We start from the raw sequence: 103,904 nt of genomic DNA, 5'->3' as shown, positions 1-103,904 counted from the left end.
ACGCTTTCCGTCACTGACGGATGGAAGCGGATGCCGCCCTTGTAGGGCCCGATCGCATTGTTGTTCTGCACGCGCCAGCCGCGCTGGACGCGAATGCTGCCATTGTCATCCTCCCAGCAGACGCGGAAGCTGACGACCCGGTCTGGCTCGGCGATGCGGCGCAGGATCTGCTGTTCGTGGTACTCCTCCTTGTCGCCAATGAAGTCGAAAATGTCCTCCGCGACTTCCTGCACGGCTTGCACGAATTCCGGCTGATAGGGATTGCGGCGCTTCACGCCTTCCATAAAGCCATTGAAATCCACATGGTCCGAAACCGCCATGATACTCCCCTCTCCATTTCAGGCCTTTGCCTGCTTCCTGTTTTCAGCCGGGAGAGTAGTCGTACAAGTCATGAGCGTACAGTCGATTTTAAATCCCCATCGAGGTCAGGGACTATCAGTTTACGGACTTGTACTGCGATCGAGAGGACGACAGGTCAGGCAAAACCCTATTTCTCTTGCAGCAATGGCAGAAGGCATCGCCGTAATCCTTCCACGGCCCCGTCACGCTGGGATCGCAGACCCAGCCTCGCACTACGACGATCCGGATCGCGAACGGACAGATCGGATGACTTGACCCGGTACGTGACAGGACAACGTCATAGTTCGTCGTAAAGTGTCGCAACTGTGTAAGGGTGCTTGCAGCAGGCGCGGAATGCCTCAATAGCTCCCCGCAATCGTCAGAAAGCTTAGAAATTGGTTCCTTTCTCCATGCCCCCCGCGCCCGCGCGTTCGATCGCCTTCTCCTGCCGCCTCGCTTTCGGCGTCCTGGCAGCCGCTACGCTCGCCTCGTGCTCGGGTGATTCCAAAGGCGGGCAAGAGCGTCCCCCTGCGCAGGTCGGGTATATCGTCGCGCATGTGTCCGACGTTCCGATCGGCGTCTCGCTCAGCGGCCGCACGGTGGCTTTCGAAACCTCCGAAGTGCGCCCGCAGGTGACAGGCGTCATCCGCAAGCGGTACTTCACCGAAGGCGGCTATGTGCGCGCCGGACAGCCGCTGTTCCAGATCGATCCGAGCCTGTATCAGGCCGCAGTCAATCAGGCGCAGGCCAATCTCGCCAGCGCCAGGGCCTCTGCTGACGCCGCGGTTGCCAAAGCCGATCGCTACAAGCCGCTTGCCGACATGGAGGCAGTGGCCAAGCAGGACTACACGGACGCTCTGGCCAGCGCCCGCGTCGCCAAAGCGTCAGTGGCGCAGATGGCCGCCGCTCTCGACACGGCCAAAGTCAACTTGCGCTTCACGACGGTCCCGGCCCCGATCAGCGGCCGCATCGGCCGTTCGCTGTTCACGGTCGGCGCGCTGGCCAGTGCCAGCCAGTCCGATCCTCTGGCCCTGATCCAGCGCACCGATCCGATCTATGTCGACATGCAGCAGTCCGCCACGGAGATGGTCGCCCTGCGACACAAGCTGGCCGCAGGCGGCGTCAAGCCCGGCAGCACGCAGGTCCACCTGATGCTGGACGGCGGCACGTCCTATGCCCTGCCGGGAACCGTCCAGTTTTCCGAAGTGACTGTCGATGAAAGCACAGGCACCGTGACGCTGCGCGCGCGCTTCCCCAATCCGGACGGGATGCTGCTGCCGGGAATGTTCGTCACGGCCACGTTCGATCAGGCCACCGATCCCAACGCCATTCTGGTCCCCCAGACCGCCGTCCAGCGCGATTTCGACGGCAGCGCCTACGTGATGGTGGTGGGAGACGGTAACAAGGCGGCCCGCCACACGGTAACGGCGGTTCGCACTTATGGTACGAACTCTGTCATCACCGCCGGCCTCAAGCAGGGCGAAAAGGTCATCGTGCAGGGGCTGAACGGCCTCAAGCAGGGGGCTGCGATCAAGCCTGTCGAAGCTTCCAGCCCGCAACCGGTGGGGCCGCCGAAGGCCGCCGCCGGCGCCTCTGCGAGCAAGGGCAGCTGAGCCCGGCATGTCACGCATATTCATCGACCGGCCCATTTTCGCATGGGTTCTCGCGATTGTCGTGATGCTGGCCGGCATCGGCGCGCTGAACTACCTGCCGAACGAACAGTATCCGGACATCGCGCCGACGCAGGTCAACATCCGCGCCACCTATCCCGGCGCTTCCGCCGAGACGATCGAGAACAGCGTCACCCAGATCATCGAGCAGCAGCTGACCGGCATCGACGGCCTGCTCTATTTCAGCTCGCAGTCGTCCAACCGTGGACAGGCCACGATCAGTGCCGTCTTCGCCAAGGGCACCGATCCCGACATTGCGCAGGTCCAGGTCCAGAACAAGGTCCAGACCGCCCTGTCGCGCCTGCCCCAGTCGGTGCAGGACCAGGGCGTGCGGGTCACCAAGTCGAACCCGGACCAGCTGCTGCTGGTCGTGGTCTATGATGAGACCGACACCCGCTCGAACCAGGACGTGTCGGACTACCTCTCTTCCAATATCCAGGACCCGCTTTCCCGCGTCGAAGGTGTCGGCGAAGTCAACGTCTTCGGTGCGCCGCACGCCATGCGCATCTGGCTCGATCCGAACAAGCTGGCCGCTGTCGCGCTGATGCCCAGCGACGTGATCACGGCCATCAAGGCGCAGAACACCGAAGTCGCTGCCGGCGAACTCGGTGGCCTGCCCGCCCCCGCAGGACAGGCCATCGACGCCATCGTTACGGCCGGATCGCGCATGCAGACGGTCGACCAGTTCCGCAATATCGTGCTGAAGAACCAGACCGATGGCTCGGCCGTGACGATCGGTGACGTCGCGCGTGTCGAAATCGGAGCGGAAAACTACAGCTCGGCCAGCCGCTTCAACGGTCATCCCGGTGCGGGCATTTCCATCTCGCTTTCGCCCGGCGCCGATGCACTGGCGACTGCGGAGGCCGTAAAGGCCAAGATGCAGCAGCTCTCCGCCACCATGCCGGACGGGCTGAAATTCACCTACGGAAACGATTCCACGGAGTTCATCAAGCTCTCGGTCTCCGAAGTCGAAAAGTCGCTCTTCGAGGCCATTGTCCTCGTCGTGATCGTGATGTTCGTGTTCCTGCAGAGCTGGCGGGCAACACTGATCCCGGCGATCGCCGTCCCGGTCGTACTGCTGGGAACCTTCGCGCTGTTCTATCTCGTCGGCTTCTCGATCAACACGATGACCCTGTTCGGGCTGGTGCTGGCGATCGGCCTGCTGGTCGACGACGCCATCGTCGTGGTCGAGAACGTCGAGCGCCTGATGGAAGAAAATCCGGGCATGTCCGCGCGCGAGGCCACCATCAAGTCGATGGAGGAAATTCAGGTCGCGCTGATCGCCATTGCCCTGGTGCTGTCGGCCGTGTTCCTGCCCATGGCCTTCTTCGGCGGCTCGACCGGCGTGATCTACCGCCAGTTCTCGCTGACCATCGTTTCGGCCATGGTGCTCTCGGTGCTGGTCGCGCTGATCCTCAGCCCGGCCCTTACCGCCACTCTCCTCAAGCCCAGGCAGCCCGACGGCCATACCGTTCCCACACAGATCGAGCACCGGTTCCCGGCGCTGGCGCGCGGCTGGGAGAAGTTCCACACCGGTTTCAACCACGCCATCGAACGCATGACCCATGCCTATGTCCACCGGACCGGGCAGGTGGTTGAACACAAGTGGCGCTGGCTGGGGATATTCGTGCTGGTCTGCATTGCCACGATGATGCTGTTCCAGCGGTTGCCGACCGGCTTCCTGCCCAACGAGGACCAGGGCAATATCATGGTCCAGTGGCGCATGCCCGCCGGTACGCCCCGTGAAAAGACCCAGGAAGTCCAGCGCGAGGTGGAGAAGTACTTCCTCACCCACGAGAAGAACAACGTCTGGGGCATTTTCACAGTGGCTGGCGGAGGCTTCGGCGCTTCGGGACAGAACACCGGCCAGGGCTTCGTCAAGCTCAACAACTGGGATGAGCGCAAGGGTGAGGAAAACAGCGCCGAGGCCATCGTTCAGCGCGCCAGCGCCGCTTTCCGGGGGCTTCGCGATGCGCAAGTCTTCACTCTGGTCCCCGGCGCGATCCGCGGCCTCGGGCAGTCCTCGGGCTTTACGATGGAGCTGCAGAACCGCACCGGCATGAGCCGCGAGAAGTTCGAGGAAGCCCGTGACAAGCTGCTCGGCGAAGCCATGCAGAACAGCGAGCTTGCCAGCGTCAGGCTGAGCGACCTGCCCGACGTTTCGACGCTCAAGATCAGCACCAACACGCGGGCCCTGACCGCCTACGGTCTTTCCCCCAGCAATGTGAACGCGACGCTGGCGACGGCATGGGGCGGCACTTACGTCAACGACTTCATCGACAAGGGCCGCGTCAAGAAAGTCTATGTCCAGGGCGATGCGCAGTTCCGCTCGCGTCCGGAGGATCTCTCGCAATGGTATGTGCGCGGGTCTGACGGCCAGATGGCGCCGTTCTCCGCCTTCTCGACGGTCGACTGGTCGACCGCGCCGAGTTCGACCTCGCGCTTCAACGGCCTTCAGGCTTACGAATTCTCGGGCACACCCGCGCCGGGCGTCAGCTCGGGCACGGCGATGAACGTGATGGAAAAGCTGGCCTCCGATATCCCGGGCACCAGCGTCGCCTGGTCGGGCTCGTCCTATCAGGAACGGCTGTCCTCGGGGCAGGCACCGGTGCTCTACGCGCTCTCGCTGCTCGTCGTGTTCCTGTGCCTTGCCGCGCTCTATGAAAGCTGGTCGATCCCGGTGGCCGTGGTTCTGGTCATTCCGCTCGGCCTGCTGGGCGCGATCGCCTTTACGACGCTGCGCGGCCTGCAGAACGACGTGTACCTGCAGATCGGCCTGCTCACGACCATGGGCCTTGCTGCCAAGAATGCGATCCTCATGATCGAATTCGCCGAACAGGCCGAAAAGCAGGGTATGAGGGTGATCGACGCCGCCCTGCTGGCGGCCCGCATCCGCCTGCGCCCGATCCTAATGACCAGCTTCGCCTTCATCTTCGGCGTGCTGCCGCTCGCCACGGCGACCGGCGCCGGGGCCAACAGCCGTATCGCGATCGGCACGGCCGTGGTCGGCGGTATGCTCACCGCCACGGTCCTGGCGATCTTCTACATCCCGCTGTTCTTCGTGCTCGTGCGCCGCGGCGTGCGCGACGGGCTCGCCGCGGGAAGGAAATGGCTGCGCTCGCACGACCTTTCCGGAGATGAAGCATGAAGCGCGTGACTTCCGCGAGACTGGCCCTTTCCCTGCTGCCCGCCATGGCGCTGGGCGCCTGCTCGCTCGCTCCGAAGTATCTGGCCCCGGCGCCGCCGGTTCCGGCCTCCTGGCCAGCCGGAGACGCCTATCTGGCACAAAGCGAAGCGGACCTGCCGCTGGTCTCCTACAAGGAGATCTTCCGCGATCCCCGGCTGCAGGCGCTGATCGAACAGGCCCTCATCGCCAACCGGGACCTGCGCGTCGCGGCCGCCAATGTCGCTGCCGCCCGCGCCCAGCTGACAGTCACGCGCGCCAACCAGTTTCCAGCGCTGAGCGTGGACGGGACAGCCGCACGCAAGGAAACCGGTGGCATCACCACAGGCGACGGCTGGTCCTATTCGGCGCAAGGCGGCATGTCGAGCTTCGAGCTGGACCTGTTCGGCAAGCTCCAGAACGCGACCGAGGCCCAGCGCAATACGGCGCTCTCGACCGAAGCCTCGGCCCGCACCGTGCGGCTTGGGCTGGTGGCCGATCTGGCACAGGCCTGGGCAGCCTATGCGGCTGACAAGGACCTGCTCACGATCGCGCAGTCGACCGTCGCCAATGCCGAAGACAGCCTCCGCCTGACCACCGCCCGCCTCAAGGGCGGCATCGCGCCGCGCACGGACCTGAGCCAGGTGCAGCAGGTGCTGGAAACGGCCAAGGGCGATGTCGCCTCGCAGACGACCGCGCTGGCGCAGGACATCAACGCGATCCGCCTGCTGGTCGGCGCCGACTTCGACCGCTCCCTGCTTCCCGGCAGCATCGACGACGTCAACAAGGAGCTGGCCGTGCTGCCCGCGGGCACCAGTTCGCAGGTCCTTCTGCGCCGTCCGGACGTGATCTCGGCCGAATACGATCTGCGCGCCGCCAATGCCGATATCGGCGTGGCCCGTGCCGAGCTGTTCCCCAGCATCTCGCTGACCGGCCTGCTCGGCTTTGCCAGCGATGCCCTCTCGTCCCTGTTCGATCACGGCTCCTTTGCCGCTACGGCGAGCGGCACGGCAAGCTGGTCGATCTTCAACGCGGGCGGCAAGGCGGCCAATGTGAAAGTGACCAAGGCGCGGCGCGATGCCGCGCTGGCCACTTACGAAAAGGCGATCCAGACCGCTTTCAGCGAAGTCGCCGACGCGCTGGCCGATCAGGGAACGCTGGCCGAGCGGCTGCGGGCGGCAAGCGCCTATACGGCCGCCGCGCAGGATACCGCGCGGCTGACCGAGGCGACTTACAAGCAGGGCATTGCCAGTTCGCTGGACAACCTCGATGCCCAGCGCAGCCTCTACACCGCCCGCAAGGCGGAAGTGGCCGTACGCCTGCAGGCCGCCACCAACCGGATAACGCTCTACCGCGTGCTGGGCGGAGACCAGGCGAGCCCTCCCCCGGAATAGAGCGCGGGTTTGTCCACGGCTCAGCAAGGGTCAGGCCGCGCATGGTGAAGACGATCGATTGACGCAAGCGATCCTCTGCACGATATACTAACCTACGAAAGCAGTCGCCGCCGCGACAGGGCACAGCCCGGCGATTGCAGTTCCCCATGCCGGACAGCGAGGAGTAACGCGTGGCGAGCGACGCCGACAACAAGACGACTGATCTGCGCAAGGATCCGTTCCGCATTGGCGACGAGAATCCCAAGCGGCAGGTCAGCCTGCGCATGACGGTTATCTCACGTCTTCAGCGCAACAGCTTCGACCGCAAGGTTGCCACGCTGAATGTCACCCTTTCGCAGTGGGCGATGATCGCGATCGTTGCCCGCTATCCGGGCTCGACCCAGCGCACGATCGCCGAATATCTGGAAATGTCCGAGGCTTCGGCAGGCCGCCTGATCGATCGCCTTTGCGCCGACGGCCTGCTGGAACGGCGCGACCGCCGCGACGACCGGCGCGCGCGCGCCGTCTATCCGACCACCAAGGCGGAACCGCTGCTGACCAAGCTGGCCGCGATCGCCTCCGAAAGCGAACAGCGCATGTTCCACGGATTTTCGGATGAAGAAGTCGGGCAGCTGCTCAACTTCATGGACCGCATCTACGACAACGTGAGCCGCGGCTAGAGTGATTTCGAGGCAGGTGGAATCACCTGCCAGCTCGGAAATCACGGCAAACAAAGAATTTCCCAGAGCCGGTCTGGTTCAATCTGAACCGGAGCGGCTCTAGAACGATTTCCAGGGCGATCCTGTTCAATCCGAACCGGATCGCTTCTGGCTTGCCTCGATCTTCCCGCCCGCTTTCACCTGCCCATCGCGAAAACAGAAAGGGCGGCCCCGAAGGACCGCCCTTTCCGTCTTGAGAGCTCGTGAAAGCTTACTTCGCAGTCGCGACTTCCTTCTTCGACAGCGAAGTCGTGATCTTGCCGTCAACTTCGCTCACGGTCGAAACCGGAACGGTGATGAGACGGCCGTTCAGAATGACCTGCGGATTACCGTCGGTGTTGACGCGATAGATCGGGGCAATGCGGTAGCCGTTCGACGCGTAGAGCATCGTGCCAGCGTTGAGCTGAACCGGAGCGGCAGCTTCTTCGGTGACTTCGTGAACGGCCTGGGTGGTTTCAGCGAAAACCGCGGTCGGGGCGAACGCGAGGGCCGCGACAGTGGCGAGAGCGGCAAACTTGTTCATCGTGCAAACTCCGAAATACGTTTCAAGTGTTGTTTCAACTTCCTAACCTAGGTTAGGGGTCAGCCCACCAAAGTCAATTGCAATTGTTGCAACTGCAAAGGCAGTTTCGTCAACACGAAGAATTCGCCAGCTTTCCCGCCATTTCATCATGCGCCGCAGTGCAGCATCAGTCTGGGAAATCCCAAGCCGACTGCCTGCGCTCGGAAGCGATACCGGCTCAGTCGTTCTGCGAACCGGTATCGGCCGCTCGCCCGGTCAGGTTTTCCAGCATCTTGTCGAGTATGCGGAGCAGTTCCGCCGTTTCGTCCTCCGACACGCCCCTGAGCGCCTCGCTGGACGTTTCTGAAGCCAGCGGTTGCAAGCGCTCGGTAATCTCGCGCCCGCGGCCGGTCAGGTAGAGCCTCCAGGCCCTGCGGTCCGCCGGATCGGCGCGGCGCTCGACAAGGCCGGCCTCCTGCATACGGTCGATCATCCGCCCGGCGGTGATCGGCTCGACTTCGAGGATATCCGCCAGGCCGCCCTGCTTGATGCCCTCGTACCGCTGCAGCACGCTGAGCACGAGCCATTGCGGGCGCGTCACGCCGATTTCGCGCGCACGCCCGTCAAACGCGCGCCGCATCAGCCGCGCGACTTGTGCCAGGACCGTGCCCACCCTCCGTTCCATCCGCCCAGAACTAGTAGGCCTGCTTAGTATTGGCCAGACAAATCTCGGCCGGACAAATACCGAGCTGCCCGAACAGCCGGAAGTCAGGCGTTCACATCGACGACGTAGCGGCCCTTCACTTCGCCCGACATGAACTTCCCGGCGGCATCGATGGCATCGCTCAGGCCGATGGTCTGGGCGATCGTGTCGAGCACGGCCGGGTCGAGATCCCGGGCGAGACGATCCCAGGCCTTCAGGCGCCGGGCCTTGGGCGCCATGACGCTGTCGATGCCGAGCAGCGAAATGCCGCGCAGGATGAACGGCATCACCGTGGCTGGAAAGTCCATGCCCTGCGCCAGACCACAGGCCGCGACGGCGCCGCCGTACCGGGTCTGGGCACAGGCATTGGCAAGCGTGAAACTGCCCGCCGTGTCCACCACGCCGCCCCAGCGCTCCTTCTGCAGCGGCTTGCCCCTTTCGGACATCTCGGCACGGTCGATGACGGTCGCGGCCCCCAGCGCCTCGAGATAGCCGGCCTCGTCCGGCTTGCCGGTAAGCGCGGCAACCGCGAAGCCCAGCTTGCTCAGAAGCGCGATGGCCACCGAACCGACGCCGCCGGTGGCACCGGTCACGAGCACTTCGCCCTGCTCCGGCGTCACGCCTGCATCGACCAGCGCATCGACGCACAGGGCCGCTGTGTAACCCGCCGTGCCGATCGCCATGGCCTGCGCCGGAGTGAAAGCGTCCGGCAGTGGCACCAGCCACTCCCCTTTGAGCCGGGCCTTCTGGGCAAGCCCGCCCCAGTGGACCTCGCCCACTCCCCAGCCGTTGAGCACCACCCTGTCGCCCGCTTTCCAGTCGGCATGGCTGCTCTCGATGACAGTACCGGCAAGGTCGATGCCCGGTACCATCGGGAACTTGCGCACGACCGGCGAACTGCCGGTGATGGCAAGACCATCCTTGAAGTTGAGAGTCGAGAACGCGACCGCGATGGTCACATCGCCTTCAGGCAGCGCGCGCTCGTCGAGCTGCTGCACCGTCACACTCTGGCCTTCGCCGGTCTTGTCGATCACGATGGCGGAAAACATGGAATACTCCCTTCCTCCCGGTGCCCTTCGACCACGCACGCAGCGTGCATGGCCGAGGCGAAGTGAGACGACGCGTCGAGGCTAACCCCGGCCTTTCCGCCCATCCCGGACAAAACCGCAAAATCATCACACCGCAGACGCACCGCGACTCCGGGAAAGATCCCGGCCCGCGCCGTGCATACCGCGAAAAGTGCAGGATTTCATGGCCGAAACGCCGCGGCCATCCGCCGCGCATCGCATCACCGGCCTCATGGCCCCAGAGCGAAAACGGAGCCGAAAGGACAAGGGCCAGGGCCGGGTCCCGCAAACGGGAACCGGCCCTGGCCCTGACAAGTTCCGATCAGAGGCTCAGGCGGCCGAAAGCCCCGGCACCGGCATAACGCGACGCCTTGCCCAGTTCTTCCTCGATGCGGATGAGCTGGTTGTACTTGGCAAGCCGGTCCGAACGGGCCAGCGAGCCGGTCTTGATCTGGCCGCAGTTGGTAGCGACGGCGAGGTCGGCGATCGTCGAATCCTCGGTCTCGCCCGATCGGTGCGACATGACGGCGGTGTAGCCCGCACGGTTGGCGATCGAGACCGCTTCGAGCGTCTCTGTCAGCGAGCCGATCTGGTTGACCTTCACCAGCAGCGAGTTGGCCAGGCCCTGCTCGATGCCCATGGTCAGGCGCTTGGGGTTGGTCACGAAGAGGTCGTCACCCACGAGCTGCACCTTGTCGCCGATCTTGTCGGTCAGCGCCTTCCAGCCCTCGAAATCGTCCTCGCTCATGCCATCCTCGACCGAAACGATCGGATAGGCGGCGCACAGGTCGGCGAGATAGTCGGCGAAGGCGACCGGATCGAGCGAGAGGCCCTCGCCAGTGATCTCGTACTTGCCGTTCTTGAAGAACTCGGTCGAGGCGCAGTCGAGCGCGAGCTGGATGTCGGTGCCCGGCTTAAAGCCCGCCTTCTCGATCGAGGCCATCACGAAGTCGAGCGCATCGCGGGTGCTGGCAAGGTTCGGGGCGAAACCGCCCTCGTCGCCCACCGAGGTCGACAGCCCCTTTTCCGCCAGGCCCTTCTTGAGCGTGTGGAACACTTCCGAGCCCCAGCGCACCGCTTCGGCGATCGAGCCGGCGCCCACCGGCATGATCATGAATTCCTGGAAATCGATCGGGTTGTCGGCATGTTCGCCGCCGTTGATGATGTTCATCATCGGCACCGGCAGGACATGCGCGGACACGCCGCCGATATAGGAATAGAGCGGCAGACCGCGCGCGTTGGCCGCGGCCTTGGCAGCGGCAAGGCTGACACCGAGGATGGCGTTGGCGCCCAGGCGGCTCTTGTTCTCGGTGCCGTCGAGTTCGATCATCGACAGGTCGAGGTCGCGCTGGTCTTCGGCATCCATGCCGACGAGCGCCTCGGCGATCTCGGTGTTGACGGCATCGACGGCCTGCAGCACGCCCTTGCCGAGATAGCGGCCCTTGTCGCCATCGCGCAGCTCGACGGCTTCATGCGCACCGGTCGAAGCGCCCGAAGGAACCGCCGCCCGGCCGAAGCTGCCATCCTCAAGCAACACGTCCACTTCGACAGTGGGATTGCCGCGGCTGTCGAGAATTTCGCGGCCGTGGATGTCGATGATCGCGGTCATTGGTACGGGTCTCCTCCTGCCGGCGCCCGTTTGCGCCGTTTCGGGCGCTCTAAGCGGGGGAACTGCGCCTGACAAGTTGCGTTGGAGCACTATCGCGCAAGTTGTGTTACTCTGCGCGCGCACCATCTATAGGGTAGTCAGCCCGCACCACGGGCCCAAGAAGGAAGGAAACCGCCATGGCCGATCCCACCGCCCCCGCCGAAGACAGCACCCAGAACGCCAAGAATCACTTCACCAAGGCCATGGAAGAAGCCAAGGCCGGCGCTCAGGCCCTGGCCGGCGAGTGCCGGGACAAGATTTCGCAGACCACCGGCGAGTGGACCGGTGAGGCTAAGACCAAGTCAGACGAGGCCAAGGACAAGGCCAGCGCCTTTGCTGCCGACGCCAAGGTCAAGGCGGCGGAATACGCCAATGAAGGCAAGGCCCGCACCAGCCAGGCGATCGTCGGCCTGTCCAAGATGATCGACGAGAACGCCGCCCTGATCGACGACAAGGTCGGCCCCAAGTACGGCGACTATGCCCGCAGCGCTTCCAAGTCGATGCAGGACGCGGCCGCCAAGCTGGACGAGAAGTCGCTCGACGAACTGGGCGAGGACGCCAAGGAATTCGTCCGCAAGAGCCCGGGCCTTGCCGTGGGCATGGCCGTGGCCGCCGGCTTCCTGTTCGGCCGCCTGTTCAAGAAGAGCAAGTAAGGCCGCGCGGGGGCCACGACCGAAACAATGCAGCCATCCAGTGAAGACCTTGCTCCCCTCGCCGGCGCGGATGCCGCGGCGGCCGGGGGGCTCTCGTTCGCCGAGGACCTGCGCCAGCTTGCCGACGAGGCAAAGGTGCTGGCGCAGGCCGAATTCGCCTTCCAGAAATCCCGCGCCGCCTATGCCGGTTCGGAAACCAGAGGCATTGCCGGACTGCTCGTGGTGGCAGCGGTGCTGGTGTTCTTTGCCGTCATGGCCCTCGTGACCGGAACCGTGATCGCCCTGGGGCCCTTGCTGGGCCTGTGGGGCGCCATGGCGGCGGTCACGCTGGGGCTGCTGCTGCTGGCTGGCCTGTGCGCCCTGGGTGCCCGGTCGAAACTGAAGCGGATGATGGCTATTATCGCAGACGAGAAAAACGCCTGATGAGCAAGCTTGCAGACCAGGTTCTCGCCGACCGCGCGGCACGCGATGCCGCCCGTGCCGCATTCGACTCGCACTACGGCGCGCTCAAGGCCGACATGGAGGAGCGCGGCATTGCCGGACGCATCGCCGACGAGACCATGGATCAGGCCAAGGGCATGTTCGACGAGGCGGTGGCCGTGGCCGAAAGCCACCCCGGCGTGATCGGCGGAACCATTACCGCTTTGCTGCTTTGGATATTCAGGACCACGATCATCACCTGGGCCGGGCAAGCGCTCGAACCGGTGCTGGAAAAAGTAAAGGAACTGGGCCGTGACCAAGACTGATCCGACAAAGCCCGTCACCCCGCCGCCGGCGGCGAACAACGTCGTGCCCCTGCAGCCCCCTGTCGAGACGCCGCGGCCGCACGAGAAGGTGGTGTCCTTCGTCAAGCGCCACCCCGTGCTTACCGTCGCAGGCGCTCTTGCCGCCGGTGCGGCGGTGAGCGCGCTGCTGCCCCGCAAGACCGGGCGCAAGACCCTCGGCAAGGCCCTGAGCCTCGCAGAAGCGGCCGGTGCCGCATCTGTGATGTTCGGGCGCGAAGCGGGCGAAAAGGCGCACAGCCTCGGCTCCGGCGCGCGCGGGCAAGTCTCGCTGCTCGGCAGCAAGGCCGGGAAAGCCGGGCATGAGGCGGCGGACAAGCTGGAGAAATACGGCCTTGCCGCCCTCGCCGCAGCCAGTGCCCTCGGGCGGGCGACGGCCAGGCGGGCTGGCGAACTGGGCGAAACCGCCGCGGAAAAGGCTGCGGAGAAGGCTGCCCGGATCGGCCACAGCGCCAGCGAGCGCTCGCATCAGGCCATGGCTGCAGCGAGCGACCTGAAGAAGCGCATCACGCCTTGACATTATCCATTATTGATAATAGTTCGCATTATTATAAAAAGCCTGACGCAGGCGTGATCCGCTCTTGCCCATTGCCTTGGCAAAACCTATAGGGGCGCTCTCCTCCCAATCATGAAAGCGGCCTCTCCCATGCAAAAGCTTCACCTCGTCATGGGCGGCCGGGTCAAGGACCCGCGCAGCCTTGAATTCGTCGATCTCAGCACTATGGACCTTGTCGGCGTCTATCCCGACTTCGCCGCCGCGCAGGACGCGTGGAAGTCGGCAGCCCAGCGTACGGTTGACGATGCGGAAATGAAGTACGTGATCGTGCACCTGCACCGCCTGCTCGAACCCGAACTGCCCGAAGGCTGAGCCGCCGGTTCACGCGCTGCGAACAACAAGAAAAGGGCCGGCATCGCTGCCGGCCCTTTTCTTTTGCCGTCCGGGCCCCGCGAGGCCCAGGTCCGGTCAAATGAACTCGATGCTCTGCACCAGGTAGAACTTGTCGCCCGACGGCACGGTCACTTCGATCTCGTCGTCGACCTTGCGCCCGATCAGCGCCTTGCCGAGCGGTGAGTTGTAGCTGATGCGGCCGACCTTGGCATCCGCCTCGTAAGGGCCGACGATCTGGTAGCGCACCGGCTTGTCGTCATCGTCGAGCAGCGTCACGGTCGCGCCGAAGATCACCTTGTCGCTCGAAAGCGTCGTGGGATCGATGATCTGCGCGCGGCTGACCTTGTCCTCAAGATCGCCGATCGTGGCTTCGACCTGCCCCTGACGCTCCTTCGCCGCGTGATACTCGGCATTTTCCGAAAGGTCGCCGTGGGCACGCGCTTCCTCGATGGCATCGACGATGCGGGGCCGTTCCTCGCGCAGCGCCTTGAGTTCCGCAGTCAGCCTTTCATAGCCTTCTGCAAGCATCGGCAGCTTTTCGATACTGGCCATTCTTCTATCTTCCTCCTGTTGCCCCCCGGAGCGCTGCGACACCTCGACTGTCCCGCCCCTCATGGGACCGGCCGACCTGCAGCGATGTGGGGGAGCAAGATCGATTTCAGTTATAATAATCCTGCAACGAGCGCACTTCAAGCTGGCTGCCGCGCAAGGCAGAGATCGCCTGCGCCGCCGCGACGCTGGCGGCCGCCGTCGTGAAGTACGGCACCTTGCCCGTCAGCGCGGAACTGCGGATCGACTGCGAGTCCTTGAGGCTCTGCCAGCCTTCGGTGGTGTTGAAGATCAGCGCGATCTCGCCATCGACGATCTTGTCGACAATGTGCGGACGGCCTTCGGCCACCTTGTTGACCGGCTCCACCGGCAAGCCGGCATCGGCCAGATACTTCTGCGTTCCACTGGTGGCGATGATCCGGAAGCCATTGGCGACCAGTTCCTTCACCGCCGGCAGGATGACCGGTTTGTCGCTGCTCTTGACCGAGACGAAGACCGTGCCGCCTTCCGGCAGTTTCATGCCCGCACCAAGCTGTGCCTTGAGGAAGGCCGTGGCAAAATCGTCATCGATTCCCATGACTTCGCCGGTAGACTTCATTTCCGGTGTAAGCACCGGATCGACGCCGGGGAAGCGCGCCCAGGGGAACACTGCTTCCTTCACCGCCATGTAGTCGAGATCGCGCTTGAACGGCGGGAACTCGGACAGCTTCTCGCCCGCCATCACGCGCGAGGCGATCTTGGCGACCGGCTGACCGATGGCCTTGGCCACGAACGGCACGGTGCGCGAGGCACGCGGGTTCACCTCGATGAGGTAGACCTGGCCGTCCTTCACGGCGAACTGCACGTTCATCAGCCCGCGCACGCCCAGCGCCAGCGCCAGTGCTTCGGCCTGACGCTCCATTTCCTCAATGATGCCGGCAGGCAGGCTGTAGGGCGGCAGCGTGCAGGCGCTGTCGCCCGAGTGGATGCCCGCTTCCTCAATGTGCTGCATGACGCCGGCGACAACGACCTGCTCGCCATCGCACAGGGCATCGACGTCGCATTCGATCGCATCGCGAAGATACTGGTCGATCAGCACCGGGCTCGAACCCGAGACCTGCACGGCGGTGGCGATGTAGTCGTCGAGCTGCTGCTCGCTGTCCACGATCTCCATCGCCCGGCCGCCGAGCACGTAGCTGGGGCGCATCAGCACCGGATAGCCAATGCGGCTGGCGACCGCGACGGCCTCGTCGCGGCTGCGGGCAATGCCGTTGGCGGGCTGCTTGAGGCCGAGCTTTTCGACGAGCGCGGCAAAGCGCTCGCGGTCTTCGGCCAGGTCGATCGCATCGGGCGACGTGCCGAGGATCGGGATACCTTCATCCTCCAGCGCCTGCGCCAGCTTGAGCGGCGTCTGGCCGCCGAACTGGACGAGAACACCGACCAGTTCGCCGTTCTGCTGCTCGACGCGCAGGATTTCCAGCACGTCTTCCCCGGTCAGCGGCTCGAAATAGAGGCGGTCGGAAGTGTCGTAGTCGGTCGAGACGGTCTCGGGATTGCAGTTGACCATGATCGTCTCGAAACCGGCCTCGGCCAGCGCGAAGCAGGCATGAACGCAGCAGTAGTCGAACTCGATGCCCTGGCCGATGCGGTTCGGACCGCCGCCGAGGATCACGATCTTCCTGCGGTCGGACGGCATAGCCTCGTCCTCCGGCTCACCGAAACTGGGCACCTCGTACGTCGAGTACATGTAGGGCGTGACCGCCTCGAACTCGGCCGCGCAGGAATCGATGCGCTTGAACACCGGGTGGACGCCCAGCTTCTTGCGCAGCGCCCGCACTTCGTCCTCGCTGGTGGCGCCGGCCATGGCGCGCAGCGTGTCGTGCAGCAGGCCCGAGCGCTTCGCCTGGGTTTCGCCCAGACCGCCCGCGACATGGATCGAGCGCACCGCGAGCGTCGCCAGACGCTTGTCGGAAAAGCCCATGCCCTTGAGACGGCGCAGGCCAGCCGCGTCGATCGGCAGCCCGTCCTTCATGATCTTCGCCTCTTCGGCGATGATCTCTTCGATATGGCGCAGGAACCACTTGTCGTAGTGGGTGATGGCGTGGATCTCGTCGACCGTGAAGCCTTCGCGGAACGCCTGCCCGACATTGAGCAGACGCTCCGGCGTCGCCTTCGACAGCGCCGCCGTGATCGTGTCGCGCCCGGCGCCTTCCAGTTCGGGAACACGGTTGAAGCCGTCGAGCCCGGTCTCCAGACCGCGCAGCGCCTTCTGCATCGATTCCTTGATGTTGCGGCCAATCGCCATGACTTCGCCGACCGACTTCATCGCGGTGGTCAGCAGCGGCTCGGCGCCTTTGAACTTTTCGAAGGCGAAGCGCGGGATCTTGGTGACGACGTAGTCGATCGTCGGCTCGAACGCGGCCGGCGTGGCGCCGGTGATCTCGTTCATGATCTCGTCGAGCGTATAGCCCACCGCCAGCTTGGCGGCGACGCGCGCGATCGGGAAGCCGGTGGCCTTCGAGGCCAGCGCTGAAGAGCGCGAGACGCGCGGGTTCATCTCGATGACGATCAGGCGGCCATCCTTCGGATTGACTGCGAACTGTACGTTCGAACCACCTGTTTCCACACCGATTTCACGCAGAACCTCGATCGAGGCCGTGCGCATGATCTGGTATTCCTTGTCGGTCAGCGTCAGGGCCGGAGCGACCGTGATCGAGTCGCCGGTGTGGACGCCCATCGGATCGACATTCTCGATCGAGCAGATGATGATGCAGTTGTCGTGCTTGTCGCGCACGACCTCCATCTCGTATTCCTTCCAGCCGAGCAGCGACTCCTCGATCAGGACTTCGGTGGTCGGCGAGGCATCCAGGCCCGAGCGCACGATCGTCTCGAACTCGGCCTTGTTGTAGGCCACGCCGCCGCCGGTGCCGCCCAGCGTGAAGCTGGGGCGGATGATCGAGGGCAGGCCCGTCGTCTCCAGCACCGCAAAGGCCTCATCCAGCGTATGCGCCGTGCCGGAACGCGCGGATTCGAGGCCGATCTTGTCCATCGCCTCGCGGAACCGGGTGCGGTTCTCGGCCTTGTCGATGGCATCGGCATTGGCGCCGATCATGGTGACGCCGTACTTGTCGAGCGTGCCGTTCTCGTAGAGCGCCAGCGCGCAGTTCAGCGCAGTCTGCCCGCCCATCGTCGGGAGCACCGCGTCGGGGCGCTCCTTCTCGATGATCTTGGCCACCACTTCGGGCGTGATCGGCTCGACATAGGTGGCATCGGCCATGTCCGGATCGGTCATGATCGTGGCCGGGTTCGAGTTCACCAGAACGACCCGGTAGCCCTCTTCCTTGAGTGCCTTGATCGCCTGGGTGCCCGAATAGTCGAACTCGCAGGCCTGACCGATGATGATCGGGCCGGCGCCGATGACGAGGATCGAGGAAATGTCTGTGCGTTTGGGCATTACTGGTCCAGTTTCTCGAATTGGGCATAGGCTTCGTCGAAGCCGGTCATGATGCGGTCCTCGACCCCATCGGGAAGTTTGCAGTTCAGGCGGGCGTTATGCATATCCTGCGCAATCGCCGCCTTCAGGCTGGCGCTGCGCGCGGCAAGGTTTTCCCCCTCCGGCTCGATACTTTCCTTGATGTACCACGAATTGCCGGAACAGGGCTCGACCGCCACCTTGAGCGAATTGTAGTCCTCGGGATCGTATGCGTAAGTGACTGTCATGCCGTCCATGCTGCGCGACATGACGGCCGGCGAGTCCTCCGTCTGCACCACCGTCCACCCGGACACGCCGGGTTCGGCAGCAGCGGCCATGAGGACCATTCCAGGCACGAGTAGCGCGTAACGCGGCATAAAGCGGGACATGCGAAGCCTCCTCCGGATCACCCTGCCAGTTCACCGAACGCCTTGCCCCGGAATGCGGGGGCTTCGGCTTCGGTTCTGGCAAGATCGAGGTCGGTGGCGGGACCGGCAACGTAGCAGGCGATCATAGGCAGGGTAAGATCACTCATGGCTTGGTCTCTCTCTCGCTCTGTCCCTTGATCTTCACGGCATAGTCGATGCTGACCTGCGGCAATCGCGCCCGCAACTCGCCCAACACGCAAGCCTGCTTCGCCTGCGGCATCCCGGAAGGAGGGTCAAACTTCACCTTGTCTTCCTCGATCGTGATCGTCTTGGCGGAAATCCCGCATTTCGCCGCCACGGTCGCGACTTTCGCCTCGCTCAGCAACGCCGGCCTTGGCGGCGGCTTGCTGTCGCAAGCTGCCAGCAGGCCGCACGGGACCAGAAGCAAGGCGGCGAAAGCCCTCACCTCAGGCCAGCATCCCGACGAACTTCTCGAACAGGTAGAAGCTGTCCTGCGGCCCCGGGCTCGCCTCGGGGTGGTACTGCACGCCGAACGCGCGCTTGCCCTTGATGGCGATGCCGCAGTTGGAACCGTCGAACAGCGACACATGGGTCTGCTCGACCGAGTCGGGCAGCGTGGTGTTGTCGACCGCAAAGCCGTGGTTCATCGAGGTGATCTCGACCACGCCGTCTTCCAGCCGCTTGACCGGGTGGTTGGCGCCGCGATGGCCCTGGAACATCTTGGCCGTCTTCGCGCCCGCCGCAAGGCCGAGCATCTGGTGGCCAAGACAGATGCCGAAGATCGGAACATCGCGCTCCAGCAGTCCCTGGATCACCGGCACGGCATATGCGCCGGTCGCCGCCGGGTCGCCCGGGCCGTTGGACAGGAACACGCCGTCGGGCGCCAGTTCGAGGATCTTTTCCAGCGGCGTCTCGGCAGGCACCACGGTCACGCGGGCGCCGGCCTTCACCAGATTGCGGAAGATGTTGTCCTTGGCGCCATAGTCGATCGCGATGACGTGCGGGCGCGCATCGCGCGGGGAACGGCCATAGCCCTTGCCCAGCGTCCAGGTGGAACCTTCCCAGTCCTCCTGCGCGCGGCGAGTCACGATCTTGGCAAGGTCCATGCCTTCCAGCCCCGGCCATTCCTGCGCCTTCCTGAGCAGGGCGGGAATGTCGAACGCGCCCGCCGGATCGTGCGCGATGACGGCGTTGGGCGCGCCGGAAAGGCGAATGCGGCGGGTCAGCGCGCGGGTATCGACACCGGCCAGGCCGATCTTGCCCTTGCCCGCCAGCCAGTCGCCGAACTCGCCGTGCGAGCGGAAGTTGGAGGCCGGAGTCACGTCCTCGCGCACGATGCAGCCGACCGCGCCCTCGACTTTCGATTCCAGGTCTTCCTCATTCACACCGACATTGCCGATGTGCGGGAAGGTGAACGTCACGATCTGCCCGGCATAGGACGGATCGGTCATGATCTCCTGATACCCGGTCATGGAGGTGTTGAAGCAGACTTCGCCGACGGCCTCACCGACCGCGCCGAAGCCACGCCCCCAGATCACGCTCCCGTCGCTCAGGACGAGGACGCCTGTCGCATTTTCCGGCTGGGGGGCCGGCTTGGGCGCAAGCGAAGATGCGGCGTCGGCCATTATGGGTCGCTCCGTTTGAGGCGTTTCTGACGATGAGTGCTAAGGCTCAGCCGCTAGACACGGTTGTGCATGGCGTCAAGGCGCGAGGGTGCAATTTACCGCGCAGCTTGCTAACTTTTGCGCAGCCACGTTCCACACTCACCAGGAAAACAGAAGAACAATGATTCGCGATTCGATCAAGGCCGCACAGATTTCCGCCATGAAGGCCGGCGACAAACCGCGCCTCGCCGCCGTGCGCCTCATCCTCGCCAAGGTCAAAGACCGCGACATCGAACTGCGCACCGCCACCGAAACGCCGGACGACGATGCCATGGTGATCGACGTGCTGCAGAAGATGGTCAAGCAGCGCCGCGAATCGATCAAGCTGTTCGAGGAAGGCGGCCGCCCCGAGAAAGCCGAAGAGGAAAAGGCCGAACTCGTCGTGATCGAGGAATTCCTCCCCGCACAGATGTCGGAAGAGGACACCAAGGCCGCGATCGAGGCGATCAAGGCCGAAACGGGCGCTGCCGGCATGAAGGACATGGGCAAGGTCATGGGCCTGCTCAAGGAACGCCACGGCGCCCAGCTCGACATGGGCAAGGCCAGCGGCTGGGTGAAGGCCGCGCTGAGCTGAAACACAGAAGGCGGCACCCATCGTGCTGACACCCCAATGGCTCGATCAGCTTAGATCCCGTATCACGCTCTCGACGCTGATCGGCCGTTCAACGCGCCTGCAGAAGGCCGGGCGCGAGTACAAGGCCTGCTGCCCGTTCCATAACGAGAAGACCCCCAGCTTTCACGTCAACGACGAAAAGGGGTTCTACCACTGCTTCGGCTGCGGAGCCCACGGCGACGCCATCCGCTGGATGACCGACCACCAGGGCCTCGCCTTCATGGACGCGGTCAAGGAACTCGCGGCCGAAGCGGGCATGGACGTGCCCGCCCCCGATCCGCGCGCGGCAAAAGCGGCGGAGAAGCGCGATACGCTGCATGATGTGATGGCCGCCGCGCAGGAATGGTTCGTCCACAACCTGTCCGGCCCGGAAGGCGAGGCCGCGCGGCGTTATCTCGCCACACGCGGGTTCGATGCGCATACCGTGCAGCGTTTCGGCTTCGGCTATGCGCCCGAAGGACGGCAAGCGCTGAAGGAGGCCCTCTCCCGCTTCCCGCAGCCGATGCTGATCGAGGCGGGCCTCAGGATCGAAGTCGAGGGCCGCGATCCCTACGACCGGTTCCGGGGCCGCCTGATGCTGCCGATCGAGGACGCGCGCGGGCGGGTGATCGCCTTCGGCGGGCGCATCCTCTCGAAAGAGAAGACCGATGCCCCGAAATACCTGAACTCGCCCGACACCCCGCTCTTCGACAAGGGGCGCACGCTCTACAACCTCCACCGCGCCGCGCCGGCCGCGCGCCAGTCGGGGCGGATGGTGGTGGTCGAAGGCTACATGGACGTCATCGCACTGGCCGCCGCCGGGATTGCCGAATGCGTCGCCCCGCTCGGCACCGCGCTCACCGAGCCCCAGATCGAGATGCTCTGGCGCCATGTCGAAATGCCGATCCTGTGCTTCGACGGCGACGCGGCAGGCCAGCGCGCAGCCATGCGCGCGATCAGCCGCGCCCTGCCCCTGCTGCGCCCGGCCCATTCACTGCGCATCGTCCGCCTGCCCGAAGGGCTCGATCCTGACGACCTGATCAAGGCCCGGGGCGCCAAGGCCATGCAGGACGTGCTGGGCGAGGCCCGGCCGCTGATCGACGTGCTCTGGGAAGCCGAGCGCGATGCCCAGCCGCTCAGCACGCCCGAGGACAAGGCCGGCCTCAAGGCCCGGCTGATGGACCATGTCGATGCGATCCAGCATCCCGACATCGCCAGTCTCTACCGCCGCGAATTGCAGGACCGCTATTCCGCCTTCGCCTTTCCCAAGCGCGAAAGCCGCTGGGAGGGGGGCGGCGGCAAACCGGCTTTCCAGCCCCGGCCGCGCAGCGGCAAGTGGCAACCCGGCCGCCCGGCCCCTGCCCCCTCCTCGCCCGAATCGATCAGCAGGCTCACCGCCCGTTACGAAGGGGGCGGCATGCGCGACGGGCTGTCCGCAGCCGTGCTGGCCGGACTGATCCGCTGGCCCGGCCTGCTGAACCACCACGCCGAGGCGCTGGCCCGTACCGCGGGGCTCGATCCACGCTTCGAAATGCTGATCGATTGCTTTCAGACCCAGGGACCGCTTGAAAGCCCGCAGTGGGAAACCATATTACGGGAAAATGGCGTAGAATCTCCTCGATCCTCGGAATATTCCGGCTTTCGCTTCAGCTTCCTCGGGAATGACAGCGACCCCCAGAAATCGACGGAGGAACTTACGCAAGCAATCCAGCTTCTGATCGAGCGGCCCGTGCTCGAAGCAGCCCTTAAAGCTGCAACGGAACGGCACGAGCGAGAGTTTACCGATGAAACTTTTGCCGAACAGCAACGGCTGCGCGAGAGAAAGCTGGAATTTGACACTCGCCTCAGGCAAATGGCGACCAGACATGCGTCGTGATTGTATAATTATATCACGAAGGCACCGGGGATAACGGCGGAAGAATGAGCAAAAACGACAATACCGGCGGCGACAACATCGACGGCAACGACGCACCGCTGATCGACCTCAACGAGGCCTCGATCAAGAAGCTGATCGCGCGCGCCAAGCGGCGCGGCGTGATCACGGTCGACGAACTGAACGAGGCGCTGCCGCAGGACCAGATGTCCACCGACCAGATCGAGGACATCATGGCCGCGATCTCGGAAATGGGCGTCAACATCGTCGAGAACGACGAAGACGCGCAGGCGGACGACGAGGACGACGTCGAGGAAGTCGATTCGGACGAATCCGCGCCGAAGATGATCATCGACACCAAGAAGAAGGAAACCGTCGAGCGCACCGACGACCCGGTGCGCATGTACCTGCGCGAGATGGGCGCGGTCGAACTGCTCAGCCGCGAGGGCGAAATCGCCATCGCCAAGCGCATCGAAGCCGGCCGGGACATGATGATCCTGGGCCTGTGCGAAAGCCCGCTCACCTTCCACGCCATCATCCAGTGGTCCGAAGCGCTCAACAACGGCGAGATGCAGCTGCGCGAGATCCTCGATCTCGACGCCATGCTCTCGAAGGAACCGGCGCCGGAAAACCTCAACGAGGACGGCGAGAGCGACGACGACGGCGAGATCAGCGAAGCCACCGCCGGTCCCTCCTACAAGGAGGATGACGACGACGAGGAGGAAGAAACCTCCGAGGACGGCGAAGACGGCGAGGAAGGTTCCTCGCGCCGCAAGGAAGAGGACGACGAGGAGGACAACACTCTCTCGCTCGCCCAGATGGAAGCGGCACTGAAGCCCGAGGCTCTCGAAAAGTTCGCTGCCATCACCGATCTGTTCCAGACGTTCGAGAAGCTCCAGAGCGAGCGCCTCGAAGCGCTGGCGCTGGGCATCGATTTCCCGGCCGCCAAGGAAGACCAGTACCAGCAGCTGCGCGAAGACCTGACCGCGCAGGTGGAATCGGTGCAGTTCCACGCGACCAAGATCGAATACCTGGTCGACAACCTCTATGCCTACAACCGCCGCCTGACCACGCTGGGCGGCCAGATGCTGCGTCTGGCCGAGCGTCACAAGGTCAAGCGCGCCGACTTCCTGGAAACCTACATCGGCCGCGAGCTGGACGATAGCTGGCTCGCTGAAATGTCCAAGAAGGACAAGAAGTGGGCGGCCTTCTCCGAGAACGAGGCCGACTCGGTCGAGCGCATCCGCGCCGAAGTGGCCGATATCGCCGCTGCCACCGGCATGGCGCTCCCCGAATTCCGCCGCATCGTCAACATGGTGCAGAAGGCCGAACGTGAAGCGCGCATCGCCAAGAAGGAAATGGTCGAGGCGAACCTGCGTCTGGTGATCTCGATCGCCAAGAAGTACACCAACCGCGGCTTGCAGTTCCTCGACCTCATCCAGGAAGGCAATATCGGGTTGATGAAGGCGGTCGACAAGTTCGAGTACCGCCGCGGCTACAAGTTCAGCACTTACGCCACGTGGTGGATCAGGCAGGCGATCACCCGCTCGATCGCCGACCAGGCCCGCACGATCCGCATCCCGGTCCACATGATCGAGACGATCAACAAGCTGGTGCGCACCAGCCGCCAGTTCCTCCACGAGCAGGGCCGCGAGCCCACGCCGGAGGAAATGGCCGAGCGCCTGTCGATGCCGCTCGAAAAGGTGCGCAAGGTGATGAAGATCGCCAAGGAGCCGATCTCCCTCGAAACGCCGATCGGCGACGAGGAAGATTCGCATCTGGGCGATTTCATCGAGGACAAGAACGCGATCATCCCGGTGGATGCGGCGATCCAGTCGAACCTCAAGGAAACCGTCACTCGCGTCCTCGCCTCGCTCACCCCGCGCGAGGAACGCGTGCTGCGTATGCGCTTCGGCATCGGCATGAACACCGATCACACGCTGGAAGAAGTCGGCCAGCAGTTCTCGGTGACGCGCGAACGTATCCGCCAGATCGAGGCCAAGGCGCTGAGGAAGCTCAAGCACCCGAGCCGGTCGAGGAAGATGCGCTCGTTCCTGGATCAGTAAGAGAAAAGCCCCGCTTCGGCGGGGCTTTTTTGTGGCTGCGCGTGGCGGCGGTTGCCCGGCAGCGGGGATGCCGTGGGCGCCGGTAACGCGCGAACCAAGCGGCCTCCCCGCCTGCGCTTACGGCGGAAGCGGGGAGGAGCCCGCTTTTAGTAGAAGATGTCGTAGATGACCCCAATCACCTCGCCGGTGCGCTGGTCGATCAGCAGGGCATCATGATTATATCGCACCCAGATGCAGCCGGCCGGCGGAATGGGCAAGCTGTAGCGCCAGTAATCGGCAAGCCAGTAATTGCGCGTCCAGAACAGCGACGGGAGAATCTCGCCGATCACCCAGTCGTTGAGATACCAGCCACGCGGGCGCACATAGGGGCGAATGCGATAACGCTCCTGCGCACGGTAGGCCTGGCGATAGAGCTCGCGGTTCCGCTGGGCATCGTGATTCCTCTGCACGAGGGGAGGCTGTTTGCCCGGCCGATAGCTGTCCTGCCCGCGATAGACCTTGATGTCGGGGCTGTTCCTGCGGTCCGCGCTCTGCGTCTCGCGAGACGGCGAAGTCCGCGCCCGCTGCGTCTGGCTCGAAGCAGGCTGGCGTTGCGCGCGGTCTTTGGACGATTGCGGCGCTGTCTGTTGACGCGGTGGCTGGCCGGGTCCCCCTGCCCCCTGCGCCTGTGCATAGGACGGCATCGACATGGCCAGCAGGACGGCAAGCGGCGTGCTGACAAGATGGCGGTAGGACATTGGCACACTCCTCAATCCGCATCACGCGGGACATCAGCTGCCTAACGCCATCCCGGCAGTTCCACATTGCGGGTGATCAATGCCACGGAAATTTAGCGCCAAGGCTGCCGCTCCGAATGCGCCGACATTGCGGACAACTGGATTCCCGCCTGCGCGGGAATGACGAGTTCTTTGTGCGGAGATTCCGGTCTTGCCAGTCAGTCTGGTGAACCCGGCATCGTTCTGACACGTGTCGTGCCTTCAGACTGAACAACACCAGTTCCTCCCCGAGACCAGCTCGGGGAGGAATTGAATTCACAGTCTCACTTACCCCGGTGCGGCTTCTTGGCGCCCCATTTCTTCTTGCCGCCTTCGCCATGCGGGCCGGGCTTGCCGCCTTCGGGACGCGGGCCATGCTTGCGGAAGGGTTTGGGGGCATAGGCCGGGCCGCCCTTGTCCTTACGGCGGTGGCGGGCCTCGTCGCGCGGTTTGCCGTCGAAGGGCTGGATTTCGACTTCATCGTCGGGCTCGGCGGTGCGCCGCACGGCGTCGAGGAAGCGGCCGGCCAGCGCGGTGGGCACTTCGAACACGGTTTCGTGCGTGGTGATGCGGATCGCGCCGATCTCGCCGCGGCTGACGTGGCCGCGGCGGCACAGCAGCGGCAGGATCCAACGCGGGTCGGCATTCTGGCGGCGGCCGACATTGAGGCGGAACCACTGCGTGTCCTCGAAACCGGGGCGCGGGCCGCGCGGGGCCGGCGCCGCGTCGCTGGCAAGCAGATCCTCAGGCTCGGGCAGGCGCGCGCGGTGGGCATGGACCAGCGCAGCGGCGATTTCCTGCGGCGTGCGTTCGGCCAGAAGACGCTCGGCCAGTTCGTGATCCTGTTCGACACATTCGACCGGGGCGAGCAGCGCGGCCATGAGGCGTTCGCTGTCGGCCGTCCGAATGTCCTCGACCGAAGGCGGCGTGGTCCATTCGGCCTGGATGCGCGCGCCGCGCAGCATCGATTCCACGCGCTTGCGGCGCGGGTAAGGCACGATCAGGACCGCCGTGCCCTTGCGCCCCGCGCGGCCGGTACGGCCCGAACGGTGCTGGAGCGTTTCGGCATCGCGCGGAATCTCGACGTGGATGACGAGGCTGAGCGTGGGGAGGTCGATGCCGCGCGCGGCAACGTCGGTCGCCACGCAGACCCGCGCTCGGCGGTCGCGCAGGGCCTGAAGCGCATGGTTGCGCTCGTTCTGGCTATGCTCGCCGGACAGCGCGACGGCGGTGAAGCCGCGCTCGACCAGGCTGGCGTGAAGGCGGCGCACGGCCTCACGCGTGGCGCAGAACAGCATCGCGGTATCGGCTTCGTGGAAGCGCAGCAGGTTCACCACGGCATGTTCGATATCGGCCGGCGCCACCGCCATCGCCTGATACGTGATGTCGCCGTGCCCGCGCTGCTCGGTCATCGTCGAGATGTGCAGGGCGTCGCGCTGGTAGCGCCGGGCGAGCGCGGCGATGGGCGCCGGCATCGTCGCCGAGAACAGCAGGGTGCGGCGCTCGGCGGGAGTCGCGTCGAGGATTTCTTCCAGATCCTCGCGAAAGCCCATGTCGAGCATTTCATCGGCTTCATCGAGCACGGCGGCCCGCAAGTCCGAAAGGTCGAGCGCGCCGCGTTCGAGATGGTCACGCAGGCGCCCCGGCGTGCCGACGACGATATGCGCGCCCTGCGAGAGCGTGCGCCGCTCGCGGCTCGGGTCCATGCCGCCAACGCACGTGGCGATGCGCGCGCCGGCCTTGCCGTAGAGCCAGATCAGCTCGCGGCTGACCTGCAGCGCCAGTTCGCGCGTGGGCGCAATCACCAGCGCCAGCGGCGAAGTGGCGAAAGGCATGGCAGCGGCGCCGCCGAGCAGGTCTCCGGCCATGGCCAGGCCGAACGCGACGGTCTTGCCCGAACCGGTCTGCGCGGAAACGATCAGGTCGCGGCCATCGGCCTGCGGTTCGAGGACGGCGGCCTGCACCGGAGTGGGGGCTTCATAGCCGCGCTCGGTCAGGGCTTCGGCAAGAACCGGCGGAAGTTTCGAAAAAGGCATTTTACTCGCAAATCAAAAAGGGGCCGCCTGCGGCAGCACGCTGGGGGTCGGACATTTTCAGCCGGAAACATGTTGCGGATGGCTCGATCTTGCAGGGCCGATCCGTCAACGCTTGGGCGGCCCTATACATATCTTGAAGGCATTTGGCTTGTACTGATTTTCACGGGGATCGTCCGGCTTCGGGATGGAGCCGCGTTCACTCGCAGGTCAACATGCCGGGCGCAGTCCTCCCGACGCTGTATGTGTGCAGCAGCTCCCTCAAGGCCCTGCTTGACGGGAAGCGTGGCAAATGATGGAATCCCGCCCCGTGAACGACCATTCTCATAGCGACGAGCCACTCCAATCCGATTCCGCCAGTCAGCCCAAGGCACCTCCAAAGGCCGATTCGCGGGCTGAAGAGGCTGCGGCGGTGCGGCGGCGGTGGATCACTCTTGGTGAAACGCTGGCGGTTCTGGCCGTGGTGATCTCCGGTCTGACCCTGTGGAACAACTGGACCGCCCGCAGTGACCGGGAAGCGGCCGCGGCCGAAGAAACGCTGCTCGCCTCCACCCGCGCGGGGACGCTGGTGCTGGTGGTCGCGAGCGCCAGCGGCGATGAGCTGAAGCTCCTGCCCGCGTCATCCGAGCAGACCGTTCAGAGCCAGGAAGTCCTGTTTCCCGGCGCACTGGGCCTGCCTCCAGCCGCAACCACGGGACAGCCGCGGATTGAAGCCGCGTGGTTCGAACATGCCCTCAAGAAAGCCCGCAGCAAGGCCCGCCTCCCCGACGACAGCCGTGGCGACGAAAGGCTGCCGGTCGTGCTCACCACCCGCTTCCTTGCCGGCGGTGAACTTCATGAGAACCGCGCGCTCTACGACATCGGCTACAGCATTTCGGGCCATTGGCTCGGCGGCCACAGCGTGGCCTTGCGCGGCATTTCCCTCGCCGGCTCGGTCAAGAGCAGCAATGCCCAGGCCCGGCTGGACGCCCGGTGGCGCAAGCTGCTGCCGCAGAAGCAGGCAGATCGCCAAGAGTAACAGGAAACCCCGCACGCGACGCGCTGCAGTGCCGTTCACGCGGCCGCGTGGGATAGCCTTGCTCCCGGGACTCGCTTTGCGGCGAACTCGCGCCTAAGGGGAGCCCAAACGAATCCTCTCAAAAGGACAGGCCCGTCTCGCCCATGCGCATTGCCATCGCATCCGACCACGCCGCCGTCGACCTCAAGGCCGAACTGCGCGAATACCTCATCGGCCTCGGCCACGAAGTCGCCGACCTCGGCCCCGAAACCGCAGACCGCGTCGATTATCCCGACTACGGCTACAAGCTCGCCTCGGTCGTCGCCGACGGCACCGCCGAATACGGCGTTGCGCTGTGCGGCTCGGGCATCGGCATCTCGATCGCCGTCAACCGCAATCCGGCCTGCCGCTGCGCGCTCGTGTCCGAGCCGCTCTCGGCCGCGCTTGCCCGCGAGCACAACAATGCCAACTGCATTGCCATGGGCGCGCGCCTGACCGGGGTCGACATGGCCAAGGCCTGCCTCGACGCTTTCCTTTCGACCGAATTCGGCGGCGGCCGCCATGCCGGCCGTGTCGAAAAGCTCTCCAACCCGTCCTGCTGATCCGAAGAGGTCCACCGAACATGACCGTTGAAACCGCCATCCGTTCCCCCGGCTTCTTCACTGACACGATTGCGCAGAGCGATCCGGCCGTCGCTAACGCGATCGGCCACGAGATGAAGCGCGAGCGCAAGCAGATCGAGCTGATCGCCTCGGAAAACATCGTCTCCAAGGCCGTGCTCGAAGCGCAGGGCTCGGTGCTGACCAACAAGTACGCCGAAGGCTACCCCGGCAAGCGCTACTACCAGGGCTGCGAACCTTCGGACGAAGTCGAAACGCTTGCTATCGAGCGCGCCAAGCAACTGTTCGGCTGCGGCTTCGCCAATGTCCAGCCCCACTCGGGCGCACAGGCCAACGGCGCCGTGCTGCTCGCCACGGTGAAGCCGGGCGAGACCATCATGGGCATGAGCCTCGATGCGGGCGGCCACCTCACGCATGGCGCGCGCGCTGCCATGTCGGGCAAGTGGTTCAACGCCGTGCAGTACGGCGTCACCGCCGACACCCACCTGATCGACTACGACCAGGTGCAGGCGCTGGCCACCGAGCACCAGCCCAAGCTCATCATCGCGGGCGGTTCGGCCTATCCGCGCGTGATCGACTTCAAGCGGATGCGCGAAATCGCCGACAGCGTGGGCGCGCTGTTCCAGGTCGACATGGCGCACTTCGCCGGCCTCGTGGCGGCCGGCCTGCACCCCTCGCCCTTCCCGCACGCGCACATCGCCACCACCACCACGCACAAGACGCTGCGCGGCCCGCGTGGCGGCATGATCCTCACCAATGACGAAGCGCTGGCCAAGAAGATCAACTCGGCGGTGTTCCCCGGCCTGCAGGGCGGCCCGCTGATGCATGTCGTCGCGGCCAAGGCCGTGGCTTTCGGTGAAGCGCTGCGCCCCGAGTTCAAGGACTACGCCGCGCGCGTGATCGAGAACGCCAAGGTCCTCGCCGACACCCTGAAGGAACGCGGCGCCGCGATCGTCTCGGGCGGCACCGACACCCACCTCGCGCTGATCGACCTCTCGCCGCTGGGCGTCACCGGCAAGGACGCCGACGAGGCGCTGGAACGCGCGGGCATCACCTGCAACAAGAACGGCATCCCGTTCGACCCGCTGCCGCCGATGAAGACCAGCGGCATCCGCGTCGGCTCGCCCGCCGGCACCACCCGTGGCTTCGGCCCTGCGGAATTCCGCGAGATCGGCAACATGGTCGCCGACGTGCTCGACGGCCTTGCCAAGTGCGGCGAAGCGGGCGACGCTCAGGTGGAGCAGAACGTGCGCTCGCGCGTTGAAGCCCTTTGCGACAGGTTCCCTATCTACGAGGACTGACATGACTGACCCGCAGCGCCCCCATGACACTGGCGACTTCATCTTCGATGCGCGCCAGGAACTCGCCGGAATGCTTACAGATGGTCTCGACCATCCTTCGACCAAGCCGGTGCTCGTCTGGGGCGCGCTGGGAGCGGTTGCGGGGGCCATGCTCCCGTTCGTTTCCATCGGTCTCGGCCTTGCCGCCGGGGCCGGCTACAAGTTCTACAAGCGCGTCCGGCCCGACTGAGCGCGCCACGACCAAGAGAGTGATTGCCTGAATGCGCTGTCCCTTCTGCGCCCACGACGACACGCAGGTTAAGGATAGCCGCCCGACCGAGGACAACACCGCGATCCGGCGGCGGCGGCAGTGTTCGAGCTGCGGCGCCCGTTTCACCACCTTCGAGCGCATCCAGTTGCGCGAAGTCACGGTCGTGAAAAGCGACGACGCGCGCGAACCTTTCGAGCGCTCCAAGCTCGAACAGTCCGTGACGCTGGCCTGCCGCAAGCGCGGGATCGACCGCGAGAAGATCGACCAGCTCGTCTCCGGCGTGCAGCGCCAGGTGGAAACCAGCGGCGAGGCCGAGATTTCCTCGCTCGCGATCGGCGAAATGGTGATGGAAGGGCTGCGCGTGCTCGATTCCGTCGCCTATATCCGTTTCGCCAGTGTTTACCGCTCCTTCAACGAGGCCAAGGACTTCGAGGAATTCGCCGGAACCGTGCGCGATGTTGCCGGGGGAGATCCGGACAATGTCTGAACAGATGCCCGTCATCGTCCTCGTCCGGCCGCAACTGGGCGAGAACATCGGCAAGGCCGCCCGCGCCATGCTCAATTTCGGCCTCACCGAAATGCGGCTCGTCACCCCGCGCGACGGCTGGCCCAACCCTTCCGCCGGCCCGGCCGCAGCGGGCGCCGACGAGGTTCTGGAACAGGCGCAGGTCTTCGAAACGCTGGCAGAGGCGGTCTCGGACTGCGCCAACGTCTATGCCACCACCGTGCGCAAGCGCGGCGTTACCAAGCCGGTCGTCACGCCCGAAGAAGCCGCGCGGGAAATCCACATCATGCCGGGCCGCTCGGCCTATGTCTTCGGCCCTGAACGCTCCGGGCTGGAGACAGAGGACGTCGCGCTGGCTCGCGCGATCCTGACGGTGCCGATCAATCCCGAATTCGCCTCGCTCAACCTGGCGCAGGCCGTGATCCTGTGCGCCTACGAGTGGAGCAAGGGCGCATCACTCCAACAACCGACCGTCGAGGAACTGCTGCCCCCTGCCCCGCAGGACGAACTGGAAGGCCTGATCGGCCACTTCGAGCGCCTGCTGGAAGACAAGAACTACTTCTGGCCCGAAACGCGCGCGGCGTCCAACCGGCTGACCTTGCGCAACCTACTGACCAAACCGGCCTGGAATCACCTCGAAGTGCGCACCATGCGCGGCGTGCTGTCCGCGCTGGAAAAGGCCCGCCGCCCGCGGGAAAGCTGAAGCGCTTGCAGTTTTGCACAGAGTCCTGGCACGCAAAGATCCATCGTCCGTTGCCCTGACGCTCAAGCTGCTCGATTACCTCCGCACGCGGAGGAACACACCCATGCAGGACAGACGCCAGCTACTGATCGCAGGCTTGAACACGGCCATCTGGGGCGCTGCCATCTGCGGCGCATCCGGGCGAGCACTCGCAGCGCCGCCCCGGCATTCCCCCACCGATGCCCTGCGCGCCATCGAACGGGACGCAGGCGGGCGCCTCGGTGTCTTCGTGCACGATACGGCGAGCGGCCGCAGCTTCGGCTGGCGCCAGAACGAACGCTTCACCCACTGCAGTTCCTTCAAGCTGTCGCTTGCCGCCATGATGTTCGCCGGGCGCGATGCCGGGACCATCGACCTCGGCCGGGTCTTGCACTGGACCCAAGCCGACCTGCTGCCGCACAGCCCCACAACCACGCCGCATGTCGGCTCGGGCCTCACCGTAAACGAACTCGCCCGCGCGGCGTTGATCGAAAGCGACAATACCGCCGCGAACGTGCTGCTCAAGACGTTCGGCGGCCCTGAGGCCGTCACCCGTTTCTGGCGTACTCTCGGGGACCGGGTAAGCCGCCTCGACCGCTTCGAGCCGGACCTCAACATCACGCCTCCCGGCACCGAACTGGATACGACGACCCCCAAAGCCATGGCTGGAACGCTCCAGACCCTGCTGACGGGCCAGCACTTGTCCGTGCAGAGCCGCGAAACACTGAAGACGTGGATGAGCGCCGTCACGACGGGCAGCGACCGCCTCCGGGCCGGCTTTCCCAAATCGTGGGCCAGCGGCGACAAGACGGGCACGGGCCGCTACACTTATGTCGATCTTGCCTTTGGCGGCCCGGCCGGCAAGCCGCCGCTCTATGTCGCCGCCTATTTCGAGCCGGCTGTGCACCGGCCGCTGATCGACCCGGCCGCGACAGCCGTCCTTGCGGCTGTCGGCGATGTCGCAGCTCGGCACTATGCCCGTAAGGACTGACGGTTCGCTGACGATCCGGGGAAACGCAAGCCTCCTGGTTCCGATCCTGCTTTTGCCTTGACTCCATCGCCTTTTCGCTTAAGGGGCACGCCTTCACATGGCGCCTGCCCCTTCGGCAGGTCTGTCCATTCGGCCCCGCACCCCGGTGAAGCGGCGGCCGCATCCGGCGAAATACGGCCGGATGGTGCGCCCCGGGAAATTATGGATCGCTGGCCATTCCGGCCGGGCGACAAGCAGAACGGAGACGACTTATGTCGAAGCGCAAGAGCGCCAAGTACAAACTCGACCGCCGCATGGGCGAGAACATCTGGGGCCGCCCCAAGAGCTCGGTGAACCGCCGCAGCTACGGCCCCGGCCAGCACGGCCAGCGCCGCAAGGGCAAGCTGTCGGACTACGGTCTGCAGCTGCGCGCCAAGCAGAAGCTCAAGGGCTACTACGGCGACGTGACCGAGAAGCAGTTCAAGCGCACCTACCAGGAAGCCGCCAGCATGAAGGGCGACACCGGTCAGAACCTGATCGGCCTGCTCGAACAGCGCCTCGACATGGTCGTGTACCGCGCCAAGTTCGCGCCGACCATCTTCGCGGCTCGCCAGATCGTTTCGCACGGCCACATCCGCGTGAACGGCGTGAAGTGCAACATCGCCTCGCGCCGCATCAAGGTTGGTGACATCATCAGCCTGGGTGACAAGGCCAAGGAAATGGCGCTGGTCATCGAAGCCCAGAGCCTGCCCGAGCGCGAAGTGCCCGACTATGTTTCGCAGGACGGCACCGACAAGGTGACTTTCGTTCGCGTCCCGACGCTCGACGAAGTGCCCTACCCGGTGAAGATGGAACCGAATCTGGTCGTCGAGTTCTACTCGCGCTGATCTCGGATCCTCTACGGATTTCAGGAAAGGGCGGTCCTTCGGGGCCGCCCTTTTCGTTTGGCCGCACGCGTGTGTTTTTCCGTGGCTTTATTGACACTTGTCAGGGAACTGACGCGGAAATCGGGCATTAGGCCGGCACCATGAAAAACTATCGTTTCGTCACGCCCAAACGCACCGGCAAATGGTATCCCGATCTCGAAACGGCGCAGCGCCATGCCTGCGAAATCGGCGCCGGTTATCTCGACACCCGCACCGGCCAGTTCGTGGCCTATGTCGGCACTGTCCTGGAAACCATTATCCGAAGCACCACGCGGCCCCGTGCCGCCACGGCCTGAACCCCACGGTCTATCGGATCAGGTAACTGGCGCCAGCCCCAGTTGGGCGCTCACCCAGTCCCACAGCGCATCGGCTTCGGCAGCCGCCTTCCCCTCCGGCTCGACTTCCGAGGCGACCTCGCCGGAGGCCGAGGCCCGGTGGAACGCCGCCCGTTCCCCGAAATGGACGGGGCAGATCTCCAGACCATGGCCTCCAACCTGACTAGCGGTATCCGCCAGCAGCCGCGTGGCGCGGGCGGGCACGGCATTCAGCAGGACATAGGCCGGCTTGCGTGCGTACTTCACAAGCTCCGACGTCGCTTCCAGCGCATGAAGATCGAACGCGCGGGCCCGCGTGGGGATGAGGATCAGATCCGCCGCCCGCGCCGCCTCCCGCGATGCCAGGTCGCTTTGCGGCGGCGTATCGATCACCAGGATCTCCGATCCGCCCCGCGTGGCTTTCAGGATCGTGCTGACAAGACGCACCGGCGGGCAGGTAATCACTTCAGGCAGGTAATCGCCCCGCCAGTCCCCCCAGGCCGCGGCCGTCGCCTGCGGGTCCATGTCGATGACGCAGCTTTTCCGGCCATCATACGTCGCGCAAGTCGCAAGATGCAGCGCGAGTGTCGTCTTCCCTGATCCGCCCTTCTGACTGACAATCGCTATCGTCGGCATGACTTCGCTCTCGGCTTTCCAAAGGACAGTGAAAGCTGGCTTCCGATTCGCCTAAGGAGACCAGCAGCGGGATCTCAGGTTCCCTGAAACGGATCATCCTGTCCAGCCGCTTTACCGGCCACTTGCCCGCTCCTGCGCAACAAGCTGCCAGCAACGCGGTGGAGCCGGTCTATTTCACTCCAAGATTGGCTCTCAGAAAGGCGTCACTTTCACTCAGCATACGGGTGCGAGCCTTCGAATCGCGCAACTGATGATCGAGGCCGTGGAACTCGACATAGGTCACGGACTTGCCTGCATCCTTGAGCTTCTTTTCCATGACCCGGCTTTCCTCGACATCGACGCTCTCATCGATATCGCCATGGAACATCAGCACTGGTGCCTTGAAACGATCGGCATGCTGGGCAGGCGAACCTTCCCCCACGGACGGACCAAAGCCAATCTGCTTTTCGACCAGACGAAAGTTGGTGTAATCCCGAAACTGGTTCCGGAGCATTTCCAGATCGGTAACGGGAGCCACGGCGACAATGGCCTTGAACAGGTCAGGATCAAGCACGGCGCTCTGCAGCGCGGCGTACCCGCCATAGGACCAGCCCACGATCGCCAGTTTGCCCTTGGCGGCGATACCCTGCTTTTCCAGCCAGTGGCCGGCATCGTTGACGTCGCCAATGGCCTGCCGCCAGGATTGAAAGCCATTCTTCTGGAACCAGTCCTCGCCGTACCCGGATGATCCCCGATACTCCGGTTGCAGGACAGCGTAACCGCGAGCCGCGAAGAACTGGACAAACCAGTCGAAACCCCATTCGTCGCGCGCGCCCGGCCCGCCATGCGGCATGACAATCGCAGGCAGGTTCTTGCCGGACGATCCGACTGGAAGCGTCAGGTAAGCCGGGATCATGGTGCCATCGGCCGCCGGATAGCTCACCGTCTTCATCTCGGCGAGCTTGACGCCCGCAAGCTGCGGCCGGATCGGCAGCACGGCTTCCAGCTTGTGGCTGGCCTTGTCGAACAGATAGGTCATGCCCGGATCGGTATCGCCCGACGCCTCGATCAACAGCTTCGCTTCCCCCTCGCTGGCATCGAGGAAATCGATCTGCGGCTGCCCGGGCAGCGCCTTGGTCAGGGAACCCGCGAGCTTGGCCAGTGCGGGATCGAAAAATTCGTAGAAGCGCCGATCCGTTGCATAGCTGACGCCGACAACGCGATCATGCCTGCCGATGGTCACGAGATCGTCGACGTCGACATCATTGCGTCCCACCACTTCGCTCTTCGTCATGCTGCCGTCGAGCGTGATGCCGAACAGCTTCAGAAGGCCATTGTCGCGCTGGAAACCGTACACGACATTCTTTGCCGCATCGACATGGACAGGCGTAAAGCCATCGGTGAGGCGGCCGTCGTATTGGGTCTGCGAAAGCGTTTCCCAGTTATCGGAACCCGCTTTCCGGTAATAATAGCGTTTCTTGCCGCTCAAGGTGCCGGAATCGCTGGCTTCCGCCACCCCCATGATGCGGACCTGGCCATGCATGTCGGACAGATAAGTGTCGGCATAGCGGTTGGCATGTTCGACCGTCCGGCGCCGCGCGTTGCGGGTATCCACCATTTCGACACCCAGCCCCAGCTCGGTATTCGCCAGGCGCGTATTGCGTGTGTCCTCCGGCACGAAGGCGCGCGTCATCAGTACGCTGTACGGATTGCCCTCGACCACATGATCGACAATCGTCCCGCCGTCTTGCGCAAGCGCCAGTGAACGCGAGTTCGTGAGAGCCGACAGCTGGATGATATTGCGCCCATCGGCATCGAGCGCAAAGCTGCGCCAGAAGGTCAGAAACGGCCGCCGCACCGTGTAGTGCGAGACGATCGTGCACACCAGCCGGTCGTCGGTCTGCCAGGAGCAGGAATGAAGCTCCCCATCCTCTTTGGAAACTTTCATGATCGTGTTCGGGGCGCCGCCGGCCACCAGATCCACGACCGAAACCACCGACCCATCATTGAGCGGCGTCACGTAGGCGGCCTTGGCCCCGCTGGGCGACAGGCTCATCTGCTGGATGCTCGCCAAGGCGCCGAAACGTTCCGCGTCCAGCCGGGCATCCGTGCCGGCGACAGCCACCTCCGACAGCCCGCACAATGCCACCAGTCCCGTCGTCAGGACCAAAGACCGTAAAACACCCTTCACTCTCGCCCTCCTTCCGCCATGGGAGGAGATTGACGAATTCGCCTTCTATTTCAACAACTCGGAAGCAATTTCAAAAAGTTAATCCCTGCAGATCACTCCTGGCGCAGGTAGTCTCGCCGGAAATCGGCCGCGAAGGCAGCGAAACGGCCTTCCGCGATTGCGTCGCGCATGCCCTGCATCAACTGCTGGTAGAACGAGACATTGTGCTCGGTCAGCAGCATCGCGCCCAGAATTTCGCCGGACCGGATCAGGTGATGGATATAGGCGCGCGAATAAGTCCCGCAGGTGGGGCAGGTGCAGCGCTCGTCGATCGGGCCGGTATCCTCGGCATGGCGGGCATTGCGCATGTTGAGCGGGCCGTTCCAGGTAAAGGCCTGCCCGTTTCGGCCGGAGCGGGTGGGCAGCACGCAGTCGAACATGTCCACCCCGCGCTCGACCGCGCCGACGAGATCGTCGGGCTTGCCCACGCCCATGAGATAGCGCGGACGGTCCGCGGGAAGCTGTCCCGGCGCGAAATCGAGCGTGGCGAACATGGCCTCCTGCCCCTCGCCCACGGCAAGGCCGCCGATGGCATAGCCGTCGAAGCCGATATCGGCCAAGGCGTCGGCGGATGCCTTGCGCAAGCCTTCGTCAAGCGCGCCCTGCTGGATGCCGAACAGGGCCGAACTGGCCGCGTGCTCGCCCCCGCTGTCGAAGCCTTCGCGGCTGCGTTTCGCCCAGCGCATCGACATCTCCATCGAGCGGGCAATCACGTCGCGCGGCTGATCGATCTTCGGACATTCGTCGAAGCACATGACGATGTCCGAGCCGAGCAGGCGCTGGATTTCCATCGAGCGTTCGGGCGTCAGGTGATGGCGCGATCCGTCGATATGGCTGGCGAAAGTCACGCCCTCCTCGGTGATCTTGCGCAAGTCGGACAGGCTCATGACCTGATAGCCGCCGCTGTCGGTGAGGATCGGGCGGTTCCAGTTCATGAACTTGTGCAGCCCGCCCAGCCGCGCCACCCGCTCCGCGCCGGGGCGGAGCATCAGGTGATAGGTATTGCCGAGGATGATGTCGGCGCCGGCGGCGCGCACGTCCTGCGGCTTCATCGCCTTGACCGTGGCGGCCGTGCCCACCGGCATGAAGGCGGGTGTGCGGATCTCGCCGCGCCGCATACGGATCACGCCAGTGCGTGCCTTGCCGTCGGTGGCGTGGATCTGGAATTCGAAGCGGGGATTGGATTGGGACGTCATGTCCCGCCCGCTAGCGAACTCAGAAGCCGTAGACCAGCGAGAAGCGCGATATCGTGTCCGTCGGCAGCGTTCCCGTGGCCGGCGAGGTCTCGTGCTTGATCGAATAGGACAACTTGGCCTTCAGGCCCTTGGCCATCCCCGCTTCGAGACCGGTCAGCGAGGTGAAAGTGCTGTCATCCGATCCGACATAGCTGGTCGCGTTCTGCGTCAGCTTCAGCGTGCCGTTGACCTTCCAGTCGAAATCGAGAGTGGTCAGCGCCGACCAGGTCGTATCGTTCGGCTCCTCCAAATAGTTCGTGCGGCGCAGCGCCGGCCCGGCTTCGACGGATAGGTTCATGTCATCACTCTTGATCACCCGGTAGCCAAGCCCTCCGGATGCCGAGTAACGATCCCGGAACCCCTGGATTTCATCCTTCTCATACTGAAGGCGGCCATAAGTGAACACACCGTCGCGCAACGTGTAGCGCGGCTGATAGCTCGCACCGTACTGCTCGCGCGTGACAGTGCCGGAATCCTTCTGGTAATCGGCGCTGAGCTGGATCGTATGCTGCCAGTCGATCCCCTTGCGATCGAGTTTCGCCGCGCCGGTGAACCCGAAATTGCTGGTATTCCCGGTCGACCGGAATGCGCCCAGCTCGACCTGCCCCTTCCACAATTTCAGCACGCCGGAATTGCGGATACGCTCGCGATCGGCCTCGGCCCGCCGCTCGATCAGCAGCTTGTGCCGGTTGACGTAAGCCTCGTTCATCGCGTCGATCTCGTCCTTGTCGAACGGATTGGTCTGACGCGCGAACTTCACCAGCGCGGCGACCGCCGCGGTATCCTCTGTCTTCATCGCCGCTTCGAGCAGCTTGCGCACCGGTTTTGCAAGATGCGGCGGATCAGCCTCGATGAACGGCACGGGATCGACGAAAGGCGGCACTTCCACGCGCAAGGGGCCTGCCGGGAGCACGTCCTCGACGGCAGCGTCATCCGCAGCCGCATCTTCCGGAGGCTGCGTCCGGGCCGCGACCGGACCGGCAAACACGAGCAAAGACAGAATGGCGAGGACGGGGGGAGACTTCGTCATGCCGGGGTTTTTATCGAGTCATGTCCGCAAGCGCCACCCGGTCTTGAAGATCCACGAGATGAACGCCACGCAAATTGCGAGGAAAAACAACGTGAGGCCCAGCGAGACGCCGATCGACACGTCCGAACTGCCGTAGAACGTCCAGCGCAGGCCATTGACGAGATAGACCACCGGATTGGCCATCGCCACCGAACGCCAAGGCTCCGGCAGGACATGGATCGAATAGAACGTGCCGCCCAGGAACGTCAGCGGCATCAGGATCAGCATCGGCACGACCGACAGCTTCTCGAAACTGTCCGCCCAGATGCCCAGGATGAAACCGAACAGCGAGAAACTGGCCGAAACCAGCAGGATATAGCCGAAAGCGTAGATCGGATGGGCGATCGTGTAGTCGACAAAGAAGCTGGCCGTTCCCAGAATGATCGCCGCCAGAATCAGCGACTTGGTCGCCGCCGCCCCCACGAAACCGGCCAGCGTTTCCGCCACGCCGACGGGCGCCGAAAGCAGTTCGTAGATCGAACCGGTAAAACGCGGCATGTAGATCCCGAAACTGGCATTGGAGGTACTCTCGCCCAGCAAGGTCAACAGCAGCAGGCCGGGCACGATAAAGGCGCCGTAGTTCACACCGCCCATGCCGCCCTGCATCTGTCCGCCGATCGCGGCCCCGAAAACCACGAAATAGAGCGTCGTCGTCAGCACCGGCGCGAGGATCGACTGCATGGCCGTGCGGAAGGCCCGCATGAGTTCCTGCTTGTAGATGGTCCAGGCGCTGCGGGCATTGAACAGGCTCATGCAGCGCCTCCTTCCAGCAGATCGACAAAGATGTCTTCAAGGCTCGATTCGTGGATGTCGATCGCGGTGTAGTCGATGCCCGCGCGGGTGAGCGCCTTGGTCAGCTCCGCAACTTCGGCGGTGCCGCCGCGGCCGCCGTCTCCCCCGCCGCCGCGATAGCACAGCACTCTGCCTTCTTCGGTCAGCGACACCGGGAAAGCCGCCAATGCCTCGGGAATGCCGCCCAGCGGCTGTGCCAGCGTGATCAGCGCCTCGGTCCGGCCGAGGCGCTCCATCATCGCCTGCTTGTCATCGACCATCAGGATCTCGCCCTTGTTGATGATGCCGACGCGGTCCGCCATTTCCTCGGCTTCTTCGAGGTAGTGAGTGGTCAGGATGATCGTGGTCCCGCGATCGCGCAGCAGGGCGATCTGGCGCCACATGTCGCGCCGCAATTCGACATCGACGCCCGCGGTCGGCTCATCGAGAAACAGCAGTTCGGGTTCATGGGCCAGCGCCTTGGCGATCAGCACGCGGCGCTTCATGCCGCCGGACAGCGTGCGGACCTGGGCATCGCGCTTGTCCCAGAGGCTGAGCGCGCGCAGGATTTCCTCCACCTTGGCAGGGTCCGGCGGCAGCCCGAACAGCCCGCGCGAATGGCTTACCGTACGCTGGACCTTCTCGAACATATCGGTCGCAAGTTCCTGCGGAACAAGGCCGACACGCGCGCGCAGACGGCGCCAGTGGGCGGCCATATCCTCACCAAACGCATGGATCGTGCCCGACGTCGGCCGCACCAGCCCGCACACGGCACCGATCAGCGTCGTCTTGCCTGCGCCATTGGGGCCAAGCAGCGCGAAGATCTCGCCCCGGTTAATCGAAAGGTCCACACCCTTGAGCGCAGTGAAGCCGCCCGAGTACGTCTTGGTCAGGCCGCTGATTTCGAGAATGGTTTGCATCGCCCCTAGATGCGCGAGCACGGCGACAGTTCCAAGACCCTATCCCCGAAAGAAGAACTACGGCAGCAACAAGCTGGAATCGCCGTAGGAATAGAACCGGTAGTCCGTGGCAATGGCGCGGGCATAGACCGCCTGCATCCGCTCGCGCCCCATCAGCGCCGAAACCAGCATGAACAGGGTCGATTTGGGCAAGTGGAAATTGGTCATCAGCCCGTCGATCGCCTTGAAGCGATAGCCGGGAGTGATGAAGATCGACGTGTCGCCCTCGAACGGGCGGATCACGCCGTCATCGCCCGCCGCGCTTTCCAGCAGGCGCAGCGAGGTCGTGCCGACCGCGATCAGCCTGCCGCCTCGGGCCCGCGTTTCATTGAGGCGCTCGGCCGTTTCCGCGTCGATGCGGCCCCATTCCGCGTGCATCCGGTGATCTTGCGTGTCGTCCGCCTTGACCGGAAGGAACGTGCCTGCCCCGACATGCAGGGTCAGCGTTTCGCGCGCGATGCTGGCCGCATCGAGCCGCTCGACCAGTTCCGGCGTGAAATGCAAGGCTGCGGTCGGCGCGGCGACCGCGCCTTTTTCGCGCGCGAACATGGTCTGATAGTCGCTCGCGTCGGCCTCGTCGGTCTCGCGCTTGCCGGCGATATAGGGCGGCAGCGGCATCCGGCCGGCCCGCTCCAGCAGCACTTCGACCGGCTCTTCGCCTTCGAACAGCAGCGTCCAGCTGCCGTCTTCGTGGCGTTGCTCGGCCAGGGCACTGACATCGGCGGGAAAGGCAATCCGGTCGCCCGGCTTCAGCCGCTTGGCATTGCGCACGAAGGCCTGCCAGCGCCGCAGATCGATCCGCTTGTGCAGCGTCGCGCCGATCCGCGCTTCGCCGCGCAGGCCTTCAAGCTGCGCCGGGATGACCCGCGTATCGTTGAAGACCAGCACGTCGCCCTCGCGCAGCAGGTCCGGCAGATCGCGCACATGACGGTCCGCGAAAGGCGCCTCGCCCTCGACCACCAGCATCCGGGCGGCATCGCGCGGCCGGGCGGGACGCAGGGCAATGCGTTCGGGCGGCAGGTCGAAATCGAACAGGTCAACACGCATGGCGCGGCGCGCTAGACGAACGCAGGCGCTTCGACAAGCGCGCGATCACGCACCGCGAGCCTGCCGAAGGGATCAGTTCGACTGCGAATTGCTGAGCTGATCAGCCGTAATCGGCGCGGATGCAGCCTGCATGGCGGCGAAGTCCGGCGGCGGCAGGTGCTGCGATGCCAGCGAGGCCTGGACGATCTTCGTCGGATTGGCGGGCGGCTCGCCGCGCTGGATCTTGTCCACGTATTCCATGCCCGAGATCACGCGGCCGAACACGGTATATTTCCGGTCAAGCGCGAAACGCGGGTAGAAGACGATGAAGAACTGGCTGTTGGCACTGTCCGGATCGTTGGTACGCGCCATCGAGACCGTGCCGCGCAAGTGCGGCATCGAATTGAACTCGGCCTTGAGATCCGGCAGCTGCGAACCGCCCTGCCCGGTGCCCGTCGGGTCGCCGGTCTGCGCCATGAAGCCGTCGATCACGCGGTGGAAGATCTGGCCGTTGTAGAAGCCTTCCTTCGTCAGCGTCTCGATCCGCTCGACATGATGCGGCGCCCAGGCCGGCATCAGGCGGATCGCCACGCGCCCGCCGTCCGACAGATCGAGATAGAGCACATCGTCCGGATCATGCGTCGGATCGGGATCGACGAAAGTCGGCAGCGCGGTGGGAGCCGGCGTGACCGGTTCCTTCTTCTTGGCGATCGCGGGGGTGGCAACGAGCGCAACGCCCATCATCAAGGTGGTCAGCGGCAGGCGAAACTTCATCGAATACTCACAAACAGGTCCGATCATGGCATGGCGCGATAAAGCCCGGCCGCTGTCGGCACAATGAATGATTTGGGAATGATTTGGGAATGATCCGGGCAAAGCCTCTTCAGTAATCCCCCTGAAGGCCATTGGCAGCGATGCGTGCCACCACATCCTCACGCACGGCGGGGCTGACGAATTTCGCGATGTCGCCGCCGAACATGGCGATTTCCTTGACCAGCTTCGACGCAATCGGCTGCAGGCTCACGTCCGCCATCAGGAACACCGTCTCGATGTTCGAATTGAGCTGCTGGTTCATGCCGGCCATCTGATATTCGTATTCGAAGTCCGCCACCGCGCGCAGGCCGCGCACGATCACGGTCGCCCCCTGCTTCTGGGCGAACTTCATCAGCAGCGCGTTGAAACCCACCACGGCAACGTTGTCGATGCCCATGGCAGCGACTTCACGCTCCACCATGGCCATCCGCTCTTCGGGGGAGAACAGCGGGTTCTTGGACATGTTGGTGGTGACGCCAATGATCAGCTTGTCCACCAGCTTGGCACCGCGCCGGATGATATCGGCGTGCCCCAGCGTGAGGGGATCGAACGTGCCGGGATAGACGCCGATCCGTTCGCTGCCCGTCTCCACCCCCGCCATCAATGATCCCTCTCGACGATATAGCGCGCCACGGCGCGCAGAAGATCGGCCTCGCGGCCATGCTGCGCAAGATGCTCGATCGCCTGCTCCACCAGCATCCGCGCCTGTTCGCGGGCCCGCTCGGGGCCGAGCAGCGAGACGAAAGTCTGCTTGCCGGCAACGGCATCCTTGCCCACGGCCTTACCGGCCACTTCCGCATCGCCTTCATGGTCGATGAGATCGTCGGTGATCTGGAAGGCCAGGCCGATATCGCGTGCATAGCCGCGCAGATGCGTGCGCCCTTCCGGCGCGACACGCCCGAGGATCGCCCCCATCTCAACCGCAGCGCCGAGCAAGGCCCCGGTCTTGAGTTGCTGGAGCCGAGTGACGGTCTGCAGATCGAACTCGCTGGTCTCGGCGACGAGGTCCATCATCTGCCCGCCCGCCATGCCGCGCGCGCCGCTCGCCTGGCCCAGCGCCTGCACCAGCTCGATCCGCGTAAAGGGGTCCGCGCTCGTCGCCGGATCGGAAAGCACTTCGAACGCGAAAGCGTGAAGCGAATCGCCTGCCAGCACAGCCGTTGCATCGTCATAGGCCAGATGCACGGTCGGCTTGCCGTGACGCAGCGCGTCATTGTCCATGCACGGCAGATCGTCGTGGATCAGCGAATAGACGTGGATCGACTCAATCGCCACGCCCGCGCGCACCGCAGCCTCGCGCTGCACGCCGTACATTTCCGCAACGGCCGTCAGCAGCAGGGGCCGCAGCCGCTTGCCACCGCCAATCGCGGCATAGCGCATCGCTTCGATCAGCTTCAGCCGGGGATCATCAGGAAGCGACAGCAGCGCGTCGAACGCATCGTCGATTTCGCTGGCGATACGGGCCAGCCCTTCGGCCAGCACCAGACCGGTCTCGCCGGACGCGCTCACTGCTCAGCGTTCCGCTGCATCGAACGGCTGCGTTCCGGCAGCCGCGCCATCGGGACCAGCCACGATCCGCTCGATCCGCGCCTGCGCCGCATCGAGCCGCTTCTGGCAATGCTGGCGCAGCTTCTCGCCCTTTTCGTAAAGCGAGATGGAGTCTTCCAGCGGCACATCGCCGCTTTCGAGCTGCCGCACGATGGTTTCAAGGGCACGCAGAGCATCCTCGAAGCTCAGCTCTGCGATCTCTTCGGTCTCTCCGGTCATGCCGCAGCAATGGCCGCCTCGCCGGGCACGGTCAAGGTGGGAACCGGAGAATTCCGGGATGATCCGTGCGAACAGCGATGCAGCGGGCTAGCGCAGGCGAATGGACATGGCTAAGGCGCGTCGCATGAGCGGAATCACCCCTGACGTCGTCGAGGCGCATGGCCTCAGCCCCGAAGAATACGAGCGCGTGCTCCATGCACTGGGCCGCGAGCCGAATCTCGTCGAGCTCGGCATCTTCTCGGTCATGTGGTCGGAGCATTGCTCGTACAAGTCGAGCCGCTTCCACCTGAAGAAACTGCCGACCGAAGCGCCCTGGGTCATCTGCGGCCCCGGCGAGAACGCGGGCGTGATCGACATCGGTGACGGTCAGGCCGCCATCTTCAAGATGGAGAGCCACAACCACCCCAGCTACATCGAGCCCTATCAGGGCGCGGCGACCGGCGTGGGCGGCATCCTGCGCGACGTCTTCACCATGGGCGCGCGCCCGGTGGCGAACATGAACGCGTTGCGCTTCGGCAGCCCCGATCACCCGAAGATGAAGCATCTGGTGCAGGGCGTGGTCGCGGGCATCGGCGGCTACGGCAACTGCGTGGGCGTGCCGACCGTGGGCGGCGAGACCAATTTCCACAAGGCCTATGACGGCAACATCCTCGTCAACGCGATGACCGTGGGCGTGGCCGATACCGACAAGATCTTCTATTGCGCCGCCACGGGTCTGGGCAATCCGATCGTCTATGTCGGCTCCAAGACCGGCCGCGACGGCATCCACGGCGCCACGATGGCTTCGGCGGACTTCGACGAGAACAGCGACGAGAAGCGCCCGACCGTGCAGGTGGGCGACCCCTTCACGGAAAAGCTGCTGATCGAGGCCTGCCTCGAACTGATGGCGACCGACGCCATTGTGGCCATTCAGGACATGGGCGCAGCGGGCCTCACGTCCAGCTCGGTCGAAATGGCCAGCAAGGGCGGCGCGGGCATCCGGCTCGACATGAACATGGTGCCCTGCCGCGAAGAGGCAATGACGCCTTACGAAATGATGCTTTCCGAGAGCCAGGAACGCATGTTGATGGTCCTGAAGCCCGGCAAGGAAGCCATGGCCGAGGCCATCTTCAAGAAGTGGGAACTGGACTTCGCGGTGATCGGCGAAGTGACCGACACCGGTCACATGGTGCTGGAATTCAACGGCGAGGTCGTCTGCGACATCCCGCTCGGCCCGCTGGCCGACGATGCGCCGGAATACGAACGCCCCTATATCTCGCCTGAGGAATACAAGGCCTGGGCCAATGTGCCCGCGCTCGGCGACGTGCCGGAAAGCACGGACATCGGCGCGGATCTCGTCAAGTTGATGGGCTGCCCGGACCTCGCCTCGCGCAAGTGGATCTGGGAACAGTACGACAGCCAGGTCGGTGCCGACACCATGCAGAAGTCCGGCGGCGATGCAGCCGTGGTGCGCGTGCACGGCACACCCAAGGCGCTGGCGATCAGCACCGACTGCAGCCCGCGTTACTGCTACGCCGATCCCTACGAGGGCGGCAAGCAGGCGGTGGCCGAGACCTACCGCAATATCAGCGCGGTCGGCGGCCTGCCGCTGGCGATCACCAACTGCCTCAACTTCGCCAACCCGCAGCGCCCGCAGATCATGGCGCAGATCGTCGGCTGCCTGAACGGCATGGGCGATGCCTGCCGCGCGCTCGACTATCCGATCGTCTCGGGCAACGTCTCGCTCTACAACGAATCCAAGGCCACCGGCGGCGGTTCGGCGATCCTGCCGACCCCGGCGATCGGCGGCGTCGGCCTGCTTGCCGATCACGACAAGATGGCGACCATTGCGTTCAAGAACGACGGCGATGACGTGTTCCTGCTCGGCGGAAACGGCACGCACCTCGGCCAGTCGCTGTGGCTGCGCGAGATCGCGGGCCGCGAAGCGGGCGATGCGCCGGCCGTCGATCTCAAGGTGGAAGCGGCCCATGGCGCCGCCGTGCGCGGCTGGATCGGCGAAAGCAAAGTCACGGCCGTCCATGACGTGAGCGACGGCGGCCTGCTCGTCGCGCTCGCCGAAATGGCACTGGCAGGCGGCAAGGGCTGCACGCTCGACAAGGCCCTGACCACGGCAGAGGCCTTCGGCGAAGACCAGAGCCGCTATGTCGTGACGGCTCCGGCCGGCACGCAGCTGCCGGGCGCGGTCAAGATCGGCACGGTCGGCGGCTCCACTGTAGCGGGCGTCGAAATCGCCGCGCTGCGCGAAGCCAACGAGGCGTTCTTCCGGGACTGGATGGAGGGCTAACCCCTCCACCACCCGCTGCCCCTCGGGCAGTTCACCCTGAGCGGCCGGCCTACCGGCCAGCCGAAGGGCGGACGGTCCCCCTCCCCATCGCTTCGCGACAGGGAGGATTTTAAGAACGAAAAATCCTCCCTGTTTTGCAAAGCAAAATGGGGAGGTGGCATTCGCGCAGCGAATGACGGAGGGGTTTTCAACGCTCGCGGCAAGCCGCGACGATGGCTTCAACGGCCTCGTCCACGTTCCGCAAAACCTCAGCCACCGGAATCCGGATCACCCTGATCCCCTTCTCCCGCAACCACGCATCCCGCTCAACATCCCGCTGCGGATTGTCGCCCATGTCATGCGCAATACCGTCAATCTCGATTCCAGTCTTCACCGAAGGACAGTAGAAATCGAGTACGAACGGCCCCGCCGGATGCTGCCGACGAAACTTGATCCCCATCGGCGCCTTGCGCAGGCGCTGCCACACCAGCACTTCCGGCAGTGTCATTTCCCGGCGGAAACGGCGCGCCTTTCGAACGGTTTGACCGGACGGCGGCATGGCAACTCCCCCTCCACCACCGCTTCCCGGCGGTCCCCCTCCCCATTTTGCCATGCAAAACAGGGAGGATTGGGGAAGTTAAAAGTCCTACCGGTTATTCCCGCACCCAGTCCGTCTCCGGAATGCCCAGCAGGCGCAGCACGCTTGTCAGGTCGCCGCGGTCGATCCAGCCGTTGGCGGCCGCGCGGGCCTTGGGCTTGGCGCGGTAGGCGATGCCGTAAGTCGCCGCTTCCAGCATCGGGATATCGTTGGCGCCATCGCCGGTCGCAAGGCTGGTCGCCCCTTCCCGCTCCTCGGCCATCAGCGAAAGCAGGGTGGCCTTCTTCACCGAACTGTCGACGATACCGCCGACCAGCCCGCCGGTGAGTTTGCGGCCCGAAACTTCGAGACGATTGCCCACCACCTGCTCGAAACCCAGCCATTCGGCTACGGGATCGGCGAAGTGGTGGAAACCACCCGTCACCAGCACGGTACGGCAGCCCAGCTTCTTCAGCGTCTCGACCAGGATCTTGGCCCCGGCCATCGGGCGGATACGCCCGGTGAGGCACTGGTCGATCGCATCGATGGACAGCCCTTCCAGCAGTCCGACACGTTCGCGCAGGGCCTGTTCGAAATCCAGCTCGCCCTGCATGGCGCGCTCGGTGATCGCGGCGATGCGCTCCTTGAGCCCGGCGAAATCGCCCAGTTCGTCAATGCATTCCTGGCCGATCATGGTGGAATCCATGTCGGAAATGAACACTTGCGGGACCGAGGGTTCGTCGGAGCAGACCAGACCGTCGCTGGGCGCGAAATGCGCATCCAGCCCGGCCCGCAGCGCGGCGGCGTCGTCATCAGGAGAGTCGATCTCCATCGTCTGCCCGCAGAAATCGAGCATGGACGCCGAGGCGATCCGCACGCCCGATTGGGCAAGGTCCGCCTTCGCGGCATCGATCCGGGTCGAAAGATGATCCGGTTCTGCTATCAGCCGGGCAATGAGCACTGCGAATTCCCTTGATGCGTCATACGATATCGAAGCCGGAGACCGGCCGCCGCTGGCGCTCATTGCAGGGCCGACCGCCAGCGGCAAGAGCGATTGTGCCGTCATGCTCGCGCAGGAACTGGAACGGCGCGGGCGGCGCGCCGTTATCGTCAATGCCGACAGTTCGCAGGTCTATGCCGATCTCACCATCCTGAGCGCCCGCCCCACCTCAGAAGAGATGGGCGGCATCGAACACCGCCTGTTCGGTGCCTGGGACGGTGCGCAAGGCTGTTCCGCCGCCGACTGGGCCCGCGCCGCGCGCGAAACGGTCAGCGATATCCATGCGCAAGGCGCCGTGCCGATCCTCGCCGGCGGCACCGGCCTTTATATCCGCACCCTGCTCGACGGCATTGCGCCCGTGCCGCCGATCGACCCGCAAGTGCGCGAAGACGTCCGCGCCCTGCCGGTCGACCGGGCCTATGCGGCGCTTCTGGCGGAAGATCCCGAACGCGCCGCCCGCCTCGCCCCGGCCGACACCACCCGCATCGCCCGCGCGCTGGAAGTCGTGCGCTCCACCGGCAAGCCGATTGCCCACTGGCAGGCCATGACCACGGGCGGCATTGCCGGTGCCGTCACGCTCTTTCCCGCCATCCTGCTGCCCGAGCGGCAGGCGCTCTATGCGCGCTGCGACTTGCGCTTTGCGCGCATGATCGAACGCGGCGCCATCGCCGAAGTCGAAGCGCTGCTGGCACGGCGACTCGATCCCGATCTGCCGGTCATGCGCGCGATCGGCGTGCCCGAACTGGCCGGAGTCGTTGCCGGATCGTGGTCTCTGGAGGACGCCATCGTGCGCGGATCGCAGGCGACACGCAATTATGCGAAGCGGCAATACACCTGGCTGCGCCACCAGCCTCCCGCCGGTTGGCCGCGCATTGAATTTCAAAATTTCGATACAAAGCAAGTTCAGGATATTTTATTACGCGTTTTTGGGTTGACGTAATACATATGGTCCCCTAGAGGCCTCCACAGCCTGCTGATGAAAGTTTTGCGGGGAGGAGAGATTGACCCGGCGCGGCCATTGCTGTGTCGGGTCGGTTTCTTTAGAAAGCGCAATGCCCTGCGAAACGCTTGTTTCCTTGGGCAGTCCCACTATGGATGCGCGCTTTCTAATATAGCCCGGGCAACCGGGTCTGCTGCATCGATTCGAGACGGCTCGCACCAAGCGGGCCAAACTTGATAAAGGAATGTGTTGTGAGTGAAGAGCGCAGCGGCGCGAACATCCTGGTCGAAAGTCTGGTCCGGCAGGGCGTCGAATTCGTATTCGGCTATCCCGGCGGCGCCGTGCTTCCGATCTACGATGCTCTTTTCGGCGACGAACGCCTCCGCCACATTCTCGTGCGCCACGAAGCCGGTGCCGCCCATGCGGCCGAAGGCTATGCGCGTTCGACCGGCAAGCCCGGCGTCGTGCTCGTCACTTCGGGCCCCGGCGCGACCAATGCCGTGACCGGCATTGCCGATGCGTTCCTCGATTCGATTCCGCTGGTCGTCATCACCGGCCAGGTCCCGACTGCACTGATCGGCTCGGACGCGTTCCAGGAAGCCGATACCGTCGGCATCTCGCGCCATTGCACCAAGCACAACTATCTGGTGAAGGATCCCGCCGATCTGGCCGCCGTCGTCGACGAAGCCTTCCAGATCGCCACTACCGGCCGTCCCGGCCCGGTGCTGATCGACATTCCCAAGGACGTCCAGATCGCCACGGCCATCTGGAACGGCGGTCCGACCCAGCGCCGCCAGCGCTATGCGCCGCGCACGCAGGGGGCCATCGAAGAGATCGAGGATGCCGTCGCGTTGATCGCGGCGGCCAAGGCGCCGGTGTTCTATACCGGCGGCGGCGTCATCAACTCGGGGCCGCGCGCCACCGCCCTGCTGCGCGAGCTGCAGGCCAAGACCGGCGCGCCCGTCACCTCAACGCTGATGGGCCTCGGCGCGTTCCCGGCCGACAGCCGCGACTGGCTGGGTATGCTGGGGATGCACGGCACTTATGAAGCCAACATGGCGATGAACCAGTCGGACCTCATCATCTGCGTCGGCGCCCGTTTCGACGACCGCGTGACCGGCCGCCTCGATGCCTTCGCGCCGAACTCGAAGAAGATCCACATCGACATCGACCGCGCCTCGATCAACAAGACGGTCCCGGTCGACCTGCCGATCATCGGCGACTGCGCGCAGGTTCTCGAACAGATCCTCCAGGTCTGGGGCGACCGCAAGCCGCAGGACCTGACGGCGTGGAAGGAACGCATCGACACCTGGCGCGAGAAGAAGAGCCTCTCGTTCCCGGACAACCGCGATGCGATCATGCCGCAGCTCGCGATCCAGCGCCTCTTCGCGCTGACCAAGCCCAAGGACCCGATCATCTCGACCGAAGTGGGCCAGCACCAGATGTGGGCGGCGCAGCACTTCCACTTCTTCGGCCCGAACAAGTGGCTGACCTCGGGGGGCCTGGGCACCATGGGCTATGGCCTGCCCGCCGCGATCGGCGCGCAGCTCGGCAACCCGGACAGCCTCGTCATCGACATCGCGGGCGACGCCTCGATCCAGATGAACATCCAGGAGCTGGGCACCGCCACGCAGTACCGCCTGCCGGTCAAGGTCTTCATCCTCAACAACGAGTGGATGGGCATGGTCCGCCAGTGGCAGGAACTGACCTATGAAAGCCGCTATTCGAACTCGTACTCGGACAGCCTGCCCGATTTCGTGAAGCTCGCCGAGGCTTACGGCTGGAAGGGCATCCGCATCGAGAACGAAAGCGAGCTCGACGCCGGCATCCAGGCCATGATCGACTATCCCGGCCCGGTGATCGTCGACTGCTGCGTGCACAACGAGGCGAACTGCTTCCCGATGATCCCCTCGGGCGCAGCGCACACCGATATGATCCTCTACGGCGATACGGTCGCCGGAACCATGGACGACGAGGCCAAGGCGCTCGTCTGAGCGCCGGCCCGCCAAGGACACAATGGAAATGATGCACATCAAGCACGAGGCCGAGGAACGGCACGTCCTGACCGTGACGGTCGACAACGAGGCCGGCATCCTTGCCAAGATCGCCGGCCTGTTCACCGCCCGCGGCTACAACATCGACAGCCTGACCGTGGCCGACATCACCGAGAACCACGCGGTGAGCCGGATCACGATCGTCACCCACGGCCCGCCGAGCCAGATCGACCAGATCCACGCCCAGCTCGAACGGCTGGTGCCGGTGCACAAGGTCGTCGACCTCACCGAGGCCGGTCCCTACGTCCAGCGCGAACTGGCGCTGATCAAGGTGGCGGGCGCGGGCGAAAAGCGCGTCGAGGCGCTGCGCATCGCCGACGTGTTCCGCGCCAAGCCGGTCGACACCACGACCGAGAGCTTCATTTTCGAACTGACCGGCGCGCCCGACAAGATCGATACGTTCGTGGCAATCATGCGCGAGCTGGGCCTTGTCGAAGTGGGCCGCACCGGCGTCGTCGGCATGATCCGGGGCGCGGAAGAAGCCTGAATTCAATCACCACCACCCGTCATCCCCGCACAGGCGGGGATCCATCTCCAACGGGTGCGTAAGGACCAACGGTCAGGAGATGGGTTCCCGCCTGCGCGGGAATGACGAATAAAAGGGTTAAAACCATGAAAGTCTATTACGACGCCGATTGCGACATCAACCTGATCACGGACAAGAAGGTTGCCGTGCTCGGCTATGGCAGCCAGGGCCACGCCCATGCCCAGAACCTGCGCGACAGCGGCGTGAAGGACGTCGCCATTGCCCTGCGCGAAGGTTCGGCGACCGCCAAGAAGGCCGAAGCCGCCGGTTTCAAGGTGCTTTCGAACAAGGAAGCCGCTGCCTGGGCCGACGTGCTGATGATCCTCGCGCCCGACGAGCATCAAGCCGCGATCTACGCTGCTGACCTGCACGACAACCTGAAGCCCGGCGCGGCGCTCGCTTTCGCCCACGGCCTCAACGTCCACTTCGGCCTGATCGAACCGCGCGCCGACATCGACGTCATCATGATCGCTCCCAAGGGCCCGGGCCACACCGTGCGCGGCGAATACCTCAAGGGCGGCGGCGTGCCCTGCCTCGTCGCGGTCCATCAGGACGTGACCGGCAATGCCCATGACATCGCCCTCGCCTATGCCTCGGGCGTCGGCGGCGGCCGCAGCGGCATCATCGAGACCAATTTCCGCGAGGAATGCGAAACCGACCTGTTCGGCGAGCAGGCCGTGCTCTGCGGCGGCACCACCGCCCTCGTCCAGGCCGGCTTCGAAACGCTGGTGGAAGCCGGCTATGCCCCCGAAATGGCCTATTTCGAGTGCCTCCACGAGCTCAAGCTGATCGTCGATCTGATGTATGAAGGCGGCATCGCCAACATGCGCTACTCGATCTCGAATACCGCCGAATACGGCGACATCAAGACCGGCCCGCGCCTCATCACCGAAGAGACCAAGAAGGAAATGAAGCGCGTTCTGGCCGACATCCAGTCGGGCCGCTTCGTGAAGGACTTCGTGCTCGACAACCGCGCCGGCCAGCCCGAACTCAAGGCCTCGCGCATTGCCGCCAAGCGCCACCAGATCGAGGAAACCGGCGCCAAGCTGCGCGCCATGATGCCCTGGATCGGCGCCAACGCGCTGGTGGACAAGTCGAAGAACTGATCCACCGCGCCGTTATCGGCTAGGAATGAACTCCCGGTTCCGCGATGGCGGGGCCGGGGGTTTTCGTTTGTGGGGTGCTGATTGGGCAGGATAGCGGAATGGCTTGAATGGGCCGGTAGGCGACCGTCCGGTTTGGAGCCGGGGTGCTGGGATAGCCGACGCTCGCGAGGGGCGGCTGCCGACCGAGTCTTGCCACTTTGAGGCATATGTCGGAGACGAGCCCCTTGCCTATATTGCCGATGTCCATGATCATATGGACAGTTTGTTTAACGTGCGCGGCGCATAATTGAATGATACTCCATCGCAGGAGTATTTCCGAAGCTATCGACGTAGGCCTCGCAAACGTTCGTCCACTGACCATTCTTGTAAAATGCCAGGATAATCGACTTTAATCCTTGGTATGAAACTCCCAGCTCGCTGCTGAAATCATTTTCAAACTGAGCGCTGCTGATCGTTTCACCGCTTTCGAGCTTGTTGTCCCATCGCTCAAATATATCATGTGCCTTATTAAGGTCTTCGTTTCCCCAATCCATGCTCATGATCAGGGACTCAACAGGATATCTATCATAGTCGATGGTCTGTCCGAGAATGTTAACTTGATAGCGGAGCTTTTTGATAGCTTCTGAGATTTGTTCGCTAGTCACATTACACCCCACTGTTGGTTGTCGCTGAGGTCAGCTCTGAGATCGTGTCCTGAACAAATATTTGCAGTTTCTGCCAATTCTCTTGATCAGGATTCGATGGCAATGATCGTTGGTAAATGTTCAACTTGTCTTGAGCATTGGTTAGTTGTTTCCGCGCTTCGCTACCGATCCCGGATTTGGGCAACGCACTTAGGGCGAGGTCAAACTCGCGCCGAATGAGATCGAAGCGATCATCGCCCTTGAAGCCTCGCAGCGAGGTTTTTTCAGGAGCCACATCACGTATATGTTCCTGAGCAGACTTCAGGCGCTCTGCAACTGCTGCCAATTGAACTGCCGTCATCGCTGCTCTAGCAGCTTGGCTCGATTTGTTGGCGTTTTCACTTGATGTTTTGGCGTTTCCCGCTTGGCGGATACTTACAAACATGCTGATAAGCGTAACGGCTGTGCCGCCCAGCGTTATCCAGTCAGATGTAGTCATGATTTTCCATGCGGTATACGAACAACGGTACGGTTGATCTCTTGCCTGAGGTGACGAGTACAGGCAAATAAATAATCATTGGAAAGGATACTCCCACTTCTCGATAAGGTGCCGCGTCAATTGTCGGGGCTTGTCCAATGTATAGCGGGCAATTTGCTATCGGCCATCCTTGCACGTTCCGAGGTCGACCAACACGGATGGGCGAGCGGCCGCTTAGACCGAAACCCGCTGCTATCGAGTCCACTTGCGAACGGCGGCTTTGTCCCAGCACCGATGATAAGCGGACTTACCGCTTATAGGCGCGCCGTTCTTGCACTTGAGCGGCATAGATGGGCGCAAAGCTGCCCCTCCTTTGCGCATCCAAACAGCGCAGCATCACCTGCCCACAACGCACCGCCCGCCATCCACAAACCATTTTCCTACCCCCGCGAACATGCGGTAATCTCCCGCCCATGCCGATAGCCGCCCTGCCCGCCATCAAGACACAAGGTGACACTTGTCATCTGCAAGGTGACACTTTCCCTGCGCAAAGTGACACATTCGGCCACAAGGTGACACTCTTTCCCCTGGACCGTGTAAACCGTGTCAACCAGAGTGTAACCTTGCGGCCGGACAGCCAGGAGGCGCAGATGACGAATACCAAGCTCAGCTTCTCTCCCTTCGTCATTGCGAGCCCGAAGGGTGAAGCAATCCAGGGCAGAGCAAACCGGCCCCGGATTGCCGCGCCGCCTTCTGCGGCTCTCCATGACGAAGGAAGGGGATGGATTGCAAACGCCGCATCCCTGTGCAAGCCCCGCCTGGTCCTTGCCGCCACGGCAACCCTGCTCGCCCTTGCCGGTTGCTCGGAAAAGACGCCGCCCCAGCCCGCTCCTCCTCCGCCGCCGATGGACACCGATTGCGGAGCAGGCCAGCTCGGCGCTTACATCGGCCATCAGGCGACAGACGAAGTCATCGCCGCCATCCGCGCATGGCGCGGCGATAATCCGGTGCGGGTGCTCAAGCCCGGCTCGGCGATGACGATGGATTACCGGCCGGGCCGGCTCAACGTGTTCCTCGACGAACAGGGCCGGATCAAGGAATTCCAGTGCAACTGACGCCCGATTCCCCGCCCCGCGGCGGCCCGGAAGGCGAGCAGGTCATGGAAAGGCAGGAAGGCGTCTCGCGGGTGGAGGCCTTTTCCGATGGCGTTCTGGCGATCATCATCACCATCATGGTGCTGGAACTGAAGACCCCGGCTGCCGAGGGGCTGGAGGCGCTGTGGCATCTCTGGCCGGTGTTCCTCGCCTATGTGCTGAGCTATGCCTACGTGGCGATCTATTGGGTCAACCATCACCGGCTGTTCGGCCATGCCCGCGTCATCACCGGGCGGCTGCTGTGGAGCAACATGGCGCTGCTCTTCACGCTCTCGCTGGTGCCTTTCGCCACCGCCTATCTGGGCGAGCACCATTTCAGCCGCGCGGCAACGCTGCTCTATCTGGCAGTGATGCTGCTGGCCTCGATCGCCTATGCCCCGCTCCAGCGGGAGATCGCGCGGACCGGCACGGCCGGCAAGGCCGCACGCACCTATCACGCCGCCACCCTGCGCAAGGGGCTGGCCGCGATACTGGTCTATGCCGCGGGCCTGCCGCTCAGCTTCGTCTCGCCCTGGCTGGGCATCGGCTGCGCGGCGCTGGTGGCGGTGTTCTGGATATTGCCGTGGGGGCCGCTGGACCGATTGTTCCTGTGCGACGACGCCTGATTTTGCGGCCTTTCCCCTTTACATCGGCGCCCTCAATGCCCATAGGCACTGGCATGACTCTCCGTCTCGGCCTTCTCCTGCGACTTACCCGCCCTTGGGCGTGAGGTGACGCGTCGTTCCTGCGGCGCGCTCGGCGCTCAAGGGGACCTCAAGCGACAGCCTGCAGAAAAAGACGACATTCCGAGCGAGACACGACCATGACCATGCTGAAAGACCCCTCGGTCAAATACCGACCGTTCCCGCAAATCGACCTGCCGAACCGCCAGTGGCCCTCGCAGGTCATCACCAAGGCGCCGCGCTGGCTCTCCACCGACCTGCGCGACGGCAATCAGGCGCTGATCGATCCGATGGGCGCGGAGAAGAAGTCGCGCTTCTTCGACCTGCTGGTGAGCGTCGGCCTCAAGGAAATCGAAGTCGGCTTCCCGAGCGCGGGTGCGACCGAGTTCGATTTCATCCGTGGCCTCGTCGATGCCGGGCGCATTCCCGAAGACGTGCTGGTCCAGGTGCTGACCCAGTCGCGGCAGGACCTGATCGAGAAGTCGTTCGAGAGCCTCGCCGGTGTCCATGCCGCGATCGTCCACGTCTACAACGCCGTCTCGCCGCTGTGGCGCAATGTCGTGTTCGGCATGACCCAGCCGGAAATCCGCGGCATTGCCGAAAACGGCGCCAAGATCATCCGCGACCAGATCGCCAAGTATCCGCAGACCAAGTGGCACGTGGAATATTCGCCGGAGACGTTCTCCACCGCTGAACTCGATTTCTCGATCGAGTGCTGCGAAGCGGTGATGAACGTCCTGCAGCCGACGCCGGAAAACCCGATCATCCTCAACCTGCCGGCCACGGTCGAGGCGGCGACGCCGAACATCTACGCCGACCAGATCGAGTATTTCTGCCGCAACCTGCCGAACCGCGAAAGCGCAGTGATCTCGCTCCACACCCACAACGACCGGGGCACCGGCGTCGCTGCGGCGGAGCTGGGGCTGATGGCCGGTGCCGACCGCGTGGAAGGCTGCCTGTTCGGCAACGGCGAGCGCACCGGCAACTGCTGCCTGGTGACAGTCGCGCTCAACATGTACACGCAAGGCGTTGATCCCAGGCTGGATTTCTCGGACATCGATGAAGTCATCCAGACTGTCGAGTACTGCAACCAGCTCAAGGTGCCCGAGCGCCATCCCTATGGCGGCGAACTGGTCTTCACGGCCTTTTCCGGCTCGCATCAGGACGCGATCAAGAAGGGTTTCGCCGCGCAGGAAACGCGCAACGACCAGATCTGGTCCGTGCCTTACCTGCCGATCGATCCGGCGGATCTGGGCCGCAACTACGAAGCGGTGATCCGCGTCAACTCGCAGTCCGGCAAGGGCGGCTTTGCCTGGGTGATCGAGCAGGATCAGGGCCTCAAGCTGCCCAAGCGGATGCAGGCGCACTTTTCCAAGCACGTGCAGGAACTGGCCGACGAACTGGGCCGCGAACTGCAGGCATCGGATATCTGGGACGTCTTCCGCAAGGTTTACCGCCTCGACGAGCCGCAGCACTTCCACCTGATCGACTGGGACGAGGCCAAAAGCGCCGACGGTACCCGCGTCTTCGCCGGCAAGATCGGCGTCAATGGCAAGGAACAGACCGTTTCCGGCAAGGGCAACGGCCTCATCTCCTCGGTCATCGCGACGCTGAAGGACAGCTTCGGCGTTGAGCTCGAAGTGCGCGACTATGCCGAGCATTCGATGGGCAAGAGCTCGGACGCCCGCGCGGCCGCCTATGTCGAATGCGTGCTGCCCGATGGCCGGACCATCTGGGGCGTCGGCATCGACGAAGACGTCGCGACCGCCAGCGTGCGTGCGGTGCTGAGCGCGGCGAACGCGGCCTGAGAAGGAACCAATACGCAAAGGGCCCGGCGCGTAAGGCCGGGCCCTTTGCCTGATAGGGCTAGAGCCAGGCGCGGTTGTCCAATTGCAGCCGGTGCACGCGGGAGGCAAACTCCTCCAGGCTCATGACCTGGCGGAACACCAGGCCGTAATAGGGATGGCGCCGCCAGCGCACGGTAGCCTCAAACGACGGCAGATCCTCTGCCTCAAGCCCCAGCGCCTGCCCGATCGCGAGCCGCTGGGACGTCTCGATCTTGGCACCCTGGCGCGAAAGATCGTGAATGGTTGCCTGCAGCACCGTCCCGCCGCAGCGCAGCTGTGCAGGACGGTCCAGATTGATGCGCATGGGGCGCTTGGGATAGGGGCCGTCTTCGGCGACGAAATGTGTCACGTCCACGGCATCGGTAAACCGTATTCCGGCCTCGTTCCCGTTTTCCCAGACCTTTTCGACGGCAAGGCACTGCCCCGTTGCCGTTTCCAGCAGGAGATCCTCGCTATCGACCATCGGGTGGAACAGGCGAAGTTTGGCACCGCTTTTCGACACGTCGCGCACAATACACAGAAACTCGCCGGACGGTCCGACCAGCTTGGCGCTCCGCAGCAGAAGCGCGACCCGCGGCTCGACCCGCTTTTCGTTCAGGTCTTCCGCTTCCCCGCCCTGAGGGCTCCGAGAAAATTCTGGAACGTCCATATCTGCAACCCTGCCGCATCGTTCAATTCATCGATCGCAAACGCCCCGCGCAGTCCCGATCGCGAACCCTCAACGAATTACGTCCAGGTTATGTTACTATCGTCGTTAGAAGCATGATTACCGCATCATTAAGGTATTCGTCCTCTCGTGTTCGACAGGGAAAATCTTCCTTGCCGGGGAGACGGGCACGGGTGCATGGAATGTAAAGTGCGTCCAGCAACCACCAGAAATATCATAATTTTAATCCATCTCCGCCCCTTCCCCAAGGGCAGCACCCCAACGAAAAGCCAATGTGATTAAAAGGCGTTAAGCGCTACATTCGTTTCCGGTGCCGGCTGCCCCCGGTTTGCCGGACTGACACAAGGCACCATGAGCGGAGCGCCTTGCCCCCTTTCCGATGCGGCATGAGATGCCTGCCCTCCGCGCCCTCGACAGGCCGGATTCACCACAGTATGCCGCGATTTAATCGCTTGCTTAAACGGAGATGAGATGCCCCTGCCTGCGCCGTTCCAGTCGCTGCGCCTGCCCGTGATCGCAGCGCCCATGTTCATCGTATCCACCCCGGAATTGGTCATTGCACAAGTGCGTTCGGGGATCGTCGGCAGCTTCCCGGCGCTCAATGCCCGCCCGGCCAGCCAGCTCGACGAATGGCTGCACCGCATCACCGAGGAAACGCAGGGCTGCGGCGCGCCGTTCGCGGTCAACCTGATCGTTCACAGGACCAATGCGCGGCTGGAGGAAGACCTCAAGACGCTGGAAAAATGGAAAGTGCCGCTCGTCATCACGTCGCTGGGGGCCAATGCGGACGTCAATGCCGCAGTCCACGGTTGGGGCGGCCTGGTGCTGCATGACGTCATCAACGACAGGTTTGCCCGCAAGGCCGTGGAAAAGGGCGCGGACGGCCTGATTGCCGTCGCTGCAGGGGCCGGCGGACACGCCGGTCCGCAATCGCCTTTCGCGCTGATCCAGGAAATCCGGGACTGGTTCGATGGGCCGCTGGCGCTTTCCGGCTCGATCGCCTGCGGCCGTTCGATCCTCGCCGCGCAGGCCATGGGCGCGGACTTCGCCTATATCGGCACCCCCTGGATCGCCACACCCGAAGCCAATGCGGTGGACGACTACAAGCAGGCGATCGTTGACGGCAGCGCCGCCGACATCGTCTATTCAAACCTCTTCACCGGCGTGCACGGCAATTACCTGCGCCCCTCGATCGTTGCCGCCGGCATGGACCCGGACAACCTGCCCGAAGGCGACAAGAGCCAGATGAACTTCGGTTCGGGCGGCAACATGGATGCCAAGGCCTGGAAGGACATCTGGGGCGCGGGTCAGGGCATTGGCGCAATCCACGCGGTCGAACCCGTCGCGGACCGCGTGGAAGCGTTGCTCGCCCAGTATCAGGCCGCCAGGGAAGACCTGTGCGCCCGCACGGGCACCGGTTGAACTATGGTCTGAAACGTGGGCTGAACTTCGGCCGCAGGCTCCGTGGTCCCCCAAAGCGCCTCGGCCATGGCATCGAGGCTGGTAAAATCGATGCCCGCGCCAAGCGGGTCACGGCGGTTGAGCAGCGCGCGCCGCCGTCCGTCGAGCAGGAACCGGCGCAATGCACGCTGGAGCAGGACCAGACGCATGTGCACATGCTCCGCGGCATCCTCGGGCGAGCGGCCTTGCATCACCGACCATGCCGCCTCGACCTGCCCCAGCCGTTCCATCACCATGCCGCTGTAACAGCGGTGCGGCCCGCGGTGGAGCGGCAGCCCCATGCTCAGGGCGGTAAATTCGAGGCAAGGCAGAAGCAGGCCGTTTGCGCGAAAATCGTCGAACCGCTGCCGTTTCCCGCCCGACGCAGCAAACATCCGCGCGAAGGCGGGCCGGGCGAGAACCTGCCGGGGCAGCAGGTGATGCCGCTGCAACCCCGCGTCATGACCGGGCTCTCCCCTGCGATTGACGGCGCGAAACGGCAGATACCTTCGCGCCGTCCAGGGCATTCAGGCCTGCGCGCGCCAGATCCAGACCCGCTTTCCCACCGACGAGGGTTCTGCCAGCAGAACACCTGGATCCTGCGTGATCGTATGCGGTTCAGTGAGCGGGCCGTGGCGCACGAGATAGTCCACCAGCCGGATCGCCAGCTTCACGGATTCGGCCTGCGCTTCGCCCGGCAAGCCTTCCAGCTGCATTTCCTGCCCAATGAAGTGCGACAGGCCACTGCTGGCGACGCTCCCGTCGCTGGCGGGCATGAGCGCGGTGAGTCCCAGCGCCGGAAAAGCGCCGCCTGCAAGCCAGTTGAGGACGGCGCGGGAAAAATAGCGCGGCTCCATCACGGTCCCGGCCGGGCGCCATAGCACGGCCTCCACCGGCAACCGGATCGCCAAGTTCGCGGCAAGCTTGAACATCGTGCGCAAGACCGGGCCAAGCGCTGCACCAGCGGCGATATGTCCCGACGCCACCAGTGCAACCGCTTCCAGCGGTCCATCGGCGGGCGCCGCGCCGAATCCATAGGCATGACGCGCGGGTTCATGTGGCACAGGCATGGCCGGGGAGAGACCGCGCAGATCGAACGTCAATCCCCGGGCCAGCAGTTCCAGCCATCCCGCAGATGGTTCAGGCCGGTGACTGATCCGGGCAGACATGCCGGAATCGGCCGCATCCAGCAGGCGGGCGATATCATCCGCCGCCGGGCGTGCGCCTTCGCGAAACAACAGCATGAGCGCTGCATTCCCGGCATTACCTGTCTGAGAACTGGGCAGTTCCGGTATCTCCGCCGCCAACGGGAATGCAAGGGAGTAGGCACGATTCTCCGCGCCGCGTCGAGTCTGTTTCGCCCCAGCCATGCCCGCGTCAGAAGATTCCAAGCGAAAGCCCCTCGGCCAGAGCCGCGCCAAGATCCCGGCATTGCAGCAATGCGCTTTCCGGAACCGTCTTTGCCGCCATGATCTGCGCGGGCGTCTGCGCGCCAAGATTGACGATCAGGGGCTCGGCCACGCGTTTCAGCCGCCAGCCAGTGACAATCCGGTCGATCTGCCGCTGCGCCCCCTGCCCGTCCGATCCCGCCGCAATCACGGTGGCATAGGGCCGCCCCTCGATCCGGCCCAGAGCGGGGTAATAGCAGCGGTCGAACATCTCCTTCATCAGGCCCGACATCGCGGCCAGATTTTCCGGGCAGACGAAAACATAGCCTTGCGCATCGAGCAGGTCCTGCGGGCAGGCATCGGCAGCCGCGATCAGGCGCGAGGCAGTCCCCGCGCCTTCATGAACCGCCTGTGCCAGCGCCCGCGCCGCGCCAGTGCGGCTATGCCAGATGACAGCGAGCAAACTTCAGCACCCGTCCCCGCCACTCAGAACACCGCCCAGCATGCCGCCAAGGCCGCGCTTGGGCTTGCAACCCGAATTACCCTGCGGTTGCTGTGCCCCCATGGCCGATCCCATGTCCATGCCTTGCGCCTGCATCCAGCTGGTGGTCGAACGATGGCGGATGCGGGCCGTCCATTCGGGATGCCAGGCCACTTTGGGATCAGCGGGACGCGGCGGATAGGCAAAGCTTTCCTGCGGCCCGAAGGCGGTCAGCGTGCCCATCCGGAAATCGGGAGAGGCCGCCGTCACTTCGGCCGGGACCACACAGCTTGTCGCGGAGGGCGCCATCAGTGTGCCGGTCTTGACGAGCGAAGCAGCCTGATCGGGGGAAATCCAGTCAGCAAGGCCGCCGCCGAACTGGCGGTCGGCGCTGCTGGTCCACATGACCATGTCACCCATCTGCCCGCCCGGCCCCATCTTGCCGCCGGTCAGGAACGCGAGCCACGCGGTCGCCCCCGGAACCGCCGTCCAGGATACGCGCGAGGCTCCGGACGGCAACGTCGCGGTCCGCGCCGTCAGCGGCGCCATGAAGTCCTTGGCGAGCGTGAAATCGATCTCCGGCGCATAAGTGCTGACAACCCGGTGCGCACCGATCAGCGAACTGTCGGGCTTGACGAACTTGTGATCCTCCGAAGGCCAGCGCGCGAATGTCTTCGAATTGGCGGCATTGGGCCCCCAGTCGCGGATCACGGCCGAACCGGGCATCCCGGCGGGCATCTGCCCTGCGGCAACCTTGGCGAAATCGATCACGACCGGCTGCCCCTTGGGCGCGTGTTCGCCGCAGCCCCAGAAGATGAGGAGCCGTCCCTTGGGCTTTTCCGGCAGCAATTCCGGCTCGGTCGCAGGCTCGCTCCTGGCCGGAGCCGTCAGTGCCACCGACTTTCCGAGATTCGCGGCAGGCGGCATGAAGTGATCGGCCTTTGCCTTGCCACTGGCCGGCCCCTGCGAAGAGCCGAGGCGCAAGTACAGCTCGTGCTGGACATTGTTGCCGCCGCCTCCGTCGAACATCATGCCCATGCCCCGGCCCATACCGCCACCCATTGCCCCAAATCCGGAAACAGTGCCCGCACGCATGTCATAGCGTGCAATGGGAGCTGTATCCCCCGCAGCAAGTACAGCGACAGGAATTGCAACAGCAGTGACTGCCAGAATGGCCACCCGCCTCTTGGTAACGAATGACATGTTTCAGGACTCCTCCAGTTTATCGTCTGCTCTATACTTCCGGATTGCAGGCGCCCCTAGCGTATAATCATTCGCAGAATGCCGGGGATCGCCGAACCGCCCGCCCTTCCCGACAAGCGCCGCGTGGAGTAACGCAGCCCCATGGTTTCCCGTTCCGCGAATGTCTTCGGCATCGACCGCTCGCTCACCGGCAAGGCCTGGCGCTGGCGCGGCGGCAACATGGATCTGTCTGACGGCCCGATGGGGCTGGAAGACGGCATCGTCACCCAGCTCCTGCTCTCGCGCGGCGTCGCGCGGGAAGATCTGGAGCGCCACCGCGTTCCTTCGCTGCGGGCGTTCCTGCCCGACCCTTCCGCCTTCCGCGACATGGACGCGGCGGCCGAACGGCTGGCGCAGGCGGTGATGACGAACGAGACCGTCACCATCTATGGCGACTACGACGTCGATGGCGCGACCAGCGCGGCGCTGCTGATCCTGCTGCTGCGCCGCCTGGGGCACGAGGCTCGCTATTACATCCCCGACCGGCTGCTCGAAGGCTATGGCCCCTCGGGCGAGGCGCTGGTGCGGATCGCGGGCGAGGGATCGAGCCTGATCGTCACGGTCGATTGCGGCGCCATGGCCTACGAAGCGCTGCAGATGGCGCATGACGCGGGCGTGGACGTGGTCGTGGTCGACCACCACAAGTGCGCCCCCGAACTTCCCCGCGCCGCCGCGCTGGTCAACCCCAACCGGCTCGACGAAGACGAACTGGCGGCAGGCCACGGCCACCTTGCCGCCGTGGGCGTAGCGTTCCTGCTGGCGGTGGCGACCGTGCGCGTGCTGCGCCAGCGCGGCTTCTTCGAAAGCCGCCGCGAGCCCGACCTCTTCGCCCTGCTCGATCTGGTGGCGCTGGGCACGGTGGCGGACGTTGCCGCGCTCCACGGGCTCAACCGCGCGCTGGTGGCGCAAGGGCTCAAGGTCATGGCCCGGCGCGATAACATCGGCATGTCCGCGCTGATCGACGCCAGCCGCCTCAACCGCGCGCCGACCTGCTCCGATCTGGGCTTCGCGCTCGGTCCGCGAATCAATGCCGGCGGGCGCGTGGGCGAATCGACACTGGGCGTGCGCCTGCTCACCACCACCGACCCTGACGAGGCGCGCGAAATCGCCGCCCAGCTCTCGCGCCTCAACGAAGAGCGCCGCGCGATCGAGCAGGCGGTGCAGGAAGCCGCCGAAGAGCAGATCTCCAGCCAGCACAACCGCGCCGTGCTCGTGCTGGCGGGCAAGGGCTGGCATCCCGGCGTGATCGGCATCGTTGCCGGCCGAATCAAGGAAAAGACCGGCAAGCCCACGCTCGTCATCGCGCTCGATGCCGACGAGGCGGGCAACGGCAAGGGATCGGGCCGCTCGATCACCGGCGTGGACCTGGGCGCGGCGATCATCGCCGCACGCGAGGCCGGACTGTTGATCGCCGGCGGCGGCCACGCCATGGCGGCGGGCCTCACTATCGCGCCCGACAAGCTCGAAGCGCTGTCCGAATGGCTCGATTCGCTGCTGGCCGCCGATGTCTCGCGCGCCAGTGCCCATCAGGCCATGCTGCTCGACCTTGCCCTGGCGCCGGGCGGCCTGACCCCCGCGCTGGTGGAAACGCTGGAAAGCGCAGGGCCGTTCGGCATGGGCTGGCCGGGGCCGCGCGTGGCCGTGGGACCGGTGCGCATCGTCAAGGCTGACGTGGTGGGCACCGATCACGTGCGGCTGATCGTCGGCGGACAGGACGGCGGGCGATTCAAGGCCATGGCTTTCCGCTCGGCCGAAACGGACATGGGCCAGGCCCTGCTCCACGCCTCGCAGGGGCGGCGCCTGTGGCTGGCAGGCCGCGCGAAGATCGATGACTGGGGCAGCCGTCCGGCCGCCGAACTGCATCTGGACGACGCCGCTTTTGCCGACTGAATCGCGCGATGTAATTTTTATATGGCACCGGGGGTTGACCCCCCCGCAAGGCGCCGCTAGAGGCGCGGTCCTGCCACCGGCACTGATCGGAATGGCCCCTTCGTCTAGCGGTCTAGGACGCGGCCCTTTCACGGCTGAAACACGGGTTCGAGTCCCGTAGGGGTCACCATCCGATACAGTGCCCGGCAGGCCAAGATGGCCTGTTGGCCCCTTCGTCTAGCGGTCTAGGACGCGGCCCTCTCACGGCTGAAACACGGGTTCGAGTCCCGTAGGGGTCACCAGCTAAGTAGTTGATATTGTTAGGGGGAATCGCGAAAATGCGGTTTCCGTGGCACTTTCGTGGCACATTTGGCGTTTTTCGAGGCCACCCCAGCCCCCGTTCCAGGCTCTTTTAGATCACCTCAATAGCTGCCCAGTAGACGAGGGATTCGTTCGCGGCAGCCGCCACCGACAGGCAAGCCCTCCCCACAGACCAGCCAGACATCCGCGTCAGGAACCGTAGATCTGATTGAGCTTGGCTGCTTCGCGGCCATAGTCCGCGTGATCGATCCATTTCGAGTAGTGCCGGAACAGCATTGCCGCGCTCTTGTGGCCAAGCTGGCGGGCGATATAGGCCGGGTTCACCCCGCCCATCAGCGCCGTCGTCGCGTAAGTGTGGCGCGTTTGATAGGCATCACGGCTGCGGATGCCGAGCGCACGCAGTGCGGGATGGAAATAGAGCTTCCGCTGATCCTGCACGTCCGGCCACGGCGTGTTTGTGACCGGGTTGATGAAGATCGGCGAATCGAGCCCCCGCATGAAGCTGTGCGCCTTCTGGCGTCTAAGCACGGCCATCATTCGCGGAGTAAGATCGACGTCGCGCACGGTCCTGGTCTTGGTCGATTTCTCCACGGCCCGGACGCGGGCACGCTCGACCCGGATGGACTGGCGCTTCCAGTCGACGTCGCGCCACTGGACGACGATCTGTTCGCTGGGACGCATGCCGGTCCCGAAGGCGAACTCATACCAGTTCCAGACCTGCTCGTCGTAACGCTCGTGCATATAGGTGAGGATGCGTTCGGTCTCTTCCCGGTCGAACGGGTCCGGCTCGCGTTTCTGATGCTTCTGGCTCTTGATCCGTTCCAGCGGCGAGCGGTCGATCAGCTCGTCGTCGAGAGCCATCTCGAAGATGCCGCGCAGCGGAATGACGTTGTTGTTGATCGTCTTGCCGCTGACCTGCTTCGCCCGGTCGGCGATGACCTTCTTGATCTCGCTCGGCTTGATGCTCTTGAGTTGCCGCTCACCGAAAGCCGGCGACCAGACATTATTGATCGCCGACACATAGTCGGACATCGTCGATTTCTCGACTACGAGCGTTGCGAGCCACTCTTTCGCATAAGTCTTGAAGCCCGCGTATTTGTTCCGGTCGGGTTTGGCATCACCCTTGGGAAACGTGCTTTCATAATCGAAGACGCCGAGATCGATTTCCTGATGGACACGGGCCATCAAGCGCTCGGCCGCCTTGATGTTAGCGGATGTGGGTTGGAGCTGGAGCGTTTCGCGATAGAGCCGCCCGTTCCAGCGGAAGCGGACGCGAATGCAGCTTTTCAGCGGCTCGACGCCAGTCCCTGGCCGTTTTCTACCCATTTGTGGAAGCCTTCGAGGTCGATGCAGATGCTGCCATCGGGAGCGCGGCGATATTCGCGGCCCTGAATCCACACGCCGTCGGCGATCTTTCGATAGACCGCTTTCTCGGTGTAGCCGGTCAGCTCGGCGAAGCGCTTGATGCGCACGTAGCGCGCGCCCGTCATGACAGTGCTCCGGTTGAGGAAAGGAAACCACGGACAGCCAACCGTCCGCTGCTTCCTCTCTCCTCCCGCTCCCTTCCCTTCCGGCCGATCTGCGATGACCGCATGGCCGGCCGACCAGGACGGGCAGGCGCTCGCGAACGTGGGTCTGGATAATCCTCGCAGAAATGGCGCATGGATCGCTGGCCTGTTGGGCAGCGCAAGCAGGCCATGACGCGACGTCAGTCTAGCATTTCGATCCTGGTCCTAAAAAGAGGCCAAGATCGCATATTTGGGCAACCCACTGCCTAATCTCGTGCTTTCGCCTGTCAGCCTATTGGCGTTGTCGCGCCTTGGAAGAGACTCGCAGCGTTCCACTCGCCGTTGTTGATGGCCTCGAAGAATGGGACAAATGATCGGGACGCATGGCGGCCTGCCGCGCGCGATCGCGGGCGCGCTGATTGACAGGAGGGGGTGGAGCCTCGATCGTCTCGGCGTCATCGTCAACATGACCGGTCCGCTCGCCGGCATGGCCTCCGCAATGCTCACCGGGTGGCTGGCCAACAGGCTCGGTCGGCGGCGGATACTTCTTGTCGCAGCGGCCGTTCAGCTTCTAGCCGTTTTCGCCGTGGCGGCAGCGGTCATGGCGACGGCAATCCCTGCCGCTGCCGTCGCCGCATGTGCAGTCGGTTATTTTCTCCTCTACACGCCCGCCGCAACCGCCCTCGCCGTCGTCATGATGGACCGCACCGCCGGTGAGGCGCCGGCCACGGACTATTGTCAGGATGTTTGCCGGGCGCGCGCCGCGATACGCTTGCGGGCCATGCCGATATGCTTAACCGGCGGAGCGTCGATGCCGCGTTCTTCGTTGGACCGATGATCGACGCGGACATCATAGCCGAGCGCCGCGAACTTATCGTTCAGCATCATCGCCCAGGCCGCGCGGATTTCGAGCAGCTTCACGCGGCTGTTCCATTCGCGCGGTTTCCGGCCGAACATGCCGTCGACAATCGGACGGGTCGGTATCAGCACATAGCCATGGTGGCGCTTGCCTCTGGGCGTATCGCCCATTTCGATCAGTGTCAGGTCGGCGGCAAAACCCGCGATGCAAAATATCTCGCTGGCGAAACGCTGCAGAACCGCGATCGACGCCGGCAGGTCCAGTTCATCGGGCAGCGCCACGTCGAACTGACGGCCAAGCTGCGCATCCTTGCGGATTTCGGCGGCTTCGAGCGCGTTCCAGAAACACTCGCGATCCTCCCACTGCGCGGGGCCCCCGGACGGCAGTATCAGCGCAGACCAGGCAACCGCCCGCTTGTTCACGAAATTGGAAAACCGGCCGTAGCGCTCATCGTACAGGCGGCAGCTGTTTTGCCATGCCGCGGCCGCGACGATACTGCGTCCGGCGCCGCGGCTGATGATATTCACATGGAAATGAAAGATCGCCATCTTTTCCGCCTGTCCCAGCGTCACGCCCGAACCGGACCGTCAATTTTCATGACTGGTCCTTCCCGCCGTCCCGCTACCATTCGGGTGAGAGGTCCTGTTTCAGCCCGGCGATCACCGCATCCGAGATCGCCTCAATGCATGTGCGTTCGATGCTGGCCAGGTCACCGTGGATCAGTTGCCGCGGGAACCGCATGCGTTGGCCCGCATAGAGGACAGGCAGCGCGATATGCGCGGTCGATGCACCGAGCCGGAGCAGTGCGATCAGATGATCCTCCAGCCTAATCCCCGGATCGCCGGACTCGATCGCGCGATACCAGCGCAGGCTTCCGCCCATTTCGGTGGCGACCTCCAGCTGCGTCAAACCGAGCGCCTTTCGCGCCTGCCTGATCTTCTCGCCGGAGAGCTTCTTGAGTTCCTTGAAGATCGACAGGTCGACGTCGGCGAATTTTCCATCGGATGCCATATGTCCTTCCTCCCCGGTTCGGCCCGTCGGGCTCTGTGGGTAATCCGGCAAAGGTAGGATCGTGGAGTAACCAGCATCAAGAATAGATGCCGATGATTTTAGAGGAATATCTCTGCCCATTTATAGCGGATGCGCGACCATATTTATGTTTCGACGCACAATGAGCAGTTAATTTCCATTTTCCTCCAAATCGGATCATTCAGGAACTTTATTGCCGAACCGGCACCAGATCAGTCCATGTGATCCCGAAAGCGAATTTATAAGGCTAAGTTCGCATATTTACGGCTAATATCGCCATTTCAGGCACCCCACTGCCGGGGCCTGTTGCAATCCTCTTCGTTTCAAATCACTCAGATCGTGTTGCGAGGGTTCAAGTCGAATCGGACCTGATACTTCGGACCATTAAGTATTCATCAACCATGGCGCGGGGCGCCAACATGGAGTCGTGCATGATGCCGATTGCCAAAGCGATGACGGCTGCCCTGGGCACACTGATCGTCACGACGACAGCCTGTGCCGGACCCGGCGGACATGGCCGACAGACAGTTATCGCGCCGGTGGCCGAGCAGCCGCGCATCGTGGTGGCGACGGTCGATGGGTTCGTTCTGCGCGCCGCCGTGACGAACCGGATGGAGTCGATGCCCGCACCCGTCACTGCCGAGCACATCCCGGTGGGGTCGGGCACGCATGTCGATGCGCGCCTGCTCTCCCGCCCTGCCAGCACTCTTCAGGAGAGATCGCATGCACATCCATAAGCCCACCCGCCTGTTTGGTGCGGCAGCCCTCGTCCTCCCCTTGTTGCTCGCTGCTCAAGGCGCAGCGTTCGCGCAAGCCGCCGATCCGCTTACCGCCGCCGCGCGCGATGCCGAAAGCGAGTTGCGGCAGACCTTCGTCAATCTGCAATTCGAGGATTTCGGGCCGGCGCCCGTCAAGGGCCCGATCTATCAGGCGACGGCGGGCGGCCGCATCATCTACTATGCGCCTGACAGCGAACATCTGTTGTTCGCGGAAATCTACGACCGCAACGGCCAGAACCTCACCGCGCTGGCGCAGAACGCCGCTTCAGCGAAGAAACTCGCCGGGATCGACACCGGCATGGCCCTCGCCATCGGTCCGGCGGGCGCGCCCACGGTGATTGAGTTCACCGATCCCGACTGTCCCTACTGCCGGGCGCTCGACCGCTTCTGGGCGGCGAAAGCGGCCGAAGGCAAGCCGGTGCGGCGCCTGATCTTCTTCGTCTCCGGCATCCACGCCGAGGCCGCCGCCAAGGCCGAGCATGTCCTTTGCTCCCCGGACAAGGAAGCGGCGTTCAAGGCGATCTACGCCGGAACCGCGCCCACGCCTTTGCGCACATGCGCGGAAGGCAAGGCCAGGGTCGAGGCGCATGCCGGAATCGTCGGCAAGACCGGCATCACCGGCACGCCGACCCTGATCGCGGACGGACAGATGATTTCCGGTTTCCGGCAGGCCGAGATCGAGGCGTTCCTCGACGGTAAGAAGGCGCTCGCCAATGCCGGCCGCTGATCGCCTTCCGGCTCCTCACATCGCGAACGCGCGGTGCATCGGCTCTGCCGCTGCCGCGCAAATCCCAATGCCGGCGGCGGGACCCGAACCGGGCCGTCCAGCCTCGCCGTCGGCCGACAGCGATCCTCATCGATGCCGGCAAGCAGTCCCCGGAGCGGCCCATCTTCCCTGGAGCAAGTGCATGTTGAAAACACTCGGCAGACAATCCGCCTCAATCGCCAATGTCGGCATTCCCGTAACCCTGCTCGCGCTGCTCGGGGCCGGTGGGGCTCACGCCTTCTCGGCGCCGGCGGCCGGCGACCTCGGCTACGACATCTACGATATCGTGGTCAATCAAGGGGTCAAAGGCCCGCTCGGCTTCGTCGGCGGCGTCGCGGCCTTCCTGTTCGGCGTGAGCAGGCTCTTCTCGAACATCATGATCGGCATCCCGACCATCGTGGCGGCCGTCTGCCTGATCAAGGCGGACTCGATCCTCCAGACATTCGGAATGGTCATCTGACGGATTGGTCCGCCGCCGCGCCTGGGCGCGGTCGGCGGACCTCAACGGGCCAGGGCGCATGAGGCGCACTGGCGGGACAACCCCCGAAGTTCAACCAGCTTCGCAGGGAGGTCACGACGCAAGGAGGAGAAGGCTCGTGGACGAGCGGCTACCCCAATATCTGCACAAACCCGTCCAGATCCTGTGGTTCGGATCGGACGAGTTCGTGCTCGTGATCACGGTGATCTTCGTCGCCGTGATCGTGGGCGGGATGCTCGGTTGGGCGCTCGTCGCGGGTCTTCTCCTTTTCGTTCCCTGGCTCCGCACCAAGCCGCGCGGCTTCATCCCGCACATGGCCTGGCGCTGGGGCCTGGTCCGCTGGTCCAACTATCCGGGTCCGACCCAGACTCGGTTCTACGAATGAGGCGGGCCATGTTCGGACGCAAATCCCCCGGCACACCCCCACGCGATCCGCTGATCGGCAAGCCGGGCAGCTATGGCATCCACCGCTACCTGCAAGGGGCGAGCAACCTGTTCGAGGAGAACCGGCTGTTGAAGCTCGCCGTCATCGGCCTGTTCGGGATCACGGCGGTGCTGGGCACGGTGATCTACACCTCCAACCAGAACACCCGGACGATCATCGTCCCCTACGGCGCGGGCGGCGACCTCTATGTCACGGGCGGCGAGCCGTCCGAGGCCTATCTGCGCTCGATCACGCGCAATGTCGTGTCGCTCTCGGGCACCTACTCCGCCTACTCCGCGGATCGGCAGTTCCAGGAACTGCTGAGCATCACGCACCCCTCGACCTACAACAGCCTGCGCGACAGCCTCAACCGGCTGCTCGACGAACTGGCCAATAATCCGACGCTCTCGATCGCGACCTATATCCGCCCCGACCAGCCCGTCACCTGGACCCGGACCGAGATTCTCGTGCCGGTCGAGAAGGTCCGGGTGATCGGCGGGGTGATCCGCAAGTTCCGGGGCAATCTTCGGATCCGTTACGTGATCGACAATGGCCGCTTCTGGCTGACCGCCCTCAATGAGGAAAATTTCGATGTCCAGCCTCGCTAAGTCCGCGCGGCCGAGCCTGATGCTGCTCGCCCTGTCGCTTGCCGCTCCGGCCGCCGCGCAATCCATCATGGTTCTGCCCGACCAGACCAGCACGATCCGCCTGTCAAACCGCGACATCAACCATGTCATCTGTTCGGGCGGCGAAATCGAGGACGTCAGGTTCAGCGCCGAAAAGGCGATCGCCGTGGAGCGCGCCGGTTCCGACGCCTGGATCAAGTTCCTCGTTCGCGAGATCGACGACGCCGGGATGGTGACGCGCAGCTTCGTCACCGTGCCGTCTGAGTTCTTCATCACCTGCAACGGCGCGGTCTATGCGCTCTATGCCGAGCCGTCGGATATTCCGGCGCAGACGGTGATGCTCCAGCCCGGCGCTCCCCAGCGCGCCCGCGCCAATGAGGAACTGCTAGGACCCCTGGTCGAAGAAGAGCGTGCAGTCTCGATCACGCTCTCGATGCTCCAGGACCGGATCCCGGCGAGCTTCACCAGCGTTGCGCCCCGATCCGGGCCGATCCGGCTCGCGACGCTGCCGGGCGCCACGCTGGAGGAACGACGCCGCATCGAAATCGACGGGTCCGGCCTCTCGGCATCGGAATATCTGGTCTCTGCCGCCGGCGGCGCGCAGCTCGACGAACGCGGTTTTCTCGACGGCGCGCTCGGCGCCAACATCTTCGCGATCACCCTCGACCGGGGCAATATCGAGGCCGGGGAAGCCGCGCGGCTGATCGTCGTTCGCCGGGGAGCCGGGCAATGAGCGGCGGGGACTCTCGCGGCGGTCGCGGGCCCCGCGGGCGCGGTCCTGCCGATCGCGCGGAGGAACTCGACCTCGACGGCTATGAGGCGGACCGCCCTCGTCCTGGCGAGAATACGCGCGGCCCCGCGCTGCTCGATCTCAAGACGCGGTGGCAAACGCTGACCGCACGCCAGCAGCTGCGTTTGAGGCAGCTTGGCGTTGCCGGTGCGATCGGCGTGCTGGGGCTCGGCCTCTACACGGCCAGCGGCGACAAGACCGAGCAGGCCGCGCCATCGCCCAGTTCGAAGCTCGACATGGGCGCGGGGCTTCGCGGCGACAGCCTAGAGGTCAAGCTGCGCGGCGACCTGCAGAAGATTCTTGATGGACAGCAATTGCTCGGCGATCGCGTCTCCGCCATCGAGGAAGGCAAGGTCGCGCCCGGTTCCGGCACGCCGCCCCATGCGCTGGACGGCGATCTTCCTCCGGCGATCCCCGGCTCGGTTCCCGACTTTCCCGAACCGCCCGCGACCGGTGACATCGATCCTTCCGTCGCGAAGCCGCCCGCGCCGCCCGCCGCGCCGCCAGCGCCTCCGGCCCCGCCGGTCGAGAAGACCGTGGGCGCGATCGGCGCCGCGACCAGTCCGGTCGCGGCCGCCGATGGGGCACAGGCCGCTAAAAAAAAGACGCGGACCATCTATTTGCCACCTGGTTTCATGAAGGCGCGGCTGCTGACCGGGATCGATGCGCTGGCGAGCCGGGATGCGACCAACAATCCCGAACCGTTGATCGCGCGGGTGCAAGCCCCCGCCGTCCTGCCCAATGACGTCAAAGCCAACCTCGCCGGCTGCTTCGTCATCGGCAACGCCACCGGCAGCCTCGCGAAGGAACGGGTCGAAGTCCAGTTGGTCAGCCTCTCTTGCGTCGATTTCGACGAACGCTCGGTGGTCGACCAGCCCATCAAGGGCTTCTTCGTCGACGCCGACGGCAAGAAGGGCCTCTCCGGCAAGGTCGTCACCCGCGCCGGCGCGGCCCTTGCCCGCGCGTTCATCGCCGGGACCATCACCGGGGTCGCCGATACGGTCCAGAATACGGTCGGCGACGTCTCGACCTCGGCGCTGGGTTCGGTGCGCACGCTCGATGCGGGCGACGCCGCCAAGGCCGGCATCGCCGGCGGCCTGTCGCGATCGTCCGAGAAGCTCACCGATTTCTATCTCGATCTCGCGCGCCAGGCGGGGCCGATCGTTGAGGTCGGCGCGGCGAAGGACGTCGTGGTTGTGATCCAGGAGGGCGTCACCCTCGATATCAAGCCGACCGCCGGAAGCAAGTTCTGATGCGCCGGCTCCTCATCCAACAGGGAGTATCGCCCATGCGGCCTCTATCGCCCGCGCGCCGATCGCGCGCCCTCTCCCCGCTTCTTCCGGTCTGCGCCGCCTTCATGCTGAGCGGCTGCGCGACGATGGGCTCGATCATGTCGCCCTATAGCGAGAAGTTCAGTTGCAAGAACGACGATCACGGCCAGTGCATCCACCCTGAGAAGGCCTATGCCGATGCCGTTGCGGGCGTCGCGTCGAAGTCCGATCCGGCGGTCACCAGGGACAGGAAGTTGCTCAGGGACGGCAAGGCCGCGCGCGGTTCCACTGGAACAACGTCGGGCGCCTTCGCCGGTTATCGCGATAGCGTCTATCGCGAGCTCCAGGGGCTGATCGAGCAGCCGGTCACGCCGATGCTCAAGCCCCCGCGTTCGGTCCGGACGCTGATCCTGCCCTATGCCGACCGCCAGCGGCCCGACCGGCTCTACATGCCGCGCTATGTCTATTCGCTGGTCGAGCGCCCGCAATGGGTGGTCGGCGACTATCTTGTCGCCCCGGTTTCGCCCGCGTCCCGCGCGAACGTGCTCGAACAGGTCAGGGACCGCCCCGACGATGGCCAGAATGATGCGGGGGCCCGGCCATGACCAGCTATCAATCGGGCATGACGCTGGCGCGGCTGCGCCGCAGCGTCGAGCGCGACAGCTATTCCGATTTTCTTCCGCTCGCCGCCTGGGTCGAGGAAGAACAGGCCTTCCTCACCATCGACGATGGCTGGGGCTATAGCTGGGAGCTGATCCCCTCCCCCTACATGTTCGCCCATGTCCATGAGGCGCTGCTGGGGCTGCTCAACGTCAATTTTCCCGAAGGCACGATCCTCCAGCTCCAGAGTTTCGCCGACCCGCTGATCGACGATGCGCTCGACGCCTTTCTCGACCTCAAGACACGGCCCGATCCGCTCATCCAGGCCTCGGCCCGGCGCACCTTCGACTATCTGCGCGCCGGCACCATGGGCTTGAAGGCCCTGCATGGCATCCCGATCCGCGATTTCCGCGCATTCCTGTCGGTCAAGACGCGCGCGCCGATGGACAGCGACCTGCGCCGCCAGATCGAGGAGCAGCTCGCCAAGCTCGGCATCCGCCCGATGGCGCCGAGCGAGATCATCTCGCTCTACCGGCGCATTTTCAACGGCGTTCATGCGCCCGCGCCCGGCGTCTTCACCCAGACCGCCGACGTGCCGCTGCGCCGCCAGATCATCGATGCCGGGCCGGCGCTCCGCTTCGACGGGCCGGAAGTATATCTGGGCAACCAGGTGGCGCGCTGTCTGACGCCCAAGTCGCCGCCGCGGCGGATCACCGCCGAACGTGCCAATCGTCTCACCGGCGGCATGCGCGGGTCGTCCGAGGACAGCGACCAGATCGGCGGGCCGTTCCTCTATACGCTCAATGTCCTCTTCGATCACTCGGCCTTCGAGATCCACAAGCGCGCGCAGATTCTCTCGGCGCAGAAGGCGGCGGGGTCCTTCGCGGTCGAGGTCGGCAAGCAGATCGAAGAGATCGGGTGGATCCTGGACGAGGCCGGAAACACCCGGTTCGTCTCGGTAATCCCCACCATGTGGGTGTTCGGCCGCGACCGCCATCAGGCCCGCGAGATGGCGGCGCGCGCCAAGCGGCTGTGGGAGAGCGAACCGCTGCCGTGGATGGTCCAGGAGGAATCCTACCTCAACCCGATCCTGCTGGCCGCGAGCCTGCCCTTCGGCCTGTACCCCGAGCGACGCACGATCGGTATGCTGCAGCGCGATTTCCGCGTGCCGGTGCGCGCGGGCGTGCTGATGTCGCCGATCCAAACCGATTTCCGGGGCGGCGGGCGGCCGGCGCTGCTCTACACGGGCCGCAAGGGGCAGCTCATCACGCTCGACCTCTTCGATCCGCGTATCAACAACTACAACTTCATCGTCTCGGCGGAATCGGGCGCGGGCAAGAGCTTCCTGCTCAATAACCTGTGCCAGCAGTATTTCGCGCAGAACGCGCTCATCCGCATCATCGACATCGGCGGCAGCTACAAGAAGCTCTGCACGCTCTGCTCGGGCCGTTACATCGATCTGGGCGAAGAGCATCTCGTCCTCAATCCGTTCGACCTGGGGCTCGCTCTCGACGGCGACGATCGAGAGTCCGCGATCTCGATGGCGGTGTCGATCGTCGCGGAGATGGCCAACGCCGGGACGCGCAAGGGCGTCACCACGTCCGAATGGAACCTGCTCAAGTCCGCCGTGCAATGGGCGATCGAGAGCGGCCGCGCGGAAGCCGGGATCGATGCGGTGCGCGAATGGCTCGGCTCCTATCCGGCCAACACCGTCTCCGATCTCGACCGGGTCGACCACCTCGTGCCCACGGCGCGCGAATTGGCCTTCAACCTGCGTGATTTCGGGTCGGACGGAGCCTACGGCCATTATTTCAACGGTCCCAGCACGTTCGACATCTCGAACGATGAATTCGTGGTGCTCGAACTCGAGCGCCTGAAGGCCATGCCTGACCTGTTCAACGTGGTCGTCATGGTGGTGATCAACGCGGTAACGCAGGAACTCTACCTGTCCGCCCGTGATCGCCCCCGCTTCGTGCTGTGCGATGAAGCCGCGCAGTTCATGACCCGCGAAGAGGGCCAGGACCTGTCGCGCCTCGCCGAGGCGATCAGCCAGGGCTATCGCCGCGCCCGAAAATATCGCGGCAGCTTCGGCATCATTCTCCAGAGCATGAACGATCTGCTGCTGTTCGGCGGCACGGGACAGGTGATCCTGGAAAATGCCGCGACGCGCTTCCTCCTGCAGGGATCGACCTATGACAAGGCGGTCGAAAACAAGATCCTCGACTATTCGGGTTTCGTCCTCGACCTCCTGAAATCGGTCCGCAACAACAAACCGAACTATTCGGAAGTCTTCATCGACAGCCCGCTTGGCCTCGGCATCGCCCGGCTCGTCGTCGATCCGTTCAGCTACTGGATCAACACCTCCGCGCCCGAAGACGTGGCCGCGTTCGAGGCGCTGGTCCGCGCCGGACGCTCGCCGCTCGAAGCGGTGTGCGATCTCGCCGGCGTCGATCCCGCCGGGATAATCGGCACGTCCTTCGATGACGCAGCGCCGCTGAAGCGGAGCGCGCTGTCATGACGCGGCGCTCCCCCTCCCCCGACCAGTTGCCGCTCCGGCTCGTGGAGAGCCCGGATGAGGATATCGAGCGGATCATCGAGGCGCGCGTCGCCGCACGGGCGGAAGCCGACGCATTGCGCTGGCGCTTCCGCCTGGTGGTCATCGAATCCGTGATGATCGCATCGCTCGTGCTCGCGGCCGGGCTGGTGCTCGAACAGCCCGCTGGCATCGTTCTTCGCGGCGCGGCGATCGTTGGCGGCGGCTGTTTCCTGACCGGGCTCATCCTCATCAGCCTGACCGGGGCCGCGGGCCGCTTGCTCGCAAAACTCAGGAGGAAAAGATGATGCTGGACATACTCCCGCCCAGTGGCGGCAATGAGCGCCTGACCCTCGTCGTGCGCAGGCCGGACGAATCCCTTCACGACTACCTGGTCCGCTGCCAGTGGGAACTGGGCGACCGGGTCCGGTTCCTCGCGTCCGTTCGCGATGCGCAATGGACCATCCTAGAAAGCGAGCGCCAGCGCTGGCGGCGGCACGCTCTCCTGCTAACCTTCACCGGGCCGGTCATCACCGCCCTGGCCTATGCCGCTCTTGGCTTGTGCGGGGCCGCGGACAGCGTGCTGCCAGTGCCGCTCATGGCCGGGCTGATCGCCTGTGCCGGAATTGCCGGCGCCGCGCTGGCGATCGGCATCGCCCGCATCATCGACAGCATCCCGAATTGGCTGGTCACGCGGAGGGCACGGAGATGGGCATGAACGGCAGCTTCTCCGGCTCGCCCGACCCGTCGTCGATCCGGCCGCTGATCGGCGACATGATCCGTTGGCTTGCCCGACAGATCGACGGCGGGATCGACGAAATCCCTCCTCGTCCCGGAAAACGGCCGGAGAATCTTTTGATCCGTCCAGGGATGGCCCCGCGCCTGCCGGGCGAGACGCAGGAAGCCTACGTCGAACGCCTGCATCGCTCGAATGAAGCCGTGCTCCTGATCATGACCCGTTCCGCGCTTGCCATGGAATATACGTCCGGTCGGGACGAGAGGATCGCGGCTCTGCGCTTTCGGCAGATCGTGGGCCTCGAAGCGGCGGCGGCCTCGATCATCGTCGGCCTGTTCCTGCTCGTCCCGGAAATGCCCCTGTTCATGCGGGCGGCCATTCTTGTCCTGACGCCGATCGCGCTTGTGCGGGGAGGACTTTGGTTCCTGCACCGCGCGTCGAGGATGGCAAATGCCCTCGCCCGACATGCCGAAAGGTGGGGCCGATGAACGGCATCTTCTCCGGCGCGCCTTGTCCGTCATCCATTCGCCTGCTGGTCGGCACCCATCTGCTGTTGATCCTCCAGTCTTCGCTGGTGCTCTGGTCGGCCCCCGACCTCGGCGGCAGCCAGGCGCTGATCTGGCTCACGCTGTTCCTGGGCGTCACCGCGTTCATCTGCGCGGTCTGCGGCGAGAGTCGTACGCCTGCCGTTCCCTGGAGGGAGCGCCGCCGTGGTCGATAGACGTGTCCCCCAAGGCTGGCATGTCCTCGCCATCCAGTCCGCGCTCATCGCCGGGTGTCTGGCCGGCGCGCTGATCGTCGCGGGGGTGGCCCACGCCGAGACATCGACCATTGGTCGTACATGGCCGATCGCCGAGCCCGACGCGATGGCCGAGATCGAGGCGCGTGCCGCAAAGCAGCCGCCCAATATGGCCGAAAAGTTCGGGCCGCGTTCGGGCTGGAGCGCATTGAAAGGCGCGACGCTCGGTGTCGCGCGCCAGAACCAGGTTCGCAGCGTTGTGCCGTTCTACACGCTCGATCAGGAAATCCGGCTGCCGGACGGCAAGCTGCTCTATCCTGCGGGCTTCACCTTCAACCCGCTGACCTATGTGTCGCTGCCGCAGAAGCTGGTGGTCGTGCATCCCCGCGATCTGGGCTGGGCGCTGAAGACCGCCGCGCTCACCGACTGGATCATCCTCACCGGCGGTGGGGACGCAAAGGACGATGCGCTCTCGCTTGGCGAGAAGCACGGCCGTGCCCTCTTCATTCTCGAGGAGCGCGTGAAGGAGCGGTTGGGCCTCACCGTCGCGCCCGTGATCGTCCGGCAGGTCGGCCAGAAGCTGGAGCTGACAGAGGTGCGCGTCGATCGCGCTCCCGTACGAAAGGCCATCCCATGAGTCGGCTCATCTCGATGCTGCGCACCGGCGCGGCGGCCCTCGCTCTGGCGCTCGTCGCGCCCGCCACGCCTGCGCATGCCTCCAAATGCGAGGCGGGCACCGTGTTCAATCCGATCACCAAGGTGCGCTGGAACTGCATCTTCCCGATCACGATCGGGGGCGTGCGGGTGGGCTCCTACGATAAGCTCGACAAGGAACTGGACGCCCAGTCGGCCTCCAAACCGCTCTGCGCCTGCCGCAAGGGTGCGACCTTCTGGTTAGGGGTCAAGGTTTCGTTCTGGTCACCCAATCGCATGGTTGATGTCGTGACCGAGCCGGGCTGCATGATGGCGCTCGGTGTCGATCTCATGCCGACCGGTGGGAAATTGCAGGGCAGCCAGTCGTCGATCTCGGACGGCACCAACACCCGCAAGATGTTCGCGCAGGCGCATTATTACATCTCGCCGGTCTGGAAGATGCTCGACATGTTCACGGACCTGCCGTGCATCGAGGATGATGGCTTCGACGTCGCGATGATCACCGAGGTGCTGCCGACCTGGCAGTCGGGCACATTGGGCGCTATCATCCAGCCCGAAGGCATCCTGTTCGGCAATCCGGCGGCCGGCCTCGCCTGTATGGCCGACAGCGCCGCCGCAGCTGCTGGCAAGGTCATCGATCCCCTGTTCTGGTGCATGGGCTCCTGGGGCGCGACCTATCCGGTCGCCGGCGACATCCATTTCGGGGACAGCGTCGAGGCCTGGGCGGGTCTCGCCGCGCGCTCGACGTTCATGATGGGCAGGCTGGGCGCTCTCACGATCCACTCGGCGGACGGCTGCTCGTTCAAGCCGCAGCCGATCTGGACCAAGAGCCGCTACAAGATGCAGATCATGGAGCCGGTCAAGGGCGGCAAGTGCGTCAACATCGGCCGTCCCGGCGCGCTCTGGACATCGGGCAAGCACGCGCCGGGCAAGGACAATGCCCAATTCATGTTGTTCGAGAAGGCGATCTGCTGCGCGGGGATTTCCACGCCATGAGCAGATCGCTTCCCCCAAACCGTGCGTCTCGCGCGGGTAGCTGCCCCGCTCGTCACGGAACGCTCCCCACCGTGAGCGGGCGCGCGGAAGGAGCGGCGGTGTGCCTTTCAACCGCCGCTCCCCCCTCGGTCAGCGCGGCCGAAAGCCCCCCGCCGGGGCCGGCAATGCCCCCTCCCGCCGTATCTCCGGTGGCGGCCGCGCTGACCATTTTTGAGGGACAGGCCGTCTTCAGGATACTCTCGCCCGGATCCAGCGCGTTCCGGGCGGGAGACGTGCTGCGCTTCGCCCATGGCTCGCGAACCACCCGCGCGAGGACGCCATGGTGAAGCGCGGCATCCTCCTCCTCGCGGCCAGCGCTCTGGCGCCGGCGCCGCTCTCGGCCCAGACGGTCGAGGACCGCGCCCGCGCCGCCGCCGAAGCATCCCGCGCGAAGACCTCGGACAGCGATGCGATCCAGCAGAATTATCTGACGCCGGGGCTTGCCGGACAACCGATCTCGACAGTCGACAACAGCCGGACGTTCAACCCCAATATAGCGTGCCAGAAGACGGCGACGCTGCTCGAACTGATCGCGCAGCCGGCGGCGACCGGCGATATCGGCACGCTGCGGATATCGCGCGACAAGGATCTCGACGGCACGGTCGACCAGACATTGACCCTGCCGGTGCCGGTATCGGGCATTTGCGCCAATGGCGTCGTCTCCTGTCAGCCGGGCACCTGGAACCAGTGCAAGAGCTTCAAATGGGATGTTGCGTCAGGCGGCGATCTCAAGCTCGCGCAAGTCGACCTGACCGATCTCGCCGGTTGCTACTGCATCAACAACAGCTGCGGCAGCAACCTCGTCTGGGGCAATATGGCCTCGGTGCTGAAAGACCTGGGCGGCGGCGTCATCGGCGCGCTCACCACGGCCGATCCGCGCGTCGGCGTCGCGCAGGCGGTGATCGACGGCCCGGCCATCCGTTACACTGGCGCCCAAAGCACGGCCTGCTCGCCCAACCCCGCGCTCCCGCAGACGGCCTATCGCGCCAGTCCCGCCACGATCCAGGGCGATGCCGCGAGCGTCGCCGCATCGAACAGCATCTTCCAGGCGCTCAAGGGCTCGCCCGCCGGCGTCGGCAAGGCCGAGCAGATCCGGTCCTGCACGATCACGCGGGAGGTGTCGTTGAACGCCGTCAAGGCGGACGATGTGATCGCGCATCTCGGCGGCGCCTATGCGATCTATGCGCCCGCACCCGATCAGCTCACATTGCAGATGGGCTCGCCGCGCGACGACAGCCTGCGAGGCGGGAGCTGCCGCATCTTCGAGTTTTCCATGCGGCTGCGGATCGATGATCCCGATCGCCTCGCGCAGTTCCGGCTCTCGCACTATTTCTTCGACGACTGGCTCCAGCTTCGCATCGACGGCGAGCTCGTGCTGTCCAATCCGGCGAACTGGACCGGGACCGGCCTGCCGCCCGGCAAGTGCGAGCGGAAACGGACCTGGCATGCCTATCCCAATCTCGACCTCAAGCCGTGGCTGACCCGCGGCGAGCATGTCATTTCCATGCGCATCGCGGTCGGCGGTGAAGGAGAGGCCTTCGCGCAGTTCGATGCAATGCTCGACCTCAGTTGCAACCCGACCGAGCGGATCGTCGACCTGTGCGCGGGCTATGCCGGCGACGTCAATTGCGCGCTTCATGACGAAAGCGTCGATGGCGTCGAGACGTTCCGCAACGGCGTCGGCACCGGCCTTACACCCCTCCCCCAGGCACGCCTGTTCGAGAGCGGCGCCTGCTCGCTCCGTCTCGCGCGGCCATGGTTCGAGCGTCAGCGCCGTTATCGTTGTACCGTCGATACCGGATCGATGCCGGAACCTGATCTGAGCCGCGGCGCCTATATCATCGACCATTCGACCGAGACCATGCTGGCCGACCGGACGAGGACCTCGGACGGGGGTTATGCCACCGCGTCACGGCCCTTCGCGCTGCCCGATCGCGGCTCGGTTCCGGCCTGCGAGCCGGTCTGCAAGACCCGCGCGCCCGCGCGCAATACGGCGGCTACCCTCGACGGAGTGGTCGGCACGAAACAGAATGCGCCTGTCGGGTGGGACACCTTCTACCATGCCTGCACGGCGGCAGGCGGCGGCGATGTCTGCCCTGTGGGTCCGGGCGAGGAAATCGTCTCGGCCTGCGGCTGCCTCGACGATTTTCCCGAAGCCGTCGTCATGATGCAGACCGTCCGCCTCGGTGGGGCCGACATGGTCTGCACGGGGGAAGTCCGATGATCGGGCGCCTCCTTCCCTGGCGGAAGCGCGCACAGCTGCTTGCGCTCGGCCTGTACGGCTTGCTGCTCGCGGGGCATGTCACGCCAGCGCAAGCGCAAACGCTCCCGGTCTGCGCGGTCGATCTCGATGGCAACGGCGATGCCGGTGATCCTGGCGAGGTCGCGAACTGCACGATCATGGCGGATGAAGAATGGCTCTGCCCGATCCAGCAAGTGATGTGCGTGGCCGATGCCGAGGGCGCGTATAGCTGCCCGCTCGGCAGCCAGCACTCATGCCTGACGCCGGTCGGCGGCGGCACGCCGATGTGCTCGCCCAATGCCTGCACCGGCAGCGACGGCACCGGAATTGAGGACGATCCCATCGTCGACGATCCCGGCGCGCCTGCCGATGGCGAAGTCGATGCCGAAGGGCATTGCCTCGGCAATATCGAGATATTCGCGGGACGCGCGGTGCGCTGCCGCCCAGCGGGTCTCAAGACCACCTTCTCGAACTGCTGCAAGGACAAAGGCAAGATCGTCAAGGACGGGATGGGCTCGTCCATCTCGTCGATCGGCACTAAGATCGCGGTGGCGAAAGGCGTCTTCACCGGCATGAAGGCCGCCTATGGCGCGTTCAAGGCGGGCGCGACCGCCGGCCAGGCCGCGAGCTCCGGCGCGAACGCGATCATCGCCGGGATCGATCCGACCTCGATCGCCATCAGTCTCGCGATCAATTTCATGATGGATTTCCTCCTGTCCGGCTGTGACCAGCAGGACATGGAAGTGGGCATGCTGCGCGGGTCGGGCATGTGCCACGAGGTCGGGACGTATTGCTCCTCGAAGATCCTCGGCATCTGCGTGCAGAAATCCAAGGGCCACTGCTGCTTCAACACCAAGCTTGGCCGCATCATCCAGGAACAGGGTCGCCCGCAGCTCAAGAGCTTCAACGGCCTTGGCTGGGGCACGCCGAAGAACCCCTATTGCCGCGGATTCACCCCCGAGGAATTCCAGGCGCTGGATTTCAGCAAGATGGACCTCTCCGAATATTATTCCGAAATCGAGGCCCGCGCCCAGGCCGACATCCAGATCGACATGAAGGACAAGATCGATGCCTATATGCAGGTCATCGGCCAATAACGCGCGCGTCTCGCTCGCGCTGGCCGGTATCGCTTTCCTCTCCACCTCCGCGCCAGCGCAGGACACCGCTCCGCCGGTAAGCGCGAGGGAGCGCGCGCAAGAGCAAGGCGACACGGCGATGGACCGGCTCGAACGCGCCACCGCCGCGCGCAAGGCCGAAGCGGAAATGCGCGGTCCGACCGCGCTGCCGACGCCATCGGACGAGACCCGCCGCCGCGCTTTCGAGGGGCTGCGCAAGCGCGCTCCGTCGCCGGCGATGGATGCGCGGGCGCGAACCGCGCTCGACAACGGCAAGGAGGCCATGGCCGCCGAGCACGACGCCATGGCCAGACGGCTCGGCCAGGCGCTCGGTCTCGATGCGCCCGACATGCAGGCCGTAGCCGGCATCACCACGCCTCCCGAAACCAAAGGCTGGGTGCCGGTGCTGTTCGTCTCGTCCTCGATGCCGGTGACGACATTGCGCATCTATGCCGGGCAGCTCGAACGGGTCGGCGGCGTGCTGGCCTTTCGCGGGATGCCCGGCGGGCTCACGAAGGTCGCGCCGATGGCGAAACTCTCCGCGGAAATCCTGCGCCATGATCCGGGATGCGAAGGCCCGGCCTGCGCGATGCGCGACGTGCAGTTGATCGTCGATCCGCTCATTTTCCGCCAGCACGGCGTCACCCGCGTCCCCGCACTCGCCATGGTGCCCGGCGATCCGGCGCTGCCCTATTGCGAGCGCGAGGATGATGCCCCGCGCGCCGCGCATGTCATCTACGGCGACGCCGCACTTTCAGGATTGCTCGAAGAATATGCCCGCCTCGGCGGCAAGCAGGAGGTGCGCGATGCTCAGACTCGCCTTCAGGGCCGCTAGATCCGGCTGGGCCGAACTGAAGCTGCTGCCGCTCAAGGCCGCGGTCGCGCTCGGCAGTTCGGGGCTCGGCCAGCCACCCCGACCCGAACAGTTGTGGAAGGCGTTCGGCATCGTCCTGCCGGTGGGCCTGCTGACGTGGTGGGCCATTCCCCAGGCGACGATCGTGATGAGCCCGTCGATCGACGCCTGGCTCGTCCGCAAGGCGCCGGGGCCGATCCATCGCGGCGATTTCGTATCGTTTACCCTGTCGCATCCGCTCGCCGGTCCCAAGCCGGTCGATGTTACCAAGATGGCGCTGTGCCTGCCGGGCGACCGCATCGACTGGATCGAGAAGCCGTCGTCTGCATCTGGCCCCATACATCCCGGCGAATGGGATGGCTGGTACTATTGCAACGGCAAGCTGCTCGGGATCAGCAAGCCTTATGGGCACAATGGGCAGAAGCTCGACCATTGGCGTCCGATGATCGGAACGATCCCGCCGGGCATGATCTATGTCGGCTCGTCGCACGCCAGCGGGTTCGACAGCCGCTACTACGGCCCGGTCGAGATCGAGCGGCTGAAGCGCATGGAGAAGCTGCTGTGATCCGCCTCGCCCTCCTCATCGTGGCGGTGCTCCTGCCGATCCTGCCTGTCCATGCGCAGACCGGCGAGCAACGCACCGGCTACTGGTGGTATCAGGCGCCGCCCAAACCCACGGAAGAGGATGCCGATCCCGACGCTCTCAAAAAGCCGGTGATCCCGCCGATGGTCGAACTGGCCACCTGGACGCCGCCGAAGATCAGGAAGCTGATCGAGGAACAGCGCGACTACGCGGCGACCGTGCTCACCGTCGATGCGGTCGCGGATTTCTGGCGTCTGCAGGACTTCGCCCGGCGCAAGGCCCGAGCCTTCGCCGGTGTCACGCAGATCGCCATGCTGCAAAATCCCGAACTCAACGCCAAGTCCGCCAATCCGATGGTCGGCGAGGCGCGTGACCAACTCTCCGCTCAGAAGGATCAGGTCCGCCGCCAGTATCTGCGTAGCCGCGCCAATGAATTCGCGCTGGTCATGTTCTCGCGTTCGACCTGCGGCTACTGCCGCGTCCAGTGGCCGATCGTCCAGCGCTTCCAGGACGAGATGGGCTGGCAGGTCACACTTCAGGACATCGACCGCAAGCCGGAACTCGCGCAGCGCTTCGGGGTCGAGGTCACGCCCACGACGATGGTGATCCGGCGGGGCAGCCAGCAGCGCATGGTGATCGCCAGCGGGGTCGAGGCCTATCCCAACCTCATCCAGATGGCCTACCAGGCGGTCCGGCTGCTCGCGGGCGATATCCGGCCCGAACAGTTCCTGACCGGCGCGGGCGAGGAAGACGGGTTCTTCGACGCGCTCGCCAACGGCCCGGTCTCCGCCACCGATCCGCGCGTCCTGGGCGGCGATCTGGTGGACGTTCGGATGGGACCCCGGCCATGATCCGCTTTGCCCCCATCCTGCTTACGGCGATGCTCATGGCCAATGGATCCGCGCACGCGCAGGCGCCGACGCACGAACAGGCGATGCGCGCGGCGATCCACCCGGTCGCCACCGACGCGAAGATGCGCCAATGGCTCGCCCGCGTTCCGGTGACGCGCGACTGGCCGCCCGACTTCGCCGAAACCATGAAAGGCCAGGCCCCCGCGTTCATCGTCGAGATGAGCACGGCGCCCGGCTGCATCCCCTGCGCCGATCTCTGGGCGCGGCTCGGCACATTGGGGCAACGCTATGGCTGGAAGGTCCGCACGATCGGCAGCCAGGAAGCGATGCTGCGCTCCGGGCGCCTCGGTCTGCCATGGGTCGGGCATCCGGTCGCCTGGGTCCGCCCTGTCGCCGATTCCAATCGCATCATTCCCGTCGCGATCGGCACCGATCACGCGCCCAACCTCGCGCGCAATCTCTACCTCGCCGCCAAGATGCTGACCGGGGTGAAGCCCGCTGTCGGCGTGCGCGGCATGGCGAAGTTCACCGGAATCGTGGCCGCGCCCACGCCTCCATCCTCCAACCGAGCAAGGAACTGACATGGGGAGCCAGACCCTTGCCCGCGCAAACGAAAGCTGCCCGCCATGGCAAACCCGCGCCGCCGCCTGACCCTGCTCGCCTTGCCCCTGCTGGCTTGCGTTGCCTTCGCCACACCGGCTTGTGCGCAAAGCTGGGCCGAAAGCTGGTTCGACAATGTGACCTATACCAGCCCCGGCTCGTTCGAGGACCAGACCCGCGGCTATATCACCGCGGGCGGCATGTCGGGCCGGATCGATGTCCATAACGACTATCTCATGTCGGTCACGCTGCCCAAGGTCCGCGCGGGCTGCGGGGGAATCGACATGTTTTTGGGCGGCATGTCGTTCCTCGATCCCGACTATCTCGTCCAGAAGCTCGAAAGCATCCTTCAGGCCGCCCCGGCGGTCGCTTTCCAGTACCTGCTGGAAACCCTCGATGAAAAAATGGGCAACATCATCTCGAAGATGGAGGCGGCGACCAACTTCCTCAACTCGATCCAGGTCAACGATTGCCGGCTCGCCAACCGCATGGTCCAGATCGCCCGGGGCGACGACAATATGTCGGGCATCATCGAAGAGATGACCGGCTACAAGAGCGTCCGCGAGGGCTTCTCCAAGAGCTATCAGCAGAGCCGCGAAAAGATTCAGGCGAACCAGGGCAATCCGACCGAGGATCTGCGCGACGCGCTGGAAAACTGCCCGGCCGAGGTCACCGACATCTTCAAGACCGGCTCGCTCCTCGCCCATGCCGCCGCGCGTGTCGGCGCGTCCGACTGGGCCGGCGTCATGCGCGCCCGCGTCGGCGACGTCTATATGCGCTGGGACCCGGCGGACAAGGTACCGCTGTTCACGGCTATCCCCGCCTGCGCGCGGCAGGACACCGAGAGCGTCGATGATTTCCTGACCGGCAAGGTCCAGACCCGCGCGATCGCGGTGCCGCCGACCTCGGCCGACTGCTCGACCGACGGCAGCGGCAAGGGCGCGCTGGTGCTCGCGCGCGGCCGGATGGAGTCGATCGCGATCAAGATCCGCACGCGCGCCGCGCTGACGGCGGAGGAACGCCAGTTCGTCGCCAATGTGCGCACCCTCCCCGTCTATCGTCTTCTGGAATGGGGCGTGCGCCAGGGGCTGGTCGAGAGCGTGATCGGCGATACCGACGAACTGGTCGCGTTGACGCTCGCATACCAGATGCTCAACGACCTCACGCGTAGCATAGATTTTGCCGTGTCCAATGCCGAACGTGGCGTGACCGCCGCCGGCGCGGCCGATGCCGGCAGCGCCCGGATCTGCCAGACCCGCATCCTCGCCAAGGGCATTGAGCAATTGAGCGGGCTACGCGACGAGGTGCTGCGCCAGCGCGCGCAGATGCGCCAGTCCTACATGGCCGCCCTCAACCAGGCGAACCTCTCGGCCAACTATGCCGGGGTCGTGCGCCAGCGCGACCGTGATGCGCGCGACGCCGCCGGCGCCGCCGCCAACCGCAACCGCTGACGGAGGGCCGCGTCATGCACCGCTTAGTTCGCGCGATCTCGGTCCTGATCGCTCTCTTCTCGGCCAGTCCCGCGCTGGCGATCGATGCGAGTTTCCACACCTATGACGGCTTTGCGGAGACGGTGGACGCCTTCCGCCTCGTCTCGATGATCTTCGGGGATTCGCGTTACGAGACATTGGTGCTGATCGTCGCGGTGGTGGGCATCGCGCTCGGCGTCCTGCTCGCCAGCATCCGCGGGCAAGGCATGGGCATCGTCGCCTTCGGGTTCCAGATGCTGATCGGCGTCGGCCTGTTCGTCGGCCTGGTCGCGACGACGGGCACGGTCCATGTCTACGACCGCGTCCGCAACGCCTATCAGCCGGTCGGCGACGTGCCGAACCTCATCGTGCTGGTCGCGGGCATGACCAACATGATGGAGCGCGCGCTCGCGGAAGTGATCGACGACAACACCACCGATCCCCATGCCAAGCTTGAGTTCGGGGCGGGCGGGCACAGTTTCGACCTGTTCCTCAATGCAGCGAGCCCGCGCGGCCCGATGACCGACACGTTCCTTGACGCGACGATCAAGGACTATGTCCGGCAATGCTATCCGGTCGCGCGGGTCTCGCCCGCCTATGGCGTCGACGACGATCAGCTGTTCCGCACGGCGACCGATCTTCCTGCCGCCTTTGCCGCGATGGCGGGGCCGGCGACCTTCAGCACGGTGTTCACGTCCACCGACAAGGGCGGCACGACGGTGAGCTGCAACGAGGCGTGGGAACATATCTCGACACGCCTCTCCGAACCTGCGCTGTTCGACAATTATGTCGCGCAGGTCTGCACCCGCACCGGCTACGACATCGGCAATGCGACCCAGCTTCAGCGCTGCCGCTCCAACATCGGCGAACTTGGCCAGATGATGATGGATACGCCGCTCTCGCTCCAGCAGTTCCTGACCAATGTGATGCTCGGCAGCACGGTGGGCGATGTGCTGTTCGAGGACAGTCCTGCAACGGCGGCGCGTGTCATGGCCAATCGCGCTGTCGTCTCGTCAGGCCTGGCCACCATGTCGACGGCCAACGAGTGGATGCCCACGATCCGGGCGACGGTCTTCGGGATCATGCTCTTCATGATGCCCGTCGCGCTGCTGTTCATCCTCACCCCGATCAATCTGCGCGTGGCTTCCTTCGCCCTCGGCCTGTTCGTCTTCGTGGCGCTCTGGGGCGTGATCGACGCCGGGATCTATCAGCTGACGCTCGGCCGCGCGACCGATGTGCTGGCCGAGATGCGCGCCAACCATGTCGCGGCCAATGCCTGGATGCTGGCGCCGTCGTCCGCGATGAAGGCGCTCGCCATCTTCGGGAGTTTCCGCACCGCGTCCGCGGGTCTTGCGGGGGCGTTCGTCTTCACGGTTTTCCGGTTCTCCGGTAATGTGTTCACCTCGTTCACATCCGGCGCGCTCGGTGTGCAGGGTCAGGGCACGGCAGCCGCCGCACCGCTTGCCACCAGCGAAGGCTATGCCGGCGCGCTCGAGGCGCAGGCGGGAGCAGCGGGCACCATGGCGCGGCGGGGCGCGGCTTCGAACTTCGGGGATTTCGGGGAGCGCTCGGCCTTCGGCGCAACCCGTGCGTTCGGTGCCGCGAGCAGCGTGCTCGGCGAACATGGCGGCGGCGCCAGCGGGACGGCCGCATTCGGCATGGGCAAGCTCGATGCGGCACGCGAACTGGGCGGGCTCTCCCCTGCCCTCACCGGCCGCAGCCTCACCGATCCCGCGACCGTGCGCGCCGTGCGCGACAATGCCGCGACCAGTGCGATCCATAATTTTGCCGAGAAGGATGCGCTCCGCAGCCTTGGCACCGGCTATTTTGGCGAGGGGCAATCCGGGGAACGTTCGTTCGCGGCCTTCACGCAGAAGATGGTCCAGTGGAAGGCGTTCGGGGATACGCGCGCCTATGACATGATGCTGTCCGGAGCCCAGCGGCATTTTGAGAGGAACGGCTACGACCAAAAGGATGCCGCGCTCAAAGCCTCGACGGTGATCGCCCAAGCGTCGGCTGATCCGACCTTCGCCAAACTGATCGCCAATACCTTCGACCAGGAGCAGATGCTGCGCAACGATCTTACCGGCGCGCAGATTCAAGTCGGCGCGATGGAAGGCCGGCGCGATTTTGCTGGCGACAATGTAAGGCGGATCGAGCGCGGCAATGTCGCGACCGAGCAGGCGCATAGGACCGGCAGCAATGAGGGCCAGCGCAACGCCGCCTCCATGCTCGGCCTCTCAGTCCAGGAAACCTCCCGCCGCATCGCCTTTATCAATGCGCTATCCGGAGAGGCTCGGTCGACAGCCATTTCCCAACTCTCCCGCGCAACCGGCCGCAACGAGGCGCAGGTCATGCGGGCGCTCGAAACCTACAATGCCGCCGTGCAGGTCGGCACCGCCGACGGTGCGACCGTCGAGGCCGCGCGCGAGGGCGCCAGCGTCTATGGCCGCACCCGCGAGGCAGCGGGCTTCGATTTTGCGGAGCGGTCGGGCAAGCTCGACGCGCAGCGTGAGGTCGGTCACGACGGTACGCGCTCGGCCGCCCGGATCGGGGAGCAGCGGCGACAGGCCGACAATGCCGGGTTCGCGGAAGGCGCGGCCGCCGCGGGCATGTCGGTGCGCCAGGCCGCACATCTCGACAGCTTCATCCGCACGCTGTCGCAGGGCGCCGGCAATCAGGTCGACATGGCCGAAGGTGGTGCGGCCGGGATCGCTGACCGCGCTCGCAACGAACGGATGACGCGGATCATCGATAATGAGCGCCTGACGCGCATGCAGAAGCTGCTGGCCGATCATGGTGTCGACATGTCGAAGCGGCAGATCGCCATGGCGCAGAATGGCGATCTGAGCCTCAATCTCACCCCGGAGACGGCGGCGCAGATGTGGCGCGGCGGGCTCATCAACGAGAGCCAATTGGGCGCGGTCGCCAATGGCGGGCGGGCAAGGTTCTCGTTCGCCGACAACGATCTTCTCGTCTCCAGCTCGGTCGGGTTCCAGCAATCGGCCCGCAACGATACCTCTACGCGGTTCGAGGCAGGGAAACAGGCCGGGCCCGACACGATCGAGCATTTCCTCAGCAGCGGCGAACAGGGCCAGGCGATGATGCAGAACTGGCTCAAGGGCGGGTTCGAGATGGACCGTCATGGCAACTGGCGTCTGAACCCGCAGGTGGCCGATACGCTTACGCGCGACGTGCAGGCGATCATCGCGCAGACCGGGTGGCAGCGCGGGCTCTCGCGATCCGCGCAGGATAATGTCACGATCGGTACAAGCGTCGGCGCTCAACTCGGAGGCTCGGTTGGGGTCGATGAATCGGAGGCGATAGGCGGTCGCGGGCAGCCTGCAGAGAAAGGCAAGCAAGCGGGCCAAGCGCAGTCGCCACAGAAGACCACGTCGACCTCAGGTCGAGTGGGCGCCAGTCTTGGTTTTGAAAGTCGTGACGTCGGAATCAGCAACGAGACAGCACAGTCGTCGATTGACATCGTCAACTACGACGTGCGCGAAGCGATTGCCGCCGCCGAGCGCGAAGCCGCGCGCTCGAGCGACCCGGCGGCGACCTTCTCGCGTGAACTGTCGGACCGGATTCTTGGCCCGGATGGCATACGCAACCGATATCTCCATGATGCGGATTCCGGCCGGGCAACTTTCGACATTACCGGGCCCCTGACTTCGGTCGAACAGAACTCCGTCCTGAAGAGCGGTAGATTTTCTACGGACGTGGATGGCAGCCCCGGCGATGGCGACAGCAGCTTCAAGAATCGTTAGTGCTTGAAGAACCGACTAGGGTGCTGAAGGCTCAGCGGGTTGCCGATGTAGAGACCTCCCGACCGTGGATCGAATATATCGGTGCCAGCACGAAGGTCTTCCATTCCTCGCTCATGTTCCTCCCACATTCTTTTGGAGGTTCTGGCCACCGCTTCATCGGACACAGGCGTACCCTCGCCCGTCGATGAAAACCCGGCCACCCACTGCTGCACATAGCCGAGTCCAAGCACCATGAGTGCCGTCATCGGAAAGAACAGGAGGTTGAGAAAACCGGCCGCCGCACTGTCGTAGAACGCCTCAAGCGGCGCGATCCTGGTCGATGTAGCCATGCCAATCCACCAGACCGGAATTGCCGACCACCACAGCTTCGCGTACCACGGACGCCAGAGCCAATCGGACGGTTTCAGCCGAGGCGATGCCGGTTCGGGCGCTTGAATATGGGCGGCGTTGTTCATCGCTATATCCTCACTGGAGGACTATAGCAGAATTCTGTCGGTGTTCCATCATTTGTGAATCGGCTCGATCTGGAAACCGATTGGGAACAACGCTTCTAATCTATCGGCATTGACCCATCTTTGCGAACAGGGATCGATGTGGCGGCGTCAATTCCAGAGAGAGGGTATTGGCGCCGCCGCAATAACCGTCACCAATGTCAATGCATGACGGTCGTTCTTGCCAGTTCCGGTAAATGTCGCGGTTGGGACAGCTTTTGCGGTGTCCAACACGGACTGCGTCTCAGCCGCTTCTGCTGGGCATATGACTTACAAGGTCGGCACGAGACCGTGCATTTTCCATATCTCGAGCATCTCCATCCCCGGGCAACCCCATTCTCGGCACCTCCGCTGATGCGAGCGGCGGCGCGACCTGTAAGGCTGGCAGTCATGATGTTTTCAAAATCTGAAGTCCGGCTAACGGCTCGGAAATCATAAAATAGCGCATGGCACCTTCGCGCAAAAAGCCAGCGCACAACAATATCCAAGTTGGGGGTTGTTGTTGATGAAAATCCCGCGATTTCTGTCATGCTCCTCTGCAACTAAGAAGGAGGTGAGAGCATGGGGAGCGGTAACGAGCCGGGCAACGACGAATTGAAAGAACAAGCGCTGGAAATGATGGAGCAGTCCTTGGCGATCCTATACGCCTTGCAGGAACCCGCTGCTGCCGATCTCCACGATGTGATTGAGAGGGTCATGGGGTCGTCGGGCAAGATGGGGGAAGAAGGCGAGGTATGGGATTCTGTTTTTACCGATCTACCGCACCTGACCATGCGGGCCTTGTTCCTTCATCGCAATGACGGCTTTACCGTTGGCCAGATCGCACGCCGCCTCCGCATCAGCGAGGCCGACGCGGCGGAGCGCCTCGACCACGCTGTGCGCTATGTTCGCGCGCCTGCATCACCAAGAATATAGGCAGCGCTAGCGGAAAGACATTGCCCGGCCATTCCGCCAAAATCCATGTCGAACCGTAAGCCTTCAATGTACCTGCTGGTCCCAAACGCGAGCGGCTCCCTCTCCCATCACCTCCACCCTTTCCTCGCTGCTCCCGCACTTCACCTAACCACCACCCTTCCGCGCTGCTCGCCGCAAACAGGCTGACCTGCAGGCGTCGGAGGGGCGCCTGACCTATCCCGGCAGCAATTGCTTCTCCAACGCGGCAACAAGCTCCTGCCTCTTGCCAGGGTCCAACCGGTCCAGGTTACGTTGCTTCCACAAGACCGCGGGCAGTCGCCTCGCCTCATCAATGCCCGCAAGCGCCCAGTCCGGTTCACCACGCTTGAAGCCGACAAGGAATTGCCGATGAGTGTCAGGCATCCCGGCAACCATGCGCGCGATGATGTCTTCACGCGCTGATTCCAGTTCCGCCAGAGTGATCGGCTGGTGAGTCATTCCGACGAAACCGCGCTCGAACTCCTCGGCGAGCGGTTTACGGGCGGGAGCGAGAACCTCGGCCATCGGGCGATTATGGCTGGCGAGGTAGACGAGAAATGCACGTCGCAAATCGTCTGTGACGCCTTCGTTCGCCAGCAAGTCGCGGACGTCGAAGAGGTCGCGAGGGTGCTGCCGGTCGAGCGCCGCCACGATTTTTCCCGCATAGAGATCGGCGAAGGACACCACCTGAATCTCAGCAAAACCAAAGGCGTCCTCGACTGCGGGAACGACACCCATAACGACGGGATCATAGACCGTCCCGCGCAACACTGGCGTGACCTCGATCTTGATCTGCACATCATCCGCACGAACGATGAGCTTGGTGACGATTTTTTCGTCAGCGGAACGCGACGCATGAATCCTGGCTCCGACCAGTCCTTCCTTGATGCGTTCCTTGATCCGCAGCATCGCCGCATCGATCGTGGCGAGCGAGGTCGCGCGGTCCTCGATCGGCAGATAGGTGAGGTCGATGTCCACCGAAAGTCGCGGCAGGTCACGCACGAACAGATTGATCGCTGTTCCGCCTTTCAGCGCGAAGATATCCTCCTTCGCGACGTGAGGCATAACACGCAGAAGAAGAGCGACCTGTCTCCGGTAGCCGTCGAGAAACGCCATACAGCTATTCTCCCGCCAGGTCGGAGGGCACGGTGATGTTGTAGCGCCGGTCGAGCTTCCCTCCTTTGACCAGGACGCGTTTGCCCGATCCGAGATCCAGGCGGGAAACATCGAGCTTCGAACGCCAGGCATGGCCATGGCGATCCGCGAAGAAGAGGAAGAGACGCTTCACTTTTACGCTCGCGCACGCCTCAAGAAGTGTCTGAAGGCGACGTGGGCTGAGGTCGCTCATTCCTTCCATCAGCATGTCGACCTGATGGAAGCTCTCATGGGGAAGCTCATCGAGCAGTTCGAGAACGGCGCGTTCCTTGCTCGAACAGCGGATCGGCAAGGTCGTGCCGGCGGTGCTGGACATCCGGGGCGCAGGCTCGGGAGGAATCTCGCCGTCGACTGGAAACAGCCGGAGGCTGTTATGCCAGCGGAACGAGACATCGAGTGGCAGGCTGTCGAGCCATGTCGGCGGCCGGCTTGGCCCATAGAGATGGACTTCGCGCACCGTTATGGAGAGATAATGAGCGTAGCCCTGCTGTTCGAGCGCTGTGCGCCCGCCAACTGTCAAAGGCAGGTCCAACAGGGATTGCAGTGAGATAACGGCCTGTTCCCAGGTGAGCGGTCCACGCGAGCGGCGATAGACGCGCCGGGTCGGGCTATCGAGCCATCCCGCGCGAACATATTGGCTCCGCAGCGATGATGAGTAACCATGGGCTTCCATCCATGCCGCGTCGACCAGCAGGCTCTCTGGGAGATCCCGTTGCAGCCGGTTTAATTTTCCTAATGTTTGCGAAGCCATGCTATGCATTTTGACAGATTGGGAAACTACTGTCGAGTTTATTAATTTCGAAATTGGCTAAGCCTTGCTTGGCATTATCAGAGCTCGGCAAACTGGATCGTGCGACCGTAGGTCAATACACTTATCCGCCCTAGGCATGGCGATTCGCGGGCCAATTGACGGGATGCGCAACACGGCGACACCGACAGGACTGTCAAGGACTGCGCCGTTTCGCCCTGTGGCGCGGGCGGCGGGGTCCAGCCTCAATGATCCCTTGGTCGTTTCGAAGGATCTGCGCGTCGATGAGCGCCCTGGCGACAAGCTCTGAGCGCTTGTAGACGCCGTAACGCTGCTTTGCGTGGGAGACGAAATAGCGCACCGAGGTCTCGCTCAGACCGAGTATCTGGCTGATCTCCCAATCGCTCTTGCCGACGGCGACCAATGCCGTGCATTGAGCTTCGCGGCGCGTGAGCCTGGGTACGTCATGTCCGCGCGAGGCATGATGTAGTCTGAGGCCCGCCTTGAACCCGAAGGCAGCGACGATGTGGAGCGTCGTCAGTAGCGATGGCGAAGCCATGATCGGCTCCGCGCGTGCGAAAGTGCAAGACGCATGGGATTCGCTCGGTATGTGGAGCGGCACGGTGACACCGTGGACGAGACCATGCAGCCGCGCTTCTTCGAACAGGGCTGATTGTGTGCCTGTGAGATCGACATAACCGGGAATCTCGTCCCAGCTGAACGGGCGGTCCAGCAACTGGCTCACCTCATAGACTGGATCGATGACGTACGCGTGGCTCTCGGTGTAGAAACGCACGAACTCCGCCGGATAGTTGGTAATAACCAGCGCCCGTTCGACCAAGCGTGGGAGGCCGCCATGTTGGATCATCGCGACATAGGGGAAGCCCATTTTCGTGGCGGCATCAGCTAAGGCGGCGAGCAGCGCTTCCATTGAAGAAGCGGCATTGAAGCGTGAGAGTGTCTCACGCATTCTGGCATTGACATACATGGCATCCTCCTTGGGTTGTGTTGGCCGTGCACCGGCAAACGTGCCAGAAGAAGCCGTTGTGATACCTATGGGAGATAGGGGGCATTCACAGCCGTCAGCCAGCGCTATGGCTGACGCGTGAGGCTGCTAGGGCAATCGTGGATTCGCTGTTTCGAAAACCTGGCTCAGGATCCGCGACACCGCCGCCGGTATTATTCTCCTGCGAAACCTGCGCGGAACCGTTCGGCAATCGTTAGTCTGAAGCATCGTTACGATGTCCCACGCAATTTGGTGTTCTGACATTCGACTGCCTCCTCACGCCATCGTGCCGATGGTTCGCCGGAACCGCGCCAACGCAATGGCGAAGAAGATCGCGCCGATAGCAATGATAGCCAGGAACTGGGGCCAGACCACGTCAAAGCCCGCGCCCCGGTAAAGGATGGCCTGCGCCATCTTCACGAAATGGGTGGTGGGCGCGGCCAACATGACCGTCTGGACGAACTCCGGCATGCTTTCGCGCGGCGTCGAACCGCCGGACAGCATCTGCAACGGCAGCAGCACCAGCATCAGCAACAAGCCGAACTGCGGCATGGAGCGCGCGATCGTCCCCATGAAGATGCCGATGGAGGTCGTGGCGAACAGGTGCAGCCCCGCTCCGGCGAGGAACAGCGCGATCGACCCTTCGACGGGAACGGACAGTACCCCTTCCACCATCACGAAAAGCGCGAAAGCGCAGGCGACCAGGACAACGAGCCCCATGGCCCAGACCTTGCTGGCCATGATCTCGAACGGCGTCACCGGCATCACTAGCAGGTGTTCGATCGTGCCGTGCTCGCGCTCGCGGATCAGGGCCGCGCCCGTCAGCACGATCGACAGCATGGTGACGCTGTTGATGATTTCCATGACCGCGCCGAACCAGCTTTGCGCCAGCGTAGGATTGAACCGCACGCGCAGCGCCAGCTCGACCGGGACCGGCGTGCTCGCACGCGTGCCTTTCATGAATTCGGCAACTTCGCCCTGCACGATCTGCTGGATGTAGCCGCCGCCCGTGAAAGCCTGGCTCATCCGCGTAGCGTCAACGTTGAGCTGCAAGCCGGGTTGGCGTCCCGCAAGTACGTCTCGCTGAAAATCGGGCGGGATGTCGAGAGCGAACGTATAGCGCCCGGCATCCAGCCCCTTGTCCACTTCGTTCAGTCCCACGATCGAAGGGGGCGTGAAGTGCGGCGGATAAAAGGCGCCGGTTATCCGGCTGGAAAGCTGCGACTGGTCTTCATCGACGATCGCGATAGGCGCCTTGTGCAGCGTTTCCGGCATGGCGGTTGCCGCGACGTAGATCCCCACCGAGAACGAATAGAGGATCAGGAACAGCATCATCGGATCGCGCCACAGGCTGCGCAGTTCCTTGATGCCGAGCCGGTAGATGTTGGCCGCGTGGCGCATATCAGCTCTCCTGCTTACGCAGCAACGCGACACACAGCGCCAGGATGACGGGAAACGTCGCGAACAGCACGAGAAGGTCAGGCCAGAGGTCGGCGAAGCCCAGCCCCTTGGAAAAGACGCCGCGGCAGATGGTGACGAACCAGGTCGCGGGATATATCGATCCGATCACCGCGCCCGCCCCCTCGAGCGAGGACACCGGGTTGATCAGGCCGGAAAACTGCACGGCGGGCAGGATCGTGCCGATGGCGGTGGCGAACATCGCGGCAATCTGGCTGCGCATGAAGATGGAGAACAGCAGGCCGATGGCCGTCGCCGACAGCGTATAGAAGAGAGCGCCCAGCGTCATCGCGAGGAAACTGCCCGTCAACGGCACACCGAACATCGTGACGGCGAGGAACACCAGCAAGACATAGTTCAGCATGGCGAGCGCGACATAGGGAAGCTGCTTGCCCAGCAGGAATTCCACCTTGCTGATCGGCGTCACGTAGAAATTGACGATGGAACCCAGCTCCTTTTCCCGCACCACGCTCAAAGCCGTCAGCATCGCCGGGAACAAGAGCAGCATCATCGGAATCACGGCCGGCGCGATGGCTACAAGGCTTTTCACGTCCGGATTGTAACGATAGCGCAGCTCGATATTGACGAGACCCATCGATGGCCGCGCACCTGTTTCCTGCACGGCCATTTCACTGAGCCAGTGGGCATGCAGGGCCTGGACATAGCCTTGCACGGTCTCGGCCCGCTGCGGCATGGCGCCATCGACCCATACACCGATCTGCACCGGCACGCCCCGGCGCAGGTCGCGCGCGAAATTGGGCGGAATCTCCAGGGCCACGCTCAGTTCGCCCGAGCGCATCCGCCGGTCCAACTGGCTATAGTCGGTGATCGGCGGCCGTTCGATGAAATAGCGCGATCCGGCCAGGTTGAGGACGTAGTTCTCGCTGGTGGTCGTGCCGTCGCGGTCCAGCACGGCGAACGGCAAGTCCTCCACGTCCATGCTGATGCCATAGCCCATGATGAACATCAGGATGACGCTGCCCAGCAGGGCCAGGGTGGCGCGGATGGGATCGCGGCGCAATTCCAGCCCTTCGCGCCGGGCATAGCTCATCATCCGGCGCCGCATGAACCATGGGGAGCGGGCCGGTGCAGCCGAAATGTCCTGATCGGCCGCGGCAGGCGCGCCCGCAGGAACCGGATCGTCCCTCTTTTCTGTCGGCGTCTCGCCGCTCGCATCCTGAAGATAGGCGATGAACGCTTCTTCCAGGTCCGCCGCGCCGCGGTTCTCGACAATGGCGGCGGGGGTGTCGCTGACCAGCACCTTGCCCGCATGCATCAGCGATATGCGGTCGCACCGCTCCGCTTCGTTCATGAAGTGCGTGGAAATGAAGATCGTCACCTTGTCGCGCCGGGACAGGTCGATCATCATCTGCCAGAACTGGTCCCGCGCGATCGGATCGACGCCGGACGTCGGTTCATCCAGGATCAGCATTTCCGGCTTGTGGATCATGGCGACGGCTAGGCTGAGCCGCTGGCGCTGGCCCAGCGGCAAGGCGCCGGGCAACGCATCCATGATGCCATCCAGGCCGAACCGCTGCGCCATTTCCCTCACGCGGGCCGGCACTTCCCCGGCGGGAACATGGAAGAGCTGGGCATGCAGCTCGAGGTTCTGCCGGACCGTCAGTTCCGAGTAGAGCGAGAAGGCCTGGCTCATATAGCCAACGCGCCGGCGCGTCGCCATGTCGTCATTCTCGACCTCGCGGCCGAACAGCCAGGCCTGGCCTTCGCTGGCTTTCAGCAGGCCGGTCAGCATCTTCATGGTGGTCGACTTGCCGCAGCCGTTGGAGCCGAGGAATCCAAAGATCTCGCCGCGCTCGATGCGAAAATCGACATGATCGACTGCCGTGAAATCACCGAAACGCATGGTGAGCCCCTGCGCCTCGATGGCGATCTCGGCCTCGCCGCCGTCGCTGCGCGGCGGAATCTCCACCGGCTTGTGCCCGCGGCGGCGCTCCTCGGGAAGCATCGAGATAAACGCCTGTTCCAGCGACTGTTCGCCGGTGCGTGCATAGAAGTCGGCTGCGGTGCCGGTGGCCAGCACCTTTCCCGCGTCCATCGCGATTAGCCAGTCGAAGCGTTCGGCCTCTTCCATATAGGCCGTGGCGACCAGCACGCTCATGTGCGGGCGGTTCGCGCGGATGCGGTCGATCAGATCCCAGAATTGCGCGCGCGACATGGGATCGACGCCGGTTGTCGGCTCATCCAGCAGCAGGAAATCGGGATCGTGGATGAGCGCGCAGCACAAGCCGAGCTTCTGCTTCATGCCGCCCGAAAGCTTGCCCGCCGGGCGCTTGCGGAACGGCGCGAGGCCCGTGCTTTCGGTGAGGTCGGCAATGCGGCGCTCGCGTTCGGCCGCGTCCTGCCCGAACAACCGCCCGAAGAATTCGAGATTTTCGTCGATGGAGAGCGTAGGATAGAGGTTCTTGCCCAGCCCCTGCGGCATATAGGCGATGCGCGGACACACGGCGTTGCGGTGGCGGGCCTCGGCCATGTCGCCGCCCAGCACCTCGACCCGGCCCTCCTGGATGGCTCGCGCGCCCGCGATCAGGGAAAACAGGCTGGACTTGCCGACGCCGTCCGGGCCGATCATCGCCACCATGCGCCCGGCGGGGATTTCAAGATTCACATCATCGAGCGCCAGCACCTTGCCGTAATGCAGGCTCACGCCCGAAACGCGGGCGACAGCTTCCGTCATTGCGGCACGTTGACGGTCAGTTTCGCGGGCCATTCGGATTTCGGATCGATCCGCACATAGGCCATGCCCGGAAGGCCGGTCTTGACCTGGGTGATATAGCGATCGAGCAACTTGCGATCGATCTGCGCCTTCACGCGGAACATCAGTTTCTGGCGCTCGCTTTGCGTCTCCACCGTCTTGGGCGTGAACTGGGCCACATCGGCAACGAAGCTGACTTTCGCAGGGATCGCACGATCCGGAAGCGCATCGAGCACGATGCGTACATCGCTGCCCAGCGCCACCTTGCCCGCGACCGTTTCCGGCAGGAAGAAGGTCATGTAGACGTCGCCCAGATTGACCAGGTTGAGCACGCGCCCGCCGCCACCCACGACTTCGCCCGGCTGGGCGACGCGATATTGCACGCGGCCGGCCGTCGGCGCCTTGAGGTCGCTGTCGCGGATATCGGCCTCGATCCGCTGGATGGTGGCGCGCACGGCATCGACCTGCGAACGCGCGCCGATCACCTGGTTGCGCGCCGTCGTGATCGCCGCGTCGACGGCCGCGAGTTGGGCGCGAGCGGCCTCCACTGCCGCCGCCGCGCCTTCGACGCGGGCCTGATCGTCATCCCGTTCCTGCACGGCGGTCGCACCTTCTCGCGCCAGCGTTTCCGATCGCGCCAGCCGCTTGCGCGCCGCGTTCAGCTCCGCCTCACGCTGGCGGACGCCGGCGAGAGCCGCCGCCCGGTTGCTCTGCTGCTGCGCGACCTGGCTGGTCGCGATCTGGATGCCGTTCAGCGCCTGCGCCAGTTGCGCTTCGGCTTCGGCCCTCTGGGCACTCAGCACGTCCGTATCCATATGGGCGACGACTTGCCCCGCCTGCACGAACGCGCCTTCGTCGACCAGGATTTCGCGGATGCGGCCGGGCGATTTGGCGGAAACGTCGATTTCAACCGCTTCGATCCGGCCGTTACCGCCGACGATGCCTTCGGGCAAATCGCCGGGCTTGAGCACCTGCCAAAGGAGCAGAGCTACAACGACGAGCGCCGCCGCGATGCCGCCCCTGATGAGCCATGTCTTCCGGGACGCCGTCATCGCCTGTGTTCTCCGCCTTGATCGTTGCTGTCGTGGACGACTTCGGCGGGAAAGCCCCCGCCAAGCGCCGCGTAGAGGGCTATGCCGCTCGCCAGATGAGCGCGGCGCAACTGGATCAGCGCCTGTTCGGTGTCGAAAAGGTCGCGTTGCGCGTCCAGCACTTCCAAATAGGCCGAACGCCCGTTGTCGAACCGCAACCCGGCCAGCCGAGCCCGTTCGCGCAAGGCGTCCAGCGAGCTGCGCGCGGTGTCGATCCGCAACGCCAGTTGCCGGCGCCGGACCAGCGCGTCGGAAACATCACGAAACGCGCCCTGCACGGTCTTTTCATAGCTGGCCACGGCTTCGACCTGCCGCGCTTTCGCCAGATCGAGGTTGCCGGAAAGGCGGCCCGCATTGAACAGCGGCAGGGCGATCGTCGGGGTGAAGCTCCACGCGCGGCTCCCGTCGCCGAACAGCCCGTCGAGATCGGAACTCGCCGTGCCGAAGGCACCCGTCAGGCTGATATTGGGAAAGAACGCCGCCCGCGCCGCGCCGATATCGGCGTTGGCCGCCCGCAATTGATATTCCGCCGCCACGATATCAGGCCGGTTGACCAGAAGGTCGGAGGGCAAGCCCGGCGGAAGGGCGATATCCGGTCCGGTTTCGGCAAGACCGAGGGGCCCAGGCACGATCTCCACGGGCCGCCCGACCAGCAGCGCCAGCGCGTTGCGGTTCACGTCGCGGTCCTGCTCAAGCGCTTGCAGCGCATCCTGCGCCTGCGCCAGCAGCAACTGCGCCTGGGTCATTTCGAGCTTCGAGCCGGACCCGACTTCATAGCGGCGGCGCATGATCCGCAGTGAGTCCTCGCGCGTGACGATCGTCCGCCGGGCAAGCGCGAGGCGTTCCTCATATTCGCGCTCCAGCAGATAGCCATTGGCGACCTGCGCGATCAGGCCGGTGGCAACGGCGCGCTTCGCCTCTTCCGTCGCCAGATAACGATTGCGCGCGGCGTCGTTCAGGTTGCGCAGACGGCCCCAGAAATCGATTTCCCAGCTCGCGCTCACCTGCGCGGTGACCTGCTTGATGTCATAGCTCTGCGTGCCTGCGCCCGGCAGGCTGATGATGGAACGACCCCGCGTGCCGGTGCCGACGGCGTTGAGTTCGGGATAGAGCGCCGATCCCTCGATACGCCAGGCCGCGCGCGCCTGATCGACGCGGGCCGCGGCGATACGGATATCGCGGTTGTTCTCCAGCGCGGCCGCGATCAGCACACGCAGATGCTCTTCCCGGAAGAAATCATGCCAACCGATCCGCGCGATGGACGCGCCCAGCGCGGCTGGCGCGGGATAGTCCTGCGGCACCGGCTGGGCCGGCCGGACATTGGGCGGCGCGAAGGAACAGCCGGACAGGAAAGATGGCACGATCATCGCCGCCATGACGGCCCGGAACCCGCATAAACGGCCAGTAATATGAGCGCTGCGAGCCATCTAGTCCGGTTCCATTCTGGTTCAAACAGGCGGTACGCCTATGGGCAAGCACCTCTCCGGACTATTAGTATCTACACTTAGTGGTTTTGATATTGCCCGGTATCACTTGCCGATCAAGCGCGAAAGCTGGAATGAAGCAGCGATGGGCCGCGAGCGATTCATGAAAGATGACGGCGCCGCATCGGGAACCGGCTCGCGTCTGCCTGCCCGCGATCCCAGGGGAGGAAGGCCGCCACAGGAGGTCGCAGCCCGGCTTGGACATCATATCCTCGAGACGGCGCTTGCCCAATTCATCGCCGGCGGCGTCGAGGGTACGAGTATGGAAGCTATCGCCGCCGCCGCACAGACATCGAAGCGAACGCTCTATTCCCGCTTCGGCTCAAAGCTCGCCCTGCTCGTCGCCGCCATGGAACACAGCCTTGCCCGCTATCTCGATCCGATCGCGGCATCGGTCCCTCGAGGAAGCACCCGCAAAAAAATCGCCTATATCGCTCGCAGGATGCTCGACCTGTCGCTTCAAGGCGATGTCGTGGGCATCGAAGCGCTCATCATCTGGCTGGCAAACCACAATCCGGGCATGATGCGGGCACAGCCCGCGATCGGCACCCAGTTCGGCATCGATCTGATGCAGACGATCCTTGCCGAGGCGAGCGAACCGAACAGCGAGGAAGCAGGCGATCTTCCGTTCCTCGCTGCTTTTCTCTTCGACGCGCTGGTCACCGTGCCGCGCCAGCGCATCCTGCAGCGCCATGATCTGCACAACACCACCCGGACAAAGGCTGCCTATATCGAGCGAGCGCTCGACCTCATGGCAAAGGCCATTCCGTTCCTGAACGAAGGGCGCGGTAACCGCCTCACATCCTGAAGCCCTCGCCAAGATAGCGATGCCGGACTTCGGGGTTGTCGAGTACCGCTTCTGGGCCGCCCTCGAACAGCATCCTGCCCTGATCGATGATATAGGCCCGCTCGACCAGTTCGAGCATCTCATGCACATTGTGGTCGGTCAGAAGGATCGCCACGCCTTCTCGCTTGAGCTTTCGCACCATCGCCTTGACGTCGGCGATCGACATGGGATCGATGCCCGCGAACGGTTCATCGAGCAGGATGACCGAGGGCGCTGCCGCCATGGCCCTGGCGATCTCGCAGCGCCTGCGTTCCCCGCCGGACAACCGCTGTGCGGGAACGTCGCGAATGTGGGCGATATTGAACTCGGCAAGAAGTTCATCGAGCCGCGCGGCAGCTACATCGCGATCGGCGATATGCAGTTCGAGCACGGCCGCGATATTCTCCGCAGCCGTCATGCCGCGGAAGATCGATCCTTCCTGGGGAAGATAGCCGAGGCCCAGCTTCGCTCTTCGATCCATGGGAAGCGCGGTGACATCCTGACCGCCAATCTCGATCCTGCCGGCATCCACGCTCATCAGGCCGGCAATCGCATAGAAGCAGAGCGTCTTGCCGGCCCCGTTTGGCCCCAGAAGCCCCACGATTTCGCCTGCCCGCACTTCGAGCGCGACATCGTCAAGCACCTTCCGCTTGCCAAAGGACTTCTCGATCCCGGCGATCGAAAGAACCGTCGGCGCGCGCTCGACTGCGACCGGTCCGATTGACGCGGGCGCAAGCGGCTCGCTCTCCGAACGCGCGGCCGGCGATACGAGTTGGGCATCATGCCCGAGATTTCCGCCAAGGTCCCTCAAAAGCCGGGTCAGTACGCGTCTCCATCCCGGCCGGCCAGCACCAGCGCAACCGCTGCCATCATGGCGATCTCGCGGATCATCCATTCTCCTTCAATTTCCCGCAAAATTGCCCGGGATGACGACCGCCGTACACTGTATCTCCAGGCAATGCATCGCCATCGTGAACTATACCTAGTGGCTTTACGCTCAATGATTGAGGCTCCTTTTTCTCCAGCAGGCCATGGCCGAATATCCCCGCGCCCGCGGTTGCGACTGGCCGTCAGACAGCCGTCCG

102 protein-coding genes, 2 tRNA genes and 1 pseudogene are annotated in these 103,904 nt (G+C 64.4%); 59 read left to right on the top strand and 46 right to left on the bottom strand.

Going from position 1 to position 103,904, the window contains the following annotated elements; genetic code table 11:
• The coding region (locus NN5_RS04180; protein ID WP_281190396.1) for a Glu/Leu/Phe/Val dehydrogenase dimerization domain-containing protein at window positions 1–320 on the bottom strand (320 nt) is incomplete at its 3' end.
• 429 nt (window positions 321–749) lie between these two features.
• Here NN5_RS04180 and NN5_RS04175 point away from each other — a divergent pair.
• The 4 genes from NN5_RS04175 to NN5_RS04160 all read left to right on the top strand — a co-directional run bounded on the left by NN5_RS04175 (window position 750) and on the right by NN5_RS04160 (window position 7,225).
• Window positions 750–1,952 (top strand): efflux RND transporter periplasmic adaptor subunit, encoded by a 1,203-nt coding sequence (locus NN5_RS04175; RefSeq protein WP_067732764.1) that lies wholly within the window; start codon window positions 750–752, stop codon window positions 1,950–1,952.
• Window positions 1,953–1,959: 7 nt separating this feature from the next.
• The gene (locus NN5_RS04170) at window positions 1,960–5,157 is read left to right on the top strand and encodes an efflux RND transporter permease subunit (RefSeq protein ID WP_067732763.1); all 3,198 of its coding nucleotides are present in this window, start codon (window positions 1,960–1,962) and stop codon (window positions 5,155–5,157) included.
• Entirely contained in the window at window positions 5,154–6,566 is a 1,413-nt protein-coding gene (locus NN5_RS04165) for an efflux transporter outer membrane subunit (protein ID WP_067732762.1), read from the top strand. The genes NN5_RS04170 and NN5_RS04165 overlap by 4 nt, the downstream gene beginning before the upstream one ends.
• Before the next feature lie 170 nt (window positions 6,567–6,736).
• Window positions 6,737–7,225 carry a MarR family winged helix-turn-helix transcriptional regulator gene (locus NN5_RS04160; protein ID WP_084384723.1) on the top strand — a complete coding sequence of 163 codons (489 nt, stop codon included), beginning with the start codon at window positions 6,737–6,739 and terminating at the stop codon, window positions 7,223–7,225.
• A gap of 250 nt (window positions 7,226–7,475) precedes the next feature.
• Here the strand turns inward: NN5_RS04160 and NN5_RS04155 are convergent, their stop codons facing one another.
• The 4 genes from NN5_RS04155 to eno form a co-directional block, all read right to left on the bottom strand.
• Window positions 7,476–7,787, bottom strand: a complete 312-nt coding sequence (locus NN5_RS04155) for a hypothetical protein (protein WP_067732761.1) — start codon at window positions 7,785–7,787, stop codon at window positions 7,476–7,478.
• Between the two features lie 217 nt (window positions 7,788–8,004).
• Complete coding sequence (locus NN5_RS04150; protein WP_067732760.1) at window positions 8,005–8,451, bottom strand: MarR family winged helix-turn-helix transcriptional regulator; 447 nt, start codon at window positions 8,449–8,451, stop codon at window positions 8,005–8,007.
• An 83-nt stretch (window positions 8,452–8,534) separates the two neighbouring features.
• The gene (gene acuI, locus NN5_RS04145) at window positions 8,535–9,518 is read right to left on the bottom strand and encodes an acrylyl-CoA reductase (NADPH) (protein ID WP_067732759.1); all 984 of its coding nucleotides are present in this window, start codon (window positions 9,516–9,518) and stop codon (window positions 8,535–8,537) included.
• A gap of 340 nt (window positions 9,519–9,858) precedes the next feature.
• Entirely contained in the window at window positions 9,859–11,145 is a 1,287-nt protein-coding gene (gene eno / locus NN5_RS04140; protein WP_067732758.1) for a phosphopyruvate hydratase, read from the bottom strand.
• Window positions 11,146–11,321: 176 nt separating this feature from the next.
• Here eno and NN5_RS04135 point away from each other — a divergent pair, with 176 nt between their 5' ends.
• From NN5_RS04135 to NN5_RS04115, 5 genes are all read left to right on the top strand, one after another.
• A complete protein-coding gene (locus NN5_RS04135) occupies window positions 11,322–11,837 on the top strand; it encodes a hypothetical protein (protein WP_067732757.1) in 516 nt (171 codons plus the stop codon).
• Between the two features lie 27 nt (window positions 11,838–11,864).
• Entirely contained in the window at window positions 11,865–12,260 is a 396-nt protein-coding gene (locus NN5_RS04130) for a phage holin family protein (protein WP_067732756.1), read from the top strand.
• Window positions 12,260–12,583: a hypothetical protein gene (locus NN5_RS04125; protein ID WP_067732755.1), complete on the top strand. Its 324-nt coding sequence runs from the start codon at window positions 12,260–12,262 to the stop codon at window positions 12,581–12,583. The genes NN5_RS04130 and NN5_RS04125 overlap by 1 nt, the downstream gene beginning before the upstream one ends.
• Window positions 12,570–13,136, top strand: coding sequence for a hypothetical protein (locus NN5_RS04120; protein WP_067732754.1), 567 nt, complete (start codon window positions 12,570–12,572; stop codon window positions 13,134–13,136). The genes NN5_RS04125 and NN5_RS04120 overlap by 14 nt, the downstream gene beginning before the upstream one ends.
• Window positions 13,137–13,265: 129 nt before the next feature.
• Window positions 13,266–13,487 (top strand): DUF4170 domain-containing protein, encoded by a 222-nt coding sequence (locus NN5_RS04115; protein WP_067732753.1) that lies wholly within the window; start codon window positions 13,266–13,268, stop codon window positions 13,485–13,487.
• Between the two features lie 96 nt (window positions 13,488–13,583).
• Here NN5_RS04115 and greA read toward each other — a convergent pair whose 3' ends face one another.
• From greA to carA, 6 genes are all read right to left on the bottom strand, one after another.
• Window positions 13,584–14,060 carry a transcription elongation factor GreA gene (gene greA, locus NN5_RS04110; protein WP_067732752.1) on the bottom strand — a complete coding sequence of 159 codons (477 nt, stop codon included), beginning with the start codon at window positions 14,058–14,060 and terminating at the stop codon, window positions 13,584–13,586.
• 106 nt (window positions 14,061–14,166) lie between these two features.
• A complete protein-coding gene (carB, locus tag NN5_RS04105) occupies window positions 14,167–17,490 on the bottom strand; it encodes a carbamoyl-phosphate synthase large subunit (protein ID WP_067732751.1) in 3,324 nt (1,107 codons plus the stop codon).
• On the bottom strand, window positions 17,490–17,897 hold the full coding sequence (locus NN5_RS04100) for a hypothetical protein (protein WP_157081001.1): 408 nt from the start codon (window positions 17,895–17,897) through the stop codon (window positions 17,490–17,492). The genes carB and NN5_RS04100 overlap by 1 nt, the downstream gene beginning before the upstream one ends.
• A 17-nt stretch (window positions 17,898–17,914) precedes the next feature.
• The gene (locus NN5_RS27150) at window positions 17,915–18,043 is read right to left on the bottom strand and encodes a hypothetical protein (protein WP_281190394.1); all 129 of its coding nucleotides are present in this window, start codon (window positions 18,041–18,043) and stop codon (window positions 17,915–17,917) included.
• Window positions 18,040–18,342, bottom strand: coding sequence for a hypothetical protein (locus tag NN5_RS04095; protein WP_067732749.1), 303 nt, complete (start codon window positions 18,340–18,342; stop codon window positions 18,040–18,042). Before NN5_RS04095 ends, NN5_RS27150 begins: the two co-directional genes overlap by 4 nt.
• Window position 18,343: 1 nt before the next feature.
• A complete protein-coding gene (gene carA / locus NN5_RS04090; protein ID WP_067732748.1) occupies window positions 18,344–19,522 on the bottom strand; it encodes a glutamine-hydrolyzing carbamoyl-phosphate synthase small subunit in 1,179 nt (392 codons plus the stop codon).
• 160 nt (window positions 19,523–19,682) lie between these two features.
• Here carA and NN5_RS04085 point away from each other — a divergent pair, with 160 nt between their 5' ends.
• Genes NN5_RS04085 through rpoD form a run of 3 tightly spaced genes read left to right on the top strand, consistent with a single transcriptional unit; the run spans window position 19,683 to window position 24,092 of the window.
• Window positions 19,683–20,135 carry a GatB/YqeY domain-containing protein gene (locus NN5_RS04085; RefSeq protein WP_067732747.1) on the top strand — a complete coding sequence of 151 codons (453 nt, stop codon included), beginning with the start codon at window positions 19,683–19,685 and terminating at the stop codon, window positions 20,133–20,135.
• 22 nt (window positions 20,136–20,157) lie between these two features.
• Window positions 20,158–22,029 (top strand): DNA primase, encoded by a 1,872-nt coding sequence (gene dnaG / locus NN5_RS04080; RefSeq protein ID WP_067732746.1) that lies wholly within the window; start codon window positions 20,158–20,160, stop codon window positions 22,027–22,029.
• Between the two features lie 44 nt (window positions 22,030–22,073).
• A complete protein-coding gene (rpoD, locus tag NN5_RS04075; protein ID WP_067732745.1) occupies window positions 22,074–24,092 on the top strand; it encodes an RNA polymerase sigma factor RpoD in 2,019 nt (672 codons plus the stop codon).
• Window positions 24,093–24,238: 146 nt separating this feature from the next.
• On the opposite strand, the gene NN5_RS04070 is transcribed toward rpoD, so the two are convergent.
• Both NN5_RS04070 and NN5_RS04065 read right to left on the bottom strand, forming a co-directional pair.
• Window positions 24,239–24,829: an RcnB family protein gene (locus NN5_RS04070; RefSeq protein ID WP_067732744.1), complete on the bottom strand. Its 591-nt coding sequence runs from the start codon at window positions 24,827–24,829 to the stop codon at window positions 24,239–24,241.
• A gap of 302 nt (window positions 24,830–25,131) precedes the next feature.
• Window positions 25,132–26,883, bottom strand: a complete 1,752-nt coding sequence (locus NN5_RS04065) for a DEAD/DEAH box helicase (protein ID WP_067732743.1) — start codon at window positions 26,881–26,883, stop codon at window positions 25,132–25,134.
• A gap of 307 nt (window positions 26,884–27,190) precedes the next feature.
• Between NN5_RS04065 and NN5_RS04060 the strand changes: the two genes are divergently transcribed.
• From NN5_RS04060 to NN5_RS04020, 9 genes and pseudogenes are all read left to right on the top strand, one after another.
• Window positions 27,191–27,898 carry a hypothetical protein gene (locus tag NN5_RS04060; protein WP_245656215.1) on the top strand — a complete coding sequence of 236 codons (708 nt, stop codon included), beginning with the start codon at window positions 27,191–27,193 and terminating at the stop codon, window positions 27,896–27,898.
• A 143-nt stretch (window positions 27,899–28,041) separates the two neighbouring features.
• The gene (rpiB, locus tag NN5_RS04055; protein ID WP_067732742.1) at window positions 28,042–28,479 is read left to right on the top strand and encodes a ribose 5-phosphate isomerase B; all 438 of its coding nucleotides are present in this window, start codon (window positions 28,042–28,044) and stop codon (window positions 28,477–28,479) included.
• Between the two features lie 20 nt (window positions 28,480–28,499).
• Entirely contained in the window at window positions 28,500–29,798 is a 1,299-nt protein-coding gene (gene glyA, locus NN5_RS04050; RefSeq protein ID WP_067732741.1) for a serine hydroxymethyltransferase, read from the top strand.
• Between the two features lies 1 nt (window position 29,799).
• Window positions 29,800–30,027 carry a hypothetical protein gene (locus NN5_RS04045; RefSeq protein ID WP_067732740.1) on the top strand — a complete coding sequence of 76 codons (228 nt, stop codon included), beginning with the start codon at window positions 29,800–29,802 and terminating at the stop codon, window positions 30,025–30,027.
• A 31-nt stretch (window positions 30,028–30,058) separates the two neighbouring features.
• Complete coding sequence (gene nrdR, locus NN5_RS04040; RefSeq protein WP_067732739.1) at window positions 30,059–30,535, top strand: transcriptional regulator NrdR; 477 nt, start codon at window positions 30,059–30,061, stop codon at window positions 30,533–30,535.
• Window positions 30,536–30,542: 7 nt separating this feature from the next.
• Window positions 30,543–31,256, top strand: a pseudogene (locus tag NN5_RS04035) (RNA methyltransferase); the annotation flags it as partial.
• Window positions 31,257–31,359: 103 nt separating this feature from the next.
• On the top strand, window positions 31,360–32,265 hold the full coding sequence (bla, locus tag NN5_RS04030; protein WP_067732737.1) for a class A beta-lactamase: 906 nt from the start codon (window positions 31,360–31,362) through the stop codon (window positions 32,263–32,265).
• Between the two features lie 251 nt (window positions 32,266–32,516).
• Entirely contained in the window at window positions 32,517–33,131 is a 615-nt protein-coding gene (gene rpsD, locus NN5_RS04025) for a 30S ribosomal protein S4 (protein ID WP_067732736.1), read from the top strand.
• A 140-nt stretch (window positions 33,132–33,271) separates the two neighbouring features.
• On the top strand, window positions 33,272–33,466 hold the full coding sequence (locus NN5_RS04020; RefSeq protein WP_067732735.1) for a hypothetical protein: 195 nt from the start codon (window positions 33,272–33,274) through the stop codon (window positions 33,464–33,466).
• Between the two features lie 18 nt (window positions 33,467–33,484).
• Here the strand turns inward: NN5_RS04020 and NN5_RS04015 are convergent, their stop codons facing one another.
• The 11 genes from NN5_RS04015 to NN5_RS03965 form a co-directional block, all read right to left on the bottom strand.
• The gene (locus tag NN5_RS04015; RefSeq protein ID WP_067732734.1) at window positions 33,485–34,120 is read right to left on the bottom strand and encodes an AAA family ATPase; all 636 of its coding nucleotides are present in this window, start codon (window positions 34,118–34,120) and stop codon (window positions 33,485–33,487) included.
• A 169-nt stretch (window positions 34,121–34,289) separates the two neighbouring features.
• A complete protein-coding gene (locus tag NN5_RS04010; RefSeq protein ID WP_245656213.1) occupies window positions 34,290–36,290 on the bottom strand; it encodes an alpha/beta hydrolase family protein in 2,001 nt (666 codons plus the stop codon).
• Window positions 36,291–36,382: 92 nt separating this feature from the next.
• Window positions 36,383–37,525: a tRNA guanosine(34) transglycosylase Tgt gene (gene tgt / locus NN5_RS04005; protein ID WP_067732733.1), complete on the bottom strand. Its 1,143-nt coding sequence runs from the start codon at window positions 37,523–37,525 to the stop codon at window positions 36,383–36,385.
• A 19-nt stretch (window positions 37,526–37,544) separates the two neighbouring features.
• Window positions 37,545–38,594, bottom strand: a complete 1,050-nt coding sequence (locus tag NN5_RS04000; RefSeq protein ID WP_067732732.1) for a DUF481 domain-containing protein — start codon at window positions 38,592–38,594, stop codon at window positions 37,545–37,547.
• Between the two features lie 18 nt (window positions 38,595–38,612).
• Window positions 38,613–39,386, bottom strand: a complete 774-nt coding sequence (locus NN5_RS03995) for an ABC transporter permease (protein ID WP_067732731.1) — start codon at window positions 39,384–39,386, stop codon at window positions 38,613–38,615.
• Window positions 39,383–40,324: an ABC transporter ATP-binding protein gene (locus NN5_RS03990; protein WP_067732730.1), complete on the bottom strand. Its 942-nt coding sequence runs from the start codon at window positions 40,322–40,324 to the stop codon at window positions 39,383–39,385. Before NN5_RS03990 ends, NN5_RS03995 begins: the two co-directional genes overlap by 4 nt.
• Window positions 40,325–40,381: 57 nt before the next feature.
• A complete protein-coding gene (queA, locus tag NN5_RS03985) occupies window positions 40,382–41,410 on the bottom strand; it encodes a tRNA preQ1(34) S-adenosylmethionine ribosyltransferase-isomerase QueA (protein ID WP_067732729.1) in 1,029 nt (342 codons plus the stop codon).
• A gap of 72 nt (window positions 41,411–41,482) precedes the next feature.
• Window positions 41,483–42,163, bottom strand: a complete 681-nt coding sequence (locus NN5_RS03980; protein ID WP_067732728.1) for a peptidylprolyl isomerase — start codon at window positions 42,161–42,163, stop codon at window positions 41,483–41,485.
• A gap of 109 nt (window positions 42,164–42,272) precedes the next feature.
• Window positions 42,273–42,803, bottom strand: a complete 531-nt coding sequence (gene coaD, locus NN5_RS03975; RefSeq protein ID WP_067732727.1) for a pantetheine-phosphate adenylyltransferase — start codon at window positions 42,801–42,803, stop codon at window positions 42,273–42,275.
• Entirely contained in the window at window positions 42,803–43,711 is a 909-nt protein-coding gene (locus tag NN5_RS03970; RefSeq protein ID WP_067732726.1) for a polyprenyl synthetase family protein, read from the bottom strand. The genes coaD and NN5_RS03970 overlap by 1 nt, the downstream gene beginning before the upstream one ends.
• A 3-nt stretch (window positions 43,712–43,714) precedes the next feature.
• Window positions 43,715–43,969: an exodeoxyribonuclease VII small subunit gene (locus tag NN5_RS03965; RefSeq protein WP_067732725.1), complete on the bottom strand. Its 255-nt coding sequence runs from the start codon at window positions 43,967–43,969 to the stop codon at window positions 43,715–43,717.
• A gap of 124 nt (window positions 43,970–44,093) precedes the next feature.
• On the opposite strand from NN5_RS03965, the gene purL reads away from it, so the two are divergent.
• A complete protein-coding gene (gene purL / locus NN5_RS03960) occupies window positions 44,094–46,253 on the top strand; it encodes a phosphoribosylformylglycinamidine synthase subunit PurL (RefSeq protein ID WP_067732724.1) in 2,160 nt (719 codons plus the stop codon).
• A 187-nt stretch (window positions 46,254–46,440) separates the two neighbouring features.
• Here purL and NN5_RS03955 read toward each other — a convergent pair whose 3' ends face one another.
• Window positions 46,441–46,791, bottom strand: coding sequence for an endonuclease domain-containing protein (locus NN5_RS03955; RefSeq protein ID WP_067732723.1), 351 nt, complete (start codon window positions 46,789–46,791; stop codon window positions 46,441–46,443).
• A gap of 94 nt (window positions 46,792–46,885) precedes the next feature.
• On the bottom strand, window positions 46,886–47,770 hold the full coding sequence (serB, locus tag NN5_RS03950; RefSeq protein ID WP_067732722.1) for a phosphoserine phosphatase SerB: 885 nt from the start codon (window positions 47,768–47,770) through the stop codon (window positions 46,886–46,888).
• On the opposite strand from serB, the gene miaA reads away from it, so the two are divergent.
• The 4 genes from miaA to ilvC all read left to right on the top strand — a co-directional run bounded on the left by miaA (window position 47,763) and on the right by ilvC (window position 52,435).
• Window positions 47,763–48,749, top strand: a complete 987-nt coding sequence (gene miaA / locus NN5_RS03945) for a tRNA (adenosine(37)-N6)-dimethylallyltransferase MiaA (protein WP_067732721.1) — start codon at window positions 47,763–47,765, stop codon at window positions 48,747–48,749. The two genes, serB and miaA, sit on opposite strands and share 8 nt — an antisense overlap.
• A gap of 251 nt (window positions 48,750–49,000) precedes the next feature.
• Window positions 49,001–50,743: a biosynthetic-type acetolactate synthase large subunit gene (gene ilvB, locus NN5_RS03940; protein WP_067732720.1), complete on the top strand. Its 1,743-nt coding sequence runs from the start codon at window positions 49,001–49,003 to the stop codon at window positions 50,741–50,743.
• A 28-nt stretch (window positions 50,744–50,771) separates the two neighbouring features.
• On the top strand, window positions 50,772–51,290 hold the full coding sequence (gene ilvN, locus NN5_RS03935; RefSeq protein WP_067732768.1) for an acetolactate synthase small subunit: 519 nt from the start codon (window positions 50,772–50,774) through the stop codon (window positions 51,288–51,290).
• A gap of 101 nt (window positions 51,291–51,391) precedes the next feature.
• On the top strand, window positions 51,392–52,435 hold the full coding sequence (gene ilvC / locus NN5_RS03930) for a ketol-acid reductoisomerase (RefSeq protein WP_084384722.1): 1,044 nt from the start codon (window positions 51,392–51,394) through the stop codon (window positions 52,433–52,435).
• Between the two features lie 266 nt (window positions 52,436–52,701).
• On the opposite strand, the gene NN5_RS03925 is transcribed toward ilvC, so the two are convergent.
• Window positions 52,702–53,079, bottom strand: coding sequence for a hypothetical protein (locus NN5_RS03925; RefSeq protein ID WP_157081000.1), 378 nt, complete (start codon window positions 53,077–53,079; stop codon window positions 52,702–52,704).
• Window position 53,080: 1 nt separating this feature from the next.
• Window positions 53,081–53,557 carry a hypothetical protein gene (locus tag NN5_RS25625; protein WP_157080999.1) on the bottom strand — a complete coding sequence of 159 codons (477 nt, stop codon included), beginning with the start codon at window positions 53,555–53,557 and terminating at the stop codon, window positions 53,081–53,083.
• 629 nt (window positions 53,558–54,186) lie between these two features.
• Here NN5_RS25625 and NN5_RS03920 point away from each other — a divergent pair.
• The 3 genes from NN5_RS03920 (at window position 54,187) to leuA (ending at window position 57,160) form a co-directional block, all read left to right on the top strand.
• On the top strand, window positions 54,187–54,651 hold the full coding sequence (locus tag NN5_RS03920; RefSeq protein ID WP_084384721.1) for an I78 family peptidase inhibitor: 465 nt from the start codon (window positions 54,187–54,189) through the stop codon (window positions 54,649–54,651).
• A 44-nt stretch (window positions 54,652–54,695) separates the two neighbouring features.
• Entirely contained in the window at window positions 54,696–55,295 is a 600-nt protein-coding gene (locus NN5_RS03915; RefSeq protein WP_067732766.1) for a TMEM175 family protein, read from the top strand.
• A gap of 197 nt (window positions 55,296–55,492) precedes the next feature.
• Window positions 55,493–57,160 (top strand): 2-isopropylmalate synthase, encoded by a 1,668-nt coding sequence (gene leuA / locus NN5_RS03910; RefSeq protein ID WP_067732717.1) that lies wholly within the window; start codon window positions 55,493–55,495, stop codon window positions 57,158–57,160.
• 58 nt (window positions 57,161–57,218) lie between these two features.
• On the opposite strand, the gene NN5_RS03905 is transcribed toward leuA, so the two are convergent.
• Window positions 57,219–57,848, bottom strand: a complete 630-nt coding sequence (locus NN5_RS03905) for a PilZ domain-containing protein (protein ID WP_067732716.1) — start codon at window positions 57,846–57,848, stop codon at window positions 57,219–57,221.
• Between the two features lie 489 nt (window positions 57,849–58,337).
• Here NN5_RS03905 and NN5_RS03900 point away from each other — a divergent pair, with 489 nt between their 5' ends.
• On the top strand, window positions 58,338–59,288 hold the full coding sequence (locus NN5_RS03900; RefSeq protein ID WP_067732715.1) for an NAD(P)H-dependent flavin oxidoreductase: 951 nt from the start codon (window positions 58,338–58,340) through the stop codon (window positions 59,286–59,288).
• Here NN5_RS03900 and NN5_RS03895 read toward each other — a convergent pair.
• The 4 genes from NN5_RS03895 to NN5_RS03880 all read right to left on the bottom strand — a co-directional run bounded on the left by NN5_RS03895 (window position 59,243) and on the right by NN5_RS03880 (window position 62,237).
• Entirely contained in the window at window positions 59,243–59,833 is a 591-nt protein-coding gene (locus tag NN5_RS03895; RefSeq protein ID WP_084384720.1) for an AHH domain-containing protein, read from the bottom strand. The two genes, NN5_RS03900 and NN5_RS03895, sit on opposite strands and share 46 nt — an antisense overlap.
• Entirely contained in the window at window positions 59,834–60,550 is a 717-nt protein-coding gene (locus NN5_RS03890) for a hypothetical protein (RefSeq protein ID WP_157080998.1), read from the bottom strand.
• A gap of 133 nt (window positions 60,551–60,683) precedes the next feature.
• Window positions 60,684–61,157 (bottom strand): flavodoxin family protein, encoded by a 474-nt coding sequence (locus NN5_RS03885; RefSeq protein WP_067732713.1) that lies wholly within the window; start codon window positions 61,155–61,157, stop codon window positions 60,684–60,686.
• A gap of 3 nt (window positions 61,158–61,160) precedes the next feature.
• Complete coding sequence (locus NN5_RS03880; protein WP_245656210.1) at window positions 61,161–62,237, bottom strand: hypothetical protein; 1,077 nt, start codon at window positions 62,235–62,237, stop codon at window positions 61,161–61,163.
• Between the two features lie 282 nt (window positions 62,238–62,519).
• On the opposite strand from NN5_RS03880, the gene recJ reads away from it, so the two are divergent.
• From recJ to NN5_RS03865, 3 genes are all read left to right on the top strand, one after another.
• Window positions 62,520–64,307, top strand: coding sequence for a single-stranded-DNA-specific exonuclease RecJ (recJ, locus tag NN5_RS03875; protein ID WP_067732711.1), 1,788 nt, complete (start codon window positions 62,520–62,522; stop codon window positions 64,305–64,307).
• Between the two features lie 93 nt (window positions 64,308–64,400).
• Window positions 64,401–64,476: transfer RNA gene (locus tag NN5_RS03870), tRNA-Glu, on the top strand.
• Window positions 64,477–64,512: 36 nt separating this feature from the next.
• Window positions 64,513–64,588: transfer RNA gene (locus tag NN5_RS03865), tRNA-Glu, on the top strand.
• A gap of 208 nt (window positions 64,589–64,796) precedes the next feature.
• Here the strand turns inward: NN5_RS03865 and NN5_RS03860 are convergent.
• The 4 genes from NN5_RS03860 to NN5_RS03845 form a co-directional block, all read right to left on the bottom strand.
• Window positions 64,797–65,933 (bottom strand): Arm DNA-binding domain-containing protein, encoded by a 1,137-nt coding sequence (locus tag NN5_RS03860; RefSeq protein ID WP_021246312.1) that lies wholly within the window; start codon window positions 65,931–65,933, stop codon window positions 64,797–64,799.
• Window positions 65,894–66,097: an excisionase family protein gene (xisR, locus tag NN5_RS03855; RefSeq protein WP_021246311.1), complete on the bottom strand. Its 204-nt coding sequence runs from the start codon at window positions 66,095–66,097 to the stop codon at window positions 65,894–65,896. The genes NN5_RS03860 and xisR overlap by 40 nt, the downstream gene beginning before the upstream one ends.
• Before the next feature lie 756 nt (window positions 66,098–66,853).
• A complete protein-coding gene (locus NN5_RS03850) occupies window positions 66,854–67,522 on the bottom strand; it encodes a MobA/MobL family protein (RefSeq protein ID WP_021690788.1) in 669 nt (222 codons plus the stop codon).
• Window positions 67,523–67,595: 73 nt separating this feature from the next.
• The gene (locus tag NN5_RS03845) at window positions 67,596–67,985 is read right to left on the bottom strand and encodes a helix-turn-helix domain-containing protein (protein ID WP_021246309.1); all 390 of its coding nucleotides are present in this window, start codon (window positions 67,983–67,985) and stop codon (window positions 67,596–67,598) included.
• A 452-nt stretch (window positions 67,986–68,437) separates the two neighbouring features.
• Here NN5_RS03845 and NN5_RS03840 point away from each other — a divergent pair, with 452 nt between their 5' ends.
• The 23 genes from NN5_RS03840 (at window position 68,438) to NN5_RS03730 (ending at window position 90,914) form a co-directional block, all read left to right on the top strand.
• On the top strand, window positions 68,438–68,740 hold the full coding sequence (locus NN5_RS03840; RefSeq protein ID WP_146049694.1) for a DEAD/DEAH box helicase family protein: 303 nt from the start codon (window positions 68,438–68,440) through the stop codon (window positions 68,738–68,740).
• Window positions 68,727–69,509: a DsbC family protein gene (locus tag NN5_RS03835; protein ID WP_021246307.1), complete on the top strand. Its 783-nt coding sequence runs from the start codon at window positions 68,727–68,729 to the stop codon at window positions 69,507–69,509. The genes NN5_RS03840 and NN5_RS03835 overlap by 14 nt, the downstream gene beginning before the upstream one ends.
• Window positions 69,510–69,690: 181 nt before the next feature.
• Window positions 69,691–70,008 (top strand): hypothetical protein, encoded by a 318-nt coding sequence (locus NN5_RS03830; RefSeq protein WP_013846818.1) that lies wholly within the window; start codon window positions 69,691–69,693, stop codon window positions 70,006–70,008.
• Window positions 70,009–70,144: 136 nt separating this feature from the next.
• The gene (locus NN5_RS03825) at window positions 70,145–70,411 is read left to right on the top strand and encodes a type IV conjugative transfer system protein TraL (protein ID WP_013846819.1); all 267 of its coding nucleotides are present in this window, start codon (window positions 70,145–70,147) and stop codon (window positions 70,409–70,411) included.
• 8 nt (window positions 70,412–70,419) lie between these two features.
• Window positions 70,420–71,058 carry a TraE/TraK family type IV conjugative transfer system protein gene (locus NN5_RS03820; protein ID WP_021246306.1) on the top strand — a complete coding sequence of 213 codons (639 nt, stop codon included), beginning with the start codon at window positions 70,420–70,422 and terminating at the stop codon, window positions 71,056–71,058.
• Window positions 71,042–71,809, top strand: coding sequence for a type-F conjugative transfer system secretin TraK (locus tag NN5_RS03815; RefSeq protein WP_021246305.1), 768 nt, complete (start codon window positions 71,042–71,044; stop codon window positions 71,807–71,809). Before NN5_RS03820 ends, NN5_RS03815 begins: the two co-directional genes overlap by 17 nt.
• Entirely contained in the window at window positions 71,806–73,119 is a 1,314-nt protein-coding gene (locus NN5_RS03810) for a TraB/VirB10 family protein (RefSeq protein WP_021246304.1), read from the top strand. Before NN5_RS03815 ends, NN5_RS03810 begins: the two co-directional genes overlap by 4 nt.
• Window positions 73,120–73,154: 35 nt before the next feature.
• Entirely contained in the window at window positions 73,155–73,742 is a 588-nt protein-coding gene (locus NN5_RS03805) for a TraV family lipoprotein (protein WP_031291881.1), read from the top strand.
• Window positions 73,739–76,255: a TraC family protein gene (locus tag NN5_RS03800; RefSeq protein WP_021246302.1), complete on the top strand. Its 2,517-nt coding sequence runs from the start codon at window positions 73,739–73,741 to the stop codon at window positions 76,253–76,255. Before NN5_RS03805 ends, NN5_RS03800 begins: the two co-directional genes overlap by 4 nt.
• Window positions 76,252–76,578: a hypothetical protein gene (locus tag NN5_RS03795; protein ID WP_067732710.1), complete on the top strand. Its 327-nt coding sequence runs from the start codon at window positions 76,252–76,254 to the stop codon at window positions 76,576–76,578. The genes NN5_RS03800 and NN5_RS03795 overlap by 4 nt, the downstream gene beginning before the upstream one ends.
• Complete coding sequence (locus tag NN5_RS03790; protein WP_040716110.1) at window positions 76,578–76,988, top strand: hypothetical protein; 411 nt, start codon at window positions 76,578–76,580, stop codon at window positions 76,986–76,988. Before NN5_RS03795 ends, NN5_RS03790 begins: the two co-directional genes overlap by 1 nt.
• Complete coding sequence (locus NN5_RS03785) at window positions 76,985–77,494, top strand: hypothetical protein (protein WP_037484338.1); 510 nt, start codon at window positions 76,985–76,987, stop codon at window positions 77,492–77,494. Before NN5_RS03790 ends, NN5_RS03785 begins: the two co-directional genes overlap by 4 nt.
• The gene (locus NN5_RS03780) at window positions 77,491–77,727 is read left to right on the top strand and encodes a hypothetical protein (protein ID WP_021246298.1); all 237 of its coding nucleotides are present in this window, start codon (window positions 77,491–77,493) and stop codon (window positions 77,725–77,727) included. The genes NN5_RS03785 and NN5_RS03780 overlap by 4 nt, the downstream gene beginning before the upstream one ends.
• Complete coding sequence (locus NN5_RS03775) at window positions 77,717–78,382, top strand: conjugal transfer protein TraW (protein WP_021246297.1); 666 nt, start codon at window positions 77,717–77,719, stop codon at window positions 78,380–78,382. Before NN5_RS03780 ends, NN5_RS03775 begins: the two co-directional genes overlap by 11 nt.
• Window positions 78,379–79,395, top strand: coding sequence for a TraU family protein (locus NN5_RS03770; RefSeq protein WP_021246296.1), 1,017 nt, complete (start codon window positions 78,379–78,381; stop codon window positions 79,393–79,395). The genes NN5_RS03775 and NN5_RS03770 overlap by 4 nt, the downstream gene beginning before the upstream one ends.
• Window positions 79,396–79,714: 319 nt before the next feature.
• Window positions 79,715–81,658, top strand: coding sequence for a hypothetical protein (locus NN5_RS03765; RefSeq protein WP_013846831.1), 1,944 nt, complete (start codon window positions 79,715–79,717; stop codon window positions 81,656–81,658).
• Window positions 81,655–82,773 (top strand): conjugal transfer protein TraN, encoded by a 1,119-nt coding sequence (traN, locus tag NN5_RS03760; protein ID WP_021246295.1) that lies wholly within the window; start codon window positions 81,655–81,657, stop codon window positions 82,771–82,773. Before NN5_RS03765 ends, traN begins: the two co-directional genes overlap by 4 nt.
• Window positions 82,745–83,626: a type-F conjugative transfer system pilin assembly protein TrbC gene (locus NN5_RS03755; protein ID WP_021246294.1), complete on the top strand. Its 882-nt coding sequence runs from the start codon at window positions 82,745–82,747 to the stop codon at window positions 83,624–83,626. Before traN ends, NN5_RS03755 begins: the two co-directional genes overlap by 29 nt.
• Entirely contained in the window at window positions 83,598–84,209 is a 612-nt protein-coding gene (locus NN5_RS03750) for a S26 family signal peptidase (RefSeq protein ID WP_021246293.1), read from the top strand. Before NN5_RS03755 ends, NN5_RS03750 begins: the two co-directional genes overlap by 29 nt.
• Window positions 84,206–85,078, top strand: coding sequence for a conjugal transfer protein TraF (locus tag NN5_RS03745; protein WP_021246292.1), 873 nt, complete (start codon window positions 84,206–84,208; stop codon window positions 85,076–85,078). Before NN5_RS03750 ends, NN5_RS03745 begins: the two co-directional genes overlap by 4 nt.
• Window positions 85,075–85,659, top strand: coding sequence for a hypothetical protein (locus NN5_RS03740; protein ID WP_021246291.1), 585 nt, complete (start codon window positions 85,075–85,077; stop codon window positions 85,657–85,659). The genes NN5_RS03745 and NN5_RS03740 overlap by 4 nt, the downstream gene beginning before the upstream one ends.
• A 45-nt stretch (window positions 85,660–85,704) precedes the next feature.
• Window positions 85,705–87,129 (top strand): conjugal transfer protein TraH, encoded by a 1,425-nt coding sequence (locus NN5_RS03735; protein WP_021246290.1) that lies wholly within the window; start codon window positions 85,705–85,707, stop codon window positions 87,127–87,129.
• Window positions 87,130–87,143: 14 nt separating this feature from the next.
• Window positions 87,144–90,914 (top strand): conjugal transfer protein TraG N-terminal domain-containing protein, encoded by a 3,771-nt coding sequence (locus NN5_RS03730; RefSeq protein ID WP_021690792.1) that lies wholly within the window; start codon window positions 87,144–87,146, stop codon window positions 90,912–90,914.
• Here the strand turns inward: NN5_RS03730 and NN5_RS03725 are convergent.
• On the bottom strand, window positions 90,911–91,369 hold the full coding sequence (locus NN5_RS03725; RefSeq protein ID WP_021246288.1) for a hypothetical protein: 459 nt from the start codon (window positions 91,367–91,369) through the stop codon (window positions 90,911–90,913). The two genes, NN5_RS03730 and NN5_RS03725, sit on opposite strands and share 4 nt — an antisense overlap.
• Window positions 91,370–91,966: 597 nt before the next feature.
• Here NN5_RS03725 and NN5_RS03720 point away from each other — a divergent pair.
• A complete protein-coding gene (locus NN5_RS03720) occupies window positions 91,967–92,320 on the top strand; it encodes a hypothetical protein (RefSeq protein WP_013846840.1) in 354 nt (117 codons plus the stop codon).
• Window positions 92,321–92,533: 213 nt separating this feature from the next.
• On the opposite strand, the gene NN5_RS03715 is transcribed toward NN5_RS03720, so the two are convergent.
• The 7 genes from NN5_RS03715 to NN5_RS03685 form a co-directional block, all read right to left on the bottom strand.
• On the bottom strand, window positions 92,534–93,454 hold the full coding sequence (locus tag NN5_RS03715; protein WP_037484334.1) for a nucleotidyl transferase AbiEii/AbiGii toxin family protein: 921 nt from the start codon (window positions 93,452–93,454) through the stop codon (window positions 92,534–92,536).
• A gap of 4 nt (window positions 93,455–93,458) precedes the next feature.
• On the bottom strand, window positions 93,459–94,244 hold the full coding sequence (locus NN5_RS03710) for a type IV toxin-antitoxin system AbiEi family antitoxin (protein ID WP_021690794.1): 786 nt from the start codon (window positions 94,242–94,244) through the stop codon (window positions 93,459–93,461).
• A gap of 193 nt (window positions 94,245–94,437) precedes the next feature.
• On the bottom strand, window positions 94,438–95,229 hold the full coding sequence (locus NN5_RS03705; RefSeq protein WP_021246285.1) for a helix-turn-helix transcriptional regulator: 792 nt from the start codon (window positions 95,227–95,229) through the stop codon (window positions 94,438–94,440).
• Window positions 95,230–95,523: 294 nt separating this feature from the next.
• Window positions 95,524–96,648, bottom strand: coding sequence for an ABC transporter permease (locus tag NN5_RS03700; RefSeq protein WP_021246284.1), 1,125 nt, complete (start codon window positions 96,646–96,648; stop codon window positions 95,524–95,526).
• 1 nt (window position 96,649) lies between these two features.
• Complete coding sequence (gene rbbA, locus NN5_RS03695; RefSeq protein ID WP_280528967.1) at window positions 96,650–99,433, bottom strand: ribosome-associated ATPase/putative transporter RbbA; 2,784 nt, start codon at window positions 99,431–99,433, stop codon at window positions 96,650–96,652.
• Window positions 99,397–100,470 (bottom strand): HlyD family secretion protein, encoded by a 1,074-nt coding sequence (locus NN5_RS03690; RefSeq protein ID WP_021246282.1) that lies wholly within the window; start codon window positions 100,468–100,470, stop codon window positions 99,397–99,399. Before NN5_RS03690 ends, rbbA begins: the two co-directional genes overlap by 37 nt.
• Window positions 100,467–101,876, bottom strand: a complete 1,410-nt coding sequence (locus tag NN5_RS03685; protein ID WP_037484510.1) for an efflux transporter outer membrane subunit — start codon at window positions 101,874–101,876, stop codon at window positions 100,467–100,469. The genes NN5_RS03690 and NN5_RS03685 overlap by 4 nt, the downstream gene beginning before the upstream one ends.
• Before the next feature lie 166 nt (window positions 101,877–102,042).
• Between NN5_RS03685 and NN5_RS03680 the strand changes: the two genes are divergently transcribed.
• Entirely contained in the window at window positions 102,043–102,801 is a 759-nt protein-coding gene (locus tag NN5_RS03680; RefSeq protein ID WP_048576741.1) for a TetR/AcrR family transcriptional regulator, read from the top strand.
• Here the strand turns inward: NN5_RS03680 and lptB are convergent.
• Window positions 102,791–103,540 (bottom strand): LPS export ABC transporter ATP-binding protein, encoded by a 750-nt coding sequence (gene lptB / locus NN5_RS03675; protein ID WP_047169120.1) that lies wholly within the window; start codon window positions 103,538–103,540, stop codon window positions 102,791–102,793. The genes NN5_RS03680 and lptB overlap by 11 nt on opposite strands.
• A gap of 60 nt (window positions 103,541–103,600) precedes the next feature.
• Between lptB and NN5_RS26570 the strand changes: the two genes are divergently transcribed.
• Window positions 103,601–103,904: hypothetical protein (locus NN5_RS26570; RefSeq protein WP_217998590.1), on the top strand; the 304-nt coding region annotated here is incomplete at its 3' end.

It is taken from the genome of Novosphingobium naphthalenivorans NBRC 102051 (assembly GCF_001590985.1).
Taxonomy (GTDB): domain Bacteria; phylum Pseudomonadota; class Alphaproteobacteria; order Sphingomonadales; family Sphingomonadaceae; genus Novosphingobium; species Novosphingobium naphthalenivorans.
The sequence above is the reverse complement of the archived record's forward strand: the minus strand, read 5'-3'. Positions and strand labels throughout refer to the sequence as shown.

Bases quoted from the DNA above. Each gene is read 5' to 3' on its own strand.
- NN5_RS25625 (WP_157080999.1), bottom strand. From the start codon at position 53,557: ATGACTACATCTGACTGGATAACGCTGGGCGGCACAGCCGTTACGCTT.
- NN5_RS03810 (WP_021246304.1), top strand. From the start codon at position 71,806: ATGAGCGGCGGGGACTCTCGCGGCGGTCGCGGGCCCCGCGGGCGCGGT.
- NN5_RS04135 (WP_067732757.1), top strand. From the start codon at position 11,322: ATGGCCGATCCCACCGCCCCCGCCGAAGACAGCACCCAGAACGCCAAG.
- NN5_RS03730 (WP_021690792.1), top strand. From the start codon at position 87,144: ATGCACCGCTTAGTTCGCGCGATCTCGGTCCTGATCGCTCTCTTCTCG.
- NN5_RS03790 (WP_040716110.1), top strand. From the start codon at position 76,578: ATGCTGGACATACTCCCGCCCAGTGGCGGCAATGAGCGCCTGACCCTC.
- NN5_RS03690 (WP_021246282.1), bottom strand. From the start codon at position 100,470: ATGACGGCGTCCCGGAAGACATGGCTCATCAGGGGCGGCATCGCGGCG.
- NN5_RS03955 (WP_067732723.1), bottom strand. From the start codon at position 46,791: ATGCCGCCGTCCGGTCAAACCGTTCGAAAGGCGCGCCGTTTCCGCCGG.
- NN5_RS03755 (WP_021246294.1), top strand. From the start codon at position 82,745: ATGCCTATATGCAGGTCATCGGCCAATAACGCGCGCGTCTCGCTCGCG.
- greA (WP_067732752.1), bottom strand. From the start codon at position 14,060: ATGGCCAGTATCGAAAAGCTGCCGATGCTTGCAGAAGGCTATGAAAGG.
- NN5_RS27150 (WP_281190394.1), bottom strand. From the start codon at position 18,043: ATGAGTGATCTTACCCTGCCTATGATCGCCTGCTACGTTGCCGGTCCC.
- NN5_RS03750 (WP_021246293.1), top strand. From the start codon at position 83,598: ATGCTCAGACTCGCCTTCAGGGCCGCTAGATCCGGCTGGGCCGAACTG.
- NN5_RS04155 (WP_067732761.1), bottom strand. From the start codon at position 7,787: ATGAACAAGTTTGCCGCTCTCGCCACTGTCGCGGCCCTCGCGTTCGCC.
- NN5_RS03725 (WP_021246288.1), bottom strand. From the start codon at position 91,369: ATGAACAACGCCGCCCATATTCAAGCGCCCGAACCGGCATCGCCTCGG.
- NN5_RS03840 (WP_146049694.1), top strand. From the start codon at position 68,438: ATGCCGATTGCCAAAGCGATGACGGCTGCCCTGGGCACACTGATCGTC.
- NN5_RS04000 (WP_067732732.1), bottom strand. From the start codon at position 38,594: ATGACGAAGTCTCCCCCCGTCCTCGCCATTCTGTCTTTGCTCGTGTTT.
- NN5_RS03740 (WP_021246291.1), top strand. From the start codon at position 85,075: ATGATCCGCTTTGCCCCCATCCTGCTTACGGCGATGCTCATGGCCAAT.
- NN5_RS04065 (WP_067732743.1), bottom strand. From the start codon at position 26,883: ATGCCTTTTTCGAAACTTCCGCCGGTTCTTGCCGAAGCCCTGACCGAG.
- glyA (WP_067732741.1), top strand. From the start codon at position 28,500: ATGACCGTTGAAACCGCCATCCGTTCCCCCGGCTTCTTCACTGACACG.
- acuI (WP_067732759.1), bottom strand. From the start codon at position 9,518: ATGTTTTCCGCCATCGTGATCGACAAGACCGGCGAAGGCCAGAGTGTG.
- NN5_RS04070 (WP_067732744.1), bottom strand. From the start codon at position 24,829: ATGTCCTACCGCCATCTTGTCAGCACGCCGCTTGCCGTCCTGCTGGCC.
- NN5_RS04020 (WP_067732735.1), top strand. From the start codon at position 33,272: ATGAAAAACTATCGTTTCGTCACGCCCAAACGCACCGGCAAATGGTAT.
- NN5_RS04085 (WP_067732747.1), top strand. From the start codon at position 19,683: ATGATTCGCGATTCGATCAAGGCCGCACAGATTTCCGCCATGAAGGCC.
- NN5_RS03990 (WP_067732730.1), bottom strand. From the start codon at position 40,324: ATGCAAACCATTCTCGAAATCAGCGGCCTGACCAAGACGTACTCGGGC.
- NN5_RS03915 (WP_067732766.1), top strand. From the start codon at position 54,696: ATGGAAAGGCAGGAAGGCGTCTCGCGGGTGGAGGCCTTTTCCGATGGC.
- NN5_RS03995 (WP_067732731.1), bottom strand. From the start codon at position 39,386: ATGAGCCTGTTCAATGCCCGCAGCGCCTGGACCATCTACAAGCAGGAA.
- NN5_RS04115 (WP_067732753.1), top strand. From the start codon at position 13,266: ATGCAAAAGCTTCACCTCGTCATGGGCGGCCGGGTCAAGGACCCGCGC.
- xisR (WP_021246311.1), bottom strand. From the start codon at position 66,097: ATGACGGGCGCGCGCTACGTGCGCATCAAGCGCTTCGCCGAGCTGACC.
- NN5_RS03795 (WP_067732710.1), top strand. From the start codon at position 76,252: ATGACGCGGCGCTCCCCCTCCCCCGACCAGTTGCCGCTCCGGCTCGTG.
- ilvN (WP_067732768.1), top strand. From the start codon at position 50,772: ATGATGCACATCAAGCACGAGGCCGAGGAACGGCACGTCCTGACCGTG.
- NN5_RS04015 (WP_067732734.1), bottom strand. From the start codon at position 34,120: ATGCCGACGATAGCGATTGTCAGTCAGAAGGGCGGATCAGGGAAGACG.
- eno (WP_067732758.1), bottom strand. From the start codon at position 11,145: ATGACCGCGATCATCGACATCCACGGCCGCGAAATTCTCGACAGCCGC.
- NN5_RS04165 (WP_067732762.1), top strand. From the start codon at position 5,154: ATGAAGCGCGTGACTTCCGCGAGACTGGCCCTTTCCCTGCTGCCCGCC.
- ilvC (WP_084384722.1), top strand. From the start codon at position 51,392: ATGACGAATAAAAGGGTTAAAACCATGAAAGTCTATTACGACGCCGAT.
- NN5_RS03880 (WP_245656210.1), bottom strand. From the start codon at position 62,237: ATGGGTGGCGGTATGGGCCGGGGCATGGGCATGATGTTCGACGGAGGC.
- NN5_RS03890 (WP_157080998.1), bottom strand. From the start codon at position 60,550: ATGCTGTTGTTTCGCGAAGGCGCACGCCCGGCGGCGGATGATATCGCC.
- NN5_RS03965 (WP_067732725.1), bottom strand. From the start codon at position 43,969: ATGACCGGAGAGACCGAAGAGATCGCAGAGCTGAGCTTCGAGGATGCT.
- coaD (WP_067732727.1), bottom strand. From the start codon at position 42,803: ATGGCGGGGGTGGAGACGGGCAGCGAACGGATCGGCGTCTATCCCGGC.
- NN5_RS03805 (WP_031291881.1), top strand. From the start codon at position 73,155: ATGCGGCCTCTATCGCCCGCGCGCCGATCGCGCGCCCTCTCCCCGCTT.
- NN5_RS03735 (WP_021246290.1), top strand. From the start codon at position 85,705: ATGGCAAACCCGCGCCGCCGCCTGACCCTGCTCGCCTTGCCCCTGCTG.
- NN5_RS03895 (WP_084384720.1), bottom strand. From the start codon at position 59,833: ATGCCCTGGACGGCGCGAAGGTATCTGCCGTTTCGCGCCGTCAATCGC.
- NN5_RS03765 (WP_013846831.1), top strand. From the start codon at position 79,715: ATGGTGAAGCGCGGCATCCTCCTCCTCGCGGCCAGCGCTCTGGCGCCG.
- NN5_RS03860 (WP_021246312.1), bottom strand. From the start codon at position 65,933: ATGGGTAGAAAACGGCCAGGGACTGGCGTCGAGCCGCTGAAAAGCTGC.
- NN5_RS03780 (WP_021246298.1), top strand. From the start codon at position 77,491: ATGAACGGCATCTTCTCCGGCGCGCCTTGTCCGTCATCCATTCGCCTG.
- recJ (WP_067732711.1), top strand. From the start codon at position 62,520: ATGGTTTCCCGTTCCGCGAATGTCTTCGGCATCGACCGCTCGCTCACC.
- NN5_RS03720 (WP_013846840.1), top strand. From the start codon at position 91,967: ATGGGGAGCGGTAACGAGCCGGGCAACGACGAATTGAAAGAACAAGCG.
- carB (WP_067732751.1), bottom strand. From the start codon at position 17,490: ATGCCCAAACGCACAGACATTTCCTCGATCCTCGTCATCGGCGCCGGC.
- NN5_RS03685 (WP_037484510.1), bottom strand. From the start codon at position 101,876: ATGATCGTGCCATCTTTCCTGTCCGGCTGTTCCTTCGCGCCGCCCAAT.
- NN5_RS04045 (WP_067732740.1), top strand. From the start codon at position 29,800: ATGACTGACCCGCAGCGCCCCCATGACACTGGCGACTTCATCTTCGAT.
- NN5_RS03800 (WP_021246302.1), top strand. From the start codon at position 73,739: ATGACCAGCTATCAATCGGGCATGACGCTGGCGCGGCTGCGCCGCAGC.
- NN5_RS03785 (WP_037484338.1), top strand. From the start codon at position 76,985: ATGAACGGCAGCTTCTCCGGCTCGCCCGACCCGTCGTCGATCCGGCCG.
- NN5_RS03900 (WP_067732715.1), top strand. From the start codon at position 58,338: ATGCCCCTGCCTGCGCCGTTCCAGTCGCTGCGCCTGCCCGTGATCGCA.
- traN (WP_021246295.1), top strand. From the start codon at position 81,655: ATGATCGGGCGCCTCCTTCCCTGGCGGAAGCGCGCACAGCTGCTTGCG.
- NN5_RS03705 (WP_021246285.1), bottom strand. From the start codon at position 95,229: ATGTATGTCAATGCCAGAATGCGTGAGACACTCTCACGCTTCAATGCC.
- NN5_RS03845 (WP_021246309.1), bottom strand. From the start codon at position 67,985: ATGGCATCCGATGGAAAATTCGCCGACGTCGACCTGTCGATCTTCAAG.
- NN5_RS03715 (WP_037484334.1), bottom strand. From the start codon at position 93,454: ATGGCGTTTCTCGACGGCTACCGGAGACAGGTCGCTCTTCTTCTGCGT.
- NN5_RS03700 (WP_021246284.1), bottom strand. From the start codon at position 96,648: ATGCGCCACGCGGCCAACATCTACCGGCTCGGCATCAAGGAACTGCGC.
- rpiB (WP_067732742.1), top strand. From the start codon at position 28,042: ATGCGCATTGCCATCGCATCCGACCACGCCGCCGTCGACCTCAAGGCC.
- NN5_RS03770 (WP_021246296.1), top strand. From the start codon at position 78,379: ATGAGTCGGCTCATCTCGATGCTGCGCACCGGCGCGGCGGCCCTCGCT.
- purL (WP_067732724.1), top strand. From the start codon at position 44,094: ATGAGCGGAATCACCCCTGACGTCGTCGAGGCGCATGGCCTCAGCCCC.
- NN5_RS04175 (WP_067732764.1), top strand. From the start codon at position 750: ATGCCCCCCGCGCCCGCGCGTTCGATCGCCTTCTCCTGCCGCCTCGCT.
- NN5_RS04130 (WP_067732756.1), top strand. From the start codon at position 11,865: ATGCAGCCATCCAGTGAAGACCTTGCTCCCCTCGCCGGCGCGGATGCC.
- bla (WP_067732737.1), top strand. From the start codon at position 31,360: ATGCAGGACAGACGCCAGCTACTGATCGCAGGCTTGAACACGGCCATC.
- NN5_RS04150 (WP_067732760.1), bottom strand. From the start codon at position 8,451: ATGGAACGGAGGGTGGGCACGGTCCTGGCACAAGTCGCGCGGCTGATG.
- rpsD (WP_067732736.1), top strand. From the start codon at position 32,517: ATGTCGAAGCGCAAGAGCGCCAAGTACAAACTCGACCGCCGCATGGGC.
- rpoD (WP_067732745.1), top strand. From the start codon at position 22,074: ATGAGCAAAAACGACAATACCGGCGGCGACAACATCGACGGCAACGAC.
- queA (WP_067732729.1), bottom strand. From the start codon at position 41,410: ATGCGTGTTGACCTGTTCGATTTCGACCTGCCGCCCGAACGCATTGCC.
- NN5_RS03835 (WP_021246307.1), top strand. From the start codon at position 68,727: ATGCACATCCATAAGCCCACCCGCCTGTTTGGTGCGGCAGCCCTCGTC.
- NN5_RS03710 (WP_021690794.1), bottom strand. From the start codon at position 94,244: ATGGCTTCGCAAACATTAGGAAAATTAAACCGGCTGCAACGGGATCTC.
- NN5_RS03980 (WP_067732728.1), bottom strand. From the start codon at position 42,163: ATGAAGTTTCGCCTGCCGCTGACCACCTTGATGATGGGCGTTGCGCTC.
- nrdR (WP_067732739.1), top strand. From the start codon at position 30,059: ATGCGCTGTCCCTTCTGCGCCCACGACGACACGCAGGTTAAGGATAGC.
- leuA (WP_067732717.1), top strand. From the start codon at position 55,493: ATGACCATGCTGAAAGACCCCTCGGTCAAATACCGACCGTTCCCGCAA.
- NN5_RS03815 (WP_021246305.1), top strand. From the start codon at position 71,042: ATGTCCAGCCTCGCTAAGTCCGCGCGGCCGAGCCTGATGCTGCTCGCC.
- rbbA (WP_280528967.1), bottom strand. From the start codon at position 99,433: ATGGCCCGCGAAACTGACCGTCAACGTGCCGCAATGACGGAAGCTGTC.
- NN5_RS03830 (WP_013846818.1), top strand. From the start codon at position 69,691: ATGTTGAAAACACTCGGCAGACAATCCGCCTCAATCGCCAATGTCGGC.
- carA (WP_067732748.1), bottom strand. From the start codon at position 19,522: ATGGCCGACGCCGCATCTTCGCTTGCGCCCAAGCCGGCCCCCCAGCCG.
- miaA (WP_067732721.1), top strand. From the start codon at position 47,763: ATGAGCACTGCGAATTCCCTTGATGCGTCATACGATATCGAAGCCGGA.
- NN5_RS04170 (WP_067732763.1), top strand. From the start codon at position 1,960: ATGTCACGCATATTCATCGACCGGCCCATTTTCGCATGGGTTCTCGCG.
- NN5_RS03905 (WP_067732716.1), bottom strand. From the start codon at position 57,848: ATGGACGTTCCAGAATTTTCTCGGAGCCCTCAGGGCGGGGAAGCGGAA.
- NN5_RS03820 (WP_021246306.1), top strand. From the start codon at position 70,420: ATGTTCGGACGCAAATCCCCCGGCACACCCCCACGCGATCCGCTGATC.
- NN5_RS04125 (WP_067732755.1), top strand. From the start codon at position 12,260: ATGAGCAAGCTTGCAGACCAGGTTCTCGCCGACCGCGCGGCACGCGAT.
- NN5_RS03850 (WP_021690788.1), bottom strand. From the start codon at position 67,522: ATGGCGATCTTTCATTTCCATGTGAATATCATCAGCCGCGGCGCCGGA.
- NN5_RS04100 (WP_157081001.1), bottom strand. From the start codon at position 17,897: ATGTCCCGCTTTATGCCGCGTTACGCGCTACTCGTGCCTGGAATGGTC.
- tgt (WP_067732733.1), bottom strand. From the start codon at position 37,525: ATGACGTCCCAATCCAATCCCCGCTTCGAATTCCAGATCCACGCCACC.
- NN5_RS03920 (WP_084384721.1), top strand. From the start codon at position 54,187: ATGACGAATACCAAGCTCAGCTTCTCTCCCTTCGTCATTGCGAGCCCG.